This window comes from Nocardioides salsibiostraticola, from assembly GCF_054783655.1.
The window spans coordinates 224,698-308,273 of record NZ_BAAGQD010000014.1; the positions used below are offsets into that span (position 1 = coordinate 224,698).

The 83,576-nt window shown below is 68.0% G+C and carries 76 protein-coding genes and 1 riboswitch (1 of these 77 running past the window's edge); of the genes, 50 read left to right on the forward strand and 26 right to left on the reverse strand.

Annotated elements, in window-relative coordinates:
* Positions 1 to 860, reverse strand: the 5' portion of a protein-coding gene (locus tag ACYVLV_RS08470) for an NAD(P)-dependent alcohol dehydrogenase (protein ID WP_460809114.1). 238 nt of this gene lie to the left of the window's left edge; the window shows 860 of its 1,098 coding nt (coding positions 1–860); its start codon is at positions 858 to 860; its stop codon lies off the left edge, out of view.
* A gap of 63 nt (positions 861 to 923) precedes the next feature.
* Between ACYVLV_RS08470 and ACYVLV_RS08475 the strand changes: the two genes are divergently transcribed.
* Positions 924 to 2,309 carry a bifunctional folylpolyglutamate synthase/dihydrofolate synthase gene (locus tag ACYVLV_RS08475; protein WP_460809116.1) on the forward strand — a complete coding sequence of 462 codons (1,386 nt, stop codon included), beginning with the start codon at positions 924 to 926 and terminating at the stop codon, positions 2,307 to 2,309.
* Positions 2,306 to 2,680, forward strand: a complete 375-nt coding sequence (locus tag ACYVLV_RS08480) for a DUF4233 domain-containing protein (RefSeq protein WP_460809117.1) — start codon at positions 2,306 to 2,308, stop codon at positions 2,678 to 2,680. The genes ACYVLV_RS08475 and ACYVLV_RS08480 overlap by 4 nt, the downstream gene beginning before the upstream one ends.
* 311 nt (positions 2,681 to 2,991) lie before the next feature.
* On the opposite strand, the gene ACYVLV_RS08485 is transcribed toward ACYVLV_RS08480, so the two are convergent.
* From ACYVLV_RS08485 to ACYVLV_RS08515, 7 genes are all read right to left on the reverse strand, one after another.
* On the reverse strand, positions 2,992 to 3,240 hold the full coding sequence (locus ACYVLV_RS08485; RefSeq protein WP_460809120.1) for a helix-turn-helix domain-containing protein: 249 nt from the start codon (positions 3,238 to 3,240) through the stop codon (positions 2,992 to 2,994).
* Positions 3,237 to 3,899, reverse strand: coding sequence for a DUF2975 domain-containing protein (locus ACYVLV_RS08490; protein ID WP_460809123.1), 663 nt, complete (start codon positions 3,897 to 3,899; stop codon positions 3,237 to 3,239). The genes ACYVLV_RS08485 and ACYVLV_RS08490 overlap by 4 nt, the downstream gene beginning before the upstream one ends.
* Before the next feature lie 90 nt (positions 3,900 to 3,989).
* Positions 3,990 to 4,325 (reverse strand): YnfA family protein, encoded by a 336-nt coding sequence (locus ACYVLV_RS08495; RefSeq protein WP_460809124.1) that lies wholly within the window; start codon positions 4,323 to 4,325, stop codon positions 3,990 to 3,992.
* Positions 4,326 to 4,404: 79 nt separating this feature from the next.
* A complete protein-coding gene (locus ACYVLV_RS08500; protein ID WP_460809636.1) occupies positions 4,405 to 4,725 on the reverse strand; it encodes an HNH endonuclease signature motif containing protein in 321 nt (106 codons plus the stop codon).
* A gap of 3 nt (positions 4,726 to 4,728) precedes the next feature.
* Positions 4,729 to 5,685 carry a DUF222 domain-containing protein gene (locus ACYVLV_RS08505; RefSeq protein ID WP_460809126.1) on the reverse strand — a complete coding sequence of 319 codons (957 nt, stop codon included), beginning with the start codon at positions 5,683 to 5,685 and terminating at the stop codon, positions 4,729 to 4,731.
* A 500-nt stretch (positions 5,686 to 6,185) separates the two neighbouring features.
* Complete coding sequence (locus tag ACYVLV_RS08510; RefSeq protein WP_460809128.1) at positions 6,186 to 6,575, reverse strand: type II toxin-antitoxin system death-on-curing family toxin; 390 nt, start codon at positions 6,573 to 6,575, stop codon at positions 6,186 to 6,188.
* Positions 6,572 to 6,769 carry a DNA-binding protein gene (locus tag ACYVLV_RS08515; protein ID WP_460809130.1) on the reverse strand — a complete coding sequence of 66 codons (198 nt, stop codon included), beginning with the start codon at positions 6,767 to 6,769 and terminating at the stop codon, positions 6,572 to 6,574. The genes ACYVLV_RS08510 and ACYVLV_RS08515 overlap by 4 nt, the downstream gene beginning before the upstream one ends.
* A gap of 377 nt (positions 6,770 to 7,146) precedes the next feature.
* On the opposite strand from ACYVLV_RS08515, the gene ACYVLV_RS08520 reads away from it, so the two are divergent.
* The 3 genes from ACYVLV_RS08520 to ACYVLV_RS08530 all read left to right on the forward strand — a co-directional run bounded on the left by ACYVLV_RS08520 (position 7,147) and on the right by ACYVLV_RS08530 (position 9,033).
* Entirely contained in the window at positions 7,147 to 7,869 is a 723-nt protein-coding gene (locus tag ACYVLV_RS08520; protein WP_460809133.1) for an IS110 family transposase, read from the forward strand.
* A complete protein-coding gene (locus tag ACYVLV_RS08525) occupies positions 7,820 to 8,344 on the forward strand; it encodes a transposase (protein WP_460809135.1) in 525 nt (174 codons plus the stop codon). Before ACYVLV_RS08520 ends, ACYVLV_RS08525 begins: the two co-directional genes overlap by 50 nt.
* Before the next feature lie 269 nt (positions 8,345 to 8,613).
* On the forward strand, positions 8,614 to 9,033 hold the full coding sequence (locus tag ACYVLV_RS08530; protein WP_460809136.1) for a hypothetical protein: 420 nt from the start codon (positions 8,614 to 8,616) through the stop codon (positions 9,031 to 9,033).
* Positions 9,034 to 9,248: 215 nt separating this feature from the next.
* Here the strand turns inward: ACYVLV_RS08530 and ACYVLV_RS08535 are convergent, their stop codons facing one another.
* From ACYVLV_RS08535 to ACYVLV_RS08545, 3 genes are all read right to left on the reverse strand, one after another.
* Positions 9,249 to 9,533 carry a DUF1905 domain-containing protein gene (locus ACYVLV_RS08535; RefSeq protein WP_460809137.1) on the reverse strand — a complete coding sequence of 95 codons (285 nt, stop codon included), beginning with the start codon at positions 9,531 to 9,533 and terminating at the stop codon, positions 9,249 to 9,251.
* 252 nt (positions 9,534 to 9,785) lie between these two features.
* Positions 9,786 to 10,610 carry a DUF6159 family protein gene (locus tag ACYVLV_RS08540; protein WP_460809139.1) on the reverse strand — a complete coding sequence of 275 codons (825 nt, stop codon included), beginning with the start codon at positions 10,608 to 10,610 and terminating at the stop codon, positions 9,786 to 9,788.
* A 152-nt stretch (positions 10,611 to 10,762) separates the two neighbouring features.
* The gene (locus ACYVLV_RS08545; protein ID WP_460809141.1) at positions 10,763 to 12,244 is read right to left on the reverse strand and encodes a sensor histidine kinase; all 1,482 of its coding nucleotides are present in this window, start codon (positions 12,242 to 12,244) and stop codon (positions 10,763 to 10,765) included.
* 86 nt (positions 12,245 to 12,330) lie between these two features.
* Here ACYVLV_RS08545 and ndk point away from each other — a divergent pair, with 86 nt between their 5' ends.
* The 13 genes from ndk to ACYVLV_RS08610 all read left to right on the forward strand — a co-directional run bounded on the left by ndk (position 12,331) and on the right by ACYVLV_RS08610 (position 26,847).
* Positions 12,331 to 12,747, forward strand: a complete 417-nt coding sequence (ndk, locus tag ACYVLV_RS08550) for a nucleoside-diphosphate kinase (protein ID WP_460809142.1) — start codon at positions 12,331 to 12,333, stop codon at positions 12,745 to 12,747.
* A gap of 128 nt (positions 12,748 to 12,875) precedes the next feature.
* Positions 12,876 to 13,388, forward strand: a complete 513-nt coding sequence (locus ACYVLV_RS08555; RefSeq protein ID WP_460809144.1) for a hypothetical protein — start codon at positions 12,876 to 12,878, stop codon at positions 13,386 to 13,388.
* Entirely contained in the window at positions 13,385 to 13,687 is a 303-nt protein-coding gene (locus ACYVLV_RS08560; protein WP_460809146.1) for a hypothetical protein, read from the forward strand. The genes ACYVLV_RS08555 and ACYVLV_RS08560 overlap by 4 nt, the downstream gene beginning before the upstream one ends.
* A complete protein-coding gene (locus ACYVLV_RS08565) occupies positions 13,684 to 15,444 on the forward strand; it encodes an alpha/beta hydrolase (RefSeq protein WP_460809147.1) in 1,761 nt (586 codons plus the stop codon). Before ACYVLV_RS08560 ends, ACYVLV_RS08565 begins: the two co-directional genes overlap by 4 nt.
* A gap of 95 nt (positions 15,445 to 15,539) precedes the next feature.
* Positions 15,540 to 15,998, forward strand: coding sequence for a hypothetical protein (locus tag ACYVLV_RS08570; protein WP_460809148.1), 459 nt, complete (start codon positions 15,540 to 15,542; stop codon positions 15,996 to 15,998).
* 172 nt (positions 15,999 to 16,170) lie between these two features.
* Positions 16,171 to 17,199 carry a rod shape-determining protein gene (locus ACYVLV_RS08575; protein ID WP_460809149.1) on the forward strand — a complete coding sequence of 343 codons (1,029 nt, stop codon included), beginning with the start codon at positions 16,171 to 16,173 and terminating at the stop codon, positions 17,197 to 17,199.
* Positions 17,199 to 18,119: a rod shape-determining protein MreC gene (gene mreC, locus ACYVLV_RS08580; RefSeq protein WP_460809150.1), complete on the forward strand. Its 921-nt coding sequence runs from the start codon at positions 17,199 to 17,201 to the stop codon at positions 18,117 to 18,119. The genes ACYVLV_RS08575 and mreC overlap by 1 nt, the downstream gene beginning before the upstream one ends.
* Entirely contained in the window at positions 18,116 to 18,691 is a 576-nt protein-coding gene (gene mreD / locus ACYVLV_RS08585; RefSeq protein WP_460809152.1) for a rod shape-determining protein MreD, read from the forward strand. Before mreC ends, mreD begins: the two co-directional genes overlap by 4 nt.
* Positions 18,688 to 20,838: a penicillin-binding protein 2 gene (mrdA, locus tag ACYVLV_RS08590; protein ID WP_460809153.1), complete on the forward strand. Its 2,151-nt coding sequence runs from the start codon at positions 18,688 to 18,690 to the stop codon at positions 20,836 to 20,838. Before mreD ends, mrdA begins: the two co-directional genes overlap by 4 nt.
* Complete coding sequence (gene rodA, locus ACYVLV_RS08595) at positions 20,835 to 21,995, forward strand: rod shape-determining protein RodA (protein ID WP_460809154.1); 1,161 nt, start codon at positions 20,835 to 20,837, stop codon at positions 21,993 to 21,995. Before mrdA ends, rodA begins: the two co-directional genes overlap by 4 nt.
* A 20-nt stretch (positions 21,996 to 22,015) precedes the next feature.
* A complete protein-coding gene (locus ACYVLV_RS08600; RefSeq protein ID WP_460809155.1) occupies positions 22,016 to 23,758 on the forward strand; it encodes an MDR family MFS transporter in 1,743 nt (580 codons plus the stop codon).
* A 21-nt stretch (positions 23,759 to 23,779) separates the two neighbouring features.
* Positions 23,780 to 25,789 carry a TIGR03960 family B12-binding radical SAM protein gene (locus ACYVLV_RS08605; RefSeq protein ID WP_460809158.1) on the forward strand — a complete coding sequence of 670 codons (2,010 nt, stop codon included), beginning with the start codon at positions 23,780 to 23,782 and terminating at the stop codon, positions 25,787 to 25,789.
* A gap of 5 nt (positions 25,790 to 25,794) precedes the next feature.
* A complete protein-coding gene (locus ACYVLV_RS08610) occupies positions 25,795 to 26,847 on the forward strand; it encodes a hypothetical protein (protein ID WP_460809159.1) in 1,053 nt (350 codons plus the stop codon).
* An 11-nt stretch (positions 26,848 to 26,858) separates the two neighbouring features.
* On the opposite strand, the gene ACYVLV_RS08615 is transcribed toward ACYVLV_RS08610, so the two are convergent.
* On the reverse strand, positions 26,859 to 27,860 hold the full coding sequence (locus ACYVLV_RS08615) for an endonuclease/exonuclease/phosphatase family protein (RefSeq protein WP_460809160.1): 1,002 nt from the start codon (positions 27,858 to 27,860) through the stop codon (positions 26,859 to 26,861).
* A gap of 133 nt (positions 27,861 to 27,993) precedes the next feature.
* Between ACYVLV_RS08615 and ACYVLV_RS08620 the strand changes: the two genes are divergently transcribed.
* The 11 genes from ACYVLV_RS08620 to ACYVLV_RS08670 all read left to right on the forward strand — a co-directional run bounded on the left by ACYVLV_RS08620 (position 27,994) and on the right by ACYVLV_RS08670 (position 40,656).
* Positions 27,994 to 28,437 carry a DUF4190 domain-containing protein gene (locus tag ACYVLV_RS08620; protein ID WP_460809162.1) on the forward strand — a complete coding sequence of 148 codons (444 nt, stop codon included), beginning with the start codon at positions 27,994 to 27,996 and terminating at the stop codon, positions 28,435 to 28,437.
* Positions 28,438 to 28,468: 31 nt separating this feature from the next.
* Entirely contained in the window at positions 28,469 to 29,191 is a 723-nt protein-coding gene (locus tag ACYVLV_RS08625; protein ID WP_460809163.1) for a TIGR03936 family radical SAM-associated protein, read from the forward strand.
* Between the two features lie 335 nt (positions 29,192 to 29,526).
* A complete protein-coding gene (locus tag ACYVLV_RS08630) occupies positions 29,527 to 32,766 on the forward strand; it encodes an Rne/Rng family ribonuclease (protein WP_460809164.1) in 3,240 nt (1,079 codons plus the stop codon).
* Between the two features lie 179 nt (positions 32,767 to 32,945).
* A complete protein-coding gene (gene rplU / locus ACYVLV_RS08635; RefSeq protein ID WP_460809165.1) occupies positions 32,946 to 33,248 on the forward strand; it encodes a 50S ribosomal protein L21 in 303 nt (100 codons plus the stop codon).
* Positions 33,249 to 33,287: 39 nt separating this feature from the next.
* Positions 33,288 to 33,539, forward strand: a complete 252-nt coding sequence (gene rpmA / locus ACYVLV_RS08640) for a 50S ribosomal protein L27 (RefSeq protein ID WP_460809167.1) — start codon at positions 33,288 to 33,290, stop codon at positions 33,537 to 33,539.
* Between the two features lie 116 nt (positions 33,540 to 33,655).
* The gene (gene obgE / locus ACYVLV_RS08645; protein WP_460809168.1) at positions 33,656 to 35,212 is read left to right on the forward strand and encodes a GTPase ObgE; all 1,557 of its coding nucleotides are present in this window, start codon (positions 33,656 to 33,658) and stop codon (positions 35,210 to 35,212) included.
* Complete coding sequence (gene proB / locus ACYVLV_RS08650) at positions 35,209 to 36,333, forward strand: glutamate 5-kinase (protein ID WP_460809171.1); 1,125 nt, start codon at positions 35,209 to 35,211, stop codon at positions 36,331 to 36,333. The genes obgE and proB overlap by 4 nt, the downstream gene beginning before the upstream one ends.
* 19 nt (positions 36,334 to 36,352) lie before the next feature.
* The gene (locus ACYVLV_RS08655) at positions 36,353 to 37,321 is read left to right on the forward strand and encodes an endonuclease/exonuclease/phosphatase family protein (RefSeq protein ID WP_460809172.1); all 969 of its coding nucleotides are present in this window, start codon (positions 36,353 to 36,355) and stop codon (positions 37,319 to 37,321) included.
* Positions 37,322 to 37,358: 37 nt separating this feature from the next.
* Positions 37,359 to 38,528: a cysteine desulfurase family protein gene (locus ACYVLV_RS08660; RefSeq protein ID WP_460809173.1), complete on the forward strand. Its 1,170-nt coding sequence runs from the start codon at positions 37,359 to 37,361 to the stop codon at positions 38,526 to 38,528.
* Positions 38,525 to 39,661, forward strand: a complete 1,137-nt coding sequence (mnmA, locus tag ACYVLV_RS08665) for a tRNA 2-thiouridine(34) synthase MnmA (protein WP_460809175.1) — start codon at positions 38,525 to 38,527, stop codon at positions 39,659 to 39,661. Before ACYVLV_RS08660 ends, mnmA begins: the two co-directional genes overlap by 4 nt.
* Complete coding sequence (locus tag ACYVLV_RS08670; protein WP_460809176.1) at positions 39,658 to 40,656, forward strand: uroporphyrinogen decarboxylase/cobalamine-independent methonine synthase family protein; 999 nt, start codon at positions 39,658 to 39,660, stop codon at positions 40,654 to 40,656. Before mnmA ends, ACYVLV_RS08670 begins: the two co-directional genes overlap by 4 nt.
* A 30-nt stretch (positions 40,657 to 40,686) precedes the next feature.
* Here ACYVLV_RS08670 and ACYVLV_RS08675 read toward each other — a convergent pair whose 3' ends face one another.
* Both ACYVLV_RS08675 and ACYVLV_RS08680 read right to left on the reverse strand, forming a co-directional pair.
* Positions 40,687 to 42,348 (reverse strand): MFS transporter, encoded by a 1,662-nt coding sequence (locus ACYVLV_RS08675; RefSeq protein WP_460809177.1) that lies wholly within the window; start codon positions 42,346 to 42,348, stop codon positions 40,687 to 40,689.
* Positions 42,345 to 42,941, reverse strand: coding sequence for a TetR/AcrR family transcriptional regulator (locus tag ACYVLV_RS08680; protein WP_460809638.1), 597 nt, complete (start codon positions 42,939 to 42,941; stop codon positions 42,345 to 42,347). Before ACYVLV_RS08680 ends, ACYVLV_RS08675 begins: the two co-directional genes overlap by 4 nt.
* 133 nt (positions 42,942 to 43,074) lie before the next feature.
* Between ACYVLV_RS08680 and ACYVLV_RS08685 the strand changes: the two genes are divergently transcribed.
* Positions 43,075 to 43,920, forward strand: coding sequence for a nucleoside phosphorylase (locus tag ACYVLV_RS08685; protein WP_460809179.1), 846 nt, complete (start codon positions 43,075 to 43,077; stop codon positions 43,918 to 43,920).
* On the opposite strand, the gene ACYVLV_RS08690 is transcribed toward ACYVLV_RS08685, so the two are convergent.
* Positions 43,851 to 44,483, reverse strand: coding sequence for an alpha/beta hydrolase (locus ACYVLV_RS08690; RefSeq protein ID WP_460809181.1), 633 nt, complete (start codon positions 44,481 to 44,483; stop codon positions 43,851 to 43,853). The genes ACYVLV_RS08685 and ACYVLV_RS08690 overlap by 70 nt on opposite strands.
* A 91-nt stretch (positions 44,484 to 44,574) precedes the next feature.
* Between ACYVLV_RS08690 and ligA the strand changes: the two genes are divergently transcribed.
* The 9 genes from ligA (at position 44,575) to ACYVLV_RS08735 (ending at position 56,732) form a co-directional block, all read left to right on the forward strand.
* Positions 44,575 to 46,707, forward strand: a complete 2,133-nt coding sequence (ligA, locus tag ACYVLV_RS08695) for an NAD-dependent DNA ligase LigA (RefSeq protein WP_460809182.1) — start codon at positions 44,575 to 44,577, stop codon at positions 46,705 to 46,707.
* A gap of 51 nt (positions 46,708 to 46,758) precedes the next feature.
* A complete protein-coding gene (gene gatC, locus ACYVLV_RS08700) occupies positions 46,759 to 47,103 on the forward strand; it encodes an Asp-tRNA(Asn)/Glu-tRNA(Gln) amidotransferase subunit GatC (protein ID WP_460809185.1) in 345 nt (114 codons plus the stop codon).
* A gap of 82 nt (positions 47,104 to 47,185) precedes the next feature.
* On the forward strand, positions 47,186 to 48,733 hold the full coding sequence (gene gatA / locus ACYVLV_RS08705; protein WP_460809186.1) for an Asp-tRNA(Asn)/Glu-tRNA(Gln) amidotransferase subunit GatA: 1,548 nt from the start codon (positions 47,186 to 47,188) through the stop codon (positions 48,731 to 48,733).
* Entirely contained in the window at positions 48,733 to 50,244 is a 1,512-nt protein-coding gene (gene gatB, locus ACYVLV_RS08710; protein ID WP_460809187.1) for an Asp-tRNA(Asn)/Glu-tRNA(Gln) amidotransferase subunit GatB, read from the forward strand. The genes gatA and gatB overlap by 1 nt, the downstream gene beginning before the upstream one ends.
* A gap of 95 nt (positions 50,245 to 50,339) precedes the next feature.
* Positions 50,340 to 50,516: riboswitch (cobalamin riboswitch) on the forward strand.
* A gap of 78 nt (positions 50,517 to 50,594) precedes the next feature.
* The gene (locus ACYVLV_RS08715; RefSeq protein ID WP_460809189.1) at positions 50,595 to 52,199 is read left to right on the forward strand and encodes a prenyltransferase/squalene oxidase repeat-containing protein; all 1,605 of its coding nucleotides are present in this window, start codon (positions 50,595 to 50,597) and stop codon (positions 52,197 to 52,199) included.
* A gap of 2 nt (positions 52,200 to 52,201) precedes the next feature.
* Positions 52,202 to 53,218: a hypothetical protein gene (locus ACYVLV_RS08720; protein ID WP_460809190.1), complete on the forward strand. Its 1,017-nt coding sequence runs from the start codon at positions 52,202 to 52,204 to the stop codon at positions 53,216 to 53,218.
* Positions 53,219 to 54,292 (forward strand): energy-coupling factor transporter transmembrane component T family protein, encoded by a 1,074-nt coding sequence (locus ACYVLV_RS08725; RefSeq protein ID WP_460809192.1) that lies wholly within the window; start codon positions 53,219 to 53,221, stop codon positions 54,290 to 54,292.
* Complete coding sequence (locus ACYVLV_RS08730; protein ID WP_460809193.1) at positions 54,289 to 55,896, forward strand: ABC transporter ATP-binding protein; 1,608 nt, start codon at positions 54,289 to 54,291, stop codon at positions 55,894 to 55,896. Before ACYVLV_RS08725 ends, ACYVLV_RS08730 begins: the two co-directional genes overlap by 4 nt.
* On the forward strand, positions 55,893 to 56,732 hold the full coding sequence (locus ACYVLV_RS08735) for an ECF transporter S component (protein WP_460809196.1): 840 nt from the start codon (positions 55,893 to 55,895) through the stop codon (positions 56,730 to 56,732). Before ACYVLV_RS08730 ends, ACYVLV_RS08735 begins: the two co-directional genes overlap by 4 nt.
* Positions 56,733 to 56,763: 31 nt before the next feature.
* Here the strand turns inward: ACYVLV_RS08735 and ACYVLV_RS08740 are convergent, their stop codons facing one another.
* The 3 genes from ACYVLV_RS08740 to ACYVLV_RS08750 all read right to left on the reverse strand — a co-directional run bounded on the left by ACYVLV_RS08740 (position 56,764) and on the right by ACYVLV_RS08750 (position 59,545).
* On the reverse strand, positions 56,764 to 57,930 hold the full coding sequence (locus ACYVLV_RS08740) for a PQQ-dependent sugar dehydrogenase (RefSeq protein ID WP_460809198.1): 1,167 nt from the start codon (positions 57,928 to 57,930) through the stop codon (positions 56,764 to 56,766).
* A gap of 94 nt (positions 57,931 to 58,024) precedes the next feature.
* Positions 58,025 to 58,939, reverse strand: a complete 915-nt coding sequence (locus ACYVLV_RS08745; RefSeq protein ID WP_460809200.1) for an alpha/beta fold hydrolase — start codon at positions 58,937 to 58,939, stop codon at positions 58,025 to 58,027.
* A 450-nt stretch (positions 58,940 to 59,389) separates the two neighbouring features.
* Positions 59,390 to 59,545 (reverse strand): hypothetical protein, encoded by a 156-nt coding sequence (locus tag ACYVLV_RS08750; protein ID WP_460809202.1) that lies wholly within the window; start codon positions 59,543 to 59,545, stop codon positions 59,390 to 59,392.
* A gap of 95 nt (positions 59,546 to 59,640) precedes the next feature.
* On the opposite strand from ACYVLV_RS08750, the gene ACYVLV_RS08755 reads away from it, so the two are divergent.
* A complete protein-coding gene (locus ACYVLV_RS08755; RefSeq protein WP_460809203.1) occupies positions 59,641 to 60,603 on the forward strand; it encodes a GlxA family transcriptional regulator in 963 nt (320 codons plus the stop codon).
* Between the two features lie 29 nt (positions 60,604 to 60,632).
* Here the strand turns inward: ACYVLV_RS08755 and ACYVLV_RS08760 are convergent, their stop codons facing one another.
* On the reverse strand, positions 60,633 to 62,141 hold the full coding sequence (locus ACYVLV_RS08760) for a potassium/proton antiporter (RefSeq protein WP_460809204.1): 1,509 nt from the start codon (positions 62,139 to 62,141) through the stop codon (positions 60,633 to 60,635).
* Positions 62,142 to 62,251: 110 nt separating this feature from the next.
* Between ACYVLV_RS08760 and ACYVLV_RS08765 the strand changes: the two genes are divergently transcribed.
* Both ACYVLV_RS08765 and ACYVLV_RS08770 read left to right on the forward strand, forming a co-directional pair.
* Positions 62,252 to 63,196, forward strand: coding sequence for a sensor histidine kinase (locus tag ACYVLV_RS08765; protein WP_460809205.1), 945 nt, complete (start codon positions 62,252 to 62,254; stop codon positions 63,194 to 63,196).
* On the forward strand, positions 63,193 to 63,837 hold the full coding sequence (locus ACYVLV_RS08770) for a response regulator (RefSeq protein ID WP_460809207.1): 645 nt from the start codon (positions 63,193 to 63,195) through the stop codon (positions 63,835 to 63,837). The genes ACYVLV_RS08765 and ACYVLV_RS08770 overlap by 4 nt, the downstream gene beginning before the upstream one ends.
* A gap of 34 nt (positions 63,838 to 63,871) precedes the next feature.
* Here the strand turns inward: ACYVLV_RS08770 and ACYVLV_RS08775 are convergent, their stop codons facing one another.
* Positions 63,872 to 64,729 carry an EamA family transporter gene (locus ACYVLV_RS08775; protein ID WP_460809209.1) on the reverse strand — a complete coding sequence of 286 codons (858 nt, stop codon included), beginning with the start codon at positions 64,727 to 64,729 and terminating at the stop codon, positions 63,872 to 63,874.
* 56 nt (positions 64,730 to 64,785) lie between these two features.
* Between ACYVLV_RS08775 and ACYVLV_RS08780 the strand changes: the two genes are divergently transcribed.
* A complete protein-coding gene (locus ACYVLV_RS08780) occupies positions 64,786 to 65,868 on the forward strand; it encodes a WD40/YVTN/BNR-like repeat-containing protein (RefSeq protein WP_460809211.1) in 1,083 nt (360 codons plus the stop codon).
* A gap of 22 nt (positions 65,869 to 65,890) precedes the next feature.
* On the opposite strand, the gene ACYVLV_RS08785 is transcribed toward ACYVLV_RS08780, so the two are convergent.
* Together ACYVLV_RS08785 and ACYVLV_RS08790 are read right to left on the reverse strand one after the other, a co-directional pair.
* Positions 65,891 to 68,482: a glycoside hydrolase family 65 protein gene (locus ACYVLV_RS08785; RefSeq protein WP_460809640.1), complete on the reverse strand. Its 2,592-nt coding sequence runs from the start codon at positions 68,480 to 68,482 to the stop codon at positions 65,891 to 65,893.
* Between the two features lie 35 nt (positions 68,483 to 68,517).
* On the reverse strand, positions 68,518 to 69,315 hold the full coding sequence (locus ACYVLV_RS08790) for an HAD family hydrolase (RefSeq protein WP_460809214.1): 798 nt from the start codon (positions 69,313 to 69,315) through the stop codon (positions 68,518 to 68,520).
* A 79-nt stretch (positions 69,316 to 69,394) separates the two neighbouring features.
* On the opposite strand from ACYVLV_RS08790, the gene ilvD reads away from it, so the two are divergent.
* The 3 genes from ilvD to ACYVLV_RS08805 all read left to right on the forward strand — a co-directional run bounded on the left by ilvD (position 69,395) and on the right by ACYVLV_RS08805 (position 73,459).
* On the forward strand, positions 69,395 to 71,068 hold the full coding sequence (gene ilvD, locus ACYVLV_RS08795; RefSeq protein ID WP_460809215.1) for a dihydroxy-acid dehydratase: 1,674 nt from the start codon (positions 69,395 to 69,397) through the stop codon (positions 71,066 to 71,068).
* Positions 71,069 to 71,097: 29 nt separating this feature from the next.
* Positions 71,098 to 72,120, forward strand: a complete 1,023-nt coding sequence (locus ACYVLV_RS08800) for a hypothetical protein (protein ID WP_460809217.1) — start codon at positions 71,098 to 71,100, stop codon at positions 72,118 to 72,120.
* 133 nt (positions 72,121 to 72,253) lie between these two features.
* Entirely contained in the window at positions 72,254 to 73,459 is a 1,206-nt protein-coding gene (locus tag ACYVLV_RS08805) for a kynureninase (protein ID WP_460809219.1), read from the forward strand.
* On the opposite strand, the gene ACYVLV_RS08810 is transcribed toward ACYVLV_RS08805, so the two are convergent.
* On the reverse strand, positions 73,460 to 74,947 hold the full coding sequence (locus ACYVLV_RS08810) for a threonine/serine exporter family protein (RefSeq protein ID WP_460809220.1): 1,488 nt from the start codon (positions 74,945 to 74,947) through the stop codon (positions 73,460 to 73,462).
* A gap of 66 nt (positions 74,948 to 75,013) precedes the next feature.
* Positions 75,014 to 75,682 (reverse strand): Pr6Pr family membrane protein, encoded by a 669-nt coding sequence (locus tag ACYVLV_RS08815; RefSeq protein WP_460809221.1) that lies wholly within the window; start codon positions 75,680 to 75,682, stop codon positions 75,014 to 75,016.
* 72 nt (positions 75,683 to 75,754) lie between these two features.
* Between ACYVLV_RS08815 and ACYVLV_RS08820 the strand changes: the two genes are divergently transcribed.
* The 4 genes from ACYVLV_RS08820 (at position 75,755) to ilvC (ending at position 80,097) form a co-directional block, all read left to right on the forward strand.
* Positions 75,755 to 76,444, forward strand: coding sequence for a 4a-hydroxytetrahydrobiopterin dehydratase (locus ACYVLV_RS08820; protein WP_460809222.1), 690 nt, complete (start codon positions 75,755 to 75,757; stop codon positions 76,442 to 76,444).
* Between the two features lie 210 nt (positions 76,445 to 76,654).
* Positions 76,655 to 78,475: an acetolactate synthase large subunit gene (locus tag ACYVLV_RS08825; protein ID WP_460809223.1), complete on the forward strand. Its 1,821-nt coding sequence runs from the start codon at positions 76,655 to 76,657 to the stop codon at positions 78,473 to 78,475.
* Positions 78,475 to 79,014 (forward strand): acetolactate synthase small subunit, encoded by a 540-nt coding sequence (gene ilvN / locus ACYVLV_RS08830; RefSeq protein ID WP_460809224.1) that lies wholly within the window; start codon positions 78,475 to 78,477, stop codon positions 79,012 to 79,014. The genes ACYVLV_RS08825 and ilvN overlap by 1 nt, the downstream gene beginning before the upstream one ends.
* Positions 79,015 to 79,068: 54 nt before the next feature.
* The gene (ilvC, locus tag ACYVLV_RS08835) at positions 79,069 to 80,097 is read left to right on the forward strand and encodes a ketol-acid reductoisomerase (RefSeq protein ID WP_460809226.1); all 1,029 of its coding nucleotides are present in this window, start codon (positions 79,069 to 79,071) and stop codon (positions 80,095 to 80,097) included.
* A gap of 76 nt (positions 80,098 to 80,173) precedes the next feature.
* On the opposite strand, the gene ACYVLV_RS08840 is transcribed toward ilvC, so the two are convergent.
* Both ACYVLV_RS08840 and ACYVLV_RS08845 read right to left on the reverse strand, forming a co-directional pair.
* Positions 80,174 to 82,048: a purple acid phosphatase family protein gene (locus ACYVLV_RS08840; RefSeq protein WP_460809227.1), complete on the reverse strand. Its 1,875-nt coding sequence runs from the start codon at positions 82,046 to 82,048 to the stop codon at positions 80,174 to 80,176.
* Between the two features lie 49 nt (positions 82,049 to 82,097).
* Positions 82,098 to 83,576: purple acid phosphatase family protein (locus ACYVLV_RS08845; RefSeq protein ID WP_460809230.1), on the reverse strand; the 1,479-nt coding region annotated here is incomplete at its 5' end.

Below are 83,576 nucleotides of genomic sequence, written 5' to 3' on the forward strand. Positions count from 1 at the left end.
AGGCCGAGGGCGACCAACGTGCCGCGCATGCCGAGCGACTGCTGGGCCTGCTTGACGACCGCGGAGATCGCCGTGGTGTCGATGGCGTACGACGCGCCGCCGCCGGTGAGTTCCTTGACGCGCTCCGGCACGGTCTGTTCGCCGAGCGTCGTGGGGTTGACGCCGACCGCGCCGTAGGCCGCCGCGATCTCGAGACGGCTGTCCAGCAGGTCGACGGCGATGATGGTCTCCACCCCGACGCCCTTGGCGGCCGCGATCGCGGCGAGTCCCACGGCGCCGCAGCCGAAGACCACGAGGCTGTCGCCCGGCCCGGCTCGGAAGATGTTCAGCACCGTGCCGGCGCCGGTCTGATAGCCGCACCCGAAGGGAGCGAGGGTGGTCAGGTCGAGCTCCGGGTCGACCACGACGCAGTTGTCGGCGTAGGCGATGGCGTGCGCCGCCATGCTGGACTGCCCGAAGAAGGAGCCGTAGAGGGGCGCGTCGTTCTGGAGGTGCGTCGTGGATCCGTCCATCCGGAAGCCCATGTAGTTGAGCATCAGCGAGTTGTCGCAGTACCCGACCGCGCCCTCGTTGCACGGACCGCAGGCGCGGCAGGAGCGGAAGCTGAGGACGACGTGGTCGCCCACCGAGATGCCGGTGACGTCCTCGCCGACCTGCTCCACGACACCGGTGCCCTCGTGTCCGAAGACCCGGGGGAACATCTCGGCGGGCAAGCTGTCACGTAGGGAGAGGTCGGTGTGGCACAGACCGGTGGCGACGATCCGGACGAGCACCTCGTCGGAGCGTGGCTCGTCGAGATGGACCTCTTCGAAGGAGAACTGTTGGCCTGGGGCGTGCACGACGGCGGCGGTGGTCAGCATGGGGTGAGACTAGAACGTGTTCCAGTCCGCTGTCACGGCCTCCCGCCACCTAGACTGAGATCAATGAGTCAGCCCCCTTCCGAGACACCCTCAGACGCATCGTCTGCCCCGCGCCTTGCCGAAACCTTCCACGAAGTCGAGGACGCGCTTCTCTCGAGGTGGCCGGAGACCAAACTGGATCCTTCGTTGGAGCGGATCGAGGCCTTCTGCGAGGTCCTCGGTGACCCCCAGCGGGCTTTCCGGTCCATCCATCTGACCGGCACCAACGGCAAGACCTCGACGTCTCGGATGATCGACCTGCTGTTGACCACGCTGGACCTGCGGACCGGTCGGTTCACCTCACCCCATGTCGAGCGGATGACCGATCGGATCAGCATCGACGGCGAGCCGATGACCGACGAGCAGTTCGTGGCGGCCTTCAACGACATCGCCCCCTTCACCCACCTCGTGGACAGCGACCAGACCCATCCGTTGTCTTTCTTCGAGACCGTGGTCGGGATGGCGTACGCCGCCTTCGCGGACGCACCTATCGAGGTGGCCGTGGTCGAGGTCGGCATGGGCGGCACCTGGGACGCCACCAACGTCATCGACGCCGACGTGGCCGTGGTGCTGCCGATCGCGATGGACCACGGGAACTACCTGGGGGAGACTCCGGCCGCGATCGCCCGGGAGAAGGCCGGGATCATCAAGCCCGGTTCGATCGCGGTGCTGGCGGCCCAAGCGCCCGATGTGGCGGCGGTGTTGATCGAGCGCGCGACTGAGGTCGGTGCGACTGTGGCCCGTGAGGGCGTGGAGTTCGGCGTGACGTCGCGCGTCCCTGCCGTCGGTGGGCAGGTGATCGGACTGAAGGGTCTGCGTGCCGACTACGACGAGATCCTGCTGCCGCTGTACGGAGCGCACCAGGCGCAGAACGCCGCGGTGGCCCTTGCCGCCGTCGAGGCCTTCGCCGGTGAGCAGCCCCTGGACGCGGACCTCGTCCGAGCCGCCTTCGGCGCGGCCACCTCGCCTGGCCGACTCGAAGTCGTCCGCCGCAGCCCCACCATCGTGCTCGACGCCGCCCACAACCCGCATGCAGCGGCTGCGACGGCCGCCGCGCTCGAGGACTCCTTCCAGTTCGCCCCGTTGATCGGGGTCTTCGCGGTGATGGCCGACAAGGACTACCGCGGTGTCCTCGCTGAGCTCGAGCCTCAGCTCGCGCACGTGGTCTGCAGCCAGAACTCCACCGATCGGGCCCTGCCCGCGGAACGGTTGGCCGAGGCGGCCATCGAGATCTTCGGGGAGGACCGGGTGTCGGTGGCCCCGCGCCTGGCCGACGCCATCGAACAGGCGGCCACCCTGGCGGAGGCCGGGGAGGCCTTCGGAGACCCGTTGGGTTCCGGGGCCGTGTTGGTCACCGGTTCTGTGGTCACGGTCGGGGAGGCCCGCACGCTGTTGAAAGGCAGCCGATGACCACCGAGCGTGAGAAGTCGCCGAAGCGCGGCATGTGCGCCGCGGTCCTGACCCTGGAGGCCATTGCCTTCGGGCTGACGACGCCGGTGATGGTCTCGGTCTCCGACGTATCGATCGGGGCCGCCCTCACCGTGGGGCTCGGGCTGATGGTCGCCTCGATCCTCGTCGCCGGCATGTTGCGTCGGCCGGGGGCCTACTACGCGGGCTTCGTGCTGCAGGCGTGGGCGATCGGCCTGGGCTTCGTGGTGCCGATCATGTTCTTCCTCGGTGGGGTCTTCGCGCTGCTGTACGGCACGGCGTACTTCCTGGGTCGTCGCATCGAGCAGGACCGCGCCGCTGCCTTCGCGGCCTTCGACGAGCAGGAGAGTTAGGCCGCACCACCTGGATCTCGGGGCCGCGTGAGGCCGAGTGGTGGCCAGCAGGAACGCACATGCACCGGCGCTCATCGATGCTGAGGTGACGTCGACGACTACGCGGATCTGCCGCTGGTGCACCATCCGATGCGGTCTTTCCAGCGCCGGGCGCTGGCCCTGCGGGACAACTTCACCGCTTACGACGCGTTCTATGTTGCGCTCGCCGAGTCACTCAGCATGCCGCTGCTCACTGATGACCGATAGTTCGAGAAGGCTCCAGCACAAGCGGTCGTGACCGAGACGTGGCGCTAGCTCGTCGATCTGGAGAGCTAGACCCCACCGCCCGGATCTCGAGGGCCCGCATGACTGAGAACGTCTCCCGGTTGGCAGTCGAGAACCTCGCAGATGGCGCTCAGGGTGTTGAAGCGGACTGCTCTTGCCCGACCGTTCTTGAGGATCGACAGGTTGACGACGCTGATCCCCACCCGGTCAGCCAGGTCGGTGAGAGTCATCTGGCGAGCGGCAAGTAGGTCGTCGAGATGCACAACGATGGCGTGATCGTCGCCGCCGCTCGTCATACGGTTGCGTCCACGTCTTCTTGGAGCGCCGCTCCTCGCTGGAGGACTCGGGCGACAGAGATGACGCCCAGGGAGACCACGACCAGCGCGATCGACAAGTCCGGGTTGATGAGTCCCCACACGAAGTCCCGCTTCGGAATGGCGGCACTGATCAGCACCCCGTTGCCTGCTGCGACGACCAGGGGCCAGGGCAGCGTCATGACGAGCATGAACCAGCCGAGGGTTCGGACGCGACCGGCGGACGCAGGAGTGAAGATCCCGTTTCTGCGTGAGATGTCTATCGCTCGTCGGACGAGGGCCAGCCCGCCGATGGCGAAGATCAGGTCGCCGACCGGCTTCAGGCTCGAGAGGAACTCCTGGGTGGCGCTGGGCTCCTTCAGGCACAGTTCGAGGTCCTCGACTCGGAGCGAGGCCTTGTCGGTGTCCACTCCGCGCTGCCGGATGGTGGACACCGAGGGGGTGGGTGCCTGGTTGTCGATGGTGATGCACGTCTGGCCGTCGCCGATCGTGGCGATGCTGAAGGCGATGCCTTCCCCTTGGGCGGCCGCGACGACCGCGGCGATGCCGAACCCCACGCTGGCGGCGATCAGGAGGCTCAGCAAGGCCGTCACGATGGCTTCGAGGGGGCCGAACGGATCGCGAGTTGTTGGCCTGGTCATGACGCTCCATATCGTTTTTCGTTAGTATCGTTAAACGATATGGGGTTCCGGGCGTCGCGGCAAGACCCCCACGCGCCTTATGCCAAGCGATCAGACGGGTCGCGGCGCGTACATGATCACCGCTACGCCGACCAGGCAGATCAACGCGCCACTGATGTCGTAGCGGTCCGGACGAAAGCCGTCTAGTGCTGCACCCCAGGCAAGAGAGCCGACGATGAAAACCCCGCCGTATGCCGCGAGGATGCGGCCGAAGTTCGCGTCCGGTTGCAGGGTGGCGACCAACCCGTAGATACCGAGCGCGATGATCCCGGCGCCGATCCAGATCCAGCCTCGATGTTCCCGGACGCCTTGCCACACCAGCCAGGCGCCACCGATCTCAGCGATAGCTGCAGCCACGAAGAGCGCAATGGATCTCACGGTTTCCACAGGTGAAGCGTTTCACACCAGTGACGCGGGCGAATGTGTGAGCCGTCGTGGAATCAAAGTCCGTCAGTGTCGATCTGGATCAGGTGCGGCGGTGGAGGGTGATGGTGGCGTCGGGTCTGATTTCGTGGGCGTAGTCGTGGTGGTGGATCAGGGTGTGATGTCGGGGGCAGAGAACGGCGGTTCTGTTGAGGTCCGTGGCCCCGCCTTGGTGCCAGGGGTCGAGGTGGTGCATGTGTGACATGCCTGCGGGCCAGTCGCAGTTCGCGGCTTGGCAGGTGGGGTGTTCGATGCTGGCCGCGATCCGCTGTGACCGTGTGTGGAAGCGCTTGGTGCGTCCTAGGTCGAGGACTTGGGAGGTTCCGTTGAGGATGACGGGCAGGATCCCTGCCTCACAGGCGATGCGTCAGGCCTGGCCGGGGCTGATGGGTTCCCCGGTGTCGAGGTGCGCGGGCTTGAGGCCGCCGATGAGGGTGTCGTAGTCGAGGTGGATGACCGCGGTCGCAGAGACGCCACCGGAGCGGGGTGCGTCTTCGGTGCGGAAGGATTCGATGAGTTCGCAGAATGCTTCACCCATGCGTTTCGGGGTCGCGATCCGTTCGGTCAGTTCCTCGATGTCGTCGGTCTCCTCGGCCTTGTCCTTGGAGGCTTGGTGTTTCGGGGCGGCGAACGCGAGGAGGAGTTTGCGGAAGATTGCTCCTTGGGCGGAGGGGATCACGAACCGCCCGCGCACGGCCCCGGTGCCGTCGTCGTGCATGGTGAGCTTTGTCTTGTCGCGGGCTGAGTCTTCTTCCTTCGCGAGCTGTTCTGCCTCATAGGCTTCGGCACCTTCGGGGTCGAGGACCTCCCAGACCCGCCAGCCCAAGATCTTCAACGTCTTGGCGTCGAACTCGGAGGCGTTGTCGATCAGGACCTTCTCGACCTCAGCCACGGTCGTGGGTGGGCACTTGTCGGTGGGCAACGATTCGACGGCGCGGGCGATGACTTCTGCTTGTTCGACGTGAAGGTCACCGGTCGCTAATGCACACCTGGTCTGCTCGCGGGTGTCGAGGGCTTTCGCCTGCTTGACCCGACGGTTCGCTTCGCTTCGGGTGAGTTTGGTGGTGTGAGCCAACCAGTTCGCCGTGGAAGTCCCGCCGGTGTCGGCGGCGACGTCACGTCGGTCGGCCTCAGCTAGGACCCGGCGGCCGAGTTCAGCGACCTGGGCCTCCAGCTCGGTGAGGAGGAGGACGGTTTCGCGGGCGTCCTCATCCCTCATCGACCAGGTCGTGTGGTCGGTCACGCCCGCAAGGTTGGCCTGGATATCGCACGCGGTAGCCACGATCGGGTGATCCCGATTGAGGGTGCTGGTGTCTTTGGCCATGTGTCTATTCCAGCATTGAGCACCGACACTCCGGCCCCGCAATTCGGGTTATACACAACCAGGGGATCAACAAGAAAGTAACAGTTTTTAAACGCCTGATCGCGAGTCCGTAGAGGCCTCGCTGCAGCACGAGTATCGTCCATCTATTATTCGAGAGCCCCTACCGCTGGAGAAGACGATGCCCCGACCGCCCAAACGCCTTCCTGGACAAAGCAACGCCGAGCACGGTGGACCGCTCGATCCGAACGCGGAGTTTCTCGGCACCCAGTCGCTCCATGGCGGCTCGTTCGGCGGTGACCCGGCCGCTCAGAAGCAGATCATTCACGGAATCTTCTCGTGGTTCGACCGCCGCCGGAAGCGTAAGTCGTAGAGCCGTCCAGGTCTGGGACGTCCGGGTTCACTACTGAGCCTGCCCCCTCCGCGATCTAGGTGTGATGGATCTTCCCTCCCGCTGGCATAGAAGCGCGCATATCAAGCATGAGCGTGCGTCTTGCGCGAGGCTAAGACGCAGAGTTGCCGTGGGTCATCAACCAGGAAGCGATCTCGGGAACTTCGAGCTCGCCCGTGGCGGCTTGAAGCATCAGACGCTCAGCGTCGTCGACGAGGTAGGTGAGATCGCGTCCATTGAGAAGGTGGAAGACGCGAGTCGCTGCCCAAGCGAGCCGCTTGTTCCCATCGACGAGCGCGTGGTTGCGTACCAGGGAGTGGAGGAGCGCGGCCGCTTTGTCCTCGAAGGACGGGTAGGCGTCATCGCCGAAGACAGTGACTCGAGGGCGTGCCGCGCCTGCCGCTAGAAGTCCGGCATCTCGAACCGCCACGTCCTCGAGGACGCCGGCAGCGATCTCCAGTAGATCCTCGACGCCGAGAAAATCGAATTCTTCGACACTCACTTGCTCAAGCGTTCGAGGAGATCACGGTCCTCGGTACGCACGCGGTCGATCGCTGAACGGAGGCGCTGGGGCCGTTCAGTGACGTACTGGGCGATGGCCTTGCGGGCAACCTCCTGCATCGAACGACCCTCTTGCTCGGCCTTCGCTCGAAGTGCTTCGCTCTCGGCATCGGTGAGTCTGAGGTTCATTGCCATGACAGAACGGTACCAGGCTGGTACCAGGCCGCCCAACGCCCCGGCAATGGATGGGTGAGTCGTTGAGTCAATTTGAGCGGTCTAGCGCCGGAGATAGACACATGCCGCCACCCGCTACAGAACCGGATGGCCGCCTGCGCGCGCTACGCGGCTACTAGGAGACTTCCCTCAGGATCGGTGTCTGGCCAGACTCGGTCTAGGTGTCCGGCGGGACGCTCGCTATCGCGGCTGCCCAGCCGAGGGGGTGTGGCTCTCATCTGGACTGCGGCCCGCCGGTCACCGTGACGAGGCGTGGCTCAAGAGGGGTCTGCCCAGCTCGTAGTAGCAATGCCCACCTCGCCGTCCCATTCGGATACTCAACACGGCAGGTGGAAGACATGGACAGCACAGTGATCATCGGGGTAGATCCCCACAAGATGTCGGTGACGATCGAGGTCCTCGACATGAAGGAAAGGCTGCTCGGCAGGGGTCGCTACGCGACCGATCAGGCCGGGTACGTGGCGATGCGGACCTTTGTGCAGCAGTGGCCCAACCGGGTCTGGGCCGTCGAAGGGGCGAACGGTGCCGGCCGCCCGTTGACGCAACGCCTCGTCGCGGCCGGCGAACGAGTGATCGATGTCCCCGCGAAACTCGCTGCCCGGGTGCGGTTGTTCGACACCGGCCACAACCGCAAGACCGATGCCCTGGACGCCCACTCCATCGCGGTCGTCGCGGTCCGCACCGACGGGCTACGGGTCGTGGCAGACGACGGGGAACTCGAAGCGCTACGGATGCTCACCGACCGCCGCGACGAACTGGCCCGCCAACGGGTCCAGATCGTGAACCGGTTGCAGCGGTTGTTGAGTGAACTCCTCCCCGGCCAGCGCAAACGTGACTTATCGGCTGCTCAGGCGAAGGTCATGTTGGCCACCCGTGCGGCCCCGCGACATCGCAGGGACCTGTCGGAGGATGGCAGCCGAGCAGATCGTCGACCTCGTCGAAGTCGATGCGAAGTTAAAGACGGTCAAAGCCGAGTTGAAGGCCGCGGTCATAGCCTGGGGGTCGGGGTTGATGGACCTCTACGGAGTCGGCCCAGCCGGTGCAGCACGCACGTTGGCTGATGTCGGTGACGTGGCCCGGTTCGTTGACCGGAACCGGTTCGCGTCCTGGACCGGGACCGCACCGCTGGACGCGTCCTCGGGCGAGCAGGACCGACACCGGTTGTCCCGGGCAGGGAACCGGCGGATGAACCACATGCTCCACATCATCGCGATCGTGCAGATCCGGCACGACACCGAAGGACGGGCCTACTACCGCCGCAAACTCGCTGCCGGTAAGACCCCGATGGAAGCACTGCGGTGTCTGAAACGGCGCTTGTCCGATGTTGTCTACCGCCAACTGAAAGCCGACGCCACACGAGACCAACAACTGGTTGGTGCAGGTCCGGGAGGGCACTGCGGGGCGACTCAAGAATCCAGCGCGGCCGACTCACACCCGCGAATCGACACTTCGGATAAGCCACTTCCCGGACCCGCGAAACCCACGCTACGCCGAGATCCCCGCCACGTGAAGAACCTCGTTTCAAGCGCCCCTTGACACAGAGGGGTGCCAGATGCGGATGCTGAATGCGATCGGGCCTGAGCAGCCATGAGTGGCAGTCTTGGGTCACGAGAAGCGCGCTTGATCGGGGTGAGTGGACGGAACCGTCTCGTTCGCGTGGTCCAAGCGTTCGAGAGTTCGGAGACGCGCACGGAGGACGATGGAGGCGGCTCGATCCTCGCCGTGGACCATCTACGTTGCGGCAATCCGACCGTATGATGCGCATGGCGGGAACTGGTCCGTCCTTCGAGAAAGCACGACGAGCCATGGCGACCTCAGTCAACGACCAGCCCGTTTCGACTTCAGACCGTCGGTCGCTGAAAGGACGCAAGGTTGGCCTCGGTTTCGTCGTAGGCCTGGTGGTCCTCGCGCTCGGTTTGGGTGTGTTCGCCGGGCTGCACACGTCGTGGGGCACGAAGCAGCCACGTGCCGCGGAAGGTATTGCCTTTAGGTCTGAATCGAATAGCGATCTCGTCTTGTTCGACGGTTTCGACGGTAAGCAGAGCAGAATCTATGCGGTCAGGCTGCCGTGGACATTCGGCAACGAAGGAGGTGTGGGTCTACCTCCGTGCCTGATGACGGCTCAGGTGAAAGCCGACATTGAGGTCGGCTACGTTCGCGTGGCTGACCCGACGGGAGCGTCTGGGGATTCATACCGCGCTCCGTTGTGGATTCGCTGCCTGTAGATGAGCCACATGCGAGATTCGGATCTCGGCAGATCCGGATACTGGGGCGGCCCAGTGGCCGGGGTGCGGACGCATCCGCTCGTCGGCGTGAGCGTGCATGTGGTGGCGGGGTCTATCACACCTCAATCGCAGAGGGGGCCTGGCCTGTTGGAGAATTCGAAGGGCGTCGGACCGCATCCACGCTGAAGGACATAGGGCGAGCGAGTGTCGGAGTTTCAGTTCAGTCGACGACTCAGGTGAATGGTGACTTCGTCGCCGTCGTCCTTTCCGATAATGCGTCGGATGCCGGAGGCGACGGGAAGTTTATGGGTTCCGTCGCCCAGAGCCATGAAGGCTCCCGTGAATGGGTGTCCGTCGACGCTCCCACCGACTTTGACCAGTCCGCGGGTGCCGAAGATCTCGGCGGAGTCGGGAAGCTGCACGCAGGTCCAGGTGTCACCTGGGCGGACCTTCCCTAACCGAGCGCTGAAGGTGATGTCCAATGCCTGCTCGGTGACCACGATGCTCAGCTCCTAGAGTGCTGCGGTTGGTGTTCATCGCCGGGGCGATCGAGGCCACGACAGTTGCTTCGATCGCGGCCTCATGATGTAGACCGATTCCGAGACTGGAGTTCATCGGTGAGTGCCCGCAGCGCCCGGCCAGTTCCGTGTCACTCACCCCGCCGAACGGTTGACCAGCCGGTTCCGGATCAACTCAACCCGGCGGACGCGGTCACGCCACGGACGTCATGGCTTGCTCGCGGCGGTAGCGGACTACTTGCGTCGGAAGGCCGCCTGCAGCGTCGTCTCATCGAAGCCGGCGCCAGCGACCGCAAGAGGTTGACCGACCGCGTGGTGGAACAACGCGGTCTGGAAGATGGCGGTCATGGCCGTGAGGGTCACCGCGACGGCCGCGATCCACACCGCGCCGATCAGGAGGCCGGCCACCAGAGCCGGTCCGCCGATGGCGAAGCCCACCGCGATCAGCGCCACACCGGGGATCGCGGCCAGGAACCCGAGGAGACCGAAACCGACCTGGGAGGCCAGGTTCTCGCCCCAGGTCTGCTTCAGCAGGGCACCAGATCGCTTCACCGCGGTGACAGGGCCGACGTTCTCCACCACATAGGTCGGGACGACCAGGAAGGTGGCGGTGGTCCACGCGAAGCCGATGATCCCGGCGATGATGCGGCCGACGAATCCTGCGCGCTCCTCGATCGCGCGCAGGATCAGGGACACCGTCGCGGTGAGGGCCGACCACGCCAGGATCTGGGGGAGGTGCTTGTTGGCTCCGCCCAGCGCCGAACTCAGCGTCGGGTCTCCCCCGGAGAGTCGTTCGTGCGCGGCGCAGACGAGGGCGGTCTGGAAGTAGATGGTGATGAAGGACAGGACGAAGTACATCGCCAGGAGAATGGCGTACTCCGGCGCTCCCATCTGCCCCGAGTCGAGGCTGCCGCTGGCGAATAGGGGCACCAGGAAGGTCGCGGCCGCGATGAGCGAGGCGACGAAGGAGATGACGGGGAGGACGAGGAGCTCGCGGTCCTGCCGCAGCACCGCCCAGGAGGTTTGCGCCAGGGACCAGGTGCGTCTCAGTCGTTCCATGGATGCTCCTCCGTGCCGGAATGGTGGACCCCTGAGTCTGTCAGAGCACGCTCCGAAACGGCCGGAGTCGGGTGCCGAACAAGGCGACGTGGGAGATGCAGCACCTCGTCGACGACGCCGAGTAGACGTCACCGAAGGTACGCCTGCTGCCCTCAGGACCCCTTCGCCGGCAGCGTGACCAGAAAGGTGCTTCCGCGGCCGACTTCGCTCTGCAACCCGATCGTGCCGCCATGCGCGCGCACGATCGAAGCCACGATGTTCAGACCCAGACCCGTTCCGGGGATCTGCCCCACCACGGCCCCGGAGCCCCGGAAGAACCTCGAGAAGACGCGGTCGAGCTCGTCGGCGGGGATGCCGATGCCGGTATCGGTCACGGCGATTTCCACGCCACCACCAGTCGGGCGCAGGCTCACGTGCACCGCGCCGCCAGGCTCGGTGTACTTCACCGCGTTGGTGACGAGATTGTCGATGACCTGGCGGATCCGCTGCTCGTCGATCTCGATGATCAGGTCGTCGGGTCCCGAGGCATCGGTCACCACCTGCTTGCGCTCGGCGGTAGGACGCAGCGCCTCGACCTCCTCGCGGACCAGCGCGGCGACATCGGCCGGTCGGCGTTGGAGTTCCAGGTTTCCCTCCTGCGCCTGAGCAACCTGCAAAAGGTCCGAGACGAGGGCGCGTAGGCGGTTCGCGTTACGTTGCGCGACGTCGAGTTGGCCGAGGACCTCTGCCGATAGGTCGTCGCGATCACCCAACATCTCCAGATGTCCGAGGACCGAGGTCAGGGGCGTGCGCAATTCATGGGAGACCGAGGCCACGAACTGGTTCCGGACTTGGATCGCGCGCATCAGTTCGGTGATCTCCTGATAGGCCAGCACCGCTCCGGTCCGATTCCCCGAGGGATCACGCATCTGACGGGCGGTGACCGAGAAGGCGGCCTGAGTCAGTGGGTCAGCGCCTACCCAGTAGGTGAAGTCGTCGAACTCCTCGCCGCGGGTCGCCCGGTACGACGGCATCTCCTCCCTGATCATCAAGGTCTCACCGTCCAGGTGATAGACCTCTCCGGTCTTCCCGGCCAACCCATCGTGCCCATCGGGAAAAGCCAACCTCATGAATTCCGCGTGGAGTCGGTTCATTCGCTCGTAGCGGCCGTCCCGGTTGATGAGCAGCAGCCCGACCCCCACCGTCTCGAAGATCGCCTCGAGGGTCCGTCGCTCGAGCTCGGTATCGGCGGCCGCGGCCGCAAGCCGCGTTTCGTTGTCCTGCTGCTCGGTGACGTCGAGCACCTGGGAGACGAGGTAGAGGGGGTCGCCGGCGGCGTCCCGGGCGAGAGCCACCGAGAGATCGCCGTACACGATCTCTCCGCTGGCGTGGATGTAGCGCTTTCGAATCCGAAAGGAATCGATCTCACCGGCCAGCAGGGAGGCGACCCGTTCGAGGTTCTCCGAAAGATCGCCGGGGTGGGTGATCGTCCTCATTTCCAGTTGGGTCAGCTCAGCGGGCTCGTAGCCGAGCATGTGACTCAGCGCCCGGTTGCAGAACAACCACTGCCCGTCGAGTCCGACCAGAGCCATACCGATGGGCGAATGCTCGGCGGTCAGGCGCCACAACTCCGCTCCGTCCGTGATCGGGTCCATCGAACGCTCCTGTCGGGAGATGGAGCTGAGGAGTCAAACCTACGCTCATGTGAGGGACAAGGTCCCGACTCGTTAGGCTGAACACCATGTCGACATCTGCCCAGCGCACCCTGGTCCTACTCAAGCCCGACACGGTCCGCCGGGGGCTCGTGGGCGAGATCATCGCTCGTTTCGAGGCCAAGGGTCTGTCCCTGGTGGCCATGGAGCAGCGCACCATCGACGCAGGCAAGGCGGACGAGCACTACGCCGAGCACGTCGAACGCGACTTCTACCCACCCTTGCGCGAGTTCGTGACCAGCGGGCCTCTGGTCGCGCTGGTGCTCGAGGGCGACGAGGCGATCGAGGTCGTCCGCGCCCTCAACGGTGCCACCGACGGCCGGAAGGCTGCGCCGGGCACCATCCGTGGCGACCTGTCGCTGTCCAACCGCGAGAACCTGGTGCACGGTTCGGACTCACCGGAGTCGGCCGAGCGAGAGATCGGGATCTGGTTCCCCGAGCTCTGATCGATTCATCGCGGGGGTCGGCCAGAACCGGCCCGTCTCGTGCCCACACCCGCGGCTGACTTCGGGGTTCTCCACCGCCGTGGTCGTTCTCTGGTTTCCCGGGAGCGGTTGCGGGGCAGGCTGACGGCATGAATCAGTTGCCCGCCACGGCCGTTGTCGCCGATCCCTTCTTCGAAGTCGTCACTCGACGGCACCCCGACATCGACCTCGTCGTCCTCGCGGCTCCTGCCACGAGCGAGGCGGAGCCGGTCCTCGATGAACAACTGGCTCACGTGATGATGGAGGTCGCCGGGTTGGCCCGCGGCCTGTGGGCCCGGGCCGCCGGTCCAGAGATGGAGCCGCTGGCCCGGTTCTCCTACGGCGATGGTCCCGATACGGTCCGGGCCGAGGCGCGCTGCCGCGCCGAGCGTGAGGACGGGCGCGACGTCATCGGCCGCATGCGCGACGAACTCGTCCACGGCGGCTGGGAGGTCCACCACTCGGCGGAGGGGACCCCGCGGCTACGAGCACGGAAGCAGGCGGTCGACGTGGTGGCGTCGTACGTCGCGCAGACCGGTGCCGTGCTGTTCCGGGTGTCGGGCCCCTGCTGGCAGGTCGGGAGAGCGCGCGCTCGCGAGCTCACCAGCAACGGTGGTCGGTGATGGAGGTGGTGCCGGCCTCCGTCGGCCGGATCTCTCGGGCCTGGGATGAGCAGCATCTCGATCTGCTCGCTGCCTCGGGGCAGATCGCGGGAGCCGGAGCCGGTGGCTTCAGTGCCGAGGTCCGCAGCAGCGCGAGCCGCTTCTTGCGGACGTGGGAGCGGCATACCGAGCAGGTGGCGGAGCAGTGTGAGACCCAGGCCGACGGCCTGCGCGTCACCATTCGGGACTATCTCGACACCGACACCCAGGTCAGTGAGGGGTACTTCCGACTCGCCGGCTACCTGACCGAACGCCGATGAGCACGGTGACGCTTCCGGCGCCGCCCTCCGCGGTGCCCGCTCTGGAGGTCGCGACCGGTGCCATCGAAGGATGCGCGGCTCAGTTGCTGGCCGCCTCGGCCCAGATCGACGACCTGGGAACCTTCGTGGCCGATCGAGCGCGCGCAATCGACTGGAGGGGAGAGGCGGCGCACGCCTATCGATCGACGGTAGCGCCCCTCGGCCGCCGGGCGGACGCCATGTCCCTGGCGCTGCGCTCGGTGGCGCGACGGGTCCAGGTCCACGCCGATCGGATGGGGGAGCTGGCCCGCACCCACGCCGACATGGGGGGCGAACGGCAGGTGTTGGCGAACCAACTCGGTCTCCTGCGCCAACAGGTGGCCCAAGCGACCGTCGGCCAAGCCGCTGAACTGCAGTTCGAGGCCGATGCGGTGGCTCGTCGTGTGGGCCGATTCGAGCGCGACCTCGAAGCCCTGGTCCTCGCGGTGGCCCAGGAGGAGTCGGAGATGCGGGCGGCCTTCGCAAGGGTCCTGACGATGAGTCGGATCCAGGACCGCTATGCCGGTGTGCCGGACCCTGCGGACGCTGCGCTGGCCGGGAAGCCGCCGGGGGGCGCCTCCCCCAACGAGGTGCGCCGCTGGTGGGACGGAATGGGAGAGCAGGAACGTGAGGCACTCATCGCCGCAAGCCCCGGCTCCCTCGGCAACCTCGACGGCATCCCCGCTGAGGCTCGCCACCAGGCCAACACTGTGTCGCTGGATCGGGATCTGGCCGAGTGGCGCATCTTGGAGGAACGCGGGGTCCTCACCGGCGAGGAGACGAAGTGGCTGGACAACGCCGCCGCTGCGGACGAGGCGCGACGAGAGCTGGCAGACCTGCGGGACCCGATCACCGATCAGCCGGTGGACTCCCAGATCTACCTCTACGACCCCTCGGCGTTCGACGGCGACGGACGGGTGGCGATCTCCGCAGGTGACCTCGACTCCGCCGACAACGTCGCCGTCGTCGTTCCCGGCCTCGGGACCGACGGAGGTAGCGCCGGCTACCAAGCTGCGCGGGCGGCCACGCTCTACGAATCGACCCGCTACCTCGACCCCTCGCAGAGCAACGCGACGATGTTCTGGATCGGGTACGACGCCCCCGACAACGTGCCGTGGGACGGCGGCGTGGACTGGCTCGGTGTGACCAACGAACAGATGGCTCGGGCCGGGGGAGAGCGACTGGCCGACACCATCGACGGACTGCGTGCCTCGCGAGACGGCGATCCCGCCCACCTCACCGTGGTCGGCCACAGCTACGGCTCGACGACCACCGGACACGCCGCCCACGATCAGGGCCTTTCCGCTGACGACATCGTGTTCGTCGGCAGCCCCGGAGTCGGTGGGGAGACCGACCACGCCAGCGATCTGGGCATCGAGGTCGGTCACGTGTGGAGTGGGGCCAACAGCCATGACCTGGTCGCTGACCTCGGCAACCACGGGGCGGTCCACGGGGAGACGCTCTTCGGGGCAGGTCTGGGCGATGACCCGGTTGAGGATGACTTCGGCGCCACGCGGTTCACCGCGGAGTCCGTCTCACGCGGTGAGGGCGCCCACCTCGCCGACCACTCGAAGTACTTCGATCACGACACCGAGTCGCTCTACAACATCAGCCAGATCATCAACGGCACCTACGACGGTGTGATCGAAGCCGACCACGTGCACGATCCCTGGTTCGGCGACCCGGTCGACCCTGAAGCCGACCGCGAGCCCACCACCCCGGTTACGGTCGAGCCGTGAGGAGCGGAGGGAAGCGACTCCGCCGCTCGACAGCGGTCGTGGTGATGGGATTGACGATGACGAGTGTGGCGGCATGCGGGGGCGAGGATGTACCGGTGACGAGTGAACAGTCCACCCAGGTGCTGGAGCAACAGCGCCTCGACGTTCGCTCGGCCATGACCGAGTTGATGCGATCGGCGGCCGAGACCTTGGAAGGCGAGTCGGCGGGCGCATCGGGACAGTTCCGCGGCTGCACCAGCAGCGGGCCGGAGACCTTCGAGGACTTCCGCTATCGCGCGACCGGCCGCATCGACGCCGGATCCGGCACCGCCCGGCCCTACCTCGATGCCCTCACCCCGGTCCTGCAGGACGCAGACTTCGACGCGGGCGAGGTGGGTGAGCGGCCGGGTGGTCGAACCCTGACCTCGACGCGGGAGGGCATCGAGGCCAGTTTCAGTGAACTTCCGGGCCAGGGCGACTACGTGCTGGTGACGGTGTCGGGTCCCTGCGTCGACGTTCCCAAGCGCGACAGCGGCCGGTGGCTGAGTCGAAGTGACGGGGATCCGATCGGCTGACCCCCTGTTCGGGCCTTTCCCATCAGTCCCACAAGTCACATGTGCACCGGCGTGCCTGCCGTGACAAGTGCCCGATCTTCCTTAGTCTCGATCTCGAGTACGGCGGATCGTGCGCGCGTCGTACGCGCCTTCCCCGGCTTCCCCGGCGCACGACGATGCGAGGCGCGCACGCATGGCGAACAGTTTTATCGGCCGCGACATGGCCGTCGACCTGGGCACCGCGAACACGTTGGTCTATGTCCGTCGCAAGGGTGTGGTCCTGGACCAGCCCAGCGTCGTGGCCCTGGACCAGGACACCGGTGAGTTGTTGGCGATCGGACACGACGCCAAGCGCATGATCGGCCGGACCCCGGACAACATCGTCGCGATCCGACCTCTGCGGGGCGGAGTGATCGCGGACTTCGAGGCCACCGAACAGATGCTGCGCCACTTCATCCATCAGGTCCACAAGCGTCGCTACTTCGCCAAGCCGCGAATGGTCATCTGCGTCCCCAGCGGGATCACCGCCGTGGAACAGCGAGCGGTGAAGGAGGCCGGGTACCAAGCCGGTGCGCGACAGGTCTTCATCGTCGAGGAGCCGATGGCCGCGGCCATCGGTGCAGGGCTTCCGGTCCACGAGGCGACCGGCAACATGATCGTGGACGTGGGCGGTGGCACCACCGAGGTCGCGGTCATCTCGCTGGGCGGCATCGTCACCTCGCTCTCGATCCGCACTGCTGGTGACGAGATCGACACCGCCATCGTGAACTGGATGAAGAAGGAACACTCCCTCATGCTCGGGGAGCGCACCGCCGAGCAGGTCAAGATCAGCGTCGGCTCGGCTTTCCCCGGGCGGGACGAGCCGGAGGCCCAGGTCCGTGGCCGAGACATGGTCAGCGGTCTGCCGCACACGGTCACCGTGTCGAGCGCCGACGTGCGACACGCGGTGGAGGAGCAGGTGCACGCCATCGTCGACGCCGTCCGGACGACTCTGGACCAGACACCCCCCGAACTGGCCGGCGACATCATGGACCGCGGCATCGTCCTGACCGGCGGCGGCGCGCTGCTGCGTGGCCTCGACGAGCGACTGCGCCACGAGACCGGAATGCCCGTGCACATCGCCCAGGATCCGCTCACCTCGGTCGCCCAGGGCGCCGGCCGGTGTGTGGAGGACTTCGACGCGCTGCGTCAGGTGCTCGTCTCCGACGTGAGGCGATACTGATGCCTCCGGTCACACAGCGGCGCTGGCAGCGCAGCGGTCCCGGCCAGGGGCGGCCCTCGCGCGGTCTGGTGCTGGCTCTGGTTCTCGCCTGCGCCACCATGGTGACCCTCGACCTCAACGATGGCACCGAGTCCGCGCTCGACCCGGCACGCCGCGGACTCGGCGAAGTCCTCGGACCCCTCGAATCGGGAGCGTCCACGGTGGTCAGCCCGGTGGCGAGCATCCCCGAGTGGTTCCGAACCCAAGGGGGTCTGCGCGCCGACGTCGACGCGCTCGCCGACGAGAACGCCCAACTGCGGCGCGACCTGCGCTCCACCGGGTACGACCGCAACCGCCTCGAGGAGTACGACGGCCTCACCTCGGCGGCGAACCAACTCGGCTACGCCATGGTGCCCGCCCGGGTCGTGGGCCTCGGCCCCTCCCAGTCGTTCTCCAGCACGGTCCTGATCGACGCCGGTTCGCGCGCCGGACTGCGCCCGGACATGACGGTCATCAACAACGACGGTCTGGTGGGCCGGGTACTCCGCGTCACCAGTGACACCGCCACGGTGGTGCTGATCATCGACCCCGAGTCCACCGTCGGCGGTCGGGTCGGAGAGAGCATGGACGTCGGGATGCTGCATGGACGCGGGGTGCTGGGGGACACCGGTCGCCTGGACCTGGAACTGCTCGACGTGGCCGATGCCCCCGGTCGGGGCGAATCGGTGCTCACCTGGGGAAGCCAAGACGGGGCGCCGTACCTCGCCGGAGTGCCGGTGGGATCGGTCACCAAGGTGTACTCGAGCCTGCGCGAGTCGGCCCAGCGCGCCGAGATCAAGCCCTACGTCGACTTCGGCTCGTTGGATCTGGTCGGCGTGATCGTTCCGAGCGGCACCACCAGCGACCGTGCCGTGATCGAAGCCGACGGGAGCATCCGATGACCATCACGTCCGGGACCACGGTCAGCCCCCGCGTCTCCGGGCGTTCGCCGCGTCCGGCCAGGCCCCTGACCAGTGGTGTGGTCGCCGCCGGCATCCTCACCGTTGCCCTGGTCCTCCAGGTCTCGGTCTTCTCCCACGTGGCGTGGAACGGGGTCGTGCCGAACCTCGTGCTGCTGAGTGTCGTGGGTGCGGGTCTGGCCCGGGGCGCCCAGTTCGGCCTCATCGCCGGCTTCGCCGCCGGCGTCCTGCTCGACCTCGCACCACCGGCCGATCACATCGCCGGGCGCTGGGCGTTGGCCCTGCTCATCGTCGGGTACGTCGCGGGGAGGGTCGGGGAGGACCTGCGTCCGACCGTGACCGCACTGCTCGCGACAGCCGCTGGCTGCTCGTTCCTGGGCACCTCGATCTTCGCGCTGACCGGCATCCTGCTGCGTGACCCGCTTCTCTCCGTTCCCGACCTCCTCAGCGTCATCGGGGCCGCGTTGGTCTTCGATGTCCTGGTCACCCCCTTCGTGCTGCCCCTGGTGTTGCGCGTCTTCGATCGCATCAACCCCGATCGGGTATCCCCGTGATCGGTGGGGCGACCGGCAGTTCCCTGCGTGGAGCCAGCCGGAGCAGGCTGCGGCTGGTGGTGATCCAGGCCCTGGTGTTCTCCCTGTTCGCGACCCTGTTCGTCCGGCTGTACTACCTGCAGGTCGTCAGCGGGGAAAAGTACTCCGCGCAGGCCGCCGCACAGTCCGTCCGCGAGATCGTCGACCAACCTCAGCGCGGGTTGATCGTCGACGACCAGGGACGTCCGCTGGTCACCAACCGCCTTTCCTGGGTCGTCTCGGTCGACCGGGGAGTGCTGGACCGGATGGAACCGGGTCAGGCCCAGAAGTTGCTCGTCCGCTTGGCGGGCACGGTCGATGACCGAGCGGTTCGCCTGAAGAAGAAGCTCCTGAGCTGCGGCGCTGAAGGCGCCACGGCAGGGGTCTGCTGGAACGGCTCGCCCTTCCAGCCGGTCCCGGTCGCCGAGGACGTCGATCAGTCCGTCGCCCTGCGCATCCAAGAACAACCCGAGGACTTCCCGGCCGTCGTCGTCGACCAGCAGTGGGTGCGGTCCTACCCGCAGCCCTTCGGCGTCAACGCCGCACACCTGTTGGGCTACCTCAGCCCGATCACCGAGGGCGAGCTCGACGTCGCCGACAACGACGGTGACCGCTCGGTCAACGGCGCCTCGTCGGTCGGTCGCGCCGGCGTCGAGAAGGAGTACGACGCGTGGTTGCGTGGGATGCCCGGCTACCAGTCGGTGTCGGTGGACGCGATGGGTCGCGTCCTGGGTGATGACGCGGCCTTGGCCAGTCAGCCCGGAGACACGCTGGTCACCTCCATCGACGCCAAGGTCCAGGGGGTGGTCGAGGATCAGCTGAACGAGGCGATCACGGTGGCCCGCGGGACGCTGGACAAGGTCACCGGACGCAACTACGTCGCGGACTCCGGCGCGGCCGTGGTGCTCGAGGCCAAGACCGGTCGCGTCGTCGCCATGGCCAGTCAGCCGACGTACGACCCGGGCCTGTGGGTCGGTGGCATCACCAAGAAGCAGCTCACCCGGCTCTACTCCAAGGACGCAGGTGAACCCCTACTGGGTCGCGCCACCCAGGGTCAGTTCGCACCGGGGTCGACCTGGAAGCCGTTCATGACCGCCGGCGCCCTGACCAACGGCTACGACACCGACGCGAGCTTGAACTGCTCGTCCTCGGTGTCGGTGGGCAACCGCGAGTTCAAGAACTACGAGTCCGGCTCCTACGGTTACATCTCCTTCGCCAAGGCCCTCGAGGTCTCGTGCAACACGTTCTTCTATCGAATCGGCCTGGACTACTGGCAGCGCTACGGATCTGACGTCGCCGACGTGGACGCCCGCGACCCGCTGGTCGAGGAGGCCAAGAACTTCGGCTTCGGTCGCGAGACCGGGATCGACCTGCCGGGAGAGGCCCCGGGGAGGATCGCGGACCGGGAGTGGAAGTTGTCCTACTTCGAGTCCCAGAAGGACTACTACTGCGGGATCGCCGACCAGTCGCAGGAGAAGGCGGGAGTCAGCGACTTCGTCTACAAGTTCGCCCGAGAGTTCTGCATCGAGGGCTTCGCCTATCGCGCCGGTGACGCGGTGAACTTCGCGATCGGACAGGGCGACACCATCGTCACCCCACTCCAACTCGCGCAGGGGTACGCCGCGATCGCCAACGGCGGCACCCTCTACGCTCCCAGGATCGGCAAGGCGGTGGTCGCCCCCGACGGGACGGTCATCCGCCGGATCGCCCCGAAGAAGACCGGCGAGGTCAACGTCCCCCCGGGCGTGGTCGGCTACATCGACGAGGCGCTGCAGGGGGTGACCCGCACCGGCACGATGTCCTGGCGGATGGTCGGGTTCCCGCTCGAGGAGGTGCCGATCCGGTCCAAGACCGGGTCCGCCGAGGTCTACGGGAAGCAGTCGACCTCCTGGGTCGCGTCGTACTCCGAGGACTACGTGGTGATCATGATGGTCAGCCAGGGCGGCACAGGGTCCGGCACGTCGGGCCCGCACGTGCGAGCGATCTGGGAGTCCCTCTACGGCGTAGATGGTGAGGAGGTCCGTCCTCGAGACGCGGCCATCCCCGGCACGACCCTGCCCAAGGAACTGCCGAACTTCCTCAAGGACGGCTCGATCCTTCCGCCCGCCCGGACCGGAGGCCGGTCATGAATCGCGTTCTGCGGTTGGACTGGATCCTGGTGGGAGCGGTGCTGCTCCTCTCACTGCTCGGGTGCCTGCTGGTGTGGTCGGCGACCAGCACCCGGACCGACCTCAACGGGGGCAACTCGGCGGCCTACCTGCTCAAGCACGGGGTGAACGTCGCGATCGGGCTGGTGCTGGCGGCGGTCGTCGTCGTGACCAACCACCGGTGGGTCCGCCTGATGGCACCGCTGGTCTATCTCGCATCGGTAGTCGGACTGGTCCTGGTGCTCACGATGGGGACCACGATCAACGGGTCGCGCTCGTGGCTGATGCTGGGCGGGTTGTCCATCCAGCCGGCCGAGATCGCCAAGCTCGCCGTGGTCGTCGGAATGGCGTTGGTCGTCGCCGAACGGCACGACCAGCGCGGCAAGCGATCCGTGGGGGCGATCGACGTCCTGCTGATGGCCCTCATCGCCGCGGTGCCCGCCGGATTGATCATCGCCCAGCCGGACCTCGGCACCATGTTGGTGCTCTCGGCCACCGTCTTCGGGGTCATCGCCGCGTCCGGTGCCTCGCGCCGATGGTTGGCGCTCCTCGTGGGAGGCGGGGTCACCGCCGGGGTGGCCGCGGTGGCCGCGGGCTTCCTCAAGGAGTACCAGGTCGACCGGTTCCTGGCCTTCACCAACCCGGACCTCGATCCGCGCGGCGCGGGCTACAACGTCGAGCAGGCCCGGATCGCGATCGGGAACGGCGGATTGTTCGGGCAGGGCCTGTTCCAGGGCTCACAGACCCGCTCGGGATTCGTGCCCGAGCAACACACGGACTTCGTGTTCACCGTCGCGGGGGAGGAGTTGGGTCTCCTCGGGGCGGGTCTGATCATCGGCCTGCTCGGTCTCGTCCTGTGGCGAGCCCTGGTCATCGCAGCGCGCACCGACGACGTCTTCGGGCGGATTGCGGCGGCGGGGATCGCCTGCTGGTTCGGGTTCCAGGCCTTCCAGAACATCGGGATGTGCCTGGGCATCATGCCGGTCACCGGGGTTCCGCTCCCGTTCGTCTCCTACGGAGGCTCCTCGATGTTCGCGGGCATGCTGGCCGTCGGACTCTTGCAGAACATCCACTTGCGAACGCAGACCGCTCCGGCGGCTCGGATGCAACCGGCGAAGCGCGTGCTCGTCCGAGTCTGAGTCGCGTATATTGGTTGACGATGACAACCACGCCGCCCAACTCCGACGCCGCTCCTGCACCCGGCCCCGACGCCATTTCAGCGCCGGCGTCCACGCACGAGAGTCGCTCGGGGGAGTACACCCACCAGCAGATCCTCACGATCCTGTCCGGACTGATGCTGGGGATGTTCCTCGGCGCGCTGGACCAGACGATCGTCAGTACGTCGATCCGCACCATCGCCGACGACCTGCAGGGCCTGTCGATCCAGGCGTGGGTGACCACGGCGTACCTGATCACGATGACGATCACCACCCCGATCTACGGGAAGCTCGGCGATCTCTACGGGCGCAAGAAGTTGTTCCTGTTCGCCATCACGGTGTTCATCGTCGGCTCCGCGCTGTGCAGCTTCGCCACGACCATGTACCAACTCGCCGCGTTCCGGGCCTTCCAGGGACTGGGCGCGGGCGGGTTGTTCACCCTGGTTCTCGCGATCATCGGCGACATCGTGAGCCCGCGGGAGCGCGCGAAGTACACCGGCTACTTCATGGCCGTCTTCGGGACCTCCAGCGTGCTCGGCCCGGTCATCGGCGGCTTCTTCGCCGGCCAGTCCACGATCCTGGGGTTCACCGGGTGGCGGTGGGTGTTCCTGGTCAACGTGCCCATCGGCATCGTGGCGTTGTTCGTGGTCGTCCGCACCCTCCACGTGGACCACGAGCGTGCGCCCGGAAAGATCCGCATCGACTGGTGGGGTGCCTCCGCACTCTCGTTCGGACTGGTCCCGCTGCTGGTCGTCGCCGAACAGGGTCGCGAGTGGGGCTGGGGCGACGCACGCTCCGTCACCGCCTACATCGTGGGAGTCCTGGGCGTCGTGGCCTTCGTCTTCATCGAGCGGGCCATGGGCGACGCCGCCCTGATTCCGCTACGCCTGTTCCGGATCCGCGCCGCGGCGGTGGGGATCGCCGCCAGCGTGATCATCGGGATGGCGATGTTCGGGGGCATCTTCCTGCTGCCGCTCTACTGGCAGATCGTCCAGGGATACTCGCCCACCCAGTCGGGCTTCCTGATGCTGCCACTCGTGGTCGGGCTGATGGTCGGGTCGATCAGCAGTGGTCGCATCATCTCCCGCACGGGTAATCCGCGGACCTTCCCCATCGTGGGGTCGGTCCTGATCGTCATCGGGCTGATGTCGTTGTCCTTCGCGGGCGCGGACACCGCCTACCCCTGGGTGATGCTCGGGATGATCGTGCTGGGCTACGGGCTCGGCAACTGCATGCAACCGTTGTTGCTGATCCTGCAAAGTGCGGTCCCGCCGCGCGAGATCGGCGTCGCCACCAGCTCGGCGACCTTCTTCCGACAGATCGGCGGCACCGCAGGAGTGGCGATCTTCCTGTCGATCCTCTTCAGCGGGGTCGGCGCGAACATCTCCGGCGCGGTGGCCGTGGACGCCCGGACCCCTGCCTGGGAGCAGGTGGTGAACAACCCCGACCTCGACCCCGACTCGTTGGACGGTCGCATCGTCCGGGAACTGCAGAACCCCAGCCCGGACGGCGGGATCCTCGCCGACGTCCAGAACGACTCCTCGATCATCGAGCAGATGGATCCGGTCCTGGCCCACCCCTTCCAGGTCGGGTTCGCCGACTCGCTCACCGGGGTGTTCCGGCTGGCCGGGTTCGTGGGAATCGGGGCCTTCTTGATTCTGCTCCTGCTGCCGAACGTGCGACTTCGGGAGACCTCCGCCGTCGCGGCGGCCCGGGCCGAGAGCGCGCCCACACCGGGCGCATAGACCCTCCGTACACTGGCTCACATGTCTTCCAGCGTCTTCCCCCGTCTCGAGCCGCGCCTGGCCGAGGTCTCCAAGCCCATCCAGTACGTCGGCGGCGAACTCAACTCGACCGTCAAGGACTGGGACTGCGGGGAGCAGGCCGGGACCGGTCCGACGGTCCACTGGGCGCTGATGTACCCCGACGCCTACGAGGTCGGTCTGCCCAACCAGGGCGTCCAGATCCTCTACGAGGTCCTCAACGAGCGCGACTGGATCGTGGCCGAACGCACCTACGCCGTGTGGCCGGACCTCGAGGCCATCATGCGCACGGGCGACGAGCAGGGGCCCATCCCGCAGTTCACCGTCGACGCGCACCGCCCCGTCGGAGACTTCGACATCCTGGGTCTGAGTTTCTCCACCGAGCTGGGCTACACCAACATGCTCAACGCCATCGACCTGGCGCAGGTCCCGATCCATGCCCGGGACCGGACCGACGGCCACCCGCTCGTGCTGGCCGGCGGTCACGCAGCCTTCAACCCCGAGACCATCGCCGACTTCATCGACGCCGCCGTCCTGGGCGACGGCGAGGAGGTCGTCCTGGCGATCTCCGAGGTCATCCAGGAGTGGAAGTCCCAGGGTCGCCCCGCCGGCGAGATGGCCACGGGCCGCGATGAACTGCTGCGTCGCCTCGCCGTGACCGGCAACATCTACGTCCCGCGCTTCTACGACGTCACCTACGCCGACGCTGCGTCGGTCGAACGGGGAGCGATCCCAGGAGCCATCACGAGCGTCGTACCCAATCTGCCCGGCGTGCCGCACCGTGTCACCAAGCACACCCTGATGGACCTCGACGCGTGGCCGTACCCCGCCAAGCCGTTGGTGCCGCTGGCCGAGACCGTGCACGAGCGCTTCAGCGTCGAGATCTTCCGTGGCTGCACCCGAGGGTGCCGCTTCTGCCAGGCCGGAATGATCACCCGTCCGGTCCGCGAGCGTTCGATCAAGACGATCGGCGACATGGTCGAGAACGGCATCCGCAAGACCGGGTTCGAGGAGGTGGGGCTGCTCAGCCTCTCCAGCGCCGACCACACCGAGATCGGTGAGGTCGCCAAGGGCCTCGCCGACCGTTACGAGGGTACGAACGTCTCGTTGTCTCTGCCCAGCACCCGGGTGGACGCCTTCAACATCACCCTGGCCAACGAGTTCTCCCGCAACGGACGTCGCTCGGGGCTGACCTTCGCACCCGAGGGGGGCAGCGAACGGCTGCGCAAGGTGATCAACAAGATGGTCACCGAGGAGGACCTCATCCGGACCGTCTCCGCGGCGTACTCCCACGGATGGCGGCAGGTGAAGCTCTACTTCATGTGTGGGCTGCCCACCGAGACCGACGAGGACGTCCTGCAGATCGCCGAACTGGCCAAGCGGGTCATCGCCGAGGGGCGCGCCTCCGCAGGTCGCAACGACATCCGCGCCACGGTGTCGATCGGCGGGTTCGTTCCCAAGCCGCACACCCCCTTCCAGTGGGCGGCGCAACTCGACGTCGAGACCACCGACAGCCGACTCAAGCAGTTGCGCGACACCGTCCGGGCGGACAAGAAGTACGCACGCGCCATCGGTTTCCGCTACCACGACGGCAAGCCCGGCATCATCGAGGGCCTCCTGTCCCGGGGGGACCGCCGCGTGGGTGCAGTCATCGAAGAGGTCTGGCGCGACGGCGGCCGATTCGACGGCTGGAGCGAGCACTTCTCCTATGACCGGTGGATCGCCGCCTGCGAGAAGGGCCTGGCCGGCACCGACGTCGACCTGGCGTGGTTCACCCTGCGAGAGCGGACCTACGAGGAGACCCTGCCCTGGGACCACCTCGACTCGGGGCTCGACAAGGACTGGCTCTGGGCCGACTGGGAGGACGCCCTCGCGGTGGCCGACGGCGCGGACATCGAGGTCGAGGACTGCCGCTGGACCCCGTGCTACGACTGCGGGGTCTGCCCCGAGATGGGCACCGAGATCCAGATCGGTCCCACCGGCCAGCAGTTGCTGCCCCTCAGCGTGGTCTGAACGCTGTGACACGACCGCTGTATCTCCACATCGGAGCCAGCAAAACCGGTACGTCCGCCCTGCAACAGGGGTTGTGGGCCTCGACCGGGCCGCTGCTCGAGAAGGCGGGCATCGGGATCCCCTACCCGGGGCGTCCCGCCCATGTGAAGAACCTCCTGCGTCCGCTCGGGTGGGTGATGGCCTCCGGGTTCGTCACCCCCATGCGTAAGAAGGTGCTCAAGGAGGCCGTGGGGGTGTTGCGCAAGACCCCCGGCGACGCGTTGCTGATCAGCAACGAGGACCTGTGCGAGATCGGTCCACGTCGCATCGAACAGCTCTACGAGGTTGCCGCCGCAGCCGACCTCGAGCCTCGGGTGATCCTCACCGCGCGCGACTGGGGACAACAACTCCCCTCGGAGTGGCAGCAGTTCCTCAAACACCGACTGACCATGGACTACCCGACCTTCCTGAGTCAGGTCCGCGCCCAAGAGGGTGAGGTCGCCCAGCACTTCTGGCAGCGTCAGGACTTTGCGGCCATCGCCGACCGCTTCGCCGTCGGGCTGTCGCCCGACGATGTGCACGTGGTCGCCGTACCCTCCATGAAGCAGGACCCCAACGGGGTGTTCTCCCTCTTCGGCGAGGTCGTGGGCTTCGACCCCGAGTTGCTCGATCTGCCCACCCACCACGTCAACGCCTCCTTCGGGTACGTCGAGTCCGAGGTCTTCCGTCGGCTCAATGCGGCCCTGGGGGACCGCCTGGCCGACTACGAGAAGGACTACCTCTACGCGGTGCGCTATCCGATCGTGCGTGGAGCCCTCGCTCGCAGCGCCAGCGCCCGCCTCAAACTCCCGGCCGCGGAGTTGGACTGGGTGACCGCCGAGGGCAGGCGCCAGGTGGAGCAACTCCGCTCCCGGGGTTACCGCACCCACGGCGACCTGGATCGCCTCGTCGCCGGCCCCGAGGCCGTGGGCGAGATCCCGGAACTCGACGAGGCCGAGGTGTCCGCCGCCGCCATCGACACCTTGGCCAACTTCACCGTCTGGGCCCAACAAAAGGTGCGCGAGACGCGGAAGGGCTGACAGGGGGTGGGCTAGCAGGGGAGGGTGCGGACCAACTCGAACTGCGTGCGTACGGCCCGGTGGTCGGCCACCGCCGAAGGCAGGACGTCCGAGGCGAGCGGGCGCCACGGCCCGTTGTAGAGCAGGTAGTCGATCCGACGCCTCGGTGCTCGCGGGGGCACGGTCAGTCCCGTGCCGGCGCCCGATTCCGGCCACGCGTCGGTCGCGAAGCCCCCGACGACCGCCATGGCGGCCGACCCCGGGGTGGCGTTGAAGTCGCCGCCCAGAATGAAGGGTCGGGCCGGTTGCCCGGCGATGATCTGTTCGATGCCCCTCGCCTGGACGACGCGGATGTCGCCAGCCGTGTGTTGTAGGTGGGTGTTGTAGATGTCGACCGTCTGCCCGCCCAGTTGCACCACGATCCGGCTGAGGCCACGCTGTTGCAGTCCCGGCTGGTTGGGGAGCGGCACGTTGCCGGTCGCCCTGATCGGCAGGCGCGACAGGATCGCAGTGCCGGACTCGCGCCGGGGCCGCCCCGGTGCCTCGGGGGCGCGGGTGAAGTTGCGTCCGAAGGAGACATTCATGTCCAGCAGCGTCGCGAGTTGAAGCGGTTGGTCCTCGAAGGCGGACGTGCGTCGGTAGCGGTGGATCTCTTGGAGCAGCACCACGTCGGCGTCCCACGACCTGATCTCCTCGGCGAGACGCCGCAGTTGGTAGGAGTCGTCGCGAGCGACCGCACCGTGGATGTTGATGCTCACCACCGTCAACGGGGTCCGTTTCGCGGGCCGGCACGGCGCGATGGTCTGCCCCGGTTGGGTGGACTGGTCGGTCGGGAGTGGATCGGGGGGTTCGCTGCCGGGGCTGGTCGGCAGGCCGGTGACGGGGCTGGTCGGCGGGCCGGAGATGGGTGGAGAGACGTTCGTCCCACCGGGGGTTCCCCCGATCAGGACGATCGAGATCACCCCGACGATCAGGGCGAGGGCGATCACCGCGAAGAAGGCGTGGACCCAGCGCAGATTCACCGGTTTCCCCACTTCCTGCCCGTACCGCCGCGTGCCTGCCGATATCGGGGGAAGGATACGTCGGGTGCGATGCATCTGGAGGGGGAGTGGGTCGGCACGGTCTACCCTTCACCTGCGATGAAGTCAGCGAGAGCAGGAGAACGACATGAGTGAGCAACCTCCCGAGTGGCGGGGCCCTGAGAACCCCGAGCAGAACTATCAGCAGAACCCCGCGCCGTACGGTGCGCCCGCCTACGGCGCTCCGGCCTACCAGAGCGGCGGCTACGGTCCGCCCCCCTCGGACGGCAGCGCGACCGTTGCCCTCGTCCTGGGCATCCTGTCCATCGTGCTGTGCGGATTCCTCACCGGTATCCCGGCCATGATCATGGGCCGGAACGCGAAGAAGCGGATCCAGGCCTCGGGTGGGCAACTCGGTGGCGAGGGCCTGGCCACCGCCGGGTTCTGGACCGGCCTGGTGGGAACTGTTCTGAGTGTGCTGGGTTTCCTGGCGATCGTTGCCCTGTTCGCCCTCGGATCCTCGGTGCAAACCTCCTTCGAGGAGTCCTGCGACACGATCATCACCGACCCGAACCAGTTCGCCCAGTGCTGATCCTCGTCCGGGTTGGGGGAGTGTTCCGACGATGAGCCGTCAACCTCCCGAGCAGCAGGCGCCCCCCGTCATGCGGTTGCGGATCCGCTACGCCAAGCGCGGACGGCTCCGGTTCACCAGCCACCGCGACTTCAGTCGCGCCTTCGAACGGGCGATCTTCCGGGCCCGCGTCCCCATGGCCTACTCGTCCGGCTTCAACCCCCACCCCCGGATCTCCTACGCCGGCGCCGCCCCGACCGGGTCGGCCAGCGAGGCGGAGTACCTCGAGATCGCCCTGGCCGAAGTGGTCGAACCGGCCATGATCCAGCAGGCGTTGGAGGAGTCGCTGCCCGACGGCCTCGACGTCCTGGAGGTCGTGGTCTCGCCGGGCGACGGGTTGGCCGATCGGCTGGAGGCGAGCCGTTGGCTGATGGCCCTCCAGGTCCCGTTCGATCAGGTCGCGCGTTGCGCCGGGGAGTTCATGGCCCTGGAGTCGGTGCCGGTGGAGCGGATGACCAAGAAGGGCCTGCGCGAGTTCGATTGTCGGTCCGCGGTGGTCTCGTTGCGCGCCGTGGGGGAGGCTGATGCGCCTCGGTCCGAGCTCGATCTCGTGCTGCGACACCAGGTGCCCTCCGTGCGTCCCGACGACGTCCTGCGAGGCATCGCCTCCGTCACCGACCTCGAACTCAGCGGGTCCCCCCTGCTGACCCGGTGCGCTCAGGGCCCCCTGAGTGAGTCCGGCGAGGTGGGCGACCCGCTGGCGATCGGACAATAGGTTCCGACTCGGTCCGGTGTGCGATACTCGCCACAGGTTGTCGAAGGCCCCGGCCCCAAACAACCCGACGACGTTCTCGCCGTACCTGTGAGAGGGGTGCGGCACAAGGAATGTGCGTCCGCAGCTCGACGCGACGCGGCCAGTTTCCGATCGGTGACAGTGATCGGGTGTTCCACGGCCCAGCGACCGCGACGGCGGCGGTAACGCACACCCTTGACGCAGCGCGGGGAGTGTCGCCGCCCACGAAGAGCTTGTGCGCCCACTTGCGGTTCGAAAGCCGCAACGGCGCGAGACATGCCCCGCCACATCATGTGGCGCAGGGCGAGGAGCAACACATGTCCGAGGACAACGCGACCGAGCAGAACCCCTCCGCCTCGCAAGGCGATTCCGCTTCGGAAGGTGCCCAGAGCGCCCCCGAGACGCAGGAAGAAGGCGCGGCGGCCAAGAAAGCCCCCGCCAAGAGGGCCCCCGCCAAGAAGGCGGCAGCCAAGGCTCCGGCCAAGAAGGCCCCCGCCAAGAAGGCGGCGGCCAAGGCCCCAGCCAAGACTGCAGCCAAGAAGGCCGCAGCCACCGCTGATACGGCCACCACCGGGGCAACGAAGAAGTCGGCCTCCAAGAAGCCTGCCGACGTCGAGCCCGGCCAGGACGGGCCGGCCGAGTCGAGTGGGGAGTCCGCCGAGGCCGCTACGAAGCCCCCGGCCAGGCGCACAGCGAAGAAGGCTGCCGCACCGGACCAAGCCACGGAGTCGGCCGCCGCCACCGAGGTGCTGTTCCAGACCCCAGCGACCCACACGGCTACTCGGTCCCGCCGCCGACCGGAGCCCAAGACCGATGCGGTCAGCGAAACGGGAGCCGAGTCGACCGCCGAGGAAGCCGATCAGGGTTCGAAGCCGAAGAAGAGCGCCCCCAGGGTGACCGCGACCGACTCTGGAGAGCAGTCCGAGGCGAAGCGTCCCCGGGGCGACCAGAAGGATGTGTCGACCCCAGACGAGAGCGACGCCGAGATCGAGACGGACACCGACACCGACTCCTCGTCCGACACGGACGGTGAGTCCGGTGGGGACGGCACTCCGCGCCGTCGTCGCCGTCGCGGAGGTCGCCGACGCCGCAAGGGTGGCGGCGGGGGTGGCAACTCCGAGAACGGTCAGGACAACAACCAGAGCTCCGACGACGACTCCGAGGGCGAGCAGGACACCAACGGCCGCTCCGGCTCCAACAACTCCGAGCAGGGCTCGAACAGCGGCCCCGACGACGACGGCGGCGAGGACGGTGACGGCGACGGTTCCACCCGTCGGCGTCGACGCCGACGCCGTGAGGGCGACAACGGTGGCGGGACTGGTGATGACCCGCAGAACACGGTGACCCGGGTCCGCAAGGCCCGTTCGGCGGAGGACGAGATCACCGCCGTCGCCGGTTCGACGCGACTCGAGGCCAAGAAGCAGCGGCGCCGCGAGGGCCGCGAGGCCGGTCGGCGACGGGCACCCATCGTCAGTGAGGCGGAGTTCCTGGCTCGCCGGGAGGCCGTCGACCGGGTGATGGTGATCCGGCAGCGCGGTGACCTCACGCAGATCGGTGTCCTCGAGGACAAGGTCCTCGTCGAGCACTACGTGGCGCGGGAATCCCAGGCGTCGATGATCGGCAACGTCTACCTCGGTCGGGTCCAGAACGTCCTGCCGTCCATGGAGGCCGCCTTCATCGACATCGGCAAGGGCCGCAACGCCGTGCTCTACGCCGGTGAGGTGAACTGGTCGGCCCTGGGCCACAAGGACGGCTCACCCCGCAAGATCGAATCCGTCCTCACTTCCGGACAGCCGGTGCTGGTGCAGGTCACCAAGGACCCGGTCGGACACAAGGGCGCCCGGCTGACCAGCCAGATCAGCATGGCCGGTCGCTTCCTGGTCTACGTGCCCGACGGCACCACCAGCGGCATCTCACGCAAGCTGCCGGACACCGAGAGGCACCGCCTCAAGACGCTGCTCAAGGACATCGTTCCCGACACCGCCGGAGTGATAGTGCGGACCGCGGCCGAGGGTGCCTCCGAGGAGGAGCTGACCCGCGACGTCGAACGTCTCAAGGCCCGCTGGGAGGACGTCGAGACCAAGGCCAAGGGCAAGGCCCCGCAGCTGCTGTACGGCGAGCCGGATCTGACCCTGAAGGTCGTGCGCGACCTGTTCACCGAAGACTTCGCGAAGCTCGCCATCCAGGGTGACGCCGCCTGGGAGACGGTCGAGGGCTATGTCTCTCAGGTCGCCCCCGACCTGACCGAGCGCCTGGAGAAGTTCGAGGCTGACACCGACATTTTCGCGGCCTACCGGGTGGAGGAGCAGATCGCCAAGGCGCTGGACCGCAAGGTCTATCTCCCCTCGGGAGGCTCCCTGGTCATCGACCGCACCGAGGCCATGACCGTCATCGACGTCAACACCGGCAAGTTCACCGGATCGGGGGGCAACCTCGAGGAGACGGTGACCAAGAACAACCTGGAAGCGGCCGAGGAGGTCGTGCGCCAACTCCGGCTGCGTGACATCGGCGGAATCATCGTCGTCGACTACATCGACATGGTGCTGGAGTCCAACCGTGACCTCGTGCTGCGGCGGATGGTCGAGTGCCTGGGTCGGGACCGAACCCGCCACCAGGTGGCCGAGGTGACCTCGCTCGGACTCGTTCAGATGACGCGTAAGCGCATCGGCGTGGGTCTGGTCGAGTCGTTCAGCCACAACTGTGAGCACTGCCAGGGCCGCGGTGTGGTCATCGAGGACGCTCCGGTCGAGCCGAAGGACGTCGAGGACGATCGGGGTCGGGCCAACCGGCGCCGTGGTTCGGGCAACGGTTCGGGCAACGGCTCGGACAGGGACGGCTCCGCAGGGGGTCGTGGAGGCCGCGGCTCGGGTCAACCGACCCCGAAGAAGGCCACGGCTACCCCCTCACCCAAGGACGTCGCCGCGATGGCGAAGCCGCCGGTCGAGGAACCGCCTGCCATGGTCGGGGAAGAGACGAGCACCCAGCCGGACAGCGACGCCAGCAGCCCCGACGGCTCCGCCAGCGAAGCCGCCTCGACCTCGACCCCGGTGGAGACCGAGCCGGTCGCTCAGGCCGACTCCCCGCCGGCCGCCCCGCAGGTGACCACGCGTACCCGCAGCCGTCGTAGCGCCAGCCGGCCCGCGACAACTCCAGCAGCCGAGACCCCGGCGCCCGAGGCCCCGGCGTCCGAGGCCCCGGCCGTGCCGGCCCAAGCGCCCGAGGCGGCGAAGGCCGAGCCGGAAGCGGTCGAGGACAGCCGATCCTCCACACCGTCTGAACCGTCTGCCCCGGCTGAACCTGCTGCTCCGACGGCTCCGAGGGTCGTCACCCGAACGCGACGCAGTGCCAGTCGCCCTGCCGGGACCCCCGCGGCCGCGCCGGCCCCGATCGTGGTCGCCAGCGAGCCTGCAGCTCCTCAGCAGGCCGACACGGATTCGGCGCCGGTCGTGGCACCGGAGCCGCCCAAGGTGGTCACCCGTACCCGTGGACGCACTGCCACCAGGGCCAGTGGGCCGCCGAAGACGGCCAATGTCGACGAGGTGGCGCCGGACGCCTGACGGTCTGGCGGGGTCACGTTTTGCCGTGACGCCTGCCGGTCCGTACTATTGCCCCTTGGTGCGTAGTGACGTGCCTTTCTGCGGCCGACCACCTTGCTGCGCCTTGCGTTCAGCCAGGTTCTCCAGATGTCCGGCCCAGCCCCAGATTCCAGTGTGACGTTGAGACGAAGGAGACCGCGGTGTACGCGATCGTGCGCGCAGGCGCTAAGCAGCAGAAGGTCGTCGTGGGCGACGTCATCGAGATCGACAAGTGTTCGACCGCTGTCGGCGAGACCATCGCCCTCCCGGTCGTCATGACGGTCGACGGCGAGACCGTGACCGCCACCGGCCTGGACAAGGCCTCGGTGACCGTCGAGGTGCTCGGCGCCATCAAGGGTCCCAAGATCGTTATCCAGAAGTACAAGAACAAGACCGGTTACAAGAAGCGCATGGGTCACCGTCAGAAGTACACCCAAGTCAAGGTCACCGACATCTCCCTCTGACCCGGTCCTCCTGGTTCATCACTCAGCTAAGGAAAAATCATGGCACACAAGAAGGGCGCAGCGTCCACCAAGAACGGGCGCGACTCCAACTCCCAGCGGCTCGGTGTCAAGCGCTTCGGCGGACAGTCGGTCAGCGCGGGCGAGATCATCGTGCGTCAGCGCGGCACCCACTTCCACCCCGGTAGCGGCGTCGGTCGCGGTGGCGACGACACGCTCTTCGCGTTGATCGCCGGTGCGGTGGAATTCGGTCGCAAGCGCGGCCGCAAGGTCGTCAACATCCTTCCGGAGTGACCTGACGTCTAGCTGAACCAGCTACACCGAGAGGCGTCCCGTCGACGGGGCGCCTTTCGCCATTTCTCCGGCAACACACCACACCATCTCTCTCTTCAGAATCGGCGGTCCTTCCTATGGCGATCCCCTCGTTCGTCGACCGCGTCACGCTGTTCGTCAGCGGCGGTCGAGGCGGCAACGGTGTCGCCTCGGTGCACCGCGAGAAGTTCAAACCTCTTGGTGGTCCCGACGGTGGCAACGGTGGGCCCGGTGGCTCGGTGATCCTGCGGGTCGACCCTGACGTCACCACGCTGGTCGACTATCACCACAGCCCCAAGCGCCGCGCCGAGAACGGTGGGCAGGGGGCTGGCGCGCACCGCAACGGAGCACACGGTGCGGACATCGTCCTTCCCGTCCCGGACGGCACCATGGTCAGCGACGCCTCCGGCACGGTCCTGGCCGACCTGGTCGGCCCGGGGACCGAGATGGTCATTGCGGGTGGCGGACACGGCGGGTTGGGCAACGCGGCCCTGGCTTCGTCCAAGCGCAAGGCCCCCGGGTTCGCGCTGCTCGGCGAGCCCGGCGACGAACTCGACGTGGTGCTCGAACTCAAGGTGGTTGCGGACATCGGACTGGTGGGATTCCCCAGCGCCGGCAAGTCCAGCGTGATCGCCGCTATCTCTCGAGCACGTCCGAAGATCGCCGACTACCCCTTCACCACCCTGATCCCCAACCTCGGAGTGGTCACCGCTGGAGAGACGACCTACACCGTGGCCGACGTCCCGGGGTTGATCGAGGGAGCCAGTGAGGGTCGCGGCTTGGGCCACGACTTCCTGCGTCACATCGAGCGGTGCGCCGCGTTGGTGCACGTCCTGGACACCGCGACCATGGAGCCGGGCCGCAACCCCGCCGACGACCTCGACGTGATCGAGAACGAGTTGGCCAAGTACGGCGGGCTCGAGGACCGACCGCGACTGGTCGCGCTGAACAAGATCGACGTTCCCGACGGGCGCGACATCTCCGACATCACCATCGAGGACCTCCGTGCTCGTGGGCTCCGGGTCTTCCCCATCTCGGCGGCCTCCCAAGAGGGGTTGTCGCAACTGAAGTTCGCGATGGCCGAGATCGTCAACGAGGCCCGTGCCGAACGCGAGTTCGCGGTCGCGACGAGGATCGTCCTGCGTCCACCCAGCGTCGACGGCAAGGGCGACTTCACCATCACCCAGACCGAGGACGGTTGGGTCGTGCGGGGACTCAAACCCGAACGCTGGGTCCGTCAGACCGACTTCACCAACGACGAGGCGGTGGGCTTCCTCGCCGACCGGCTCAACCGTTTGGGGGTCGAGAACCGCCTTGTCCGGATGGGTGCCGAAGAGGGCGACACCGTGCTCATCGGACCCGGCGAGGAGGCCGTGGTCTTCGACTTCAAGCCCGGGATCGATTCGGGAGGCGAGAATCTCGCCCGCCGCGGAGAGGACACCCGCTTCGAGGAGTCCCGCCCGGCCGCTGCCCGGCGTCGGGCCATCGAGGAGTCCATGCCGGACCGCACCGACACCGAGACCCGCGCGGACGTCGCTCGACGCCTGGACCAGCCGGAGAAGTACGCCCAGCCCGAGACGGCGCCCGGCCCCCAGTCCTACGAGATCGGCACCGCGGAGGACCCCGACTGGGACGAGTCGGACCCCGGGTCATGAGCTCGAGTCCGGGGCGCGCTGCGGTGCACACCGCGCAGCGCGTCGTGGTCAAGGTCGGGTCGTCGTCGTTGACCACCGCCCGCGGTGGCATCGACCCGGCTCGGTTGCGCGCGCTCGTGGACGTCCTCGCCGACGCCCGCGCCCGTGGTCGCGAGGTGGTGCTCGTCTCGTCGGGAGCGATCGCGGCCGGATTGGCACCGCTCGGGCTCGAGCGACGGCCGAAGGGTCTGGCCGCACAACAGGCGGCCGCCTCGGTCGGACAGGGGATCCTGGTGCATCGCTACACCGAGGAACTCGCCCGGCACGGCCTGATCGCCGGTCAGGTGCTCCTCACCCTGGACGACCTGACGCGCCGGTCGCACTACCGCAACGCCTCGGCGACCTTCACCCAACTCCTCGAGCTGGGCGTGCTGCCCATCGTCAACGAGAACGACACCGTGGCCACCACCGAGATCCGCTTCGGTGACAACGACCGGTTGGCGTCGCTGGTCGCCCACCTGGTGCGTGCTGACCTGCTCGTGTTGCTCTCCGACGTCGACGGCCTCTACGACGGCCCGCCGGACGAGGCCGGAACGTCGTTGGTCCGGGACGTCACCTCGACCGAGGACCTGAACGCCGTGCGGGTCGGAAGTGTCGGCGCAGCGGGAGTGGGCACGGGGGGCATGGTCACCAAGGTCGAGGCCGCCCGCATCGCTACCGGCGCAGGGATCCCGGTCGTACTCACCAGCGCCGCCCAGGCCGCCCAGGCACTGGCCGGCGACGAGGTCGGCACCCTGTTCCACGCCACCGGACGGCGCAGATCCAACCGGCTGCTCTGGTTGGCCCACGCCACCGAGACCCGGGGGAGTGTCCAGGTCGATGCCGGCGCGGTTCGTGCCCTGGTCGGCGGCCGCGCCTCGCTGCTGGCCGCCGGGGTGACCGGCGCCGAGGGGGAGTTCGTCGCCGGGGATCCGATCGACCTGCGCGGTCCCGACGGGACCCGGATCGGACGCGGACTGGTGAACTTCGACGCGGAGGAGATCCCTCGACTGGCGGGTCGCTCGACCGCAGAGCTGCGCGCCTCGCTGGGTCCGTCGTACGACCGAGAAGTGGTCCACCGAGATGACCTCGTCGTCCTCTGACGAGGAGTAGATTTCACCCGTGCGGGGAATCGAGGTCACCTTCTGGATCGCCTTCGTGGTCCTGATCGTCCCGGCGGGCACCCTCACCGTGGTGCGGGTGGTGGAGCCGGAGAGCGGCCGGGCCCTGCAGATCGAGGCATTCACGCCCTACGCCCTGCCTCTGTACGCTCTGGCGCTGATCTTGTTGGCCGGCACAGCGGTGCGTCGCAGCGAGAGCAACGCTCCCTTCCTGGTCCCAGCCGTCCTGGTCGTCGTTGGCCTCGGCGCGCACTTCTACTGGCTCTCCCCGCAGTTCCTCGGCGCCACCCCAGAACCCGCGGACGACGCCCCCCTTGTGCGAGTCATGACAGCCAATCTGCTGGCGGGGGAGGCCGACACAGTGGCCCTGGTGGAACTGGTGCGCGACCAGGACGTGGACCTGCTCGTCGTGAACGAGGTCACCGACCGATCTGTGCGCGACATGGTGCGGGTGGGCCTCACCGCACTGCTCCCTTTTCAGGCAGGTACGCCGGGCGAGGGGGTGGAGGGGACGATGGTCTTCAGCCGCAAACCGCTGACCGACGTGAAGTCCATCGACACGGAGTTCGACTCGTTGGTGGCCACCACCCAGGACCTCGTCGTGATCGCGGTTCATCCCCGTCCGCCCGGTGACCCGGTGGGCTGGCGCGCGGACCACGACGCGGTCTACGCCGCGGTGGGGGAGTACGACCCGGATCTGATCCTGGGTGACTTCAACGCGACCCCCGACCACCCGCCGATGCGACGACTGTCCGACAACGGCTATCGCGATTCGGTCGAGATCACCAACGGGATCATCGCGCCGACCTGGCCCACGAACGGGGGCTACCCGATCCTCGGATGGTTGCCTGCGACAGCACCGATCGACCATGTTCTGGTCAGTTCGGACATCGCGGTGGTGGAGACCGGCACGGCGGACCTTCCGTCCAGTGATCACCGACCGGTGATCGCGGTGATCGCCCGCCGCTGAGGCTTCCCGAACCGGTGAGTCGTAGGCTGGGCGGGTTATGGAATCTCGACCGGTCGTCTACCTCGACCACGCTGCTACGACGCCCATGCACCCGGCGGCGATCGAGGCGATGACCAGGCACCTCGGCGAGGTCGGAAACGCCAGCTCGCTCCACATGGCCGGACGCTCATCACGCCGCGTCGTCGAGGAGTCTCGCGAGACCATCGCCTCAGCCCTGGGCTGCCGTCCCGGCGAGGTGGTGTTCACCTCGGGGGGCACCGAGGCCGACAACCTCGCGGTCAAGGGCATCCACTGGTCGCGTGCCGCTGCGCTGGGTCCGTCCCCGCGGCTGATCTCCAGCGCCGTGGAACACCACGCGGTGCTCGACCCTCTGGACTGGTTGCAGGACAGTGGCGAGGCCGAGGTCCACCTCGTGGGCGTGGACGGCACGGGACGGCTCGACGTCGACGAGTTGCGGGCGGTCGTTGCGCAACGACCGGTCTCGCTGATCTCGGTGATGTGGGCCAACAACGAGGTCGGCACCCTGCAACCGATCGACGAGATCGTGGCCATCGCGGCCGAACACGACATCCCGGTTCACACCGACGCCGTGCAGGCGCTCGGTGCGGTTCCCCTTGATTTCGCCGGGTGTGGTGTGGACGCCATGACGGTCACCGGACACAAGGTCGGGGGACCCTACGGTGTCGGGGCCCTGGCGGTACGCCGGGAGCTCGCCGTGACGCCGCTGGCCCACGGTGGCGGCCAGGAACGCGACATCCGCAGCGGCACCCTCGACACCCCCGCCATCGCCGGTTTCGCCGCCGCAGTGGAACTGGCGGTCAAGCACCAGGCCGAGCACGCGAGTCGCCTGGCTGCCCTGCGTGACGACCTGGTCACCCGCGTGCTGGCCACGGTCCCCGACTCTCACCTGCACGGACACCCGACGCAGCGGCTGCCCGGCAACGCCCACCTGGGCTTCGCCGGTTGCGAGGGTGACTCGTTGCTCATGCTGCTCGACGCACGAGGGATCGCGTGCTCGACCGGGTCGGCCTGTTCGGCGGGGGTCCCTCAGCCCTCCCACGTCCTGCTGGCCATGGGGTGTTCCGAGGAGGAGGCCCGACACTCCCTGAGGTTCTCGTTGGGCCACACCACCACCCAGGCCGACGTCGACGCCCTGGTCGAGGCGATGGGACCGGTCGTCGAACGCGCGAGGGGGAGTCGTCGATGAAAGTCATCGCAGCCATGTCCGGAGGAGTCGACTCCGCGGTCGCGGCGGCCCGTGCCCACGAAGCCGGCCACGACGTCACCGGGATCCACCTGGCTCTGTCCCGCAACCCACAGTCCTACCGCTCCGGTGCGCGAGGTTGCTGCACGATCGAGGACAGCAACGACGCCCGGCGGGCCGCGGACATCATCGGCATCCCCTTCTACGTCTGGGATCTCAGTGAGCGCTTCCACGAGGACGTCGTGGAGGACTTCATGGACGAGTACGCCGCCGGGCGGACTCCCAACCCCTGCCTGCGGTGCAACGAGAAGATCAAGTTCGCCGCCGTGCTGGACCGGGCCATCGGGTTGGGCTTCGACGCGGTGGCGACCGGGCACTACGCCCAGTTGGAGACCGGGGCCGACGGACTCATCGAGATGCACCGGGCCGTGGACCACGGCAAGGACCAGTCCTACGTGCTCGGCGTCCTGGATCAGGAGCAACTCGCGCATTCCCTGTTTCCGTTGGGCGACTCGACCAAACCGAACGTCCGGATCGAGGCGGCCGAACGGGGCCTGTTGGTCGCCGACAAGCCCGACAGCCACGACATCTGCTTCGTCGCTGACGGGGACAACGCCGGCTGGCTGCGGGAGAAGTTGGGTGATCGCGCCCCCAACCAGTCCGGCGACATCATCGACGAGGTGACCGGCGAGGTGCTGGGCCAGCACGAGGGCACCTACGCCTACACGATCGGACAGCGCAAGGGGCTCAAGATCGGACGCCCCGCACCGGACGGCAAACCACGGTTCGTCCTCGACATCGAGCCCGTCCAGGGCACCGTCACCGTCGGAGCCCGCGATCGGCTTGCCGTCGAAGGTCTCACCGGGATCCGCCCGCGATGGTGCGGAACGGTGCCGACGGTTCTGGACGGCGCCACCGATCCCGGCGTGACCGTCCAGTTGCGGGCGCACGGCGACGAGCACTCGGCGAGCGTGCAGGTCAGCGAGGACGGCGCGCAGGTGGACATCGAGTTGCACGATCCGGCGTACGGCATCGCCCCGGGTCAGGCGGCCGTGATCTACGACGGCACGCGGGTGGTCGGCTCGGCGACGATCTCGCAGGTCCGGCGCACCACCTCCGTGGCGGCCACGCGGTGACCGCCGCCAGTGGCGTCGGGTCCCTGCCCGGCTCCGACCAACGCGCCTACTCCGAGTGGCTGCGCGTGGTGCTCGGTGAGTTCGCCGAGCCTCCCCACGTCGCCTTTCTTCCCGAGGTGCCCGGCAGGGGTGTGGCCGCAGGAATGATCGGTCGGACCCTCGGGCTCATCACCGAGGTCGGGATCGACCTCCAGCCGGCCGGGTGGCGGATGACCGACGCGGCGGGCGTGGACCATCGCCGGGCCCGCAGTCTGTTGGCGCAGGACCTCGACGGGCTGGAGGAACTCGCACAGGAACGCGAGGGCGTCTTCAAGGTGCAGATCGCCGGGCCGTGGACCCTCGCGGCCACGGTGGAGAAGCCCCGGGGCGACAAGGTGCTCAGCGACGTCGGCGCCCGACGCGACCTGGCCCAATCGTTGTCCCTCGCCGTCGGTGAGCACGTGGCCGATCTACGCCGCCGGCTTCCGAGCGCTGATCGGTTGATCGTGCAGGTCGACGAACCTGCTCTCGCTGCGGTGCTGGCCGGCAAGGTCCCGACAGCATCCGGGTTCGGTCGCCACCGTACGGTGCACCCGCCCGAGGCTTCGGAGACGCTGACCGGGCTCTTCGATGCCATCACCGCCGCTGGTGCGCACCCGTGGGTGCACAGTTGCGCCGACGATGCGCCATTAGACCTTCTGCGGGGTGCTGGAGCCACCGGGCTCGCGGTCGATCTGGATCGGATCGGAGCGGCTGGCCACAACGTCCTGGCCGAGGCCCTGGACGCGGGGGAGTGGGTGATGCTCGGAGTGCTACCGAGCGCGGACGACGTGACCGCCCCCGACGACAGTGCGGTTGTCGCCCGGGTTCTTCGATGGCTGGACTCGCTCGGGCTGGACATGGCCGAGGTGGGCGAACGCCTGGTGGTCTCCAGTTCCTGCGGCCTCGCGGGAGCCACGGGTTCCGCAAAGAGCCTGCTGAACCAGGCGCACCGCGTCGCCGATCACCTCAGCTGAGGGGACCGGCGACCGCGGCCGAGGGGTGGATCAGCCGACGTGGACTGCTTCGGGACCGTCGGTGGCCAGTTCCTCGTGCTTGACGTCCAGGAAGATCCACACGATCGCCGACGCCGCGAGCATCATCACCGAGCCGATCAGGAAGGCGTGGCTGGCTCCCTCGAGGAAGGTCGCCTGGAAGTTGGCCGCCTCGATGAAGGGCAGACCCTGACCCACCGGCATTGCGGGATCGATCCCGGCGTCAGTGGTCGCCTTCAACAGTGCGGGGGCGATCTCCTCGCTCCGATTGGTGGCGAAGAACAGTGAGGCGGTGCTCAGAGTCGCTAGACCAAGGGCTCCACCCACCTGTTGCATCGTGTTGAGCACCCCGGAGCCGATGCCAGAGTCTTCGGCGCGGACGTGGTGCACCGCGGTCAGTGTCAGCGGGACGAACACCATGCCCATCCCGATGGCCATCACGACGATCCACGGGAACATCGAGGACCAGTAGTTGAAGGCCGTGCCCGCCGTCTGACCATCCGCGAGGGCCAGTACGACCGATCGCGGGGAGTCGTCGATGGCGATACGCGAGAACATGAACAACCCGAAGGAGGCCAGTAGCGTCCCCGAACCGGCGATGAACCGTGGGTCGATGCGGTTGATCAGGTTGGACGAGAGCCCCGCCCCGATGACGATGCCGAACGAGAACGGCAGGAAGGCGAAACCGGCGTTCAGGGGGCTGTAGCCCACGATCTGCTGAACGAAGAGGCTCAGGAAGTAGAACATCGAGAACATCGCCGCCGGCGCCATCAACATGGCTACGAAGCTGGCCGCCCGGGTGCGGTTCTGCAGGATCCGGATCGGCAGCAGCGGGTGCTCGGTGTGCTTCTCGATCACCACGAAGCTGATGAGCAGGGCGAGGCCCAGGCCGAGGCTGAGTTGGGTGATCGGGTCGCCCCAGCCGTAGCGCTCGTCGCCAGCGCGGGTGAGTCCGTAGACGATGCCGAGGAGGCCGGAGGTGCCGGTCAGCGCGCCCGGGACATCCATGCGACCCACGCTCGACTCCGACTCCGGCAGGAACCGGGGCGCCAGCGCGGCCGCGGTCAGACCGATCGGGGTGTTGATCAGGAAGGTCAAGCGCCATCCGCTCAGTTCGAGGCCGAGGATGCTGTCGAGGCCGGTGAGGTAGCCACCGAGAATCAGACCGATGGCGGCGCCGGCGCCGGACATGGCGGCGTACACCGCGAAGGCCCGGTTGCGCTTGGGGCCGGCCGGGAAGGTGGTGGTGATGAGGGCGAGGGCGGTGGGGGCGGCCATGGCGGCGCCGAGACCCTGCAGGGCACGCGAGCCCAGCAGCATCGCCTCGTTCTGGGCGAGGCCGCCGATCAGCGAGGCGATCGCGAAGACCGTCAGGCCGGTCATGAAGATGCGTCGCCGGCCGTAGAGGTCGCCCAGGCGCCCCCCGAGCAGGAGGAGCCCACCGAAGGCCAGGGCGTAGCCGGTGACGATCCAGGACAGGTTCGCCTGGGTGACGTCGAGGTCGCGTCCGATGTAGGGCAACGCGATGTTCGTGATGGTGCCGTCCAGGACCACCATCAACTGGGCGGTCGAGATCAGGGCCAGAGCCCAGCCGAGGTGACGGCCGGCGACTCCCGAATCGCGTGCGGTCTCCATGTCCGGCTCCGGAGGTAGGGGCGGGTCGAGATGGGTCATGACGATTCTTTCTGGTTCGGTGTGCGGGTGACGGCAGGCAGGATCATCTGGTCGATGACGCGGGTGACGAGGGCGGTGCTCGGGGGCTCCCCGAGCAGGAGTGTTCGGTGCAGGACGACGCCGGCCAGCGCCGGCGCGATGAGGTCGAGGTCTGCGTCGGGAGCGATTTCGCCCCGGTCGCGGGCCCGTAGGAAGACGGTGCGGGCGGTGCGCTGTTTGGGGCCGACGAAGTCGCGGCGAAACGCTGCGGCGAATTCCTCGTCGCGGGTGACGGCGGTCATGACGCTCGCGAACACGTCGAGCTGGTGAGGGTCGTCGAGTCCTCCCTGCCCGCAGAACGACTCGATCAGGTCCTCGCGCAGGTTGCCGGTGTCGGGGACGCGCTCCTCACCGCGGTGGGAGAGCAGCGCCTCGATGATCATGGGCGTCTTGCCGTCCCAGCGTCGGTAGAGCGTCGCCTTGGAGGCGCGAGCCTCACGGGCCACCGCGTCCATGGTCAGATTGTCGAACCCGACCTCGGCCAGCACGGTCAGCGCGGCATCCAGGATCTCCTGCTCACGCTCACCCTCGACGCGGGGTCGACCGGGGGACATGCTGTTCACGATCCACCTGCCTCACGTTGACGAAACGGTACGGTTCCGTTCCATCGAACCACGGGGCAGGTGAGTTCATTCCGCTGTAGCGAACTTTCCTCAATCCGCCGAGCGCGCGACATAGGGTGACGTCATGCATCGCCTCCCGGGTAAGGCGTACGACGAGGAATCGGTCTTCCAGCCGGAGAACCTCCTGCGAGAAGCGCGCAGACAAAAGTCACTGCCCGACGTCCCGGTGCCATCCGTGGTCGTTCTGGATCCGGACGGGGACATCGTGCGACACCTGGCCGCGAGCGGCTCGGGCACCCGTCACCCGGGATGGGCTTGCTACCACACCGACATGTGGGTCACCGACCTCGACGGGGTCGAGATCGGGGTGGTCGGGTTCGCAGTGGGGGCCTCGTTCGCGGTCCTGGTGGCCGAGCAACTGGGCGTCAGCGGGGCCGAGTTGGTCATCAGCATCACCTCGGCGGGACTGATCCGGGCCGCCGGTGAACCGCCGTACTTCGTGTTGATCGAGCGAGCGCTCCGCGACGAGGGGACCAGCCAGCACTACCTGCCGCCGGAGGAGTGGAGCAGGCTGGACCCCTCGCTCGCTGACCGGCTCGTCGACGCCTACGAGGCGTGCCTCGAACCTGTGCACCGGGGCAGCTCGTGGACCACCGATGCGCCGTACCGGGAGACGGCCTCGAGTGTTCAGGCCGCTCAGGAGGCGGGCATCGAGTGCGTGGAGATGGAGGCGGCGGCGCTGTACGCCTACGCCGCGGCCCGTGGGCGCGCCGTGGTGTGTTTGGCCCACATCACCAACACCATGGCCACCGATGGCGAGGACTTCGAGAAAGGTGAGGCCAACGGGGTGCCGGCGGCCCTGTCGATTGCCCGGGCAACGGCCATGGCGGCCATGGCGGATCAGTCCAACAGCGCGAGCGCGTTGTCGACGGCGAATCCGTTCCACGCCGAGATCCTGCGGAACATGTAGTGGCCGACCCGGCCCATGCTCGTCAGCGTGGCCGAGGATGCAGACTGTTCGGCTCGCTGCACGTAGGCACGAGTCATCCCGAACAGCGTGATCTTGTCGCTGCGTCCGTGGGCTGCGCGCAGGTGCTTGCCGGTCAGGGTGCGATCGGGGTCCTCCGGGGAGAACCACGGAGCGAGCGCCACCACGCCCACGACGGAGGGGTCGTCGGCGACATGGACCGCGGTGCGTCCGCCCATCGAGTGACCCAGGAGGACGACGGGGATCTCGCCGTGCTCGCGGCGTATCTGCTCCAGAGCCCACCGGGCGTCGTGGACCGGGGCGCCGCCGTTCCAACCGCGCTCGCGGTAGCGCAGCAGCCAGGTGCTGACGCCCGCTTCGTGGGCGAGGGGGGTCACGCTGCGTTGCATCGCGGCGATTCGACGCCAGGAGGCGCTGCGCTCATCGACCGGCTGAGTGCTGGTGGCCTTACCGCCGTGGAGCATCAGGATGACCGCCCTCGGGCGACCCTCCACATCGAGGCGCGTCAGTGAAGGGCTGGACGCGCGGTGCTTGGGGGTGGCCATACCGGTGTTTCGGACCGGACCAGCGTCTCGGATTGTCCGATTGGCTGAGGCCTGGAGCACACCGTCGGCGCCGGACGGCAAGATGGTCACCATGGACGAGCCCACCCCAGCCACGGACGCGGCGCGCGAGGAGCACCGACTGGTGGCCGAGCAGATCGAGGATGCGCGTTGGCGCTACTTCGTGCGCGACGAGCCGACCCTGTCCGACGCCGACTACGACCAGCGGTTGCGACGTCTCCAGGAGCTCGAGTCGGAGTTCGTCGAGTTGTGCACCCCCGACTCGCCGACCCAGAAGGTCGGCGGTGCGGTCTCCACCGAGTTCACTCCGGTAGAACACCTGGCCCGCATGGAGAGCCTCGACAACGCCTTCTCGACCGAGGAGATCGTGGCCTGGCACGGTCGGTTGGCCCGCGACGGTGTCACGGACCCGGCGTTGCTGTGCGAGCTCAAGGTCGACGGCCTCGCCATCAACCTTCTCTATGAGAAGGGCAGGTTGGTCCGGGCGCTCACCCGCGGCGACGGGACAACCGGGGAGGACGTGACCCCGAACGTCAAGACGATCGATTCAATCCCACATCGCATCGAGGGGTCGGCGGACCACCCGATTCCCGCAGTGATCGAGATCCGGGGTGAGGTGTTCCTGCCCGCCGAGGCCTTCGAACGTCTCAACGCGAGCATGATGGATGCTGGCAAACCGATGTTCGCCAACCCCCGCAACGCCGCGGCCGGTTCGCTGCGGCAGAAGAATCCGCGGGTGACCGCGACCCGAGACCTCGGGATGGTCTGCCACGGCATCGGATACCGCGAGGGCTTCGCCGCCGGGACCCAGTCCGAGGCGTACGCCGCGCTGAGGGCCTGGGGATTCCCGACCTCCGAACGCGCGAAGGTGTTGGGGTCCCTGGCCGAGGTCGCCGAGTTCATCGACTACTACGGCGAGCATCGTCACGACGTGGAGCACGAGATCGACGGGGTGGTGATCAAGGTCGACGACGTCTCCTCGCAACGCCGGATGGGATCTACCAGTCGAGCGCCCCGCTGGGCGATCGCGTTCAAGTACCCACCCGAGGAGGTGAACGCCAAGCTCCTCGAGATCCGGACCAACACCGGTCGCACCGGTCGCGTGACGCCGTACGGCGTGATGGAGCCGACCCTCGTGGCCGGCTCCACCGTCGAGCGGGCCACTCTCCACAACGCCTACGAGGTCACCCGGAAGGACGTGCGGCCGGGGGACACCGTCATCCTGCGCAAGGCTGGCGACGTGATCCCCGAGATCCTCGGCCCGGTCCTCGCCCTGCGACCGGAGGGACTGCCCGCGTGGGTGATGCCCACCGAGTGTGAATCGTGCGGCACCACGTTGGCCGAGCAGAAGGAGGGCGACAAGGACCTCCGGTGCCCCAACCACCGGTCGTGCCCGGCCCAGGTGTGGGACCGGGTCTCCCATGTGGCGGGACGAGGTGCGTTCGACATCGAGGGGCTCGGCTCGGAGGCCGCGATGGCGCTGCTGGAGACGGGCGTCATCACCGACGAGGGCGACCTGTTCGACCTCGACGAGGCGGATCTGCTGCGGGTGCCGCTGTTCACCCGGGCGCCCAAGAAGGGCGAGGGCGATCATCCCGTGCTCAGCGCCAACGGACGGCGGTTGTTGGACAACCTCGCCGTCGTGCGGCAGACCGATCTGTGGCGCGTCCTGGTCGGCCTGTCGATCCGTCATGTCGGACCGTCCGCAGCCCGGGCTCTGGCCCAAGAGTTCGGTGATATGGAAGCGATCCGAGGGGCCTCCCTGGAGGAGCTCGCCGCCGCCGACGGCGTCGGGGCCACGATCGCTGAAGCCGTGACGGAGTGGTTCACCCACGACTGGCACGCCTCGATCGTGGCCAAGTGGGCCGCCGCGGGCGTCACCATGACGCAGGAAGCCGACGAATCGGTGCCCCGGACCCTGGAGGGTCTGACCATCGTGGTGACCGGGTCGCTGGAGGACTTCAGCCGGGACGGGGCCAAGGAGGCGATCCTGAGCCGAGGGGGCAAGGCGAGTTCGTCGGTGTCGAAGAAGACCGACTACGTCGTGGTGGGGGACAGCCCCGGATCCAAGGCCGACAAGGCCGAATCCCTCGGTGTCCCGGTCATCGGCGAGGAAGCTTTCGTCGAACTGCTGGCGCGAGGGCGGGTCGAAGCACTCCGGCCGGCGGAGGACCAGGACGCGCCCGATCCCGCCCCCGAACGCTGAGCCCGCGACCGCGTCGTCGGTGGCAGCCCCTGCGCCACTACGATGTGGGCCATGCCTGACATCCCTGGATCGAGCAGCCCGCGCGGCACGAGCGAGCGTGTCGAAATCACCCGCGACGAGGTGGCGCACCTGGCCGATCTCGCCCGGATCGACCTCGACGACGCCGAACTCGACCACCTCGCACCCCAGTTGACCGTGATCTTGGAATCGGTGGCCTCCATCCAAGGGGTGGCCGGCGACGACGTGCCGCCGACCTCGCACCCGATGCCACTGACCAACGTCTTCCGCGACGACATCGCTGTGCCCGGGCTGACCGCCGCCCAGGCGCTTGCGGGTGCACCGGACGTCGACCAACAGCGCTTCAGCGTGCCGCGGATCTTGGGGGACGAGCAGTGAGCGAAGCGAGAGAGCGCTGGGGTCGAGAGGCTCGATGCGCGGGTCCCGAAGCGGTCGAAGTGCGAGTGAACGGAACAGAGCAGTGAGTGAGACGAGCTCGAACGACTGGACCCGCAAGACCGCCGGTGAACTGGCGACCGCACTCGCGGCCGGGGAGACGACCTCGGTCGAGTTGACCCGCGCCCACCTGGACCGGATCGAGGCCGTCGACGGCTCGATCCACGCCTTCCTCCACGTCGACGTCGAGGGAGCGCTCGAGCAGGCGACGGCCTCCGACCAGCGTCGCGAAAGTGGTCAGCCCGCCTCGGCGCTCGACGGCGTCCCGATCGCGGTCAAGGACATCCTGGCCACCGAAGGACTCCCCACCACCTGTGGGTCGAAGATCCTCGACGGCTGGGTGCCGCCGTACGACGCCACGGTGGTCTCGAAGTTGCGCGCGGCCGGTCTGCCGATCCTCGGCAAGACGAACATGGACGAGTTCGCGATGGGCTCCTCCACCGAACACTCGGCCTACGGCCCCACCCACAACCCGTGGGACCTCGACCGCATCCCCGGCGGGTCGGGTGGTGGCTCGGCCGCAGCTCTCGCGGCCTTCGAGGCGCCGCTGGCGCTCGGCACCGACACCGGCGGCTCCATCCGGCAGCCCGGGGCGGTCACCGGGACGGTCGGGGTGAAGCCGACCTACGGGTCGATCTCCCGCTACGGATTGGTGGCCCTGGCCAACTCCTTGGACCAGGTCGGCCCGGTCACCCGCACGGTGCGCGATGCCGCCGTCCTCCACGAGATCATCGGAGGACACGATCCCCGCGACTCCACCTCCATCGCGGCACCGGTCCCCGACCTGACCGACGCGGTCGACCGCGGCGCGACCGGCGACCTGACCGGCGTACGGGTCGGAATCATCAAGGAACTCGGTGGCGAGGGCTACCAGGACGGGGTCCAGGCACGGTTCGCCGAATCGGTCGAACTCATGATCTCGGCCGGCGCCGAGGTCGTCGAGGTCTCCTGCCCGAACTTCGTGCACGCCCTGGCCGCCTACTACCTGATCCTGCCGGCCGAGGCCTCCAGCAACCTCGCGAAGTTCGACGCCATGCGCTACGGGCTGCGCGTGCTGCCCGAAGGCGTGGACTCCCCGTCCGCGGAACAGGTCATGCGGGCCACCCGCGACGCCGGGTTCGGCGACGAGGTCAAGCGCAGGATCATCCTGGGCACCTACGCGCTGTCCAGTGGCTACTACGACGCCTACTACGGACAGGCCCAGAAGGTGCGCACGTTGATCGCGCGCGACTTCGACGCCGCGTTCGGCTCGGCCGACGTCCTGATCTCTCCGACCGCGCCCACGACGGCGTTCAAGTTGGGGGAGAAGCTCGACGATCCGATCGCGATGTACCTCAACGACCTCGCCACCATCCCGGCCAACCTCGCCGGGGTGCCGGGGATCTCGATCCCCAACGGTCTCGCCGAGGAGGACGGGTTGCCCACCGGGCTCCAGATCCTGGCCCCCACGATGGCCGACGACCGCGTCTACCGGGTCGGCGCCGCCGTGGAGACGATGCTGAACGACGCCTGGGGCGGCCCGCTCCTGGACCGTGCCCCTCTGCTTGCCGACTCCACGACGGGAGCCCACTGATGACCGAGGTCGCCCTCGTCCCCTTCGACGACGTCCTGGAGGCCTTCGACCCCGCGTTGGGGCTGGAGGTCCACGTCGAGTTGAACACCAACTCCAAGATGTTCTGTGGCTGCTCGGGGGAGTTCGGCGCCGAGCCCAACACCCAGGTCTGCCCGGTGTGTCTGGGGCTGCCGGGCGCTATGCCGGTCGTGAACCGCATAGCCGTTGAATCGGCGATCCGGATCGGTCTCGCGCTGAACTGCGAGATCGCCGAGTGGTGCCGGTTCGCACGGAAGAACTACTTCTACCCCGACATGCCGAAGAACTTCCAGACCAGCCAGTACGACGAGCCGATCGCCTTCGAGGGCTTCATGGACGTCACCGTCCCCCTGCCCGACGGCGGCACCGCCATCCACCGGGTGGAGATCGAACGCGCCCACATGGAGGAGGACACCGGCAAGTCCCTGCACGTCGGGGGCGCGACCGGGCGCATCCACGGCGCCGACTACTCGCTGGTCGACTACAACCGGGCGGGCATCCCGCTGATCGAGATCGTCACCAAGCCGATCATGGGCAGCCGCGAACTCGCCCCCCTGATCGCCAAGGCGTACGTCGCGCAACTGCGTGACCTGATCCTCGCCCTAGGCGTCTCGGACGCCCGCATGGAGCAGGGTTCGATGCGCTGCGACGTGAACCTCTCGCTGGCCCCCATCGACACCGGAACCCTGGGCACCCGCACCGAGACCAAGAACGTCAACTCGCTGCGTTCGGTCGAGCGCGCGGTGCGCTACGAGATGGAGCGGCACGCGGCGATCCTGCAGGACGGCGGCTCGATCCTGCAGGAGACCCGTCACTGGCAGGAGGACACCGGCACCACCCGCAGTGGTCGCGAGAAGTCCGACGCCGAGGACTACCGCTACTTCCCCGAACCGGACCTGGTCCCCGTCGCTCCGTCCCGCGAATGGGTCGAGGAGTTGCGCGGCACGCTGCCGGAGAACCCGACCGAGCGGCGCGCCCGCCTGCAGTCCGACTGGGGGTTCTCCGACCTCGAGATGCGCGACACCGTGGGCGCCGGCGCACTGGGTCTGGTGGAGGCGACCATCGCCGAGGGTGCGTCCCCCCAGGCGGCCCGCAAGTGGTGGCTCTCCGACATGGCCCGCCGGGCGAACGATTCCGGCGTCGAGATCGCCGAGTTGGGCGTCAGCCCCGCCGACGTCGCACGCGTCCAGGCCCTGGTCGACGAGGGATCCCTGAACGACAAGTTGGCCCGCCAGGTCTTCGACGGCATCGTCGCCGGGGAGGGCACCCCCGACGAGGTCGTGGCGGCCCGCACCCTGGCGATCGTCTCCGACGACGGCGCTCTGGGTGCGGCCGTGGACAACGCCATTGCGGCGAACCCCGATGTCGCCGACAAGATCCGCGACGGCAAGGTCGCTGCTGCTGGCGCCCTGATCGGTGCGGTCATGAAGGAGATGCGCGGCCAGGCCGACGCCGGCCGGGTCCGCGAACTGATCCTCGAGAAGCTCACCTGACGCCGAGTCGGCGCAAGTTGACGCGCATACGACGCCCAGTCGGCGCGTTTTGCACGTTTAGCGCCGACTCGGCGTGAGATTGACGACTGCACGTGATGGTGTGGAGGAGCATCGGCAGGTAGTACGCTGCGGCGAAATCATTCAATACGCTCGCAGCGGGGGAAGCCGGTCCGAATCCGGCGCTGTCCCGCAACCGTAGGTCGATCGCTCGAGCCCCCCGGGGGACGCGAGGATCGACGAGCCGGAGCACCTGCCGCGACGCGTCCTGATCACATCGCTGTCGTGGAAAACAGCGGGTGGCGAACCCGACACCGGTCGGGTGCTTCCCGCTGGTGCAGCGGGAAGGAAACATGAACACCCCCTCTCTCACCGGACGCCGTCGGCTCGTGGCCGCGGTCGCCGTCCCGGCGCTGGCCCTCTCGGCCCTCGCTGCCGGCACCACCCCGTCGTACGCCGACCCCACCCCGTCCGGCTCCTCGGGGAGCAACTGGTTGGTCGGCCAACTCGACGAGAACGACCTGATCTTCAACGATCAGTTCGACTTCACCGACTACGGCCTGTCGATCGACGTGGCCTTCGCGGCCGTTTCCGCCAACGTCGACGCGAACCGGGCCTCCGATGTCAGCGACGCGGTCGCGGCGAACATCGACGAATACATCACCGGTGAGGCCTTCGGGGACACCGGCAGCACCTACGCGGGTTCCGTCGCCAAGTCACTGGTGCTCGCGCAACTCACCGGCGCCGTCGGCACGGACTTCGGTGGCCGCAACCTGGTGAGCCGGCTCGAGGCGCAGACCAGCACCGAGACCTCCACCCTGGGCCGCATCCAGGACACCAGCTCCTTCGGTGACAACGCGAACACCCTGGGCCAGTCCTTCGCCGCCGCCGGTCTCACGCGGGCCGGCAGCGCCCGGGCCGCGGACGCCACCGCCTTCCTGCTCAAGCAGCAGTGTGCCGCCGGGTTCTTCCGGACCAACTTCTCCGGCGTCGGCGCCGAGGACCAGACCTGCGACGGAGCGACTGATCCCAACGCCAGCACCGACACGACCGCGCTGGCGATCCTCTCCCTCCAGGCGCGGCCCGACGACGCGGCGGCCCGAGCGGCCATCGCCCAGGGCGTGGCCTGGCTGAAGAGTGTCCAGCAGGGCAACGGCGCCTTCGGTGGAGACGAGCTCACCTCGTCGCCCAACACCAACAGCACCGGCCTGGCCGCCACGGCTCTCGGCTCGGTCTGTGAGGTCGTTGCGTCCAACCGAGCCGCGGGATGGGTGCGCGACCTGCAGGTCGGCGCCGATGAAGCCGGCACCGAGCTGGCCGACGAGATCGGCGCCATCGCCTACGACCAGGCCGCGTTCGACGCAGCCTCCACCGATGGCATCACCTCCTCGAACCGCGACCAGTTCCGTCGCGCCTCCGCCCAGGCCGTCCCCGGCCTGCTCTTCGAGTCCGCGGCGAAGCCGACGGTCTCCTTCGGGCAGGCCCCGGCGTTTGGTCGGGTGGGCAAGACCCGCACGCTGCGGCTCAACGGCGTTTCAGCCGGCGAGACCGTCTGCTTCGGTGACGTCAACGCCGCCCAGCCGGTGGTCGGCACCGGTTCGCAGTTGAAGATCAAGGTCAGCGAGGACCAGGCCGGCAAGGCGAACTACGGCGCCACCACCGGTCCCGGCGTGGCCACCGAGCGCATCAGCTGGCTCGACCGCACCCGCTTCGACGTCCGCACGAAGTTCAAGGTCAAGCGTGGGGACAAGCAGTTCGTGTCCGTGCGGGGCCTCGAGCGCGGCGAGAAGGTCCGCGTGTTCTTCGAGGGCAAGCGCATCGCCAAGGGCAAGGCCAACGCCAAGGGCAAGTTCTTCACCCGCTTCGAGGCGAGCACGAAGACCGGACGCACCCGCGTGAAGGTGATCGGCCAGTTCTTCAACCGCAAGGGCTTCGACGGCTTCAAGGTCACCCGCTGACCATGCTCGGTCTCTCGGTACGACCGCTGGCTCTCGCCGCCGCTGGCCTCCTGGCCGCGGCGGCGGGGGTCGGCGTCACCCCTGCTCCGGCACAGGCCGCCGCGTGCGGTGGCTCCTCCGGGGTTACCGTGGTCGTGGACTACAACAGCCTCGGTGGGGAAGTACAGCAGTCCTGCGCGTCCTCCGGCGGTGGCCAGAGCGCGTCGTCGCTGTTCGGCGATCGGCTGGACTACGTCCAGGGCTCCGGCTTCGTGTGCCGGGTGGACACTAAGCCGGCCAGCGATCCCTGTGCGAGGACCGCACCCGCCAACGCGTTCTGGAGCCTGTGGTGGTCCGACGGCGAGTCGGGCAACTGGACCTACGCCAGTGTCGGCGCCACCTCGCTGAAGATCCCGGACGGGGGCTCGGTGGCCTTCTCCTGGGACGACGTGAACGGGTCGGCTCCGCCGTCGGCGCCGGCCCCGGTCCAGGGTTCCTCCTCCCCGGCACCCTCGCCCAGCCCCACGCCCGATCCGACGCCGTCCACACCGGGTGGAAGCGGCTCGACCGGCACCGCGGGGGGTGGCAACCAGGGCAACGCCGGCTCCTCGGGCAGCTCCGGCTCGGGCAACTCGGGAACGTCCGGCGGTGGCAACGATGGATCCGGCACCAGCAGCCGGGGCCCCTCGTCGCCCGAATCCGCCGGTGATTCCTCCGACCAGCCTTCGGCCGAGTCATCACCGGACGACTCGGCATCGACCTCGGCGAAACCCTCGCCGGGCAACGCTGCGAAGAATCGGAAGAAGCAGAAGCCGGGCACCTCGGCCGACGACCCGTCCGCCTCAGCCGACGCGTCGCCGTCGTCAGAGGAGTCCGCCAGCGAGAGCGCCGACGGCTCTGCCAACGACGTGTCACCCAACGCCTCGGAGTTGTCCGACGACGGCCTTCCCGGCTGGGCCGCCCCGGTGTTGATCGTGCTGCTCTTCGGCCTGGCCGGAGCGGCGGCGTACCTGCGACGACGGAGTCAGGGCACCTCCTAGATGGGTGCGCAGCTGGCCCGAGATCTCCACCCCGGAGCCTGGTGGCTCTGGGCTCTCGGGCTGGCTGCTGCCGCCTCCTTCACCACCAACCCCTTGGTCCTGCTGCTGATCCTGGCGGTGACGACCCTGGTCGTCCTCACCTGTCGTTCGGATCAGCCGTGGGCGGCGTCGTTCCGGATCTACGTCTGGTTGGGCGTGTTCATCATCGTGATCCGGGTCGTCTTCCGAATCATCTTCGGAGGCAGCTTCCCCGGCAGGGTCATCTGGGACCTGCCGACGATCCCGTTGCCGGACTTCGTCCTGGGGATAACCCTGTTGGGACCGCTCACCCAGGAGGCGTTGCTCTTCGGCCTGTACGACGGACTGCGCCTGGCCACGATCGTGATCTGCATCGGCGCAGCGAACTCGCTGGCCAACCCCAAACGGCTGCTGCGTTCGGTGCCCCCCGCGCTCTACGAGATCGGCACCGCACTGGTGGTCGCCGTGACCATGCTCCCGCAGTTCGCCGACAGCGTTCGTCGGGTGCGCGCCGCCCAGAGCCTGCGGGCGGGGGAGACCGGCCGGGTCGCTCGACTGCGCCGCTTCGTCATCCCGGTCATGGAGGACGCCCTGGAGCGCTCCCTCTCCCTGGCCGCCGGAATGGACACCCGCGGTTACGGCCGCGCCGGTGACCTGACCGCCGCTCGACGCAGGGTGACCGGCGTACTGATGGTGACCGGGCTGATCGGGGTGTGTGTCGGGGTCTACGCCGGGTTGGACCAGACCGCGCCGCGCTGGCTGGCGACGCCGATGCTGCTCGTCGGTCTGGCTCTCGCCGCGGCTGGTTTCGTCAGCGCCGGCCGCCGGGTGCAACGCACGATCTACCGGCCCGACCGGTGGCGAGCGGCGGAACTCGGCGTGGTCGTCTCGGGTCTCAGCGTCGGGTACGTCGGGTACTGGGTCAGCCAGAACCAGCTGCTCATCGCCTACCCGGATGTGGCGCGCGCGCCGCAGATCAGCCTTATCGCCTTGATCGGCGGGGCGATCGGTGGTCTTGCTCTGGTGGCCGCCCCTCCTCCGGTGGTGACGACATGATCGAACTGCGCAACATCTCCTTCGCCTACGAGGACAGCGACGGACCGGCCGACCCGGTGCTCAACGAGGTGAATCTGACCCTCGACGAGGGTGAGCTGATGGTGGTCTCCGGGCCGACCGGCTCGGGGAAGTCGACCCTGCTCGGGGTGGTGACGGGGCTCGTGCCGCGGTTCTCCGGTGGGGCTCTGCGGGGCGACGTACTCCTGGACGGCGAGAGCATCCTGCGCACGCCGCCCCGGGAGCGGGCGCACGCGATCGGTTACGTCGGCCAGAACCCGGCGGCCGGATTCGTCACTGACAGTGTCGAGGAGGAGCTGGCCTACGGGATGGAGCAGTTGGGTCTGGCTCCGGGAACGATGCGGCGCCGGGTCGAGGAGACCCTCGACCTGCTCGGGATCGCGGAACTGCGGTCCCGCGACCTGCGGACCCTGTCCGGCGGTCAGCAACAACGGGTGGCCATCGGCTCGGTCCTCACCATGCACCCGCGACTGCTGGTGCTCGATGAACCCACCTCGGCCCTGGACCCTACGGCCGCCGAGGAGGTGCTCTCCACCTTGACCCGGCTGGTGCACGACGTCGGGGTCTCGGTCCTACTGGCCGAGCACCGCTTGGAGCGGGTCATCCCGTTCGCCGACCGGATGTGTCTGGTCGGGGGCGGACGGGTGGTGGCCGGCGAGCCGGCTGAGTTGCTCGCGACCTCACCGGTAGTTCCTCCGCTGATCGAGTTGGGTCGGGCCGCCGGCTGGGATCCGCTGCCGTTGACCGTGCGCGACGCCCGGCGTCGGGTGGCTCGCCTCGACCTCGGAACCCCGCCGACCACCCAGATGACCTCCGAACCGGGCCCGGTGGCCCTGGCGGCGTCCTCGGTGACGGTGGTGCACGGAAAAAGCACCGTCGCGGTCCGTGAGCTCGATCTGACTCTGCGGGCGGGACGCATCACCGCGCTGATGGGTCGCAACGGGTGCGGCAAGTCCTCGCTGCTGTGGACCCTCCAGGGGACGACGGAACGACGCGGCGGATCGGTCGATCTCGCCGGACGTGACCCGTCCGCGTTGGACCCGGCCCAGCGACGTGGTCTGGTGGGCCTGCTGCCCCAGAACGCGTCAGACCTGCTCTACCTCGAGACCGTGGCGGAGGAATGCGCTGCCGGCGGTCCCGGCACCCACGACATCTTGGAGGAGTTGGTTCCGGGCATCGACCCGACGAGCCACCCTCGCGACCTCTCCGAAGGTCAGCGTCTCGCACTCGCGCTCTCGCTGGTGCTGGTCGCACGACCTGCGGTGGTTCTGCTCGACGAGCCCACCCGGGGCCTGGACTACGCCGCCAAGTCGCACCTCGCTCGCATGTTGCGGGACCTGGTCGCCGGGGGCCGCGCGGTCCTGGTCGCCACCCACGATGTGGAGTTCGTGGCCATCGCCGCCGATGACGTCGTGGTGATGGCGGAAGGGGAGGTGGTCTCCTCGGGTCCGGTGCGGGACGTCGTCGCGGAGTCCCCGGGATTCGCCCCCCAGATCACCAAGGTCCTGGGCGCTGGTTGGCTGACTCTCCAAGAGGTCGAGGCGGCCCTCGCCCCGAACGCTAAAGGGGGCAGTGCGAACCGATGACCATCGAGCAGAAACCGACACCGACACCGATGGCGAGGCTCCGTCCGGCCGCCGTCCGGGTCTCGGCCCGATCAGCGCTGGTGCTCGGCATCGCCTCGCTGGCGGGTCTGATGATGCTCTGCTGGCCGCTGTTGCTCTCGATCCCCGAGGGGCAGCGGGTGGACCCGCCCTTCCTGTTCCTCCTGCTGTTGCCGTTGGTGGTGCTGGTCGTCCTGGCCGAGATCAGCGAAGGGGGGATGGATCCGCGGGTGCTTGCGATCCTCGGAGTGCTCAGCGCCCTCAACGCCGTCCTGCGAGGACTGTCGGCGGGAACCGCCGGCGTGGAGTTGGTGTTCTTCCTGCTCATTCTGGCCGGGCGGGTATTCGGCCCCGGCTTCGGATTCGTGCTGGGCTGCACGTCGCTGTTCGCCTCGGCGTTGATGACGGCAGGGGTAGGACCCTGGCTGCCCTTCCAGATGATTGTCGCCGCTTGGGTCGGGATGGGTGCCGGCCTGCTGCCGCGCAGGATCTCCGGGCGCTGGGAGATCGCGATGCTGGCGGCCTACGCCGTGGTCGCGGCCTACGTCTTCGGGTTGCTGATGAACCTCTCGAGTTGGCCCTTCCTGCTCGGAGTGCAGGTGCCGGGGCACGAGGGCTCGCTGAGTTTCGTTCCCGGCGCCCCGCTGTGGGAGAACCTGCAGACCTTCTTCGTCTACACGCTGATCACCTCGACCGGTTCCTTCGACACCGGTCGGGCGATCACGACCTCGGTCGCGGTCATCGTGTTGGGACCCGCGGTCCTGACCACGCTGCGGCGGGCGGCCCGCCGGGCCACCATCACCACCCCTGACCCCTGACCCCTGACCCTGGGAGCGGCTCGGGCGAGGCTCAGGGAGCGATCAGCAGGATCCGGTCGTCCTCGGCGGCGGGGTCGCCGCGTCCGTCGCGGTTGCTGGTCATCAGCCAGAGCAGTCCGTCGGGGGCCACCTCGATGGTCCGCATCCGCCCGTAGTCCCCGACGAAGAAACTGCTCGGCTTCCCGGCCCGGTCGCCCTTGACCGGGATCCGCCACAGGCGCTCGCCCTTCAGTGCGGCCATCCACAGGTAGCCGTCGGTGTAGGTCAGCCCCGAGGGCGAGGCGTTGTCGGTGTTCCAGGTTCGTTGCGGATCGACGAAACCTTCGTCTCGGCCACCCTTCCCCTCGACCTGCGGCCACCCGTAGTTCTTCCCGCTGGTGATGAGATTGAGTTCGTCGAACGCGTTCTGACCGAACTCGGAGGCCCACAGTCGCTTGCCGTCGAAGGCCAGGCCCTGGACGTTGCGGTGCCCCTCGGTCCAGACCGCAGTGCCGAAGGGGTTGTCGGGCGCGGGATCCCCGTCGGTGGTGATCCGCAAGATCTTGCCGCCCAGGGAGTCACGGTCCTGCGCCAGGTCGGGCTGTCCGGCCTCACCGGTGGAGACGTACAGGTAGCCGTCGGGGCCGAACTCGATCCGGCCACCGTCATGGATGGAGCCGCGCGGGATCCCGGTGAAGATCGGTTCGACGGGGCTCAGCTTGCCGCTGGACAGGCGAGCCCGCACGACCCGGTTGTCACTGGCCGCACTGATGTAGAAGTACACCGTCTGATCGCGCGCGAAGGTCGGTGAGATCGCGACACCGAGAAGACCTGCCTCGTTCTCCGGGGACGCGGCCTCGATCTCGCCGACCTGCTGGACGACCCGGTTGCGGCCGCTGATCCTCAGCACCCGACGGGTGTCCCGCTCGGTGACCAGGGCGTCGCCGTTGTCGAAGAAGTCCAGCCCCCACGGGGCCTGGAGTCCGCTGGCGATGGTCCCCAGCACGCGTGGGGCCTGGGTGTCTCCGCCAGGGGATGGTTCGGGGGTGCCGGAGGCCGTGGCGTCCGGTGCCAGAGCGCTCTCGCTGGAGTCCGGCGCCTGAGGAACTCCCGAGGGGACCGGCCCCGCGGGAGGGGTGCCGGTGATGGTCAGCGTGCTCTCGTTGCCGCCTTGGCCGCAGGCGGCGAGAAGCAGCGTCGCTGCGGTGCCCGCGACCATCAGGCGGACCCTGCTCTTAGAAACCCGGCTCTTCGAAACCCGGCTCTTCGAAACCCCACTCTTCGCAACCCTGCCCATCGAGGCGAGGGACACTTCAGCCGACCCGCTCGATGAAGTCGACCAGGAGTTGGTGGACGCGCTCGGGCTGCTCCATCGCGATGAAGTGCGAGCCGCGCAGCTCGACGTACTCGGCGCCCTGGATCCGCGCGGCGGCGCTCTTCATGTCGCGGGCCCCGGCGAGTACGTCGAAGCTTCCGGCGACGAAGAGGGTCGGCACCTTGATCCGGCTCAGTCGGACCCGGGCATGCTTCGAGGTCGAGATGGCCAGATGCATGTACCACTCGATCGGAACCCGCAGGAACTCCGACACCGCGGCCGCGGCCAGTTCGGGGTCGCGGACCGGGAACATGAAACCGGAGTGGGTCAGCAGGTCGATGGCCTTGGGCCCGATGGGCAGCCGCGAGCTGATCGGGGTGACCAGACGGCCGGCGACGCTGAGGGTCCGCGCGACGTTGACCGTGACCGCACGGGCCACCGAACGGGGGAGATGCAGGGGCGCCAGCATGGTCCCGAAGGTGTCCCCGGGGACACCGGCGACGGCGAACAATCCCGAGACCCGCTCGGGGTGGCTCACGGCCAACTCGAACATCGTGTTCACGCCCATCGACCAGCCCATCAGGACCGCCTTGCCGATCGAGAAGTGATCCATCACCGACAATCCGTCCTGGACGAAGTGTTCGATCTCCACGTGGCGGGGGTCGACCGGTCGGTCGGAGCCTCCGACACCGCGGTGGTACCACGACACGACGCGCACGCCGCACTCCGGATCGAGCAGTGCCGGCCAGCACAACGGGTTGGTACCCAGCCCATTGCAGAGCACGACCGTCGGCCCGTCCATGGTTCCCTCGGGGTCGTTGGTCCAAGCACGCAGCGTGGTCCCGTCGTCGGAGAGGACGTCGTGATACGCGATGGTCGGAGTCGCGGCGGCCCGGGCCGGAGAGGACGTCATACCCCTGATTGTGCCGTAGGAGCACGTCTCATGGGGGCGGACTGGCCAGGCGAGACACGTGAGCCGGTCGGGCTGGAGACTGAGTCGTATTCCACTGTCCTCCCGGGCCCGTTCTTCACGCGGTCGTGCTCCGCCGCTCAGGTTCGTCGGTGAAACGTGATGGTGCCGTCGGGTCTGATCTGGTGGGCGCAGTCGTGGTGGATCAGTCAACAGCCCTTCCTGAGCGTTCAGTTAGCTCGGACGACGAACTGTTGATTGTCGAGGCGCTCGACCCCGCCTTGTCCGCCGTGCGCATCGTCGCGGGTGTAGTCGAACGTGAACGAGTCGATGTCCGCAAGGCCAGGGCGGGTCGGACGAACGGTCAGGACGAGGAACTCGCCCTCCACAGACTCGGTGCCCCACTGGAGCGTTGTCCCGGGGACGTTCGCCTGGGAATCAAGGATGCCCGGGTCAGCGCCAGGAGGATCCGGTGCGGGCGAACTCATCCGGGGCGTGGCTGCGCGGGGGCTCGATGGAGCGGGCGAAGGTGCCGTCATGGAGTTCGCGGGCCAGCGCGACGAGGCTGAGGAGGGTGAACAGGGACAGAAGGATCATTGATGTGGTCATGGCAGTAATCATGCTTCTATCGTGATCCCGCCAACAGTGGCAGTTATGCCGTTGTGCATTGATTTACTGCCAACATCGAGCCATCATGGCTACTTGTGAGCCCACAACCGCAACTGCACAAGGTCGTCGTCCTGGTCCAGGACGGGGTAGAGCCCTTCGGTCTGGGGACCTATGCCGAGGTCTGGGGCGAGCCGTACCACCTCCGAGACGACAATCCCGTCTTTGACTTCCAAGTGGCGACCCCGCGGCCGGGTCGAGTTCGTGGCCCATCCGGGTTCGACCTGTACGTCGAGCACGGACTCGACGCCGCCGACGATGCCGACCTGGTCATCGCCAGTCCCAAGCGCGACAGTGAGGAACCCAGCCCCGAGGTCGCCGAAGTTCTCAGGGCCGCCTTCGACCGGGGAGCCCTGGTCCAGGCGCACTGCTCCGGTGTCTTCCAGCTCGGAGAGGCCGGTCTGCTGGACGGGCGACGCTGCACCACCCACTGGGCCCATGCCGCCCGGCTCGCCGAGCAGTATCCCGAGGCACACGTCGATCCCGACGTCCTCTACGTCCACGACGGACGGATGATCACCGGAGCCGGATCAGCCGCCAGCCTGGATGCCTCCTTGCATCTGATGCGTGAGGTCTTCGGTGCCCGACACGCGAGTGCCGCCGCCCGCCGGATCGTCGTCCCCCCACACCGCGACGGGGGTCAGGCCCAGTTCATCTCCACCCCGATCGTCGACTGTGACGCCGAAACCCTCGGCCCCCTGCTGCTCTGGATGGTCGAGCACCTCGACGAGGAGTTGGACGTCGCCTCGCTTGCCCGACGCTCGACGATGTCGCCGCGCACCTTCGCGCGCCGGTTCCGAGCCGAGACCGGCACCACTCCTCACGCCTGGTTGATCCGTCAACGCGTCATGCGGGCCGAGCAACTCCTCGAGGAGTCCGATCACCCGGTGGAGTGGATCGCCACGAGGACGGGCTTCGGCAATGCCGCGACCCTGCGCCATCACTTCACCAGAATCCGTGGCGTCAGCCCGCAGCAGTATCGGCGCCAGTTCGCCTGCTGACGACCGGCCGACCGGAGGTCATCTCCACATCATCGGCTGGACAGGGCGGCGTGCCAGCCGGCGAGCCGCCCCGAGTCGCTGACGGCACGCAGGCGACGCTCGATGGTGGGCTGATGCTCGTGGGCGGCGGCGATCAGGACGTGGTCACCCGCACGTAGTGCGGTGGTCGGGCCCGGCACGAAAAACCTGCCCTGGCGCAGCACGAGCGCCAGCCCGGCACCCTCGGGCAGGCGTAGTTCGGCGACCTCGACCCCGACCAACAACGACTGGTGGGAGACCGAGAACTGCAGGAGCATGGCGTTGATGTCGTCCAGGGGCGCCGACTCGATCGCGACGTCTCGGGGTGAGCTCTCCCGGGCGACGCCAAGCGCGCGGGCCACCCACGGCAGGGTCGGTCCCTGCACCAGGGTGAAGATCACTACGAGTAGGAACACGACGTCGAAGATCCGCTCGGCTCCCGGGAGCCCGGCGCTCACCGGGATCGTGGCCAACACGATGGGAACCGCGCCACGCAGCCCTGCCCAACTGATGAACGCCTGTTCGCGCCAGGGCACTCCGAAGGGCGTCGCGCACAGGGCTACCGACACCGGCCGGGCCACGAAGGTGAGCACGGCGCCTACGACGAGGGCAGCCGGCAACGCTTCCATCAGTCTGCCCGGGCTGGCCAGCAGGCCGAGCATGATGAACAGGCCGATCTGCGCCAGCCAGGCCAGCGATTCGACGAATCCCAAGGTGGTGCCCCGGTGGGGGAGCCGCGAGTTGCCGAGGATGAGCCCGGCGACGTAGATCGCGAGGAACGGGCTTGCTCCGGCCACCCCCGCAACGGCAAAGGCCAGGAATGCGATGCCCAGGGCAGCCAGTGGATACAGCCCCGACGCCGGCAGCGCGCTCCGGGCCAGGACCCACACGCCGACCCTGGCGACCAGCAGGCCGATGACCGCACCGAGCACGAGTTGGTAGCCGATCTGAGCACCCACTCCCACCAGGCCCGACTCCGCCCAGGCGCTGGAGGAGACCACGGTGACCAGAATGATGACCGGCGGGTCGTTGAACCCCGACTCCGCCTCGACCGTGGCCCGCAGGCGAGATCGGATCGGCAGCCGACGGAGCACTGCGAAGACCGCAGCCGCATCGGTCGAGGAGGCGACCGCGCCGAGCAGGATCGCCACCCGCACATCGACATCGAGCAGCAGGTAGGCGAGCCCGCCGGTGATCGCGACACTGAGGAACACACCGGGCACCGCGAGCACGGCAGCCAACGGAGCCACCGGTCGTACGGCGCGCAGGTCGGTCGTGAAGCCGCCCTCGGCCAGGATCATCCCCAGGGCGATCGAGCCGAGGATCAGCGTGAGGTCGGTGTCGTCGAACTCCAGCCCGATCCCGGCCTCCCCGATCAGCAGCCCCATGCCGAGATAGATGAGCAGACTGGGTAACCCGGCCCGCGCGAACAGTCGCACCGCCGCGACAGCGGCCAGGAGGACGCCGGTGGCCGCGAGGAGGACGAGGTTGAGATCGTCCGGTGTCACGACGAGGGGCATGAGTGAAGTATTCGCGGCGGAGAGCCCTGAGCGAATGGGGTCCACCACCCATCTCCGCGGTCCGGCGTGGACACCGATCCTCCCGTGGGGGAGGGTTGAGTGTGCGCCCCATGAGTGATCTGCCCCTGGTCTGGAACATCAGCCTCATCAACGCGACGGTGTTTCTCCTGGGCACCCTCGTGCTCGTCCTGTCCCCGCTGAGCATCTCCTCGCGGGTCGTTCCGTCCGAGGCGATCGTGGTGACGGTGGGGGTGACGATCGTGGTGCTCACCAATGCGCTGTTGATCCACCGCAGTCTGGCTCCGTTGGACCGGATGATCAGCAGCATGGAGGCCATGGACCAACTCCATCCCGGCGCGGTGCCTGAGGAAGGCACCGGCACGGTGCGCGGGATCGCCCGCAGCGTCAACGGGCTGCTCGACCGCCTCGAGGCGGCCCGGCAGGCCGGCAACGTGCAGGCCCTCGCGGCTCAGGAGGCCGAGCGCCACCGGATCGCTCAGGAACTGCACGACGAGGTGGGTCAGAGCCTGACCGTGGTGCTACTCGGACTGAAACGGGTCGAGTCACGGGTCCCACCCGAGGTGATGGAGGAGCTCGCGCTGGTGCGCGAGAGTGCCCGGGCCGGCCTGGACGACGTACGCCGGGTGGCCAGGCGGTTGCGTCCGGGGGTGCTTGAGGATCTCGGGCTGACCAGCGCGCTGGCCTCGTTGGTGACGGACTTCGCGACAAGCAGCACCGCGTCGGTCCGCCGCAACTTCGCGCCCGGGTTGCCGGCCCTCTCGGCGCAGGCCGAGCTGGTGGTCTATCGCATCGCCCAGGAGGCGCTGACCAATGCCGCCCGCCACGCGCAGGCGGGCAGCGTCGAACTGTCGTTGGGTCGGCAGGGTGACGCCGTGGTGCTCGAGGTCCGCGACGACGGGCGAGGATTCGGTGCACAGGCTGAGGGCTCGGGACTGCTCGGCATGCGCGAACGCGCGGCCCTGGTCGACGCGGAGCTCACGGTCACCAGCCAGCCCCGCAGCGGCACGACGGTGCGGTTGCGGGTGCCCGCGTGATTCGTATCCTGCTGGCCGACGATCACGCGCTCGTCCGTCGCGGCGTACGCCTCATCCTCGAGCAGGAGTCCGATCTGACCGTCGTGGCCGAGGCCGGTGATGGCGCGGAGGCGGTGCGGCTGCTGCGAGAGACCGACGTGGACCTGGCGATTCTGGATATCGCGATGCCCCGGATGACGGGTCTCCAGGCGGCCGCGGAGATCTCGCGGCGAGTTTCTCCTCCGAGGATCCTGATGTTGTCCATGCACGACAACGAGCAGTACTTCTTCGGAGCACTCAAAGCCGGCGCCTGCGGTTACGTGCTCAAGTCCGTGGCCGACGAGGACCTTCTCAGCGCCTGCCGGGCGGCGATGCGGGGCGAGACGTTCCTCTACCCCGGCGCCGAGAGTGCGTTGGTCCGCGACTACCTCGACCGCCTGCGCCGCGGAGAGCGGGTGCCGGAATCGGCGCTCACCCCGCGTGAGGACGAGGTCATCAAGTTGATCGCGGAAGGTCGGTCCAGCAAGGAGATCGCTCACGAGTTGACCATCGCGGTGAAGACGGTCGAACGACATCGCGCCAACATCCTCGCCAAGCTCGGCATGCGCGACCGCACCGACCTGACTCGCTACGCGATCCGCGCCGGCTTGATCGAACCCTGAAGCGACGCGCCGAGCTCGGTCCCTGGCCGGACCCCTAGTCGGGGACCGGTTCGGTGATGACGGCCCGGCTTCGGGTGGCTCCGGCGCTGGCCGCGATCACGCAGACGACGGCCAGCCATTGGGTCAGGGTGAGCACCTCGCCAACCACCAGGACTCCGGCGAGGGCGGCGGCCGCGGGCTCGAGGCTCATCAGGATGCCGAAGGTCGCTGTGCTCAAGGAGCGCAGCGCGACCATCTCGCAGCTGTAGGGCACCACCGAACTCAACAGTCCGACCATCGCCCCCAGCGCCAGGATCCGCAGGTCCAGGGCCTCTCCGGCACCGCCGACGCCGATCAGGAGGGGTGTCAGCAGCGCGACCGCCACCACGCTGGCCATCGATAGTCCTTCCAGCCCGGGCCATCGCTGGCCGGTCCGCGCACTCATCAGGATGTACGCCGCCCACGAGGCTCCGGCGAGCAGGGCGAAGGCGACCCCGGCGACGTTGAGATCGGCGCGACCCGCCCCCAGGAGCAGCACCCCCAATCCGGCGAGACCGACCCAGAGCAGGTCGAGTCGCCGTCGCGAGCCGATGACGGCCAGGGTCAGCGGACCGATGAACTCGATGGTGACCGCGACGCCCAGCGGGATGCGTGCGAAGGACTGGTAGATCGCCCAGTTCATCAGACCCAGGCTCGCGCCGAAGGCGAGGACGGTGAGCCAGTCCTCGCGGCTGCGGCCACGGAACGCGGGGCGGGCGATGAGCACCAGGATCAGGGCGCTGACGGCGAGTCGCAGCCACACCAGGGTGGTCGGTTGGACCTCCTCGAAGAGGTTCTTCGCCACCCCGGCCCCGAACTGCACGGAAATGATCGCGATCACCACCAGCCAGACCGGTGAGAAACGCGAAGTCATCTGGTCAACCTCATCAATGGGGGTAATAGTGGAGCGATCACGGTAGGGAGACAGACATGAAAACAGTTCTGCTGGTCGGCACCCGCAAGGGGCTCTGGATCGGGCGGTCCGACGAGGCGCGCGAGGAGTGGGACTTCACCGGTCCCCATCACGACATGGAGGAGGTCTACTCCTGTCTGGTCGACACCCGCGGTCCGAGTCCTCGGCTCCTGGCGGGGGCCTCGTCGAGTTGGTTCGGCCCGCAGGTGCGGAGTTCTCCGGATCTGGGTGAGACCTGGGAGGAGACTCCGGGTGGTGCGATCCGCTTCCCCGAGGAGTCGGGAGTTTCGCTGGAACGGATCTGGCAACTGGCTCCCGGCAGCGAGCCCGGCGTCCTCTACGCCGGCACCGAACCCGGCGCCATCTGGCGGTCCACCGACGACGGCCGCACCTTCGCCCTCGAGGAGCCGCTGTGGAACCACCCGCACCGCCCCGACTGGGGCGCCGGCTTCGGCGGGCAGGCCTTCCACACGATCCTGCCCCACCCGACCGATCCGAACTCCGTCACCGCCGCCATCTCCACCGGAGGCGTCTACCAAACCAGGGACGGGGGAGCCACCTGGGAAGCCCGCAGCCAGGGAATCCGGGCGGAGTTCATGCCGGAGGGTCAGCAGTTCCCGGCGTACGGACAGTGCGTGCACAAGGTGACCCGCCACCCCTCGCGACCCGAACGGCTCTACCTGCAGAACCACGGCGGGGTCTACCGCTCCGACGACGAGGCCGCGACGTGGGTGTACATCGCCGACGGGCTGCCGGCCGACTTCGGCTTCTCCATCGTGGTGCACCCGCACGAACCGGAGACGATCTTCGTCTTCCCGATCGGCGGTGGCGACGGTCGCTACCCACCCGGGGGTCGGGCCCGGGTCTGGCGGTCCCGCGACGCGGGAGAGACCTGGGAGGAGTCGCGGGAAGGTCTACCCGACAACTTCTACGTCGCGGTGATGCGGGACGCGATGTGCGCCGACACCCACACCGCGGCGGGCCTGTACGTCGGCACCCGCAACGGCTCGGTGTGGGGGTCGACCGACGATGCTGAGACCTGGCGACCGATCGTGGCGAACCTGCCCGACGTACTGGTGGTCAGAGCCGCCGCGATCTGAGGCCAGCCGATCTGAGTCGATCTCAGAAGTGCGATCGCCCCTCGTGCTGTCGGGCGGACTCACTGTCGGCGGGGACCTCCCCGGTGACGTGCGCGTCGGCGTACGACACCGGCTGGGGCACCCCGGCGGTGATCATGGTGCCGTCGGCACGTGAGCCACCGAGCTGGGGCTTGTCGGTCGCTTGTCCTGCCAGCCGCGGCCCCTGCCCGTCCAACGGGATCCGTACGGGCGCGCCTTCGCGCACCACGAACTCGACCCCGCGTACGTCGAAGGTGACCTCGTCCGCACCCGAGTGGGCAGCGTCGGTGGAGACCGCGACGACCTCGGCGGTCAGTTCGGTGGCCGTGAGCTCGAACGCGACGCGCACCCCGTGCCAGGTGAGCGGGAAGCGCAGGGCCTCCCACTCCTCGGGGAGCCGGGGGTCGAACGACAGCCGACCGCGGTGGTCGCGCATCCCGCCGAACCCGTTGACCAGGCTGCCCCAGACCCCGCCGGCCGAGGCGATGTGCAGCCCGTCGACGGTGTTGCCGTGCAGGTTCATCAGGTCGACGTACAGCGCCTGATGGAAGTAGCTCAAGGCGATCTCGTGGTACCCCACCTCGGAGGCGACGATCGACTGGACGACCGCGGAAAGAGTGGAGTCTCCGGTCGTGATCGGGTCGTAGTACTCGAAGTCGGCCTTCTTCTCCTCGGTGGTGAACCGGTCACCCTGGAGGAAGAGCGCCAGCACGACGTCGGCCTGCTTGAGCACCTGGAAGCGGTAGATCACCAGCGGGTGGTAGTGCAGCAGCAGCGGCCGCAGGTGGCTCGGTGTGCGGGAGAGGTCCCACGCCTCGCGGTCGAGGAAGAAGTCGTCCTGCGGGTGGATGCCCAGCCCGGTATCGAACGGGATGGCCATCCCCTCGGCGCAGGCACGCCACTCCCCGATCTCGGCGTCGGTCAGCCCGAGGCGATGGACGATCGCGAAGTACTCGGCGGGGTGGTCGCAACGAATCTCCTCGATCGCCTCGACCGCAGCCTCGAGGTTGGCCCGGGCCATCACGTTGGTGAAGAGGTTGTTGTTCACCACCGTGGTGTATTCGTCGGGGCCGGTCACGCCGTGGATGTGGAACGACGGATGCGAGTTGTGGCGCCAGAAACCCAGGTCGGCCCACATCCGCGAGGTCTCCACGAGGATGTCGATGCCGTCGCGCACCAAGAAGGCGGTGTCGCCGCTGGCGTGGACGTACTTCATCAGGGCGTAGGCGATGTCGGCGTCGATGTGGACCTGGGCCGTACCAGCGGCGTAGTAGGCCGAGGCCTCCTCACCGTTGATCGTGCGCCACGGGAAGAGCGCACCGCGCTGGGCCATCTCGCCGGCGCGGGTCTGGGCTGCGGGCAGCATCCGTCGACGGAACTGCAGGGTGTTGCGAGCGATGGCCGGTGAGGTGTAGGTCAGGAACGGGGTCACATAGACCTCGGTGTCCCAGAAGTAGTGACCCTCGTAACCCGAACCCGTCACACCCTTCGCGGGCACCCCCTGCTGGTCGGCGCGGGCACTGGCCTGGGCCAGGGAGAAGAGGTTGTAGCGGATCGCCTGCTGCAGCGCCTCCGGGTTCGGGGTCGGCTCGCCGTCCGTTGTCGTGGCCGGAAGGTCGATCTGTACGTCGCTCGAGGCCCAGAACTCGTCGTACCACTCCCGTTGCTCGACGAGGTGGTGCTCCAGACCCTGCCGGGCGACACGGTCCAGGGTCCGGTCGCATCGATCGGCAAGTTCCCGGACGGCCACGCCCCGCGAGGAGTGATAGGCCACGGCCTTCTCGATCCGCACCGGACGACCCTCACGCGCATCGATTCGGAAGACCCGTTTGGCCAGGTCGTCCTCGTGCCGGTTCACCACCTCGTAGGGGTCCTCGCACTGGATCCGGTGATCGGCGGCGATCGCGATCGTCATCTCGGAGTTGGCGCACCGGTAGCCCAGGATCATCCGGTCGTCGTCGTTGCTGCTGACCCGGGGGAGTAGCACGCGGTCCTCGAACTCCGCGGCCTTCCGCGGATCCGCGCCCAGACCCATGGCGCTGGTCGAGGAGGTGTACTCGTCGCGACCGTCCTGACGGTTGATGATCTGGGAGGAGATCACGATCGGGGCGTTCCCCGACAACATCGTCACCTCGAGGGTGATGATCGCCAGGTGCCGCTGGGTCATCGAGACCATGCGGGTGGAGTCGATCTGGACGCGCTTGCCGGACGGCGTACGCCAGATCAGGCTGCGCCGCAGAATCCCGTCGCGGAAGTCGAGGGTCCGCTCGTAGTACTCGAGGTCGGCGGTGCCCAGGGTGAGGGGTTCGTCGTCGACGTAGATCTTCAGGACCTTGGCGTCCGGGACGTTGACGATCGTCTGGCCGGTCTGGGCGAACCCGAAGGCCGCCTCCGCGTGCCGGATCGGCCAGGTCTCGTGGAAGCCGTTGAGGAAGGTGCCGTGGGCGAAGGCGTCGCGGCCCTCCTCAGGGTTGCCGCGCATCCCGAGATAGCCGTTGGCCACCGAGAACAGGGTCTCGGTGACCCCGAGGTCCTCCGGGCTGTGGGAGGTCTCGACCAGGCGCCAGGGGTCCGCAGGGAAGCGGCCGCGGTCCATCGGGTCGCAACCGACGGCCTCGCCGTGCCGCCCGCTCACTGAGCCGCTCCGTTCGGGACGAGGTCGGCCAGGTCGGAGACGACCATCGTGGCGCCCGCGTCGGTGAGGGTCTGGGACCCTGCGCCGCGGTCGACTCCGATCACCAACCCGAAGGCTCCGGACGCTCCTGCTTGGACCCCTGACACCGCATCCTCGAGAACCACTGAGGTGGCGGCCGTGGCGCCGAGGATGTCCGCGGCGCGCAGGAAGGTGTCCGGTGCGGGCTTGCCGGGAAGTCCCTCGGCGGTGGCGACGCGTCCGTCGACCACGGTGATGAAGCGGTCGGCCAGACCGGCGGCCGCGAGCACGGAGGGGGCATTGGCGGAGGAGGACACGACCGCGAGGGGGATGTCGAGGTCGCGCAGGTGGTCCAAGAGCGCGACCGATCCCGGGTAGGCGACCACGCCGTCGCGTTCGAGGACGGCGTTGAAGGCGTCGTTCTTCCGGTTCCCCAGGCCGCACACGGTGGCGTCGGCGAAGAACTGGTCGGTCGGATCGGCCGGGTCGCCGTACGGCAGGTCGATGCCGCGGGCGGTCAGGAAGTCCTGGACGCCGTCGTAGCGGGGCTTGCCGTCGACGTGGGCGAAGTAGTCCGCGTCGGTGTACGCCGAGGTGTCACCGGCGGCGTCGGAAGGGAGTTGGTCGAGGAAGGCGTTGAACATCTCGGCCCAGGCGCGCATGTGGACCTCGGCGGTCGGCGTGATCACGCCGTCGAGGTCGAAGAGCACGGCGGAGAAGTCGGTCCAGGTCACCGGTGAGCCCGGTGAGCGGGACGAGTCGTCGTATGCAGTCACTAGATGAGGTTAGACGTAGCGGGGTTGCCGCAGCGAGCCCTCGCACAAGGGGTGGCTCCGACGGGACTATCCTCGCGGCATGACCGAGCCCGACATGAAGCCCCGTTCCCGCGACGTCACCGATGGTCTGGAGAAAGCGGCCGCCCGCGGCATGCTCCGTGCCGTCGGCATGGGCGATGACGACTGGGTCAAGCCTCAGATCGGTGTGGCGTCGAGCTGGAACGAGATCACGCCCTGCAACCTGTCCCTGGACCGGCTGGCCAAGGCCGTCAAGAACGGGGTGCACGCTGGCGGCGGGTTCCCGCTGGAGTTCGGCACGATCTCGGTCTCCGACGGCATCTCCATGGGCCACGAGGGGATGCACTTCTCCCTGGTCTCGCGTGAGGTGATCGCGGACTCGGTCGAGACCGTGATGATGGCCGAACGGCTCGACGGATCGGTGCTCCTGGCCGGATGCGATAAGTCGCTGCCCGGGATGATGATGGCCGCGGCCCGACTCGACCTCGCCTCGGTCTTCCTCTACGCCGGGTCGACCATGCCCGGACAGGTCGACGGCAACGACGTCACCATCATCGACGCCTTCGAGGCCATCGGCGCCTGCCTGGCCGGCAAGATCACCCGGGATGAGGTCGACCGCATCGAGCGAGCGATCTGCCCCGGTGAGGGTGCGTGCGGGGGGATGTACACCGCCAACACCATGGCCGCCGTGGGGGAGGCCCTCGGGATGTCCCTGCCCGGTTCGGCGGCGCCGCCGGCGGTCGACCGCCGCCGCGACGGGTTCGCGCACCGCTCGGGGATCGCGGTGGTCGAGATGCTGCGTCAGGGCATCACCGCACGTCAGATCATGACCATGGAGGCCTTCGAGAACGCCATCACCGTGGTGATGGCGCTGGGCGGTTCCTCCAACGCCGTACTCCACCTGCTTGCCATCGCCCGCGAGGCCGACGTCGACCTGACCCTGGACGACTTCAACCGGATCGGGGACAAGGTGCCGCACCTCGGTGACCTGAAGCCGTTCGGCAAGTACGTGATGAACGACGTGGACAAGATCGGGGGCATCCCGGTGGTCATGAAGGCGCTGTTGGACGCCGGCCTCATGCACGGCGACTGCCTGACCGTGACCGGCAAGACCCTGGCCCAGAACCTCGAGGACCTCAAACCGCCGGCGTTGGACGACGAGGTGATCCGCAGCCTCTCCCGGCCCATCCACGCCACCGGCGGGTTGACGATCCTCAAGGGGTCGCTGGCTCCCGACGGAGCGGTCGTGAAGTCGGCGGGCTTCGACGAGTCCGTGTTCAAGGGCACTGCTCGGGTCTTCGACGGGGAACGCGCCGCACTCGACGCGCTGACCGAGGGACGCATCGTCGCCAACGACGTCGTGGTCATCCGCTACGAGGGCCCCAAGGGTGGCCCCGGGATGCGCGAGATGCTGGCCATCACCGGCGCGATCAAGGGCGCCGGTCTCGGCAAGGACGTCCTGCTGATCACCGACGGCCGCTTCTCCGGGGGTACGACGGGCCTGTGCGTGGGCCACATCGCCCCCGAGGCCGCCGACGGGGGTCCGATCGCGTTCGTGCGCGACGGCGACCCGATCACCCTCGACGTCCTCAACCGGAGCCTCGAGGTGGAGATCTCCGATCTGGAGGCGCGTCAGGAGGGCTGGGAACCGAACCCGCCGAAGTACACGCGGGGCGTGCTCGGCAAGTACGCCAAGGTGGTGCAGTCCGCCGCACACGGTGCGGTCACCAGTTGACCGCTCGGAGGAGATGAGGGACTGAGATCGTGCTCGCTCGGCGTCGGATCGTGGCCGTCGCCACGTTCTTCGTGGTGTTGCTGGTGGCGGCGGTCATCGGGGCGAACCGATCATCGGTGAGTGATCGAACCTCCGAGCCACCGGCAACCCAGGACTCGGCCGCCCCTCACACGGATGACCCGCAGCCGGATGACTCGCAGCCGGATGACTCGCAGGCCGAGGACCCGCAGGATGACGACCCTGCGCCGTTGGAGTTCGAGGGTCTGCCCGACGTGAACCACGACGGGGCCGGCGTCTTCCACGACGACCCGTTGCTCGTCGCCTACTACGGCACTCCGGGGACCGGTGCCCTCGGTGTGCTGGGCGAGAGCCCGATCGGGAAGATGAACCGACAGCTCCTCCGCGCGGCCGAACCGTTCGCCCGCGACGGGCAGCGGATCCAGCCGGTCTACGAGCTCATCGTCACCGTCGCCGATGCTCGTCCGGGCGTCGATGGGGACTACAGCCGTCATATCGGTGAGCGCAAGGTGGAGCGCTACGTGCGCGCCGCTCGACGCAGCGGTGCCCTGGTCCTGCTGGACATCCAGCCGGGCCGGGCCGGCTTCCTCAGCGCCGCCAAGCACTGGCGGTGGGCGCTGGAGGACCCGGCCGTCGGGTTGGCCCTCGACCCCGAGTGGCGCATGGGCGACGACGAGGTGCCGGGCCAGACGATCGGATCGGTCAGCGCGAAAGAGGTGAACCGGGTCGCGGGATGGTTGGCGAAGGTGGTCCGCGACGAGGACCTTCCCGACAAGTTGTTCGTGGTCCACCAGTTCCGGTCATCGATGGTGCGCTCGCTCGACCAGGTCTTCGCTCGACCGGGTCTGGCGATGGTGCAGAACATGGATGGCTTCGGCACGCGCTCGCAGAAGCTGGCGTCCTACCAGGCGCTCGCGCAGCCGGACCGGTTCCACCTGGGGATGAAGTTGTTCTACGACGAGGACACCGACCTCATCGACCCGGCGTACCTGCGCACCATCCGACCCCGGGTCCACTTCCTCTCCTTCCAATAACCACGAAGTTCGTCAGATGGGGACGCGAAGTTCGTCAGATGGGGACGCGAGATCTCCTGCTCGCCCCATTTGGCGAACTTCGAAGCCCATCTGGCGCACTTCGTGGGGGATGGGCTGTAGTAGAACGGTCGCCATGAGTACCCCGATGAGCCTGGACTCGGCTGACCCGCTGGCGCAGTACCGCGATCGGTTCGTCGGCTCCGAGACCGCGCTGGTCTACTTCGACGGGAACTCCCTGGGTCGACCCCTGCGAGCGACAGGGGAACGACTCAAGACGTTCGTCGAGGACGAGTGGGCCACGCGGCTGATTCGCGGGTGGGACGAGCGGTGGATGGACCTCGGCGCGACCATCGGGGACCAGATCGGCTCGATCTGCCTGGGTGCCCGGTCGGGACAGACCATCGTCGGGGACTCCACGACGGTGCTGCTCTACAAGGCGATGCGGGCGGCGGTGGCGCTGCGGCCCGGGCGCACCGAGATCGTCGTGGACCGGGACAACTTTCCCACCGACCGCTACCTCGCCGAGGGCGTGGCCCGTGAGTGCGGCTTGACCGTGCGGTGGATCGACGTCGACACCGCCACCGGCGTGACCCTCGAACAGGTCGAACAGGTGGTCGGCCTCGACACGGCGTTGGTCGTGGTCAGCCACGTCGCCTACCGATCGGCCTGGATCGCCGAGGGTGCCTCCATCACGCAGGCGGTCCACCACGCCGGCGCCCTGATCCTCTGGGACCTGTCCCACTCAGTCGGTTCGGTGCCCGTGGCGTTGGACGACTGGGACGTCGACCTGGCCGTGGGCTGCACCTACAAGTACCTCAACGGGGGGCCGGGGTCACCGGCGTTCATCTACGTCGCGGAGAGGTTGCACGAGCAGATCGTCCAGCCCATCCAGGGCTGGCTCGGGAACGCCGACCCGTTCGCGATGGGGCCCGACTACCGTCCGGCTCCGGGGGTACGCCGGATGATCAGCGGTACGCCGCCGGTGATCGGCATGCTCGGCATGCAGGACATGCTCGAACTCCTCGCCGAGGTGGGTCTGGAGGCGGTCCGAGCCAAGTCGATCCTGCTGACCGGCTTCGCCATGGAACGCTCCGAGGAGCGTCTGGCCCGGTACGACGTCACGGTGGCCTCGCCACGGGAGCCCGGTCGGCGCGGCGGTCACGTGACCCTTCTGCACCCGGCGATGCGCGAGGTCACCGCCACGTTGTGGGAGCGCGACGTGATCCCGGACTACCGCGATCCGGGCGGCCTGCGACTCGGGCTGTCACCCCTGTCGACGTCCTTCGCCGAGGTCGCTGAGGGCATCGACGCGATCGGAGCGGCTCTCGCCGCGACCTGATCAGTCGGTCGATCCCTCGTCTCCTCGAGGTCCCACCAGTCGAGGTCCTCGCAACCGTTCGTCGATCTCGGCCAGGTCGTCGATCCCCAGTTCCATGGTGTTGAGCTCGACGGGGTGAGCCGGGCTCGCAGGGTGCGCCGAGTGCGCGATGAGCGGCTCGGACGACATCGGGGAGTGGCGGTTCGCCGCATTCGGCCGGCGCGCAGCGAGTTTGCGGACCTCACGGTCGATCGGCTGCATCAGGTATTCAGCCAGGATGACTCCGGCCGCGATGGCCAGGGCGATCGAGGCCGCCTCCATGATCGAGAGGATGCCCTGCGCAGGGGCGGCGTCGTCGGCGTTGGACAGCAGCGCCAGACCGCGGTAGATCGCGACTCCCGGCAGCATGGGGACCACGGCGGAGACGACGATGACCAGGAGCGGGGTCTTGGCCCAGCGAGCGATGGGGTGACTCAGCATGCCCAGGATCAAGGCCGCAACGCCGACCGACCAGGGGCGATCGAAACCGAAGTACCCCATGATCTGGCTGATGGCGATACCGAGGCTGGCCACCAGGAAGATCGGCGCCACCACACGCTTGGGGGAGTAGGACGCGACCGCGAAGGCTGCGGCCGCCAGACCGGCTCCCGCTGCGATGAGGCCGACGGCATCCAACTCGATGATGCGCCCAGGAACCAGACGGTCGATCTCGACCCCGGCGACCGAGGCGATCGTCAGACCACCCGAGACGCCCGCGATCAGCCCGGCGGTGGCCAGGAGCGCCTCGAGCAGGCGAGCGCTGGCGGTGACGTAGAACCCCGTCAGGGCGTCGTGCAGGGCAGCCATGAAGCCGATCCCCGACAGCAGCATGATGATGTTCGCGGTGACCGCGAGAGAGGGGTCGACATCCAGCCCGACCGCGACCGCTGCCAGAGCGATCACCGATGCGGTGAGTCCACCCACCACCTGCAGGTAGAAAGCAGGGAGCCGGCGGCGGGCGAGCCGTTGCTGCAACAGATCGATGGTTCCCCCGGCCAAGCCAGCCAGAGCGATCACCGCAGGACCACCACCGAGCATGATGGCAATACCGACGCACATCATCCCCCAGGCGACGGTGACCACCCACCGAGGATGCGTGTGACCGGAATTCGAGATGCGCGACGCCTCGGCTCGCGCCCCCTCCAGATCCAGGTCCCCGTTGATGACCCGTCGGATGAGGTGATCGACCCGGGTGAGGTCCTCGTAGTCGATGGCGCGTTGGCTGACCTGGCGAAGAAGCACGACCGGGCGGATCCCGGACGGGTCCTGACAACTCATCGACAAGGACGTGAACGTGACGTCCACCTCGACCCCGACCAACCCCAGATTCCCGGCCAGAAGCTGCATGCTCGAGGAGACATCGGCGGCACCCGCGCCGTTGGACATCAGGATCTCGCCGACCTGCAGACACAGCTCTACAGCGTGGTGGGTACGCCGCTGCTCCGGCGCGGTTGGGAACTGACTAGACATGTTCCGATGGTGGCAGCGAACCCGTTGCTTTCACAACCGAGGAGGGCGTCTGACGGGTGTCTTCGATCACCCTCGGCGCAGGGGTGCCGAGGTGCTCGTCGTACGGCTGGGGGAGAAGCGCTGGTCCCACCACCGCGCGGCGACGGAAAGGCCCACGAAAAGGGCCATGATGGCGACTGAGACGACGACGACCGCGGCCCATCCGTCCTCACGGTGATCGAGGAACGGGTAGGGGAACCACCCGGTCGCCAAGCCCATCGACAGGGTCCACAGCAGCCACGCCACCGGCCAGAGCAACGCCCACCGGACCACCGACGCGGACACCCGCGGTCGAGGACCGAAGGCGAGCCAACCGATCACCGCCAGGGCGGGCACCACCATGTGCAGCAACTTGTCGGCCACGTAGTCGGCCCCCGAGAGGTCCAGCAGGGGGAGGAGTAGGAAGAAGTGCACGACTCCGGTGATGGCGATGCCGACCACCGCATCCAGGCGGGCCACACGCCACCAGCGGGCGTCGTACTGCGGTGAAACGGCGAGGATGGCCGCGGTGATGGCGACCAGCAGATTGCTCTGGATTGTGAAGTACGACGCCAACCGGCCCACCCTGATGCCCAGGCCGGGGATCTCCTGCTCGTCCAGGACCCGACCCCCTTGGAGAACCAGGATCAGCTGGAGGAGCAACGCACCCACAGCGACCACTGCCGTCAACAGATGCCAGAACCGGGGGGTAGTCACCCGGCGAATGTAGCGGTATTTCATTCGTGGGGGTGATGGCCCACCACGACGACCTGTGGCACTGTCGGATTCATGACGGACCGCGACCCGAAGCAGACCCTGACCGGCCACGAGATCGAGGCCGAGTTGCTCGCCGATTGGCGGGTGATGTTCTCGACGCTCCACGCCCGTTTCGAGACCGGAGGCTTCGCCGCCGGACTCGATCTGGTCAACCAGATCGGTGCCGCCGCGGAGGAAGCCAACCATCATCCCGATGTGACGCTGACCTATCCCCGGGTCGACGTCCGACTGACCAGCCACGACGTCGGTGGGGTCACCCAGCGCGACATCGATCTGGCCCGGATCATCAGCCAGGCCGCCGAGCGAGTCGGCGCCTCGGCCCAGCCGCAGAACGTGCAGGTCCTCGAATTGGCCCTGGACACCCCGGACCTGTCGGCGGTCAAGCCCTTCTGGGCGGCCGTGCTCGGCATGGAGGAGGGGGACGACGACGTCACCGACTCTTCGGGGGTGCTGCCGTCGCTCTGGTTCCAGGAATCCGAGTCCGGCGGTGCGCGCGAAACCCCCGACCAGCGTTTCCACCTCGACATCCGGGTGCCGCCCGAGGTCGCAGAACAGCGGGTCGCCCAGGCCATCGAGGCCGGGGGAACCCTGGTCTCCGACGGGCGGGCACCCTCCTTCTGGGTGCTGGCTGATGCGCAGGGCAACCAGGCCTGCGTCACCACCTGGTTGGGTCGGGCGGTCTCGCCGGACGAAGAGGGCTGAGAAGCCTCACCTGTTTCACCAGGTGGGATTCGCGTCCCGTATCGTGGGACACTGGCTAGCCACTCATGACGCCACATGGGTGGGAGGGCTACGCTGTGCACATGGACCTGACTCTTGTAGTACGCACCGGACGCGCCAGCTGACCAGCAGCTGCACGCGCGTCCACCCCTCGTTGCCCGGGCAACCGAGGGGTTTTTTGTTGGGGTCCACATGCACCATCGAGCCGAAGAACGCCAGAACCGCCATGAACGAGGGAGCGACATGAGTGAGTCAGCCAGCGGGACGCCCGCGGGCACCCCGATGACCGGGGCCCAGAGCCTGATCAAGTCGTTGGAGTGCGCTGGCACCGAGACCATCTTCGGGATTCCCGGCGGGGCCATCCTGCCGGCGTACGACCCGCTGATGGACTCCTCCATCCGCCACATCCTCGTCCGCCACGAACAGGGCGCCGGGCACGCGGCCCAGGGGTACGCCTCGGCCTCGGGGCGCGTCGGCGTCTGTATGGCGACCTCGGGTCCGGGAGCGACCAACCTGGTCACCCCGATCGCCGACTGCCACATGGACTCCGTGCCCATGGTCGCGATCACCGGTCAGGTCGGGGCCTCGATGATCGGGACCGACGCCTTCCAGGAGGCCGACATCCGTGGCATCACGATGCCGATCACCAAGCACAACTTCCTGGTCACCGACCCCGCCGACATCCCGCGCACCGTGGCCGAGGCCTTCTACATCGCCTCGACCGGACGACCCGGCCCGGTTCTCGTCGACGTCGCCAAGTCCGCGCTCCAGGCCGACACCACCTTCACCTGGCCCTCCGAGTTGGTGCTCCCGGGCTACCGCCCGGTCACCCGCCCCCACGCCAAGCAGATCCGCGAGGCCGCGCGACTGATCCTCGACGCTCGTCGTCCGGTGCTGTACGTCGGCGGCGGCACGATCCGCTCCGGGGCCTCGGCCGAGCTCAAGGCGCTGGCCGAACTGACCGGAATGCCCGTGGTTACGACGTTGATGGCCCGCGGCGCGTTCCCCGACAGTCACGCCCAGAACCTGGGAATGCCCGGGATGCACGGCACCGTCGCCGCGGTCGCCGCCCTGCAGCGCAGTGACCTGATCATCAGCCTGGGCGCCCGCTTCGATGACCGGGTGACCGGCAACCTGGACTCCTTCGCCCCCGGGGCCAAGGTCATCCACGCCGACATCGACCCGGCCGAGATCGGCAAGAACCGCCACGCCGATGTCCCGATCGTCGGTGATGTCCGTGAGGTCATGGGCGACCTGTTCGCCCTGCTCAGGGCCGAGTCCGACGCCGGGACGACCGGCGACTACGAGGCCTGGGTGCAGTTCCTGTCCGGGGTGAAGGCGAAGTACCCGGTCGGGTACGACGCGGCGCCCGACGGTGCGCTCTCCCCGCAGTACGTCATCGAGCGTCTCGGCGTCGTCTCGGGTGAGAACACCATCTACACCTCCGGGGTCGGCCAACACCAGATGTGGGCGGCCCACTTCGTGAAGTACGAGAAGCCGCGCACCTGGATCAACTCCGGTGGTCTGGGCACGATGGGCTTCGCCGTCCCGGGTGCCATGGGCGCCAAGGTCGCGATGCCCGACCAGACCGTGTGGGCCATCGACGGCGACGGATGCTTCCAGATGACCAACCAGGAACTCGCGACCTGCGCGATCAACAACATCCCGATCAAGGTCGCGATCATCAACAACGAATCCCTCGGGATGGTTCGTCAGTGGCAGACGCTCTTCTACAACGAGCGGTACTCCAACACCGATCTACACTCCAAGCGGATCCCGGACTTCGTCAAGCTCGCCGACGCCTACGGCTGCGCGGGACTGTCGTGCGAGTCGCCCGGAGAGGTCGACGCGACGATCGAGAAGGCGATGGAGATCAACGACGTCCCGGTGGTCGTGGACTTCCGGGTCCACCGCGACGCCATGGTGTGGCCGATGGTCGCGGCCGGCACGTCGAACGACGACATCAAGTACGCCCGAGACCTGGCGCCCGACTTCGAGGACAATGATCTGTAATGAGCGTTCACACACTCTCCGTCCTGGTCGAGGACAAGCCCGGGGTCCTGGCCCGGATCGCCGGGTTGTTCGCCCGGCGTGGGTTCAACATCGAGTCCCTGGCGGTCGGTCCGACCGAACACGCCGAGGTCTCACGCATGACCATCGTGGTCAATGTCGCCTCCTCGCCCCTGGAGCAGGTCACCAAGCAGCTCAACAAGCTGGTCGAGGTGATCAAGATCGTCGAACTCGAGTCCGAGTCGTCGGTCACCCGGGAGTTGGTGATGGTCAAGGTCGCGGCCAACACCGAGACCCGCGGTCAGGTCCTCGACACCGTTCAGCTCTTCCGCGGCAGCGTCATCGACGTCGCCCCGGACGCCGTGACCATCCAACTGATCGGCAACACCGCCAAGATCGCCGACTTCATGCGGGTGATCGAACCCTTCGGGGTGCGTGAACTCGTCCAGTCGGGTCAGGTCGCCATCGGGCGAGGATCCCGGTCGATCTCCGAGCGCAATCTGCGCACGGTCGTCGTACCCACCCCGCCGATCGCCGGTTGACCCAAACCCACAGCACCACCCAACGCAGCACCCCAACCTAAGGAGAAGCCTGACGTGGCTGAGATGTTCTACGACGACGACGCCGACCTGTCCCTGATCCAGGGCAAGACCGTGGCCGTCATCGGTTACGGAAGCCAGGGTCACGCGCACGCCCTGTCCCTGCGCGACTCCGGCGTCGATGTGCGCGTCGGCCTGCAGCCGGGCTCCAAGAGCCGCGCCAAGGCCGAGGCCGAGGGCCTGACGGTCAAGACCCCCGCCGAGGCCGCGAAGGAGGCCGACGTCATTGTCGTCCTCGCCCCCGACCAGCACCAGAAGAAGGTGTACGCCGAGGAGATCGCCCCGCAGCTGGTCCCCGGCAACACCCTGGTCTTCGGCCACGGATTCAACATCCGCTTCGGCTTCATCACCCCGCCCGAGGGCGTCGACGTGTTCATGGTCGCTCCCAAGGGTCCCGGTCACCTGGTTCGCCGCGAGTACGTCGACGGGCGCGGTGTACCCGTCCTGGTCGCCGTCGAGAAGGACGAGTCCGGCACCGCCTGGTCCCTCGCGCTGTCCTACGCCAAGGCCATCGGTGGCCTGCGCGCCGGTGGGATCAAGACCACCTTCACCGAGGAGACCGAGACCGACCTGTTCGGTGAGCAGGCCGTCCTGTGTGGCGGTGCCTCCCAGCTGGTGATGTACGGCTTCGAGGTCCTCACCGAGGCCGGCTACCAGCCCGAGGTCGCCTACTTCGAGTGCCTGCACGAGCTGAAGCTGATCGTCGACCTGATGTACGAAGGCGGCATCGCCAAGCAGCGTTGGTCGGTCTCCGACACCGCCGAGTTCGGTGACTACGTCTCCGGCCCGCGGGTCATCACCCCCGAGGTAAAGGAGAACATGAAGGCCGTGCTGGCCGACGTTCAGAACGGTGCGTTCGCCAAGCGCTTCATCGACGACCACGAGGCAGGCAGCCCCGAGTTCAACTCGCTGCGTGAGAAGGGCGAGGCTCACCCGATCGAGGCCACCGGCCGCGAACTGCGCAAGCTGATGGCTTGGGTGAAGAGCCACGACTCGGATTATGTCGAGGGCGCAGCCGGTCGCTGACCTCAATGCTGAGAAGGGCCCCGGATCACTGTGATCCGGGGCCCTTGGCGTTGGTGGGGGGTGAGGGCCTGACTCCTCAGCCGGGGGCAACGACCCCGGGTTCGGTGACCCAGGTCCGACCACCGGCACGTCGGGTGACGGTGAACTCATCGAAGAGAGCACCTTCTGGGAGGCGCGTCGTCGCAGTCCTGCCCTTCTCCACCAGCCAGGAGCGGTAGTGCAGCGTGGATCCGGTGACGTCCACGGTCTGGTAGGTCGTGACGCCCTGACCCGTCCGCGCCTGGGTGGCTCCGTTGGCCGTCCACACGTTCTTCTCGGGATCGGCCTCGAGGGGGAAGTACTGCGCGCCAGCGTTGGCCGCGACGTACACCGGGCCGGAGGTCAGGCCGGGAGTCGAGGTGGTGCTGGTGTCCTTGTAGCCACGCGAGTAGACATGGTCGTGTCCCATCAGGACCAGGTCGACGCCGTACGACTCGAAGACTGGTACGAGATGCTCGCGGACCTTGGCTTCATCGCGTCCCACGGATGAGGAGTAGACCGGCTGGTGGAAGGCGACCACACTCCACGTCCCCGGGTTCTGTGCCAGGACGCCTTCCAGCCAGGCGGCCTGGAACCTGATCCACAGATCGCCCGGACCGCTGGACGGGCAAGCGGGATCCCAGCAGGCGGGAAGATTGTCGGGACGTAAGAACTCCTGCTCGCGCGTGGTGTTGAGGGTGACGAAGCGGACGCCCTGGTAGTCGGTGTAGTAGACGGTTTCGGCCGCCAGGACAGCGAAATGGTCGAAGTAGGCCGCGTATTGCCGAGCGACCTGGTCCGAGCCGACCGCGCGGTCGGCCAGCGAGCCGATGGTCGATCGGGTGGGTTGGTTGCGGGGATACTCGAAGGTCGCTTTCCAAGCAGTGAGAAGACGATCGCCGAGGTACTCGTGATTGCCGGGGGCGGCGAGCACGTTGCTGGTGGCAGCGCTGTTGGCCATCCCCGCGAACCAGTCGCGCCACTGCGAGTCGTTGTCGGCGTTGTTGATCAAATCACCGGCGTGGATCGACCCCGCCGCCTCCGGGGCTTTCGTTTCTGCGGCCTGAACGACCCGTCGCCAGGTCGAGTCCAGCCCGACCTGAGCGTCGCCGAAGTAGAGGAAGGTGAAGGAGTCTTCAGCAGAGCTAGCCGTGCCGAAGGTGTGCCACGGACTCCAGGACCCTGGGAGTCCGACCCGGTAGTCGTACTCGGTGGCCGGGCTCAGGCCTGTCGCGGTGGTCGAGAACCGTTGGCGGGGGTTGCCGTTGACCGTGCCACGCGCCGTGCCCGAGATCGTCCTGGTCACCCCACCCACCGAGGAGCGGATCTGGAGGTGTTCGGAAGCACTCCTGCCGCCCAGCCAAGAGAATGATTGCGACCTCGCCGGAGTCGTGGTGGGGGTCAGTACGACGCGGGCGGCTGCTGTATCTGCTGTACCTGGCGTAGCTGCGGCAGCCTTGACGGTGAACCGAGACCAGGACTTGCGTGAGCGGTTGCGGGTGGCGTCGCGGGCAATGGTCTGAAGCCGATAGGAGCCTGCGGGCAGACGAACACGCCGCACCCACGTGGACGTCGTGCTGCCGGGGGTGCGCAGCTTCGTCTTCAAGCGGGACGGGCGTCGGACCCAGGTGCCGTTGGGTCGCAGCCAGCGTTTCGTGGCGCGGTCACGAACTCTTGCGTAGACAGCTGTGACGCCCGAGTTGTCCTTGGCGATGCCGCGCAGCACGACAACGGGACCCTGCACGGCCCGGTTCCGGTGGGGCGCATTCACCTTGATCCTCGGGGCAACCCTGTCCTTGGTCGCAGCGGCTGCCGGTGCAGGGGAGAGGGACCCGAGGATGCTCAATGCGCTCAGCATCAAAGCCGCGGCCACGAGGGCGACCAACAGGCGTGGATCGATCTCACGACGTCGGTGACGGGTGGGCGCGATCATCTCGGTCTCCTGGGGGGGCGGGGGGAGGGTGCCGAGGGCCGCGATCGGGTCAGTTCGGCGGGTCGACCCCGGGCTCGGTGACCCAAGTCTGCCCGCTCGGGCGGAGTGTGATGGTGAATTCGTCGAAGACCGAACCGTCCGTAAGGGTGGTGGAGGCGCCGGGGCCCTTCTCTACGAGCCACGAGCGGTAGTGCAACGTCGAGTCGGTGACGTCGATGGTCTGATACGTCGTCACGGCCTGCCCGGTGCGGACCTGGATGGCTCCGTTGGCGTCCCAGACGTTCTTCGTGGGATCGGTCTCCAGGATGTAGTGCTTGGCTCCCGCGTTGGACACGACGTAGACGGGCCCCACGGTGAGGCCGGGGGTCCCGGTGGCGCTGGTGTCCTTATAGCCGCGTGAATAGACGTGATCGTGGCCCATGAGGACCAGGTCGACGTCGTACTCCTCGAAGACGGGCACCAGGTGGCGCCGCACCGCGGGTTCGTTGCGTCCGACGGCGGCTGAGTAGACCGGTTGGTGGAACGTGACGACATCCCACGTCCCCGGGTTCTGATCCAGGACCCCTTCCAGCCACGCCGCCTGGTAGCGGATCCACAGGTCACCGGGAGCCTTTGAGGGACAAGCCGCGTCGACGCAGTCGGGAAGGTTCACGGGCCGGAGGAACGTCTGGTCGCGCGTGGGGTTCAACGCGATGAACCGGACGCCCTGGTAGTCGGTGTAATAGACGGTCTCCGCCGCCAGGACCTCGAAGTGGTCGAAGTAGGCGGCGTACTGGCGGGCCACCTGGTCGGACCCGATCGCGAGGTCGGCCAGCGTTCCGATCGAGGCATGGTTCGGCTGGTTGAGTGGGTATTCGAAGGTCGACTTCCAGGCGGTGAGCAGCCGGTCTCCCAGGTACTCGTGGTTGCCGGGGGCCGCCATCACATTGCTCGTGGCGGCGCTTCGGCTCATCCCCGCGAACCAGTCACGCCATTGGTCGTCGTTGTCTGCGTTGTTGATCAGGTCCCCGGCGTGGACCGAGCCGACGGCATCGGGAGCCTGAGCCGCGGCGGCAGCCACGACGTCACGCCAGGTTGAGTCGAGTCCGGATTGCGCGTCGCCGTAGTAGAGGAAGGTGAAGGCGTCGTCGTTCGGATCGGCGGTGCGGAAGGACTGCCACTGACTCCACGACCCCGGCAGACCCACCCGATAGTCGTACGCCGTGGCCGGAGCCAGCCCGGTGGCCGTGGTCGAGAATCGTTGGCGAGGGTTGCCGCTGATCGTGCCGCGAGCGGTGGCGGTGACCTCGATCGGCGAGGGGTCGCCGGACCGACGGATCTCGAGCCGCTCCGTGGCGCCCTCGCCGCCCAGCCACGAGACCGACTGTGAGGTCTCGGGTGTCGTGGTGGGGGTGAGTACGACGCGCTCGGCTCTCACCGGTGGAGTGACGGTGAAGGGGGTCCAGGGTTTGGTGGACCAGTTGCGGGCGGCGTCGCGGGCGATGACGTCGAAGCCGTAGGGCCCGGGGGTGAGGGGCACGGTGAGGGA

Excerpts from the sequence above, each read along its gene's own strand:
- ACYVLV_RS08475 (WP_460809116.1), top strand. The coding sequence starts at position 924 with ATGAGTCAGCCCCCTTCCGAGACACCCTCAGACGCATCGTCTGCCCCG.
- ACYVLV_RS08480 (WP_460809117.1), top strand. The coding sequence starts at position 2,306 with ATGACCACCGAGCGTGAGAAGTCGCCGAAGCGCGGCATGTGCGCCGCG.
- ACYVLV_RS08485 (WP_460809120.1), bottom strand. The coding sequence starts at position 3,240 with ATGACGAGCGGCGGCGACGATCACGCCATCGTTGTGCATCTCGACGAC.
- ACYVLV_RS08490 (WP_460809123.1), bottom strand. The coding sequence starts at position 3,899 with ATGACCAGGCCAACAACTCGCGATCCGTTCGGCCCCCTCGAAGCCATC.
- ACYVLV_RS08505 (WP_460809126.1), bottom strand. The coding sequence starts at position 5,685 with ATGGCCAAAGACACCAGCACCCTCAATCGGGATCACCCGATCGTGGCT.
- ACYVLV_RS08515 (WP_460809130.1), bottom strand. The coding sequence starts at position 6,769 with ATGGCAATGAACCTCAGACTCACCGATGCCGAGAGCGAAGCACTTCGA.
- ACYVLV_RS08520 (WP_460809133.1), top strand. The coding sequence starts at position 7,147 with ATGGACAGCACAGTGATCATCGGGGTAGATCCCCACAAGATGTCGGTG.
- ACYVLV_RS08525 (WP_460809135.1), top strand. The coding sequence starts at position 7,820 with ATGGACCTCTACGGAGTCGGCCCAGCCGGTGCAGCACGCACGTTGGCT.
- ACYVLV_RS08530 (WP_460809136.1), top strand. The coding sequence starts at position 8,614 with ATGGCGACCTCAGTCAACGACCAGCCCGTTTCGACTTCAGACCGTCGG.
- ACYVLV_RS08540 (WP_460809139.1), bottom strand. The coding sequence starts at position 10,610 with ATGGAACGACTGAGACGCACCTGGTCCCTGGCGCAAACCTCCTGGGCG.
- ACYVLV_RS08545 (WP_460809141.1), bottom strand. The coding sequence starts at position 12,244 with ATGGACCCGATCACGGACGGAGCGGAGTTGTGGCGCCTGACCGCCGAG.
- ndk (WP_460809142.1), top strand. The coding sequence starts at position 12,331 with ATGTCGACATCTGCCCAGCGCACCCTGGTCCTACTCAAGCCCGACACG.
- ACYVLV_RS08555 (WP_460809144.1), top strand. The coding sequence starts at position 12,876 with ATGAATCAGTTGCCCGCCACGGCCGTTGTCGCCGATCCCTTCTTCGAA.
- ACYVLV_RS08565 (WP_460809147.1), top strand. The coding sequence starts at position 13,684 with ATGAGCACGGTGACGCTTCCGGCGCCGCCCTCCGCGGTGCCCGCTCTG.
- ACYVLV_RS08575 (WP_460809149.1), top strand. The coding sequence starts at position 16,171 with ATGGCGAACAGTTTTATCGGCCGCGACATGGCCGTCGACCTGGGCACC.
- mreC (WP_460809150.1), top strand. The coding sequence starts at position 17,199 with ATGCCTCCGGTCACACAGCGGCGCTGGCAGCGCAGCGGTCCCGGCCAG.
- mreD (WP_460809152.1), top strand. The coding sequence starts at position 18,116 with ATGACCATCACGTCCGGGACCACGGTCAGCCCCCGCGTCTCCGGGCGT.
- rodA (WP_460809154.1), top strand. The coding sequence starts at position 20,835 with ATGAATCGCGTTCTGCGGTTGGACTGGATCCTGGTGGGAGCGGTGCTG.
- ACYVLV_RS08600 (WP_460809155.1), top strand. The coding sequence starts at position 22,016 with ATGACAACCACGCCGCCCAACTCCGACGCCGCTCCTGCACCCGGCCCC.
- ACYVLV_RS08605 (WP_460809158.1), top strand. The coding sequence starts at position 23,780 with ATGTCTTCCAGCGTCTTCCCCCGTCTCGAGCCGCGCCTGGCCGAGGTC.
- ACYVLV_RS08620 (WP_460809162.1), top strand. The coding sequence starts at position 27,994 with ATGAGTGAGCAACCTCCCGAGTGGCGGGGCCCTGAGAACCCCGAGCAG.
- ACYVLV_RS08625 (WP_460809163.1), top strand. The coding sequence starts at position 28,469 with ATGAGCCGTCAACCTCCCGAGCAGCAGGCGCCCCCCGTCATGCGGTTG.
- ACYVLV_RS08630 (WP_460809164.1), top strand. The coding sequence starts at position 29,527 with ATGTCCGAGGACAACGCGACCGAGCAGAACCCCTCCGCCTCGCAAGGC.
- rpmA (WP_460809167.1), top strand. The coding sequence starts at position 33,288 with ATGGCACACAAGAAGGGCGCAGCGTCCACCAAGAACGGGCGCGACTCC.
- obgE (WP_460809168.1), top strand. The coding sequence starts at position 33,656 with ATGGCGATCCCCTCGTTCGTCGACCGCGTCACGCTGTTCGTCAGCGGC.
- proB (WP_460809171.1), top strand. The coding sequence starts at position 35,209 with ATGAGCTCGAGTCCGGGGCGCGCTGCGGTGCACACCGCGCAGCGCGTC.
- ACYVLV_RS08660 (WP_460809173.1), top strand. The coding sequence starts at position 37,359 with ATGGAATCTCGACCGGTCGTCTACCTCGACCACGCTGCTACGACGCCC.
- mnmA (WP_460809175.1), top strand. The coding sequence starts at position 38,525 with ATGAAAGTCATCGCAGCCATGTCCGGAGGAGTCGACTCCGCGGTCGCG.
- ACYVLV_RS08675 (WP_460809177.1), bottom strand. The coding sequence starts at position 42,348 with ATGACCCATCTCGACCCGCCCCTACCTCCGGAGCCGGACATGGAGACC.
- ACYVLV_RS08680 (WP_460809638.1), bottom strand. The coding sequence starts at position 42,941 with ATGTCCCCCGGTCGACCCCGCGTCGAGGGTGAGCGTGAGCAGGAGATC.
- ACYVLV_RS08685 (WP_460809179.1), top strand. The coding sequence starts at position 43,075 with ATGCATCGCCTCCCGGGTAAGGCGTACGACGAGGAATCGGTCTTCCAG.
- ACYVLV_RS08690 (WP_460809181.1), bottom strand. The coding sequence starts at position 44,483 with ATGGCCACCCCCAAGCACCGCGCGTCCAGCCCTTCACTGACGCGCCTC.
- ligA (WP_460809182.1), top strand. The coding sequence starts at position 44,575 with ATGGACGAGCCCACCCCAGCCACGGACGCGGCGCGCGAGGAGCACCGA.
- gatC (WP_460809185.1), top strand. The coding sequence starts at position 46,759 with ATGCCTGACATCCCTGGATCGAGCAGCCCGCGCGGCACGAGCGAGCGT.
- gatB (WP_460809187.1), top strand. The coding sequence starts at position 48,733 with ATGACCGAGGTCGCCCTCGTCCCCTTCGACGACGTCCTGGAGGCCTTC.
- ACYVLV_RS08715 (WP_460809189.1), top strand. The coding sequence starts at position 50,595 with ATGAACACCCCCTCTCTCACCGGACGCCGTCGGCTCGTGGCCGCGGTC.
- ACYVLV_RS08720 (WP_460809190.1), top strand. The coding sequence starts at position 52,202 with ATGCTCGGTCTCTCGGTACGACCGCTGGCTCTCGCCGCCGCTGGCCTC.
- ACYVLV_RS08725 (WP_460809192.1), top strand. The coding sequence starts at position 53,219 with ATGGGTGCGCAGCTGGCCCGAGATCTCCACCCCGGAGCCTGGTGGCTC.
- ACYVLV_RS08730 (WP_460809193.1), top strand. The coding sequence starts at position 54,289 with ATGATCGAACTGCGCAACATCTCCTTCGCCTACGAGGACAGCGACGGA.
- ACYVLV_RS08735 (WP_460809196.1), top strand. The coding sequence starts at position 55,893 with ATGACCATCGAGCAGAAACCGACACCGACACCGATGGCGAGGCTCCGT.
- ACYVLV_RS08740 (WP_460809198.1), bottom strand. The coding sequence starts at position 57,930 with ATGGTCGCGGGCACCGCAGCGACGCTGCTTCTCGCCGCCTGCGGCCAA.
- ACYVLV_RS08745 (WP_460809200.1), bottom strand. The coding sequence starts at position 58,939 with ATGACGTCCTCTCCGGCCCGGGCCGCCGCGACTCCGACCATCGCGTAT.
- ACYVLV_RS08750 (WP_460809202.1), bottom strand. The coding sequence starts at position 59,545 with ATGACCACATCAATGATCCTTCTGTCCCTGTTCACCCTCCTCAGCCTC.
- ACYVLV_RS08760 (WP_460809204.1), bottom strand. The coding sequence starts at position 62,141 with ATGCCCCTCGTCGTGACACCGGACGATCTCAACCTCGTCCTCCTCGCG.
- ACYVLV_RS08765 (WP_460809205.1), top strand. The coding sequence starts at position 62,252 with ATGAGTGATCTGCCCCTGGTCTGGAACATCAGCCTCATCAACGCGACG.
- ACYVLV_RS08775 (WP_460809209.1), bottom strand. The coding sequence starts at position 64,729 with ATGACTTCGCGTTTCTCACCGGTCTGGCTGGTGGTGATCGCGATCATT.
- ACYVLV_RS08780 (WP_460809211.1), top strand. The coding sequence starts at position 64,786 with ATGAAAACAGTTCTGCTGGTCGGCACCCGCAAGGGGCTCTGGATCGGG.
- ACYVLV_RS08785 (WP_460809640.1), bottom strand. The coding sequence starts at position 68,482 with ATGGACCGCGGCCGCTTCCCTGCGGACCCCTGGCGCCTGGTCGAGACC.
- ilvD (WP_460809215.1), top strand. The coding sequence starts at position 69,395 with ATGACCGAGCCCGACATGAAGCCCCGTTCCCGCGACGTCACCGATGGT.
- ACYVLV_RS08805 (WP_460809219.1), top strand. The coding sequence starts at position 72,254 with ATGAGTACCCCGATGAGCCTGGACTCGGCTGACCCGCTGGCGCAGTAC.
- ACYVLV_RS08810 (WP_460809220.1), bottom strand. The coding sequence starts at position 74,947 with ATGTCTAGTCAGTTCCCAACCGCGCCGGAGCAGCGGCGTACCCACCAC.
- ACYVLV_RS08820 (WP_460809222.1), top strand. The coding sequence starts at position 75,755 with ATGACGGACCGCGACCCGAAGCAGACCCTGACCGGCCACGAGATCGAG.
- ACYVLV_RS08825 (WP_460809223.1), top strand. The coding sequence starts at position 76,655 with ATGCACCATCGAGCCGAAGAACGCCAGAACCGCCATGAACGAGGGAGC.
- ilvN (WP_460809224.1), top strand. The coding sequence starts at position 78,475 with ATGAGCGTTCACACACTCTCCGTCCTGGTCGAGGACAAGCCCGGGGTC.
- ACYVLV_RS08840 (WP_460809227.1), bottom strand. The coding sequence starts at position 82,048 with ATGATCGCGCCCACCCGTCACCGACGTCGTGAGATCGATCCACGCCTG.